Source organism: Acinetobacter bouvetii DSM 14964 = CIP 107468, assembly GCF_000368865.1.
GTDB classification, from domain to species: Bacteria; Pseudomonadota; Gammaproteobacteria; order Pseudomonadales; family Moraxellaceae; genus Acinetobacter; species Acinetobacter bouvetii.
Genome location: NZ_KB849727.1, coordinates 288,358 through 403,700 on the forward strand (window position 1 = coordinate 288,358; position 115,343 = coordinate 403,700).

The 115,343-nt window shown below is 42.3% G+C and carries 113 protein-coding genes and 1 pseudogene (2 of these 114 only partly in view); 52 read left to right on the forward strand and 62 right to left on the reverse strand.

What is annotated here, in order from left to right:
• Positions 1 to 1,225, forward strand: the 3' portion of a protein-coding gene (gene accC / locus F941_RS08355) for an acetyl-CoA carboxylase biotin carboxylase subunit (RefSeq protein WP_005010084.1). Its footprint begins 140 nt before the window's first position; the window shows 1,225 of its 1,365 coding nt (coding positions 141-1,365); its start codon lies beyond the left edge, outside the window; the stop codon is at positions 1,223 to 1,225.
• Between the two features lie 61 nt (positions 1,226 to 1,286).
• On the opposite strand, the gene F941_RS08360 is transcribed toward accC, so the two are convergent.
• Positions 1,287 to 1,775: a hypothetical protein gene (locus F941_RS08360; protein WP_005010086.1), complete on the reverse strand. Its 489-nt coding sequence runs from the start codon at positions 1,773 to 1,775 to the stop codon at positions 1,287 to 1,289.
• A 301-nt stretch (positions 1,776 to 2,076) separates the two neighbouring features.
• Here F941_RS08360 and F941_RS08365 point away from each other — a divergent pair, with 301 nt between their 5' ends.
• Positions 2,077 to 3,504, forward strand: coding sequence for a GGDEF domain-containing protein (locus F941_RS08365; protein ID WP_005010087.1), 1,428 nt, complete (start codon positions 2,077 to 2,079; stop codon positions 3,502 to 3,504).
• Here F941_RS08365 and F941_RS08370 read toward each other — a convergent pair.
• Positions 3,467 to 4,624, reverse strand: coding sequence for an MFS transporter (locus tag F941_RS08370; protein ID WP_005010088.1), 1,158 nt, complete (start codon positions 4,622 to 4,624; stop codon positions 3,467 to 3,469). The two genes, F941_RS08365 and F941_RS08370, sit on opposite strands and share 38 nt — an antisense overlap.
• A gap of 679 nt (positions 4,625 to 5,303) precedes the next feature.
• Here F941_RS08370 and F941_RS16375 point away from each other — a divergent pair.
• Positions 5,304 to 5,612, forward strand: coding sequence for a hypothetical protein (locus tag F941_RS16375; RefSeq protein WP_005010089.1), 309 nt, complete (start codon positions 5,304 to 5,306; stop codon positions 5,610 to 5,612).
• 152 nt (positions 5,613 to 5,764) lie between these two features.
• Here the strand turns inward: F941_RS16375 and F941_RS08375 are convergent, their stop codons facing one another.
• Positions 5,765 to 6,484, reverse strand: a complete 720-nt coding sequence (locus F941_RS08375) for an SDR family NAD(P)-dependent oxidoreductase (protein ID WP_005010090.1) — start codon at positions 6,482 to 6,484, stop codon at positions 5,765 to 5,767.
• A 298-nt stretch (positions 6,485 to 6,782) separates the two neighbouring features.
• On the opposite strand from F941_RS08375, the gene F941_RS08380 reads away from it, so the two are divergent.
• From F941_RS08380 to F941_RS08400, 4 genes are all read left to right on the forward strand, one after another.
• Complete coding sequence (locus F941_RS08380) at positions 6,783 to 7,385, forward strand: TetR/AcrR family transcriptional regulator (protein ID WP_005010091.1); 603 nt, start codon at positions 6,783 to 6,785, stop codon at positions 7,383 to 7,385.
• Between the two features lie 77 nt (positions 7,386 to 7,462).
• Positions 7,463 to 8,617 carry an MFS transporter gene (locus F941_RS08385; RefSeq protein WP_005010093.1) on the forward strand — a complete coding sequence of 385 codons (1,155 nt, stop codon included), beginning with the start codon at positions 7,463 to 7,465 and terminating at the stop codon, positions 8,615 to 8,617.
• A gap of 741 nt (positions 8,618 to 9,358) precedes the next feature.
• Positions 9,359 to 9,853 carry a MarR family winged helix-turn-helix transcriptional regulator gene (locus F941_RS08395; RefSeq protein WP_026253344.1) on the forward strand — a complete coding sequence of 165 codons (495 nt, stop codon included), beginning with the start codon at positions 9,359 to 9,361 and terminating at the stop codon, positions 9,851 to 9,853.
• Positions 9,854 to 9,921: 68 nt separating this feature from the next.
• The gene (locus F941_RS08400; RefSeq protein ID WP_005010103.1) at positions 9,922 to 10,260 is read left to right on the forward strand and encodes a DUF6616 family protein; all 339 of its coding nucleotides are present in this window, start codon (positions 9,922 to 9,924) and stop codon (positions 10,258 to 10,260) included.
• Between the two features lie 280 nt (positions 10,261 to 10,540).
• Here F941_RS08400 and F941_RS08405 read toward each other — a convergent pair whose 3' ends face one another.
• Together F941_RS08405 and F941_RS08410 are read right to left on the reverse strand one after the other, a co-directional pair.
• On the reverse strand, positions 10,541 to 10,870 hold the full coding sequence (locus F941_RS08405; protein ID WP_005010104.1) for a DUF2834 domain-containing protein: 330 nt from the start codon (positions 10,868 to 10,870) through the stop codon (positions 10,541 to 10,543).
• A 192-nt stretch (positions 10,871 to 11,062) separates the two neighbouring features.
• Positions 11,063 to 12,139, reverse strand: a complete 1,077-nt coding sequence (locus F941_RS08410; protein WP_005010106.1) for an SDR family oxidoreductase — start codon at positions 12,137 to 12,139, stop codon at positions 11,063 to 11,065.
• Positions 12,140 to 12,240: 101 nt separating this feature from the next.
• Between F941_RS08410 and F941_RS08415 the strand changes: the two genes are divergently transcribed.
• Positions 12,241 to 12,621, forward strand: a complete 381-nt coding sequence (locus tag F941_RS08415) for a MerR family transcriptional regulator (RefSeq protein ID WP_005010114.1) — start codon at positions 12,241 to 12,243, stop codon at positions 12,619 to 12,621.
• Positions 12,622 to 12,732: 111 nt separating this feature from the next.
• On the opposite strand, the gene F941_RS08420 is transcribed toward F941_RS08415, so the two are convergent.
• Positions 12,733 to 13,437, reverse strand: coding sequence for a transglutaminase-like domain-containing protein (locus F941_RS08420; protein ID WP_005010115.1), 705 nt, complete (start codon positions 13,435 to 13,437; stop codon positions 12,733 to 12,735).
• Between the two features lie 208 nt (positions 13,438 to 13,645).
• On the opposite strand from F941_RS08420, the gene F941_RS08425 reads away from it, so the two are divergent.
• Positions 13,646 to 13,945, forward strand: a complete 300-nt coding sequence (locus F941_RS08425) for a putative quinol monooxygenase (protein ID WP_005010117.1) — start codon at positions 13,646 to 13,648, stop codon at positions 13,943 to 13,945.
• A 277-nt stretch (positions 13,946 to 14,222) separates the two neighbouring features.
• Positions 14,223 to 14,402, forward strand: coding sequence for a hypothetical protein (locus F941_RS08430; RefSeq protein WP_005010118.1), 180 nt, complete (start codon positions 14,223 to 14,225; stop codon positions 14,400 to 14,402).
• A gap of 97 nt (positions 14,403 to 14,499) precedes the next feature.
• Here F941_RS08430 and F941_RS08435 read toward each other — a convergent pair whose 3' ends face one another.
• Positions 14,500 to 15,027, reverse strand: a complete 528-nt coding sequence (locus F941_RS08435; RefSeq protein WP_005010119.1) for a dihydrofolate reductase family protein — start codon at positions 15,025 to 15,027, stop codon at positions 14,500 to 14,502.
• Positions 15,028 to 15,450: 423 nt separating this feature from the next.
• Between F941_RS08435 and F941_RS08440 the strand changes: the two genes are divergently transcribed.
• The gene (locus tag F941_RS08440) at positions 15,451 to 15,987 is read left to right on the forward strand and encodes an invasion associated locus B family protein (protein WP_005010120.1); all 537 of its coding nucleotides are present in this window, start codon (positions 15,451 to 15,453) and stop codon (positions 15,985 to 15,987) included.
• A gap of 113 nt (positions 15,988 to 16,100) precedes the next feature.
• Here F941_RS08440 and F941_RS16730 read toward each other — a convergent pair.
• From F941_RS16730 to F941_RS08460, 3 genes and pseudogenes are all read right to left on the reverse strand, one after another.
• Positions 16,101 to 16,538, reverse strand: a pseudogene (locus F941_RS16730) (lysozyme); the annotation flags it as partial.
• Between the two features lie 269 nt (positions 16,539 to 16,807).
• A complete protein-coding gene (locus F941_RS08450; protein ID WP_005010123.1) occupies positions 16,808 to 17,095 on the reverse strand; it encodes a DUF2845 domain-containing protein in 288 nt (95 codons plus the stop codon).
• A gap of 648 nt (positions 17,096 to 17,743) precedes the next feature.
• A complete protein-coding gene (locus F941_RS08460; protein WP_005010125.1) occupies positions 17,744 to 18,232 on the reverse strand; it encodes a GNAT family N-acetyltransferase in 489 nt (162 codons plus the stop codon).
• 492 nt (positions 18,233 to 18,724) lie between these two features.
• Between F941_RS08460 and F941_RS08465 the strand changes: the two genes are divergently transcribed.
• Positions 18,725 to 19,090 (forward strand): alpha/beta hydrolase, encoded by a 366-nt coding sequence (locus F941_RS08465; protein ID WP_005010126.1) that lies wholly within the window; start codon positions 18,725 to 18,727, stop codon positions 19,088 to 19,090.
• A 166-nt stretch (positions 19,091 to 19,256) separates the two neighbouring features.
• On the opposite strand, the gene F941_RS08470 is transcribed toward F941_RS08465, so the two are convergent.
• On the reverse strand, positions 19,257 to 20,408 hold the full coding sequence (locus F941_RS08470) for a GGDEF domain-containing protein (RefSeq protein ID WP_005010129.1): 1,152 nt from the start codon (positions 20,406 to 20,408) through the stop codon (positions 19,257 to 19,259).
• Positions 20,409 to 20,768: 360 nt separating this feature from the next.
• Here F941_RS08470 and F941_RS08475 point away from each other — a divergent pair, with 360 nt between their 5' ends.
• The gene (locus F941_RS08475; protein WP_005010130.1) at positions 20,769 to 22,331 is read left to right on the forward strand and encodes a sensor domain-containing diguanylate cyclase; all 1,563 of its coding nucleotides are present in this window, start codon (positions 20,769 to 20,771) and stop codon (positions 22,329 to 22,331) included.
• Between the two features lie 258 nt (positions 22,332 to 22,589).
• On the opposite strand, the gene F941_RS08480 is transcribed toward F941_RS08475, so the two are convergent.
• The gene (locus F941_RS08480; protein ID WP_005010131.1) at positions 22,590 to 24,290 is read right to left on the reverse strand and encodes an NAD-dependent malic enzyme; all 1,701 of its coding nucleotides are present in this window, start codon (positions 24,288 to 24,290) and stop codon (positions 22,590 to 22,592) included.
• 387 nt (positions 24,291 to 24,677) lie between these two features.
• Here F941_RS08480 and yddG point away from each other — a divergent pair, with 387 nt between their 5' ends.
• Complete coding sequence (gene yddG, locus F941_RS08490) at positions 24,678 to 25,595, forward strand: aromatic amino acid DMT transporter YddG (protein ID WP_005010132.1); 918 nt, start codon at positions 24,678 to 24,680, stop codon at positions 25,593 to 25,595.
• Positions 25,596 to 25,850: 255 nt separating this feature from the next.
• Entirely contained in the window at positions 25,851 to 27,275 is a 1,425-nt protein-coding gene (locus F941_RS08495; protein WP_005010133.1) for a cryptochrome/photolyase family protein, read from the forward strand.
• 493 nt (positions 27,276 to 27,768) lie between these two features.
• Here the strand turns inward: F941_RS08495 and F941_RS08500 are convergent, their stop codons facing one another.
• The 4 genes from F941_RS08500 to F941_RS08510 all read right to left on the reverse strand — a co-directional run bounded on the left by F941_RS08500 (position 27,769) and on the right by F941_RS08510 (position 29,778).
• Positions 27,769 to 28,206, reverse strand: coding sequence for an I78 family peptidase inhibitor (locus F941_RS08500; protein ID WP_005010134.1), 438 nt, complete (start codon positions 28,204 to 28,206; stop codon positions 27,769 to 27,771).
• 217 nt (positions 28,207 to 28,423) lie between these two features.
• The gene (locus F941_RS08505; protein WP_005010139.1) at positions 28,424 to 28,639 is read right to left on the reverse strand and encodes a hypothetical protein; all 216 of its coding nucleotides are present in this window, start codon (positions 28,637 to 28,639) and stop codon (positions 28,424 to 28,426) included.
• A gap of 470 nt (positions 28,640 to 29,109) precedes the next feature.
• Positions 29,110 to 29,223 (reverse strand): hypothetical protein, encoded by a 114-nt coding sequence (locus F941_RS16735; RefSeq protein ID WP_018572548.1) that lies wholly within the window; start codon positions 29,221 to 29,223, stop codon positions 29,110 to 29,112.
• 321 nt (positions 29,224 to 29,544) lie between these two features.
• Positions 29,545 to 29,778 (reverse strand): hypothetical protein, encoded by a 234-nt coding sequence (locus F941_RS08510; RefSeq protein WP_005010140.1) that lies wholly within the window; start codon positions 29,776 to 29,778, stop codon positions 29,545 to 29,547.
• Between the two features lie 253 nt (positions 29,779 to 30,031).
• Between F941_RS08510 and F941_RS08515 the strand changes: the two genes are divergently transcribed.
• Together F941_RS08515 and F941_RS08520 are read left to right on the forward strand one after the other, a co-directional pair.
• Positions 30,032 to 30,523 (forward strand): CinA family protein, encoded by a 492-nt coding sequence (locus tag F941_RS08515; protein WP_018572549.1) that lies wholly within the window; start codon positions 30,032 to 30,034, stop codon positions 30,521 to 30,523.
• A gap of 90 nt (positions 30,524 to 30,613) precedes the next feature.
• Positions 30,614 to 31,234: a hypothetical protein gene (locus F941_RS08520; protein ID WP_005010144.1), complete on the forward strand. Its 621-nt coding sequence runs from the start codon at positions 30,614 to 30,616 to the stop codon at positions 31,232 to 31,234.
• A gap of 59 nt (positions 31,235 to 31,293) precedes the next feature.
• On the opposite strand, the gene prpC is transcribed toward F941_RS08520, so the two are convergent.
• Together prpC and prpB are read right to left on the reverse strand one after the other, a co-directional pair.
• Complete coding sequence (prpC, locus tag F941_RS08525; protein WP_005010145.1) at positions 31,294 to 32,430, reverse strand: bifunctional 2-methylcitrate synthase/citrate synthase; 1,137 nt, start codon at positions 32,428 to 32,430, stop codon at positions 31,294 to 31,296.
• A 25-nt stretch (positions 32,431 to 32,455) separates the two neighbouring features.
• Positions 32,456 to 33,331: a methylisocitrate lyase gene (prpB, locus tag F941_RS08530; protein WP_005011101.1), complete on the reverse strand. Its 876-nt coding sequence runs from the start codon at positions 33,329 to 33,331 to the stop codon at positions 32,456 to 32,458.
• 235 nt (positions 33,332 to 33,566) lie between these two features.
• Here prpB and F941_RS08535 point away from each other — a divergent pair, with 235 nt between their 5' ends.
• From F941_RS08535 to F941_RS08545, 3 genes are all read left to right on the forward strand, one after another.
• On the forward strand, positions 33,567 to 34,220 hold the full coding sequence (locus tag F941_RS08535; RefSeq protein WP_005010156.1) for a TetR/AcrR family transcriptional regulator: 654 nt from the start codon (positions 33,567 to 33,569) through the stop codon (positions 34,218 to 34,220).
• A gap of 114 nt (positions 34,221 to 34,334) precedes the next feature.
• Entirely contained in the window at positions 34,335 to 35,255 is a 921-nt protein-coding gene (gene argF, locus F941_RS08540; protein WP_005010159.1) for an ornithine carbamoyltransferase, read from the forward strand.
• Positions 35,256 to 35,345: 90 nt separating this feature from the next.
• Entirely contained in the window at positions 35,346 to 35,819 is a 474-nt protein-coding gene (locus tag F941_RS08545; protein WP_005010161.1) for a hypothetical protein, read from the forward strand.
• 93 nt (positions 35,820 to 35,912) lie between these two features.
• Here the strand turns inward: F941_RS08545 and F941_RS08550 are convergent, their stop codons facing one another.
• From F941_RS08550 to rpiA, 7 genes are all read right to left on the reverse strand, one after another.
• Positions 35,913 to 36,266: a YnfA family protein gene (locus F941_RS08550; protein WP_005010162.1), complete on the reverse strand. Its 354-nt coding sequence runs from the start codon at positions 36,264 to 36,266 to the stop codon at positions 35,913 to 35,915.
• Between the two features lie 105 nt (positions 36,267 to 36,371).
• Positions 36,372 to 38,648: an ATP-dependent Clp protease ATP-binding subunit ClpA gene (clpA, locus tag F941_RS08555; RefSeq protein ID WP_005010164.1), complete on the reverse strand. Its 2,277-nt coding sequence runs from the start codon at positions 38,646 to 38,648 to the stop codon at positions 36,372 to 36,374.
• A 9-nt stretch (positions 38,649 to 38,657) separates the two neighbouring features.
• Complete coding sequence (gene clpS / locus F941_RS08560) at positions 38,658 to 39,071, reverse strand: ATP-dependent Clp protease adapter ClpS (RefSeq protein WP_005010166.1); 414 nt, start codon at positions 39,069 to 39,071, stop codon at positions 38,658 to 38,660.
• 19 nt (positions 39,072 to 39,090) lie between these two features.
• A complete protein-coding gene (locus F941_RS08565) occupies positions 39,091 to 39,843 on the reverse strand; it encodes a DUF6776 family protein (RefSeq protein WP_005010169.1) in 753 nt (250 codons plus the stop codon).
• A 78-nt stretch (positions 39,844 to 39,921) separates the two neighbouring features.
• Entirely contained in the window at positions 39,922 to 40,974 is a 1,053-nt protein-coding gene (gene argC / locus F941_RS08570; RefSeq protein ID WP_018572637.1) for an N-acetyl-gamma-glutamyl-phosphate reductase, read from the reverse strand.
• Between the two features lie 499 nt (positions 40,975 to 41,473).
• Positions 41,474 to 42,154: a YgjP family zinc-dependent metalloprotease gene (locus F941_RS08575; RefSeq protein ID WP_005010174.1), complete on the reverse strand. Its 681-nt coding sequence runs from the start codon at positions 42,152 to 42,154 to the stop codon at positions 41,474 to 41,476.
• A gap of 92 nt (positions 42,155 to 42,246) precedes the next feature.
• Positions 42,247 to 42,918, reverse strand: a complete 672-nt coding sequence (rpiA, locus tag F941_RS08580; protein ID WP_005010178.1) for a ribose-5-phosphate isomerase RpiA — start codon at positions 42,916 to 42,918, stop codon at positions 42,247 to 42,249.
• Positions 42,919 to 43,025: 107 nt separating this feature from the next.
• Here rpiA and ilvA point away from each other — a divergent pair, with 107 nt between their 5' ends.
• Positions 43,026 to 44,564 carry a threonine ammonia-lyase, biosynthetic gene (gene ilvA, locus F941_RS08585; RefSeq protein WP_005010180.1) on the forward strand — a complete coding sequence of 513 codons (1,539 nt, stop codon included), beginning with the start codon at positions 43,026 to 43,028 and terminating at the stop codon, positions 44,562 to 44,564.
• 583 nt (positions 44,565 to 45,147) lie between these two features.
• On the opposite strand, the gene F941_RS08595 is transcribed toward ilvA, so the two are convergent.
• Positions 45,148 to 45,693 carry a hypothetical protein gene (locus F941_RS08595; protein WP_005010185.1) on the reverse strand — a complete coding sequence of 182 codons (546 nt, stop codon included), beginning with the start codon at positions 45,691 to 45,693 and terminating at the stop codon, positions 45,148 to 45,150.
• A gap of 167 nt (positions 45,694 to 45,860) precedes the next feature.
• A complete protein-coding gene (locus F941_RS08600; protein ID WP_005010188.1) occupies positions 45,861 to 46,361 on the reverse strand; it encodes a hypothetical protein in 501 nt (166 codons plus the stop codon).
• A gap of 184 nt (positions 46,362 to 46,545) precedes the next feature.
• Here F941_RS08600 and F941_RS08605 point away from each other — a divergent pair, with 184 nt between their 5' ends.
• Positions 46,546 to 47,202, forward strand: coding sequence for a potassium channel family protein (locus F941_RS08605; protein ID WP_005010192.1), 657 nt, complete (start codon positions 46,546 to 46,548; stop codon positions 47,200 to 47,202).
• Complete coding sequence (locus tag F941_RS08610; RefSeq protein WP_005010199.1) at positions 47,199 to 48,539, forward strand: TrkH family potassium uptake protein; 1,341 nt, start codon at positions 47,199 to 47,201, stop codon at positions 48,537 to 48,539. The genes F941_RS08605 and F941_RS08610 overlap by 4 nt, the downstream gene beginning before the upstream one ends.
• A gap of 90 nt (positions 48,540 to 48,629) precedes the next feature.
• Here F941_RS08610 and F941_RS08615 read toward each other — a convergent pair whose 3' ends face one another.
• The 4 genes from F941_RS08615 to F941_RS08630 all read right to left on the reverse strand — a co-directional run bounded on the left by F941_RS08615 (position 48,630) and on the right by F941_RS08630 (position 54,441).
• Positions 48,630 to 49,784, reverse strand: a complete 1,155-nt coding sequence (locus F941_RS08615) for a phospholipase A (RefSeq protein WP_005010200.1) — start codon at positions 49,782 to 49,784, stop codon at positions 48,630 to 48,632.
• 48 nt (positions 49,785 to 49,832) lie between these two features.
• Entirely contained in the window at positions 49,833 to 52,772 is a 2,940-nt protein-coding gene (locus tag F941_RS08620) for an insulinase family protein (RefSeq protein WP_005010203.1), read from the reverse strand.
• A gap of 265 nt (positions 52,773 to 53,037) precedes the next feature.
• Complete coding sequence (locus F941_RS08625) at positions 53,038 to 53,823, reverse strand: COG4705 family protein (protein WP_005010204.1); 786 nt, start codon at positions 53,821 to 53,823, stop codon at positions 53,038 to 53,040.
• Between the two features lie 165 nt (positions 53,824 to 53,988).
• Entirely contained in the window at positions 53,989 to 54,441 is a 453-nt protein-coding gene (locus tag F941_RS08630; protein WP_005010205.1) for a GNAT family N-acetyltransferase, read from the reverse strand.
• Positions 54,442 to 54,723: 282 nt separating this feature from the next.
• Here F941_RS08630 and F941_RS08635 point away from each other — a divergent pair, with 282 nt between their 5' ends.
• The 3 genes from F941_RS08635 to F941_RS08645 are packed head-to-tail and all read left to right on the forward strand — an operon-like array spanning position 54,724 to position 56,690.
• Positions 54,724 to 55,728, forward strand: a complete 1,005-nt coding sequence (locus F941_RS08635) for an adenosine kinase (protein WP_005010209.1) — start codon at positions 54,724 to 54,726, stop codon at positions 55,726 to 55,728.
• A gap of 14 nt (positions 55,729 to 55,742) precedes the next feature.
• Positions 55,743 to 56,054 (forward strand): Rieske (2Fe-2S) protein, encoded by a 312-nt coding sequence (locus F941_RS08640; RefSeq protein ID WP_171065521.1) that lies wholly within the window; start codon positions 55,743 to 55,745, stop codon positions 56,052 to 56,054.
• Positions 56,055 to 56,072: 18 nt separating this feature from the next.
• A complete protein-coding gene (locus tag F941_RS08645; protein ID WP_005010213.1) occupies positions 56,073 to 56,690 on the forward strand; it encodes an OB-fold-containig protein in 618 nt (205 codons plus the stop codon).
• 101 nt (positions 56,691 to 56,791) lie between these two features.
• On the opposite strand, the gene F941_RS08650 is transcribed toward F941_RS08645, so the two are convergent.
• Positions 56,792 to 57,403 carry a YidB family protein gene (locus F941_RS08650; RefSeq protein ID WP_005010214.1) on the reverse strand — a complete coding sequence of 204 codons (612 nt, stop codon included), beginning with the start codon at positions 57,401 to 57,403 and terminating at the stop codon, positions 56,792 to 56,794.
• A 105-nt stretch (positions 57,404 to 57,508) separates the two neighbouring features.
• Complete coding sequence (locus tag F941_RS08655) at positions 57,509 to 57,979, reverse strand: DUF6231 family protein (protein ID WP_005010215.1); 471 nt, start codon at positions 57,977 to 57,979, stop codon at positions 57,509 to 57,511.
• A gap of 32 nt (positions 57,980 to 58,011) precedes the next feature.
• Here F941_RS08655 and F941_RS08660 point away from each other — a divergent pair, with 32 nt between their 5' ends.
• The gene (locus F941_RS08660; RefSeq protein ID WP_005010217.1) at positions 58,012 to 58,884 is read left to right on the forward strand and encodes a DUF2797 domain-containing protein; all 873 of its coding nucleotides are present in this window, start codon (positions 58,012 to 58,014) and stop codon (positions 58,882 to 58,884) included.
• 107 nt (positions 58,885 to 58,991) lie between these two features.
• Here F941_RS08660 and F941_RS08665 read toward each other — a convergent pair whose 3' ends face one another.
• The 5 genes from F941_RS08665 to F941_RS08685 all read right to left on the reverse strand — a co-directional run bounded on the left by F941_RS08665 (position 58,992) and on the right by F941_RS08685 (position 64,878).
• Positions 58,992 to 59,966, reverse strand: coding sequence for an alpha/beta fold hydrolase (locus tag F941_RS08665; RefSeq protein ID WP_005010218.1), 975 nt, complete (start codon positions 59,964 to 59,966; stop codon positions 58,992 to 58,994).
• A gap of 208 nt (positions 59,967 to 60,174) precedes the next feature.
• Complete coding sequence (locus F941_RS08670; protein WP_228128323.1) at positions 60,175 to 61,698, reverse strand: hypothetical protein; 1,524 nt, start codon at positions 61,696 to 61,698, stop codon at positions 60,175 to 60,177.
• Between the two features lie 270 nt (positions 61,699 to 61,968).
• A complete protein-coding gene (locus F941_RS08675) occupies positions 61,969 to 63,834 on the reverse strand; it encodes a SurA N-terminal domain-containing protein (RefSeq protein ID WP_005010221.1) in 1,866 nt (621 codons plus the stop codon).
• 129 nt (positions 63,835 to 63,963) lie between these two features.
• Positions 63,964 to 64,236: an HU family DNA-binding protein gene (locus F941_RS08680; RefSeq protein WP_005010225.1), complete on the reverse strand. Its 273-nt coding sequence runs from the start codon at positions 64,234 to 64,236 to the stop codon at positions 63,964 to 63,966.
• 168 nt (positions 64,237 to 64,404) lie between these two features.
• Positions 64,405 to 64,878, reverse strand: a complete 474-nt coding sequence (locus F941_RS08685; protein ID WP_005010228.1) for a phasin family protein — start codon at positions 64,876 to 64,878, stop codon at positions 64,405 to 64,407.
• 201 nt (positions 64,879 to 65,079) lie between these two features.
• Between F941_RS08685 and F941_RS08690 the strand changes: the two genes are divergently transcribed.
• The 8 genes from F941_RS08690 to fdx all read left to right on the forward strand — a co-directional run bounded on the left by F941_RS08690 (position 65,080) and on the right by fdx (position 71,256).
• Entirely contained in the window at positions 65,080 to 65,727 is a 648-nt protein-coding gene (locus F941_RS08690; RefSeq protein ID WP_005010230.1) for a hypothetical protein, read from the forward strand.
• Between the two features lie 113 nt (positions 65,728 to 65,840).
• On the forward strand, positions 65,841 to 66,314 hold the full coding sequence (locus tag F941_RS08695) for an Rrf2 family transcriptional regulator (RefSeq protein WP_005010231.1): 474 nt from the start codon (positions 65,841 to 65,843) through the stop codon (positions 66,312 to 66,314).
• Between the two features lies 1 nt (position 66,315).
• Positions 66,316 to 67,533 (forward strand): IscS subfamily cysteine desulfurase, encoded by a 1,218-nt coding sequence (locus F941_RS08700; protein WP_005010232.1) that lies wholly within the window; start codon positions 66,316 to 66,318, stop codon positions 67,531 to 67,533.
• Positions 67,534 to 67,637: 104 nt separating this feature from the next.
• Positions 67,638 to 68,024, forward strand: a complete 387-nt coding sequence (gene iscU, locus F941_RS08705; RefSeq protein ID WP_005010233.1) for a Fe-S cluster assembly scaffold IscU — start codon at positions 67,638 to 67,640, stop codon at positions 68,022 to 68,024.
• Positions 68,025 to 68,062: 38 nt separating this feature from the next.
• Positions 68,063 to 68,383: an iron-sulfur cluster assembly protein IscA gene (gene iscA / locus F941_RS08710; protein ID WP_005010235.1), complete on the forward strand. Its 321-nt coding sequence runs from the start codon at positions 68,063 to 68,065 to the stop codon at positions 68,381 to 68,383.
• 99 nt (positions 68,384 to 68,482) lie between these two features.
• Positions 68,483 to 68,998, forward strand: a complete 516-nt coding sequence (gene hscB, locus F941_RS08715) for a Fe-S protein assembly co-chaperone HscB (RefSeq protein WP_005010236.1) — start codon at positions 68,483 to 68,485, stop codon at positions 68,996 to 68,998.
• Positions 68,999 to 69,041: 43 nt separating this feature from the next.
• Complete coding sequence (gene hscA, locus F941_RS08720; protein WP_005010237.1) at positions 69,042 to 70,901, forward strand: Fe-S protein assembly chaperone HscA; 1,860 nt, start codon at positions 69,042 to 69,044, stop codon at positions 70,899 to 70,901.
• 16 nt (positions 70,902 to 70,917) lie between these two features.
• The gene (fdx, locus tag F941_RS08725) at positions 70,918 to 71,256 is read left to right on the forward strand and encodes an ISC system 2Fe-2S type ferredoxin (protein WP_005010239.1); all 339 of its coding nucleotides are present in this window, start codon (positions 70,918 to 70,920) and stop codon (positions 71,254 to 71,256) included.
• 151 nt (positions 71,257 to 71,407) lie between these two features.
• On the opposite strand, the gene F941_RS08730 is transcribed toward fdx, so the two are convergent.
• The 5 genes from F941_RS08730 to aspA form a co-directional block, all read right to left on the reverse strand.
• The gene (locus F941_RS08730; protein WP_005010242.1) at positions 71,408 to 72,865 is read right to left on the reverse strand and encodes an adenylate/guanylate cyclase domain-containing protein; all 1,458 of its coding nucleotides are present in this window, start codon (positions 72,863 to 72,865) and stop codon (positions 71,408 to 71,410) included.
• 55 nt (positions 72,866 to 72,920) lie between these two features.
• Positions 72,921 to 73,355 (reverse strand): HIT domain-containing protein, encoded by a 435-nt coding sequence (locus F941_RS08735; RefSeq protein ID WP_018572632.1) that lies wholly within the window; start codon positions 73,353 to 73,355, stop codon positions 72,921 to 72,923.
• A gap of 230 nt (positions 73,356 to 73,585) precedes the next feature.
• The gene (gene mfd / locus F941_RS08740) at positions 73,586 to 77,044 is read right to left on the reverse strand and encodes a transcription-repair coupling factor (protein WP_005010246.1); all 3,459 of its coding nucleotides are present in this window, start codon (positions 77,042 to 77,044) and stop codon (positions 73,586 to 73,588) included.
• A 125-nt stretch (positions 77,045 to 77,169) separates the two neighbouring features.
• Positions 77,170 to 77,529 carry a hypothetical protein gene (locus tag F941_RS08745; protein WP_005010250.1) on the reverse strand — a complete coding sequence of 120 codons (360 nt, stop codon included), beginning with the start codon at positions 77,527 to 77,529 and terminating at the stop codon, positions 77,170 to 77,172.
• A gap of 181 nt (positions 77,530 to 77,710) precedes the next feature.
• Positions 77,711 to 79,153, reverse strand: coding sequence for an aspartate ammonia-lyase (gene aspA, locus F941_RS08750; protein ID WP_005010253.1), 1,443 nt, complete (start codon positions 79,151 to 79,153; stop codon positions 77,711 to 77,713).
• Between the two features lie 461 nt (positions 79,154 to 79,614).
• On the opposite strand from aspA, the gene putP reads away from it, so the two are divergent.
• Positions 79,615 to 81,129 carry a sodium/proline symporter PutP gene (gene putP, locus F941_RS08755; protein WP_005010259.1) on the forward strand — a complete coding sequence of 505 codons (1,515 nt, stop codon included), beginning with the start codon at positions 79,615 to 79,617 and terminating at the stop codon, positions 81,127 to 81,129.
• 66 nt (positions 81,130 to 81,195) lie between these two features.
• On the opposite strand, the gene F941_RS08760 is transcribed toward putP, so the two are convergent.
• Positions 81,196 to 81,687 (reverse strand): Lrp/AsnC ligand binding domain-containing protein, encoded by a 492-nt coding sequence (locus tag F941_RS08760; protein ID WP_018572631.1) that lies wholly within the window; start codon positions 81,685 to 81,687, stop codon positions 81,196 to 81,198.
• A 125-nt stretch (positions 81,688 to 81,812) separates the two neighbouring features.
• Between F941_RS08760 and putA the strand changes: the two genes are divergently transcribed.
• The 4 genes from putA (at position 81,813) to F941_RS08780 (ending at position 87,742) form a co-directional block, all read left to right on the forward strand.
• Complete coding sequence (gene putA / locus F941_RS08765) at positions 81,813 to 85,559, forward strand: trifunctional transcriptional regulator/proline dehydrogenase/L-glutamate gamma-semialdehyde dehydrogenase (protein WP_005010262.1); 3,747 nt, start codon at positions 81,813 to 81,815, stop codon at positions 85,557 to 85,559.
• Positions 85,560 to 85,725: 166 nt separating this feature from the next.
• Complete coding sequence (gene trmA / locus F941_RS08770; RefSeq protein WP_005010265.1) at positions 85,726 to 86,808, forward strand: tRNA (uridine(54)-C5)-methyltransferase TrmA; 1,083 nt, start codon at positions 85,726 to 85,728, stop codon at positions 86,806 to 86,808.
• A 241-nt stretch (positions 86,809 to 87,049) separates the two neighbouring features.
• On the forward strand, positions 87,050 to 87,274 hold the full coding sequence (locus F941_RS08775; RefSeq protein WP_005010267.1) for a hypothetical protein: 225 nt from the start codon (positions 87,050 to 87,052) through the stop codon (positions 87,272 to 87,274).
• Positions 87,275 to 87,487: 213 nt separating this feature from the next.
• Positions 87,488 to 87,742 (forward strand): hypothetical protein, encoded by a 255-nt coding sequence (locus F941_RS08780; RefSeq protein ID WP_005010269.1) that lies wholly within the window; start codon positions 87,488 to 87,490, stop codon positions 87,740 to 87,742.
• Positions 87,743 to 87,776: 34 nt separating this feature from the next.
• Here the strand turns inward: F941_RS08780 and F941_RS08785 are convergent, their stop codons facing one another.
• On the reverse strand, positions 87,777 to 88,496 hold the full coding sequence (locus F941_RS08785; RefSeq protein WP_228128322.1) for a phosphodiester glycosidase family protein: 720 nt from the start codon (positions 88,494 to 88,496) through the stop codon (positions 87,777 to 87,779).
• Between the two features lie 151 nt (positions 88,497 to 88,647).
• Here F941_RS08785 and F941_RS08790 point away from each other — a divergent pair, with 151 nt between their 5' ends.
• Positions 88,648 to 89,184 carry a lecithin retinol acyltransferase family protein gene (locus F941_RS08790; protein WP_005010273.1) on the forward strand — a complete coding sequence of 179 codons (537 nt, stop codon included), beginning with the start codon at positions 88,648 to 88,650 and terminating at the stop codon, positions 89,182 to 89,184.
• A gap of 43 nt (positions 89,185 to 89,227) precedes the next feature.
• Here the strand turns inward: F941_RS08790 and F941_RS08795 are convergent, their stop codons facing one another.
• The 3 genes from F941_RS08795 to F941_RS08805 all read right to left on the reverse strand — a co-directional run bounded on the left by F941_RS08795 (position 89,228) and on the right by F941_RS08805 (position 92,531).
• Positions 89,228 to 89,671 carry an SRPBCC domain-containing protein gene (locus F941_RS08795; protein ID WP_005010276.1) on the reverse strand — a complete coding sequence of 148 codons (444 nt, stop codon included), beginning with the start codon at positions 89,669 to 89,671 and terminating at the stop codon, positions 89,228 to 89,230.
• Between the two features lie 111 nt (positions 89,672 to 89,782).
• Entirely contained in the window at positions 89,783 to 90,694 is a 912-nt protein-coding gene (locus F941_RS08800; RefSeq protein ID WP_005010278.1) for a bestrophin family protein, read from the reverse strand.
• Positions 90,695 to 90,806: 112 nt separating this feature from the next.
• The gene (locus F941_RS08805; protein ID WP_005010279.1) at positions 90,807 to 92,531 is read right to left on the reverse strand and encodes a glutamine--tRNA ligase/YqeY domain fusion protein; all 1,725 of its coding nucleotides are present in this window, start codon (positions 92,529 to 92,531) and stop codon (positions 90,807 to 90,809) included.
• Between the two features lie 166 nt (positions 92,532 to 92,697).
• On the opposite strand from F941_RS08805, the gene F941_RS08810 reads away from it, so the two are divergent.
• Together F941_RS08810 and F941_RS08815 are read left to right on the forward strand one after the other, a co-directional pair.
• Positions 92,698 to 93,207, forward strand: coding sequence for a peptidylprolyl isomerase (locus F941_RS08810; protein ID WP_005010281.1), 510 nt, complete (start codon positions 92,698 to 92,700; stop codon positions 93,205 to 93,207).
• Positions 93,208 to 93,324: 117 nt separating this feature from the next.
• Positions 93,325 to 94,044 carry a UDP-2,3-diacylglucosamine diphosphatase gene (locus tag F941_RS08815; RefSeq protein WP_005010287.1) on the forward strand — a complete coding sequence of 240 codons (720 nt, stop codon included), beginning with the start codon at positions 93,325 to 93,327 and terminating at the stop codon, positions 94,042 to 94,044.
• Between the two features lie 35 nt (positions 94,045 to 94,079).
• Here the strand turns inward: F941_RS08815 and F941_RS08820 are convergent, their stop codons facing one another.
• Both F941_RS08820 and hpaI read right to left on the reverse strand, forming a co-directional pair.
• Entirely contained in the window at positions 94,080 to 94,298 is a 219-nt protein-coding gene (locus tag F941_RS08820) for a hypothetical protein (protein WP_005010288.1), read from the reverse strand.
• A 339-nt stretch (positions 94,299 to 94,637) separates the two neighbouring features.
• Positions 94,638 to 95,435, reverse strand: a complete 798-nt coding sequence (gene hpaI / locus F941_RS08825) for a 4-hydroxy-2-oxoheptanedioate aldolase (protein WP_005010291.1) — start codon at positions 95,433 to 95,435, stop codon at positions 94,638 to 94,640.
• Positions 95,436 to 95,698: 263 nt separating this feature from the next.
• On the opposite strand from hpaI, the gene nfsB reads away from it, so the two are divergent.
• Positions 95,699 to 96,352 (forward strand): oxygen-insensitive NAD(P)H nitroreductase, encoded by a 654-nt coding sequence (gene nfsB, locus F941_RS08830; protein ID WP_005010292.1) that lies wholly within the window; start codon positions 95,699 to 95,701, stop codon positions 96,350 to 96,352.
• A gap of 573 nt (positions 96,353 to 96,925) precedes the next feature.
• Positions 96,926 to 97,135: a hypothetical protein gene (locus F941_RS08840; protein WP_035361837.1), complete on the forward strand. Its 210-nt coding sequence runs from the start codon at positions 96,926 to 96,928 to the stop codon at positions 97,133 to 97,135.
• Between the two features lie 88 nt (positions 97,136 to 97,223).
• Here the strand turns inward: F941_RS08840 and F941_RS08845 are convergent, their stop codons facing one another.
• From F941_RS08845 to F941_RS08860, 4 genes are all read right to left on the reverse strand, one after another.
• Positions 97,224 to 98,081, reverse strand: a complete 858-nt coding sequence (locus F941_RS08845) for an EamA family transporter (RefSeq protein WP_005010300.1) — start codon at positions 98,079 to 98,081, stop codon at positions 97,224 to 97,226.
• A 109-nt stretch (positions 98,082 to 98,190) separates the two neighbouring features.
• On the reverse strand, positions 98,191 to 99,228 hold the full coding sequence (gene fba / locus F941_RS08850) for a class II fructose-bisphosphate aldolase (protein WP_005010302.1): 1,038 nt from the start codon (positions 99,226 to 99,228) through the stop codon (positions 98,191 to 98,193).
• 122 nt (positions 99,229 to 99,350) lie between these two features.
• Positions 99,351 to 99,605, reverse strand: coding sequence for a hypothetical protein (locus F941_RS08855; RefSeq protein WP_005010304.1), 255 nt, complete (start codon positions 99,603 to 99,605; stop codon positions 99,351 to 99,353).
• 152 nt (positions 99,606 to 99,757) lie between these two features.
• Entirely contained in the window at positions 99,758 to 100,945 is a 1,188-nt protein-coding gene (locus F941_RS08860; protein WP_005010307.1) for a phosphoglycerate kinase, read from the reverse strand.
• Between the two features lie 139 nt (positions 100,946 to 101,084).
• On the opposite strand from F941_RS08860, the gene F941_RS08865 reads away from it, so the two are divergent.
• The 3 genes from F941_RS08865 (at position 101,085) to F941_RS08875 (ending at position 103,570) form a co-directional block, all read left to right on the forward strand.
• The gene (locus F941_RS08865; protein ID WP_005010308.1) at positions 101,085 to 101,468 is read left to right on the forward strand and encodes a DUF2237 family protein; all 384 of its coding nucleotides are present in this window, start codon (positions 101,085 to 101,087) and stop codon (positions 101,466 to 101,468) included.
• Positions 101,468 to 102,061, forward strand: coding sequence for a Maf family protein (locus tag F941_RS08870; RefSeq protein WP_005010309.1), 594 nt, complete (start codon positions 101,468 to 101,470; stop codon positions 102,059 to 102,061). Before F941_RS08865 ends, F941_RS08870 begins: the two co-directional genes overlap by 1 nt.
• A 339-nt stretch (positions 102,062 to 102,400) precedes the next feature.
• Positions 102,401 to 103,570, forward strand: coding sequence for a ribosomal protein uL16 3-hydroxylase (locus F941_RS08875; RefSeq protein ID WP_005010310.1), 1,170 nt, complete (start codon positions 102,401 to 102,403; stop codon positions 103,568 to 103,570).
• Between the two features lie 77 nt (positions 103,571 to 103,647).
• Here the strand turns inward: F941_RS08875 and F941_RS16900 are convergent, their stop codons facing one another.
• From F941_RS16900 to F941_RS08900, 5 genes are all read right to left on the reverse strand, one after another.
• Positions 103,648 to 105,528, reverse strand: a complete 1,881-nt coding sequence (locus F941_RS16900) for a sensor histidine kinase (protein WP_005010311.1) — start codon at positions 105,526 to 105,528, stop codon at positions 103,648 to 103,650.
• The gene (locus tag F941_RS08885; protein WP_026253358.1) at positions 105,529 to 106,218 is read right to left on the reverse strand and encodes a response regulator transcription factor; all 690 of its coding nucleotides are present in this window, start codon (positions 106,216 to 106,218) and stop codon (positions 105,529 to 105,531) included. It lies immediately after the preceding gene.
• Between the two features lie 168 nt (positions 106,219 to 106,386).
• Positions 106,387 to 107,172 (reverse strand): glutathione S-transferase N-terminal domain-containing protein, encoded by a 786-nt coding sequence (locus F941_RS08890; protein WP_005010314.1) that lies wholly within the window; start codon positions 107,170 to 107,172, stop codon positions 106,387 to 106,389.
• Between the two features lie 228 nt (positions 107,173 to 107,400).
• Positions 107,401 to 107,913: a ribonuclease E activity regulator RraA gene (rraA, locus tag F941_RS08895; RefSeq protein WP_005010315.1), complete on the reverse strand. Its 513-nt coding sequence runs from the start codon at positions 107,911 to 107,913 to the stop codon at positions 107,401 to 107,403.
• An 11-nt stretch (positions 107,914 to 107,924) separates the two neighbouring features.
• Entirely contained in the window at positions 107,925 to 108,590 is a 666-nt protein-coding gene (locus tag F941_RS08900) for an NAD(P)H-binding protein (RefSeq protein ID WP_005010318.1), read from the reverse strand.
• 214 nt (positions 108,591 to 108,804) lie between these two features.
• Here F941_RS08900 and rpsT point away from each other — a divergent pair, with 214 nt between their 5' ends.
• Positions 108,805 to 109,071 (forward strand): 30S ribosomal protein S20, encoded by a 267-nt coding sequence (gene rpsT / locus F941_RS08905; RefSeq protein WP_005010321.1) that lies wholly within the window; start codon positions 108,805 to 108,807, stop codon positions 109,069 to 109,071.
• 270 nt (positions 109,072 to 109,341) lie between these two features.
• On the opposite strand, the gene F941_RS08910 is transcribed toward rpsT, so the two are convergent.
• Positions 109,342 to 112,059 carry a M66 family metalloprotease gene (locus F941_RS08910; RefSeq protein WP_005010323.1) on the reverse strand — a complete coding sequence of 906 codons (2,718 nt, stop codon included), beginning with the start codon at positions 112,057 to 112,059 and terminating at the stop codon, positions 109,342 to 109,344.
• Positions 112,060 to 112,488: 429 nt separating this feature from the next.
• Between F941_RS08910 and F941_RS08915 the strand changes: the two genes are divergently transcribed.
• Positions 112,489 to 112,929: a hypothetical protein gene (locus tag F941_RS08915; protein WP_005010325.1), complete on the forward strand. Its 441-nt coding sequence runs from the start codon at positions 112,489 to 112,491 to the stop codon at positions 112,927 to 112,929.
• Positions 112,930 to 112,995: 66 nt separating this feature from the next.
• Here the strand turns inward: F941_RS08915 and F941_RS08920 are convergent, their stop codons facing one another.
• Both F941_RS08920 and F941_RS08925 read right to left on the reverse strand, forming a co-directional pair.
• Positions 112,996 to 113,733, reverse strand: a complete 738-nt coding sequence (locus F941_RS08920) for a histidine phosphatase family protein (protein ID WP_005010326.1) — start codon at positions 113,731 to 113,733, stop codon at positions 112,996 to 112,998.
• Between the two features lie 52 nt (positions 113,734 to 113,785).
• The gene (locus F941_RS08925) at positions 113,786 to 114,637 is read right to left on the reverse strand and encodes a 3'(2'),5'-bisphosphate nucleotidase CysQ family protein (RefSeq protein WP_005010328.1); all 852 of its coding nucleotides are present in this window, start codon (positions 114,635 to 114,637) and stop codon (positions 113,786 to 113,788) included.
• 13 nt (positions 114,638 to 114,650) lie between these two features.
• Between F941_RS08925 and F941_RS08930 the strand changes: the two genes are divergently transcribed.
• Complete coding sequence (locus F941_RS08930; RefSeq protein WP_005010332.1) at positions 114,651 to 115,337, forward strand: HAD-IA family hydrolase; 687 nt, start codon at positions 114,651 to 114,653, stop codon at positions 115,335 to 115,337.
• On the forward strand, positions 115,330 to 115,343 hold the beginning of the coding sequence (locus F941_RS08935; protein WP_005010335.1) for an RNA-binding S4 domain-containing protein. Its footprint extends 430 nt past the window's final position; the window shows 14 of its 444 coding nt (coding positions 1-14); it begins with the start codon at positions 115,330 to 115,332; its stop codon lies off the right edge, out of view. Before F941_RS08930 ends, F941_RS08935 begins: the two co-directional genes overlap by 8 nt.

Sequence of the window (115,343 nt, forward strand, 5' to 3'; positions counted from 1 at the left end):
AGCCGTATGCATTGGACCTGGTGCAAGCAGCGAAAGCTATCTGAATATTCCTGCGATTATTACCGCAGCGGAAATCACAGGCGCAGACGCTATTCACCCCGGCTATGGCTTTTTATCTGAAAATGCGGAATTTGCTGAAATTGTAGAAAACTCAGGTTTTATCTTTATCGGCCCGCGCCCAGAACACATCCGCTTAATGGGGAATAAAGTTTCTGCCATTATTGCCATGAAAAAAGCCGGTGTCCCAACGGTTCCAGGCTGCGACCATGCTGTCACCATTCACAATGCCCTTGCTGAAGCAAAAGAAATCGGCTTCCCGCTGATTGTTAAAGCGGCATCAGGCGGCGGCGGACGCGGCATGCGGATTGTAGAACGTGTAGATACCCTGCTTGAATCTGTTCAAGCGGCGCAGCGTGATGCAGAAATGTGGTTTGGCGATGATACGGTCTATATGGAGCGTTTCCTGCAGAAGCCACGCCATGTTGAAGTTCAGGTTCTGGGTGACGGCAATGGCCATGCTATCCATCTTTTTGACCGTGACTGCTCTTTGCAGCGCCGCCATCAAAAAGTATTGGAAGAAGCTCCAGCTCCCGGTTTGCCGGAACAAGCGCGCGCAGATATTTTAGAAGCTTGCGTAAATGCATGTAAATTAATGCAATACCGCGGCGCAGGCACATTCGAATTTTTATTCGAAGATGGTGAATTCTTCTTTATTGAAATGAATACCCGTGTTCAGGTAGAGCATCCAGTCACTGAAATGGTGACAGGTGTAGATATTATTGAACAGCAGCTTCGCATTGCGGGCGGCCTTGGGCTGGATATTCAGCAAGAAGATGTGGTGTGTAAAGGCCATGCGATTGAATGCCGTATTAACGCAGAAGATCCAACCACCTTTATGCCATCACCGGGTAAAATCGAGCATTTTTACGCACCAGGCGGTGCAGGCATTCGCTTAGACTCTCATATTTATCAGGGCTACAGCATTCCACCGTACTACGACTCAATGATTGCCAAACTGATTGCTCACGGCAAAGACCGTGAAACATCAATTGCCCGCATGAAGCAAGCGCTGGAAGAGATGATCCTAACGGGTATTAAAACCAATATTCCGCTTCATAAAGATTTGATCTTAGAAGACAAAAACTTCACGAAACAAGCAATGGACATCCACTATCTGGAGAAGCATTTGCTGAAACAAGTTGAAGGCCATGAAGACAAAGCATAAGTCTGAATGAAATAAAAAACCGCTCAATGAGCGGTTTTTTATTTTTCAATTTTTAAATTAATTAAGGCAGTACCCGGCGCAGTGTTGCGAAGCACTGTTCTGCTTTTTCATTAGAACAGAAGCTAATTGTGCTGGGATTTTGCCACTGCACAAAATACTGTGAAATCTCACCCGTTTGATCAGACTGATTGCCAGAGCAGTCAACCTCGTTATTGTCATATTTCACTTGTAAAATAAGCGCAGGCAATTGCAGGCCTTGATCCTGTGAAGGCTGATAATCATATACGCCCGTTGACCATTCCGCACCGCTTTTAATCACAACCTCATTATTGCTTTTAAAATTATAATATTCTCGGCACTTGCGGTTATTGGGAATTTCCATCCCCCATAGGCCGACAATTTCTGGACGTGTCGTCACGCGGTAATTTGTTGCCGTACTTTCTTGAACCTGATCATCCGCAGTTTGATTTTGCGGTAATTTTTTATTGTCTGCAGCAATTGCGCCAGAAGCAAACAGCATAAGTAAAACTGTTAAATATGTTTTTTTCATACGTTTATTCAGTCATATAAACCATGTGCTATAAATTACCACATTTTTTTAAAAAACATTCATTTATCACCATTTTATAACAATCATTTTCAGGCAGCGCAGCCTCCCGCTGATTTAGATAATGCACTTCATTATTTTTCAAAAGAAACTTACAATTTCCATAATTTCTTCACATTCATCGGCAATTTATCGATTAAAATAATCCAGTTGATTAAACTTTAGTCTAAGAATACCAAAAGCTTAGGCTATTTTCAGGAAGAGATGCGTCTACTTGTATAACCCAGATTATTCATCCGTGCCCATGACCCAACAAGGCAAGGCATTTGCCATTATTGCAATCACCGTTTTTCTGTGCTGCCTTCTCGGGATTTTGACTCGCCCTCTTTCTTTCCTTGCCTTCTTTTGGCCGGCTAATGCTGCTTTATTGGCCATTTTTTTGCGCTTCCCGCAGCTGAATAATGCTGGGGGCTGGATTGGCGCATTTACCGCCTATATGACGGCAGACCTGCTGACTGGAAATGGTTTTGATCTGACTTTTTTTCTGTCTCTTTCAAACTTACTCAACGTCTCTGTCTCCTTATTTTTTATCAATTACTTTCAAATCAATTACCGCAATTATAATAAAGGTTTTACCTTTTTATATTTGTTTGCCATTTGCGCATTTGCCGGCTGTTTAGCTGGCGCCGCATTTGCCGTATTTACCATACCGCATGTGCCCAATACCTTTATGTCTGCCGACCGTTTTTGGATAGATTTTGGAATGTGGTGGACCGGCGAATTGGTTAATGCAATTTTAATTATCCCTTTAATTTTGTCCATGCCGACTCTGAGCGAACTTAAGCTTGCATTTCACGAAAGAAGACATAAGCAATATCCGCTCAGTCATATTTTTCCGCTCATTGCGATTTTTATTTGCGTGCTTATGACATATTTTCTAGCGGGTCCTGGAGCGCTTCTCTACCCGCTTGCCGCCTTAATTTGGGCGGCGCTGACGTATAGGCTATTTTCGGTAGCAGTCATTAACTTTGCAGTACTGCTGGCAACCTACCACAGCTTGAATCAATTCTATCTGTCAGAATCATCCAGCGCATATCTGTCCACGTCAATTTCCGTGCGGATTGGCTTATTCATGTTAAGTTTAGCGCCGCTGATCCTATGCATTATCAGTCAAAACCGTCATGAGCTGTTCAAGCAGGTTCTGTATTTAGCCAACCATGACAGCCTAACTCTCGCAATGACGCGCCGGTATTTTTTTCAGCAAAGTGAGCTGCTGATGCAAAATGCGAAGCGTCATCCATTTTCAATTATTATGCTGGATATTGATCATTTTAAAAATCTGAATGATCAGCATGGGCACTATGCTGGTGATCTCGTTCTGCAGCATTTCGCAAGAATTGTGCAGCACAATCTACGCAATAATGACTTGTTTGCCCGAATCGGGGGTGAAGAGTTTGTAATTTTTCTGCAAAACGTGCAATTGCAAGAAGCTCGTGCGATTGCAGAACGCATTCGCGCGATTACAGAGAACTCTCCAATTAGCATCCATAACAAGGCGCCACTGCACATTACTGTCAGTATCGGCATCATGCATCATAATTTTACAGAACAGAAAACCTTGCAGAATCTGATCAATAATGCCGACAATGCCCTGTATCAAGCTAAAAAACAGGGCCGTAATCAAGTTGCCAGCTTTAATTCACCTGTATTTTCTTCGGCAATCCAGCTGTAAAACATAAGCCTGCCAATGTGGAAGCGCCTGCCAGCAAAAAAACCACTTGACCTGAAAGCAGGCTCCAATAATGCCCCGCAAGCACACTGCCGCTTGCGACACCTAAGCCCCACATGGTGCTATATAAAGCTTGGCCTCGGCCTTGCTGCCCTGCAGAAAAATTTTGGAAAATAATACGCATTGCAATCATATGAAATAAACCAAAACTGAAAGCATGGATGGTTTGCCCAACAAACTGCCATGCAAATTCATGAGGATATAATCCCACAATAACCCAGCGGAACCCGGTTAGAATCAAGCATAAACATATCAATGCCCGCCATGAAAACCGGGTTAAAAATACATTGGCAAATGTAAACATGATAATTTCAGCAATGACCCCAACAGACCAAAGCATGCCGATCTGCCCCATTGAATAGCCCATTTGATGTAAATAATTGCTGTAAAAACTATAAAAAGGCGCATGTGAAAAAAGCAGCACAAATTCAATGATAAAAAAACAAGCCACGACAGGCCTTTTTAAAATGGGCCATAAAGGCTCCAGCTGTTTTTGTGAATGAGGCGCAGAAGTCGGTTCTTTAATGCAAAAAGACCATAGAAATGCCAATGACGCTATGCAAAGCAGCAGGATGGGCAGCCAGGAAATTTGAATAATTTCGAGCAGCGCGCCAATGCAAAATACACCCGCTATAAAACCAATTGATCCCCATTTTCTGACCTTGCCATAAAGCTCAGTACGTTTCTCACCCAGCCAAAATAAAGTCACTCCTTCAAATTGAGCTAAAATCGCATTTTGAAAAAAGCTGAAAATCAGCATCAAAAAGGCGATAGATTGAAAACTGTTTGGAATGACAAAAATCAATAGCCAAATACAGCATTCCATCCATGTTGCAAAGCGCACCAGCAGCATGCGCTTGCCTGATTTGTCAGCTATCCAGCCCCAAATGAACGGCGCAAAAAAACGGGTAATAATAGCAATTGAAGAAAGAATGCCGATTTCTTGATAGTTAAACCCTTGATCTTCTAAATACAAATTCCAAAATGGCATGAATGTGCCAACAATCGCGTAGTAGAAAAAATAGAATCCACCAAGCTTGGACTGGATTGGAAAGCATTGCATTTAACTATATTACCTTGTAAATACAATACCTTATGAACTTTTTAAAGTTGTACGGCAATGTAGTGAATTGGTGCTTTTAGGATTTGTACTGTATACAAATTTATTTTAATTAAATTATTTCAAAATTTGTATACTTATTCAAATTTAGGCGGTCCTCTATTTGGTATCGCTCATGTGGATTTGATGCCCAGCGCATCTATAATGAATACATGAATGTCATATCTGCAACGGTTGCAGAGTTCCCATCCTTCTAGAATTTCTTTAACAGGTTTATGGACCATTGAAAAAGGGAAAATATTGACAGTTATAATAGCTGACATTGTAGTTAGCCATCACACTATATTGCACAAATCAAATACTGCTTGAACAAAAATACAAGTTCAGAACAACAAGCCTTAGAGGAAAAGCATGCATCATTGTCTCGTTGAACTGTATTAGAAGATTATTTAAATTCAGAGAATATGAAATGAAGTAAAGCGCCACGGCGCTTTACTTATGCAAAATCCTGAACCAATGTCTTAATGACTAGTCGCTGAAGGTTAAGTGAAAATACAAACAAACTAGAGTTACAAGAGATATAACCAAATGCCTAACCATCTAGATAATAATTATTTTTCAGAAACATAGCTAATCTGATATTATTAATAATGATTCTTAATAACACTTTATAAAATATAATATGACCGATTTATCAACAAACTTTAACGACACCCGCCTGATCAAATCTTGGTTTGGATTTTTTCTAGGGTTGTTCTGCGTTACAACTAGCTTGATAGCTTTACTTGAATCAGTGAATTTACAAGGCATCCTGAAAACTTTAGGCTTTCTATGCTTTTGGTATCCATGGTGCCAATTACCTGTTAAGAATTACCCGCTATCAAAACTTTTTAGTAAGAAAACAGAAGGCGAAAAATTAAATAAACTAGCTAGCTACCTAACAATCATTGCTTTAGTTTTACTCATTAGCTCTACAGTTTTGTTTTTATGAATTTGATTGAATTTTACTCATTTAACGTAAATCAATCACAAAGAAACCATGATAGTGCGCTGAACCCTATCATGGTTTCACATAAGATATTGATGCTTATAAATCAAGTTCAAGCATTTCGTATAAGGTATATTAGGTTAATTTTAGAAAAATTAAACATTTGTATCTTTCATCGCTGGCATTAAAATCTCTTTAACACAGGTTCCGTTAGAGGTAGAAATAATAAACTTAATAGCTTGTATTACATCTGCTAGAGGAATTAGAAAATGATCTGTTTCTTTTAAAACTTGATCTACGGGAATATCTATTTCGTACTCTGTAGCTAAATATCCTAAATTTAAAATACTTACACCTATCAGGTCATTACGTAATATTTCCCTTAAAGATTCCGCAATTCCTCTTAATGCAAATTTTGTTGCAGAAAAGATGAGCTCTTTTCCATTGTGATTTTCTACTCCCCATGTAGAACCTATTAGAATAACTTTAGCATTATCAGAGGCCTTTAAATTATTGAGTAGAGCTTGCAGTGATTGTATGCAAGTACTGATATTAGTATTTATCATTTGATTGATTTCTAATGATGATATTTTTTCAAAATCATAATCCTCTGTAAAAGCATTTGTTTCCCAAATACCAACGTTATAAATCAAAACATCTATTTTATTATTGTTTATGACTTCTTTTATCTTATGAACAGAAGCCTCGCTAGATGACAGATCCGCTTCTATCCAGTTCAGGTTGGCCATTTTAATAGGCGCAGAGCGAGATACTCCATAAACAACGTCACTGGATTCAGGTATTGATTGAATAATTGCCTTACCAAGCCCCTTACTAACACCATAGATCAAAAAATTCTTACCAGAGCTATTCATGTATTCATATCTTTACTATTCATTTAGCTCTAACTATAAAACCTAATGTTAGCTTTAGATCAAGCCTTAATTTACATGCTTGCTGTCATAAAACTAAAAAAGCCTAGACATTCTTCCAGGCTTTAATTTAAAAAAAATATACAAACCAATGATATAGTGTCAACTTTCAAGCTTCGTATAACGTGCATTATATTAACTTTAGGAAATCTATAAAGAAGCAATTATTAATTTTAATATTTGACAAACCGTTCCAGAATACCTACTATGCAACCTCAGCTTACCCCTCTCGGGCTTATCCATGAGTGATGAAAAATCGAATTATCCAGGCCGTCCTAGACAGTTTGAAGATAAAGAGATCATCGATGCAGCCGTAGCTGTCTTTAGTACCAATGGTTATGCAGGTACATCTGCGCAAAATTTATGTGATAGCACGGGCTTAGGGAGAGGAAGTTTATATAACGCTTTTGGTAGTAAACAAGCCTTATATGAACAAGCTTTATTACGCAGCCATGAACAAACTATGGCTGCTCAATTATCTATCCTGACACAGTCAGGACTGCTCAAAGATCGATTACGATCCCTCTTGCTTTGGGGGATTGCCGAAGATCTTTCACAATCAGAAAAGCACGAAGCAATGGTCTTATTCTCCGCTTTAGAAATGGGAGATAAAGATCCGGTCGTCGCAAGTCTAAATCTAGAGTATCGACAACGCCTAGAGAAATCTCTCATCGCAGTATTTATCGAAGGACAAGCAAATGGGGAATTCAGTAGCAAAGCTTCAGCCCTTGAAATGGCTCGAAGCTTTTTAGCTGGTTACTACGGTTTGCGTGTCCTAAACAAAAATATTTCAGATAAAAGCTTTCTGGAAGATGTAGTTAATGGCCTCTTAGCCAACTTGTAACTACATCATCAGCACAAAAGAAATATTAGTCTCAAATTTTGTAATGATCGTTAAAGAAATAGGAGCTCGTTAAAACAATGCCATTAGCAGTATATATATTGGGTCTGGCGATTTTTTCAATTGGTACAGCAGAATTGATGGTCGCTGGTATGACCGCCACTTTATCCCAGGCCTTTGGAATCAGTGTAGGTGACGTTGGACATTTAATTTCATATTATGCCTTTGGTGTCATGTTAGGTGGACCTGTTCTCACCTATTTTTTTCTCAAATATAAAGTTCAATATCGCAAAGTCTTACTGATTCTTTTAGCAATCTATGTGGTGATTCAGGGTCTTAGCGCATTTACTTCCAGTCATGCTATTTTGATCATTATCCGTCTTGTCACTGGTGTTTTATGCGCTGGCTGCTTAAGCCTTTCACTTGCCATAAGTATGGCCATGGTTCCAAATCATAACCGTCCTCGCGCAGCAGCGATTGTGATTGGTGGTTTTATGATTTCCAATGTATTTGGTGTCCCCCTTGCGACCATGATTGATCAACAATGGGGCTGGCGTATCACTTTTGGTTTAGTGGCTGTATTGGTATTTGTATGCCTCATCGCTCTAGTCCGTCTTTTACCTGAAGTAACTGGCAGTGGACAGCTCAAAATGGAAGATGAGATCAAAGCCTTTAAAAATAAAGCGTATTGGAAAGCCTGTGCAACCAGTTGCTTGATTCTAGGTGCAAGCTTTTCAGCATTTAGTTATTTTGTCCCTGTTTTGGTCGACATCACTGGTTTTAGCATGCAAGTCGTGCCATTTATTTTGATGGCATTTGGTTTTGCAAATATTGTAGGTAACACGATCACTGGTCGCCTAGCCCATGATCACAGTCTTAACATTATGCTCATTGGACTCACCGTATTAACTATAGCTTTATTTTCTTTTGCAATCTTTGCCGAATATAAAGCGGTGGCAATCATCGCAATCATCTTGATTGGGTTATCAGGTGTTCCAATGAATCCAGCAATGATGGCGAGAATTGTCAGCGTTGCGCACCCAGGCCCCATGGTTAATGCGGTACACACATCGGTAATTAACATTGGTTTAGGCGGTGGCTCGTATATTGGCGGTTTAGCAATTACAAATGGTTATGGCTTACGTTCAGGCTTATGGATTGGTGCCGTATTGGCAGTATTGGCATTGGCTTCTCTTCTACCCTATGTACGTAATCGTCAACAAGGTTGGTCTTGAGACACTAAATAATTATCCATTTAACATAATGGCTGTTATAAGAAAGTGCCCAATATTTTTGGGCAATTTCTTTCTTTAAAAAAAGCCTCACACCCTTTCACAAACTTTGCATTAATATTTATCTGCGGATCATTCTTTTCACCATCGCACTGATCTACAGACCTTAACTCATTGTCTCGCGCATAACGGTATCTGAAATATTCTTCAACGCCAGCTTTAAAGCTGCCAAGAACTTCTGGACACATTTGATATTGGAAAAAGATGAATCAATTCACACCTACAAAGCCTGCAAATGACGTGTGGATGCTATTCAAGCTGCCGTACATGAGACTTTTAAGGAGAAGGCGTTATAATAAAAAAACAATCCACAGATTTTTTTACACGCCAAGTTTTGTTTAAAAACGCCAGTTCTGAGAATATTGCTTTCAATTGGATTATAATCGCTGTAAATATGTATAACTCACTGCTTTTAAATGTATTATATTTCTGCAGCACTTCGCACTGAATACCAAAAACAACAGTCTACATTTTTCAATAACTATAATAGGCATTAGACAGCAAGGATACCGGGGTTAGAGTACCATTGAAAAAAGGAAATAGAATTTTTTCTCGCATTCTAATTTTCAGCGCTTGTCTTATTTAATCTATTTCAGCTCATCAGTATCTTTTCCAACACTGAATATTGACAGTTATAAAAGTCGATACTATAGTTAGCCACCATATCATATGGCACAAAACCAAATGCAGCTTGAACAAAAATACAAGGCCCTCTTAAACGAAGCCGAACAGCGGAAAATACCAGGTATCGAAGGTATCCAGCTGTGCTTTCAAACACTTTCACTTGCCTCAATGATTGATCGTGATTGCGCAATACAGCTGGCGCCTTACAGCTTATCGGAAGGAAGATTTGTGCTTCTCTTTTTACTTGATGCTGCGCCTGAAGGCTTAGCACCTAAAGTATTGGCTGAACGGGCTGGCATCACCCGCGCAACAGTCACTGGGCTGTTAGATGGATTGGAACGCGATGCCTTAATTGAGCGGCATGCAGATGCTGATGACCGCCGCGCTTTAACCATCCGGCTCACTCAACAGGGCAAAGAAATGGCTAAAACAGTGTTTGAACACCATAGCCGCTGGATCGCCAGTATTTTTGGCAATCTTTCATCGCAAGAACACTCTCAATTGACGGCTCTGCTGGGAAAAGTAGCCAGCAATCTTATAAATGACATGTCATGAAACATCGAAGCTGAGTAAACCTCATATCGATAAACAAGTTTAAAACAACAAGCCTGAGAGGAAAAAACATGCATCACTATCTCGTCGAATTATATACGCCAAATGCTGTTTGGCAGTCCTTGCCTATCGAAGAGCGCAAGCAATACTTGAACAATGTTGGGGCTGCAATGGCGAACTTATCCGATATAGGAGTTGAGGTCTTAACATTGACTGAAACAGTTCATGAAATTGATCAAGCCAGCGAGCATCAGTTTTTAGGTATTTGGCGTTTTCCAAATCAACAGGCCCGTGAAGCTTTGCTTGAAGGCATTAACGCCAGCGGCTGGTATAAATATTTCAACCATATCAATGCTGCTGGTGCTGAAGGGAACTTTCCTCAGCATATTGATGCTTTAGCAAATACTTAATCTGATTGCAGACCGCCTAATAAAAGTCCGGAAAATCGGGCTTTTATTCGCGGGTAAATTAAATGCTAAACGGCAACATATAAAAAATGCCACCAATACCGTGGCATTTTTAAAACTCAAAAATCAATTTTTAATGATAACAGCTCAACCGTCCGACTTCGTTTAATGTCTTGTAGCCCATTCTAAACCTGATCAAATTAAGAAAAAAGAGGACTACTAGGAAATCAATTTCATAAAAATGGTAAGAAGTGCCCGAAGAAGAAAAAATGAAAAAGTTGATTCAACTTCTTTTCAAATCGATTTTTTCAAAATGACATTGCTTCATATATAAAAACAGCGGAAGTCCTACAGAAGCTCCCCCTATAAATGATGCGGCTATAGGAATCCATAATCTTTTCATTTTAAGATTTTTACCTTCATTCATAACCATAAATACAATGACAATTACCGTTACAATAACATCTAGCCATGCAAAAATTGCTAAGGGATTCTCAATAATTTGCTGAAAAAACAAAGTAAAATTAAATCCATATTCAGTCAACCACAGTATAAATTGTGAAAATGGCAGTGCTGCCCCTATTAGGGTTAGTAATGCATATATTGTTTTCATAATTATTTCTGAGCCTGTAAACTAATTTATATAAGTTCTATTGTTATAATCTGAGCTGTTTTATGAGCATCTATTACTTAATTCATTAATAATACGGCGTTATGCATTTAGATTATTAATTCTTCATAAATTAACACAATACACATCATACAAAACAGCCCTGCAAGCCCTCAATTGAGGGCTTATTCTTTTTCAGGATGAGCGGCTAACCCATGCCGCTGTCTTTCCTATTTTGCTTTTAATATCGGTAGTAGGAATATTCCAATGCTGATTCAATGCAATAAACCGCTCCAAATCAAGCTGCTCAGTTCTAAGGAAATTCAGCATTTCTGCCGACATATCCAGTTTTCGCGCCAACCATCGCCATTTTAAAATCGGCTGAAGCAATTTCAGCGAAATAAAGTGACGCGGCGCATTGACCTGCAGATGCTCTGCAACCATCTGAATCAACTCCTGAAAGGAAACTTGCTCTGGATTGGCCACTAGAATTTCCTGCTGATGCGTACTTGGATCTTGGGCAGCATGAATTATGGCATCAACCAGCATCGTCACCGAAACTAAAGGCAAAGAGTGCTGCCGCGTTCCAGGAATAGCCGTCATTTTTCCTTGTTTCACTTGCCGGATTAGGTGCGCAATCGGCTGATGAGATGGGATCTCTCCAGTTGTTTCATCACCAATCACGGTGGCTGGGTGGATAACTGTCCATGGGATATTATGCTGATCGGCATGTTTAACCCAAGTGAAATACCCTTGAATTTTAGATGCTTCATATGCCCCCAATCTAGCATAGACCTGTGGCCAATCAGTCTGCTCACTGCGCTCGCGATAAATGCCGGCTGCCTGTAAGTGCGCATCCAAAGTCAGCATATAGCCTGACAGATGTACTGCCCTTTCTAATTGGCAATGCTTGCTGACACTGTCTAGTAATCGTTCAAGCCCATCAACATTGACTGCCTTAGCCTGCTGCATCGTTAAGTGCCATGCAAATAAGGCGCTGGTGTTATAAAGATAATTGACCGTTTTGAGCTGCAGCCAGTCCTGCTTAGACAGCCCTAAGTTGGGCTGGGTAATATCGCCCTGAATGAAGTTTAACTGCTGATGCGCAATGCCCTGCTGTGTCAGCCATTGCTGAAGCTGCGGGGCTTGCTGATCAATATTGCGGCATAAGGCAAACACTTGAACATTATCCCTAAGCAGGCGTGCTATTAGAAATTTACCGATAAAGCCTGTTGCGCCGACTACGAGGGCGGTCTGATTTGAAGTGTGCATGAATGTATACTCTGTCGAATTGCTCATACTTAAGCTAAAGTATGGAGTACACTCTATGGTCAAGCAGTTTTTGAAAAATTAATCCTAAAGGAGCTTTACACATGCTGATTGGTGAATTGTCACAACAGATGAATATGAGCCGGGATACCATCCGTTTTTATGAAAAAATGCAGCTGATTCATCCTTTGGTTCGCAATAACGGCTATAAGGATTATCCTGAACAAACGCTGCAGCAGCTGCAGCTAATACAGGTTGCGAAAAATCTGGGATTTACTCTTGCTGAGATCAGGCAGATCATCCATTTGGTGAATGAAAGTGAAATTCCTGCCGAACAGTTTCAGGAAATTCTGCAGGATAAGCTCAATACAGTTCGGGAGAAGATTGGGCAATTGCAGCAGATGCAGACGATGCTGGAAAACCTGATGGAGAGAGAGCCTTGCCCATTCAGAAAAGGCTGTGATGTGGTTTACGATTCACTTTGATGATTGATTCAAAGACCATTAATAAAATGGAACTTATACAAAATAATTTACAAGCTCCACGGCGCTCTATTTCTGTAAAATACAAATACTATGGCTAGCTGCTAATAGCATCTAGCCGCCTTTATTCCTAATCGTATTTACATTTTTGTTCATTAAATGTCTTATAAAATACTTAAAAAAGAAATTTTGAATATAGCTCAGTTCCTGCTGATGACTCCTGTAAAAATCATCAGGACTGTCAAATAGCCCAAAGTCTTGATTAATCCCTTTATCTTGAATAAAAGTATCATTTAAATTCCAAGCTACAGGCGGGTTGGCAAAGTTGTCGGTAAAGACTCCAAAACCACAAAATGTCTTTGTAACGTTTTTATTGATTGCTTTGAGTTCTTGAAGATACTGCAGATCAAGGATAACGCCTTCCAAAATATACCAATGTTCGTTCACATAAACTTCTACCCAGCTATGTAAAATATTTTGAGGTGAGAGTTTGTACCAAATACCGTCAATAGCCCCTTTTTGCAACTCTTTATCTATTGTGAAGCCATGCAGTCGAGTTGATATTTGGCTTGCTCTCAGCAGCGCCATCAATAAGGTTGCTTTTGTATTGCATTGCCCATAACCGTCTTTGAGAACATCAGAAGCGGGAATTTTATCCCCCGTGTTATAGCCAAACTTTATTTCATCCCGAACAAAGTTATAAATACTTTTTACTTTTTCTACATCCCCCAATTCATGCCACTTTCTGTTCGCGAAGAGCTGCTGTATTGAAGGATGTTCATAGTTCAAGAGTGGTGTTTCTTTCAGCAATTTTTCCATTATGATCTCATCCCGTTGTCATTGTTCTTATTAAAAACTATGGAGTTACTCCAAGGTAAAGAATTTTCTTATAATATTCTCAGACAATTAGAAAACTTTTGATATTCATAATTTGCTTGCTTTCTATGATACTGTCTTACTCATCTGCTCATTATAACTACTCTACTTTTCACTCAAAATTTTAAACTAGAATTTGGATAAGCCGCTTATGTTAAAAGTCATTGCACAAGATTTTATTAAACTGGAACATCTTGAAGCAGTTATGCCTTTATATAAAGAACTCGTAGAAAAAACAAAAAATGAGCCTAGATGTCTTTCTTACAATCTTTTTATTGATCAGAAAGATCCTGGACATTTTGTGTTTATAGAAGAGTGGCCAGACCGGGCTGCATTAGATACGCATTGTGAAACTGAGCATTTCAAGAGATTAGTTCCTATGATTGACCAATATCAAAGAGCACCTGGAACATACTTGCTCATGAATGAATTTTCACAATCTGGCAGGTAAACAGGCTGGAAAAGTTTAGACGGCGAAGGCCAAGCATGTGCTTGCTAGACGGGAGTGAGAAGACGTGTCCAAAGAAGAAAAAATGATAAAAGTGGATGAATTTTTAAGGGTGTTTGGTAAGGAATGTTACTGCGCTAAATAAAGCTTTATTGCACGTCAGCTATTTAGAGTACTCGAGATTACATTGACCGACATTGAAACAAAGTTGAGCTGGGAAATTAAAATTTAAGGAGTAAATTGAACTCTTAGCTAAAATCTTTTATGGATGGAAATTAAAATGGCTAATCAACAACAGCAAAATCAGCAAAACCAACCCAATCAGCAACCTGGCCAACAGCAGCAGCAACAACAGCCCAATCAGCAGCCTGGCCAACAAACAGATAAGCAAAATCAGCAACAGCAACAACAGCCGCAGCAACCTAATCAACAACCAAAGCAGCCTAGCCAACAGGATTAAATACGCTTTGTTTACTATTTAAAAATAACCGAAAGGCCCAATTAGTGGGCCTTTCATATTAGGTGTCTTATGTTAATTAAAAAATGAGTGATGATATTTAAAACACATAGATTTTTTTAATAATTTGATTCTGAATTGTCTCTGCAGAAATCGATTTTAATTGGCGCGGATTTGTATTAAAACTTGGAAATAATGGAATACCGTCACCTAATAAGATAGGCATAACATAAATTTCCAAAGAATTTAGAAAATTATTCTCAATAAATGCGTTTTGAAGTTGAGTTCCTCCAACAACCCAAACATTACCATTAAAATGCTCTTCCAAGTAGCTTACTAATTCTGATGGCTCTAAACTCCATCGAGAAAGAGATGGATGAACTAATTCTAGATTATGGTCAGAGGATACAATAAATCCTTTTTGATTGGGATATGGCCACTCTCCATCAAATGAAGTTATGACTTCATAAGTTTTACGCCCCATTACCACAACATCTATATCTTTTATAAAATCATTGTAACCACAGTCAATATTCTGAAATGGTGTTAAAAAATCTACAGATCCATCCTTTGCAGCAATATATCCGTCTGCGCTTGTCGCGATATAGCCTTTAATTTGGATACTCATAAATCCCTTCTTGAATAAAGTAAAATTCACATAATACCATTGATGAAAATTCCGGCCATTAACTTAAATTAACCAAAATCTTAGTTAATACATGATTATACGAAACTCCCTTAATGAAAGCTCTTAATTCATACACTGCGTACATTCAGTGGCATGCACTTTTGTCAAAATCGAATCCCCTGTTCAGCCTGATAGCAAAATTATGATCATCACACAACATTAACCATTTTCTAAAAGCATTAGCCCTGCTTAATGGTATCGCTATTTTACAATGAAAAATGAGAATCAATTTATACTTTAGTACTAATTTGTAGATTAAATTGCTGTTTTTTTAAAAAATGATACTTTAAGCAATAGATATCAAAAAATTACTGATTATTATGGCCTTTTTTAAATACTTTTATTTATATTGGGGATTTCATTATGCGTAAAAAAAATTATTTATACTTCCTTTTTTTAATGCTCATCACTGCAAACAATGTATCTGCATCTGAAGATCAACTTTCTACTTTGATATTAAAAGTTAATGCCAAATCAAGCAGCAATGCTGAAATCGACTTAATGGAAAATAAGCTGATCGAACGCGCCAGCTGGAAAATAAAATGTCAATACAAAGTATTTGAAGATATGAAAGCCTGTATTATGAGTAAAGGCCCTATTTCTATTTTACATGTTAACCATCAATACATTGTAAATATCGGCGAAAAGCAATTAAAAAATAATCCTGTTTTTATTCATGTAGATAACAAAGAAATTATTCAAGAAAGAGAGGGGTTATTTAGAAATAGTTCCGAGCTGATTAAACAATTCAAACGTGGAAATTATGCATTTACACGATTCTATAATAATAAAAAACAGTTAATTGAAAATAAAGTTTCACTGGATGGCTTCACTGATGCATTTAATGATATGGAAGTTCAATTTTCAAAACTAGGCAATGATAGAAATTACAGTTTCTAATTCTGAAATCATTTCAGTTCTAATGCGTTAATTTCATTAGAACTGAAATACAATAACTGATATAGATTCAAAAGATGAAAATTATTGGAATTTAAGTTTCTGTAAATATCGTTTCAAAAATTGAACTCGTAAAAAACGCTAAGATCAAACCAAGAAACAAATCTTTTTTTTCGGCGATTGATCAATCCCGTTATGGCTTTGCCATTGTTATAAACCCACCGATCAAACTGATTTGCTGCACTGGCATAATTTCCTGTATTCAACTCTAAGCATCGTAATTTTCATGTTGGTTTTGATTGACAATGACTTTAATCACCCGATCTAAGCAAGCATCTACCCATGCAGTATCATTTTAAGCCATATTTCTGCCTGAATATGTGTACAAGTATCCCCTTTTTTCACTTTGGAACCATTTGGATAATTGATTATGCCAAAACCAATAGTCCAGTCCACACTCCTCCTATGTCTAAATAAGCATTCTCGCGAAAGCCTTCAAATTCACGGATAACTTCAAATCCGCGCTCGGAAATATCTTCCAAACCAGTGACAACAAGCCGTACACTGTCACCATCAATAAGTTTAAAAGTTAGATTTTTTGACATAGGGACCTCAAGTTTCGGGCATTAAAAAACCCGCTCGTAAGCGGGTTTATGAAATTAAATTAGTGATTATTTAGGGTATTCACCAATAGTTGAGGTTTTACAGTCTACTTGGATCTTATCCATAGTTAACGTTTTACATCTAGCAACTTTGCAATTGATTAATAATGCTTTAGGCCGCCTAAAATTGCAGCTAATGCAGTTATTTGCCATTTAAAATCTCAGCGACGCTCCCAGCTGATATTAAACACCTTTCCTTCGCGCACAGTAACGGTATAAATCTCATTTCCTATTTCGTAATAAAAATCTGTTGCCGTTACTGTAGTATTTCGGCCAGTGTCAACTTGGTAGGTATAACTGCTTTTAGGTTTCCCAGCGCGCTGAAACAAGACACCAACTGAATCACCAACGCTAACGATATCGCCATTCACACGGAAACTCGAAGTTTCAGCGGCATTTGCAAGCGTGAAAACAGAGATTAAGACTGAGGCAATTAATAATTTCTTCATCACTTTATCCAGCCTTGTAAAAAAAAATATATATATTAAATATTAGCGTGATCAATTCCATATAACAATACTTAATCTTTACTCGGGTTCAGCTCTTCAATTAATTTCGCAAATGCCTTGGCATTGGCATGTTGTGCTGCTGCATTAAGTTTGTCTGTACCCGCAGCTTTGCAGCTTGATTTTTGAAGCAGCTTTTAAATAACCAGTGAAAGTGCCATAGCTCATCTGAAGAATATCTGCAGGCCGATGGCCGGACTCAATCAAGAATTGGAATGTTTTAAACCAGCTAGTCTGCTCCTCATCATTGCTTTGTGATTTCCGTATACGTCTGAGTTTTGGCTCTTTTTCATTAATAAAAAGCATCACTCACTTTGATCATGACATTGATTAACTGAATCAATGCTTACCATGATGACTCAGCCATCGAAATCAGCGCACTTTCTTCTATGTTTGTAGATTTTATGCAACAATGTCAAAACGTGGCTTGTATACGCTTTCAGAAGAATAGTCATTAGCTTCCATAAACTGCGCCCATTAAAAAACCACCCGAAGGTGGTTGAGCTTTACTCTGAATCTCTGCCAATCTGCTTTTAGTTTGGTTAGCTGATCATCAGTAAACTTACCTAAAGATAACATCTAGTGTGCTAGTTAATCCAAGAAAACTAAATCTTCTCGATTTGCTTTTAAATAAACCTCAGGAGCACTATACAAGTCAGAGATAATTGCAACTTCTTGGGCATTTAATAAATCTTCATAGATTTTTCTTGCAAAGTTATTCACTCCTGTTGTGACCAGTACACTTTTTATCTTTTGATTATTCTTCAATAATTCATTTTCAATGTCTTTAATGGACTCTACGATTAGTTTCTTACTTAACCCCAACCCTTGAAAATCTGGATGAATAGCTATTTGATCCAGCTCCAGTATCACTTCAGCTCTAAACCCCGACTTTTGAGCCCAAAAAATGTATCCAACCGTTCTTTCAAATTCAATTAAGTAACAGAAAAATCTTGGATAGGCTGCAAGTGTTGATGCTATCCATTGCTTGGAATCCGCTTGACGTATAAATGATCTATGATGGATTTCTGCGATGCCATTCAGGTCATTTTGATTTGCTTTTCTAACTAATTTTTCCATAAACTCATATCTTAATCTATTCAACTGAATAGTCTATCAACCCCTAAAGTAATTGAAAAATCATCATTCAATTTCTATTTTTACATTTTTCTCTTGAAAAGTAGAATCCACCAAACTTGGACTCGATTGGAATTGGCTGCATATATCTGTATTAATGAGTACTTTAAAAAACTTATACAATTTTAAGGTTATATTGAACTACCCTTACTTATCCTGTTTTGTAGTTCAACAGTCTGCAAATCAGCCTACAAAAAATATTTTTTGTAGGCCTTATTTTTTCTAGGATGCTGTTTAAATATAAAATTAATCAATACCTTACATTATGATTCAAATAAATTACAGAAAGATGGCTTTTATAGATAGCTATTAGTATATAAATCTATTTTCTCTTTTTGTATATTTCTCTTTGAAAAAAGCATTCAGCAGCGTTTAAAACAAGCCACTAATGCCCGTGCTCAGGAAATTGCAGGCGGCAAAGTTCTTTATGCTTATATGAACGATGAGCAAATCGCTGCATTGCCATCTGAGATGTACCGACAAGGGTATAAATACTATCGGCGCACCCATGCCCATCCAAATTCAACCTTTAAATACACCATGAGCAGCTTGCTTGACCTGATGCGCTGGGATGCCACAGATCAAATTGAATTGATCAATCAGCCGTTACTCATGATTGCAGGCAGTAAGGCAGACAGTCTTTACACGACCGAAGATGCTTTTGCCAAAGCCACCGGCACAAAAGACAAAACCTTATTCAGGATTCCAAATGCCACCCATATTGAAACCTATTGTAAGCCTGAATATGTCGAACAGGTGATGGAGCAGCTGACTGCATTTTATGGCAAGTACCTGAAATAAAGATTGCTGGTCTGAAGGCAGGGCAATGATTGGATAATGTTTTTTGAATCATTGCCCTGTTTTTGAGTCGGGATAATGAAAAATAAGCTGAAACATCAGATTACTGCATCAGGGAAATTGGCATTCTTCCCAGACATTCAGTGTCCAGGCAAGGGAGACTTTATTTTCACAACTCAAAGCAAATCCGATTACGCCCGTTATTTTTAGCAGAATAAAGCCGCTTATCCGCCATTTCCAAAGCATTCATTAAATCTTCTTCATTGGCCATACATGCAACACCAAAACTTGCTGTCACTTTGATATTATTCATAAACAGTTGCTTTTCAATCTTACTGCGCAACCGCTCCACCAAATAATAAGATGATGCTTCGTCCGTGCTTTGAAAAAGAATAATAAATTCCTCACCGCCAAATCGGGCAATAATGTCTTTTTGACGGATGCTTTCCCTTAACAGCGCAGCGACCCTGCATAAAATTTGATCCCCAGCCGCATGTCCCCATGTGTCATTAATGCTTTTAAAAAAATCGATATCGCACATCACCACATAAATATGGCCAGCACACGGGTCAAGAAACAATGCTTTAGATTTTTCGAAAAAACCGCTTCTGTTATAAAGCCCAGTTAATGGATCTCTGATTCGCTCTTCATTCAGGACTGTAAAGAATTCCTTAATGGTGGATGCGGAAACAATGATGGCAAACCATAAGCTTAAAACAATATTGATCGCCAGCATCAGCATCCACCATGAGGAAGATGAAAGCATAATGCGGTCTACATTTTGCAGAAAAAAAATGACAGCCAGTGTTCTTAATGATGCATATGAAAAAAGCAGAAAATAGCTGAAACTCAGCAGTTTCAGCAAGCCGGAAGATTTTTTATATAATGCATAAACTGCGGGAAGCGCCAGCGCCTCAAGGCATAGAATAATCAGATTGATCGTGATCATCCTGAACCATAATTGCTCATCGACATAGGCGAAATAAAACAGAAACAAAAGCCCCAAAGCCACGACAGCCGCGGACAGAACGGGTTTAGGCTGAGAATTCGCTTTTATTGTCATGCCGTGCGCAACTGACCATGCGCCGCCAAGATATAAAATCCCGATCCAAGGCGCTGTTGCTGTTAATTGCTCATTCGTCATTAAGCTCTGCAGCCCTAATGCCAAATAAGGCAAAATGCAGCCGATCCCCATCCACAACAGATATTTTGGCGCTTTAAAAACCAGATGAGCAGCAATAAAAACACCGCCTATCAATATTAAGCAGAATGGGACAACAAGCAAAAAATACTGGGTATCTGGTAAATTCACGGATTGCATTACAACTATTGCTGTGCATATCACATACTAAATCTTTTCTTTGAATCCATTCAATAAATATTTATTTATAAAAGAGAAAAATCAGTAATCCGAATGAAGGCTTCTTCCCCGTACTTATGGCCTTAGATAAAATAGTGCTTGAACAGCTTTTTGCACAATTGATTTGCTACCATTGGCTGATCGAAAAAACCATTATGCCCACAGATAATTTCCAATTGAAAAGTTTGGCTTTAAATTAGAGTAAAAGCAAAATATTCACAAATTATGTGATTTAATTAACCTGTTATTCAGCTGGTTGCATTTGAATAATGAATTTTCACACGCAATATCTCTAAAACCTGAACTGAGAGAGCTGGTCACTTGAAACAGATTGCTTTACTGCTGAAATTAGATCTGCAAAGACTCATATTAATTTTGATCATTCTTTGCGTTTCTTGCCTTTTCATTGTTTCCGTTTTTATTCTTAATCATGTGATTAAAGCTCAACTCATGGAAAACTCTCTGTCGATCAATGAAAAGTATGCCTCTAAAGTTGCCTTAAGCACCGATCAATATTTTAGCAACATGCTTCAAGAACTGAAGTACAGTTCAAACATCATCAGTAGAGACTTCTCTAATCAGGCGCTGATTCAGCAAGAATTGCACCGTTTAAAATACCAATCCAATAACTTTAACTCTGTCAGCGTAATAGACAGCACCGCGCATATTCGGCATCTTGAACCTCAGCACGTGAAATATGATTCCAAAACCATATATAAAACCGTAGGAATTGTAGAGTCTTTAAAGTCAAAAAAGACCTACATTTCCACGCCTTACAAATCCATTGCAAATAACCTGATTGTGCTTATGTCACAGCCAATTTACAGCCCCGATCAGCAATACTTAGGCATGATTACAGGATCTCTGTATTTGCATAAAAAAAATCTCATCAGCCAAATCTTATCGACAACGTATTCTTATAAAAACAGCTATATGTATGTCATTGATAACAATAATAAGATTATTTTCCACCCCAATATCAAACGTATTGGTGAAACCATTGAAGTCAATACAGGCTTGGCTTATATGAGCAAGCACAAAAGTGGCCATATTCAACTGGTAAATAGCGAAGGGGTTAATAATTTGGCAGGTTTTGCGCATATTCCAAGCGTCAATTGGCTAGTGGTTTCCCAGCAGCCAACCGAGGAATTATTTGAACAAGCCAATGCCATTATTATTAAGGTCGCTTTTGGCATTTTTATTTTCTATATGATTCTGTTTTTTATTATCTGGAAAATTACCCAATATATTTCCTCACCTTTGCATGGCCTAGCGCAAATGGCTGGCATGCTTAGCAAGCCTGAGACGGAGCAAGAGATTCAAAACATCAATCCTTGGTATTTTGAAGTCATGCGCTTTCGTACTGCCTTGCTGTTCAGTTCTAAAAAATTCAAAGACAAGATTTCCGAATTGAATTTACATGTGAATACAGATCCATTAACGGGGCTGCATAACCGCCGGGGGATGCAGCTGTTTTTAGAAGAATTGCAGAATACAGGTACTGAATTTGCAATTTTACTGATAGATATCGATTTCTTTAAAGCTGTGAATGATAATTTTGGACATGACCAAGGCGATCACATGCTGAAAGTTCTTGCAGAGCAAATGAAGAAAAACTTTAGAGAGAATGATATCTGCTGCCGGATGGGCGGTGAAGAATTTGCAGTGTTAATGGCGGCTACAGATAAAGCGGTCGTGTTTAAAGCAGCTGAACGCCTTCGCAAGAACATCGAGGAAATAACGGCAGCTATGCCTACACCGATTACCATTTCAATTGGCATCTCATATTGGCCGCATGATTCTAATGATGTTAAGGAAGCCTTTAAACAGGCAGATAACCGACTGTACCAAGCTAAAAATGAAGGCCGAAACCGTGTCTGCTAATGATGTAAGATTGTATTTAAGTCAGCATTTCCAATTTATATACAGTTCGAATTTAGCTGCACCAATACTCTGCTTGCCCATATTTATATTTGAAAGATTTACGTTTTTATATAGAACTTGAATCATAAAGCTTAAGTTAAACTTCTATGCCATTCGCCGTAAATAACAAAAACCGCTTTAATTTAAAGCGGTTTTTGTTATCCGGGATTTATGCCAGCCTAAAGGTTTACGACCTAGCAGCATTCAACGGCCTGTTCATTAAAACGGCACACGATGATATTGGCGGTATTCCGGTTTCCAGAAATTCGCCTCAATTTTCTGCTGTAAATCGATCAAATCCATCATTGGCGCTACACCATCCTGCATCGCCGCTTGCGCGACTTTCACCGCAATTACTTTTGAAATCTGCTGGATTTGACTTAAATCCGGCAACAAATCTGCATTCGGATCCTGCAGTTTAGGTGAACAGTCTGCCAAGGCATTGCTCGAAGCCATCAGCATATTGTCTGTCACTCGTTTAGCGCCAGACGCAATAACGCCTAGCCCAATGCCTGGGAAAATATATGAGTTATTGCATTGCGAAATATTATACATGCGATCTCGATATATCACTGGTGCAAATGGACTGCCTGTCGCAATAAGCGCCTTGCCCTTCGTCCATTCAATAATATCCGCAGGCACAGCTTCCACCCGCGAAGTCGGATTAGACAGCGGCAGCACAATTGGGCTGTCGCAATGATCCGCCATGGTTTCAATTACTTCTTTTGTAAACAGTCCAGGCTGGCCAGATACCCCAATCAGCACAGTAGGTTTGGCATTTTTAACAACATCCAACAGCGAGATGATTTCATCGGCATTGCCCCACTTTGCAACTTCCTCAGGCTTTTGCGCCAATTTACGCTGAAAATCCAATAAATTAGGCTGATTTTCAGTAATCAAGCCAAAGCGGTCAACCATAAATACGCGTTTGCGCGCTTCAGCATCGCTTAAACCTTCAGCGGTCATCTGTGCAATAATTTGCTCAGCAATACCGCAGCCCGCAGATCCAGCACCTAAAAATGCAATGACTTGATCTTTTAACTGCTTTTTAGCAGCGCGTGAAGCTGCGATCAGACTGCCGACCGATACTGCAGCCGTGCCTTGGATATCATCATTGAAGCAGCAAATTTTGTCGCGGTATTTTTCAAGCAAAGGCATTGCATTTTTCTGTGCAAAATCCTCAAACTGAATTAACGCTTCCGGCCATCTGCGCTGAATCGCCTCAATGACCATATCAACAAAATTATAATATTCTTCACCTGAAATACGCGGCTGTCTGCAGCCCATATAAATCGGATCATTGAGCAACTGCTGATTGTTCGTGCCAACGTCCAAGGTAATTGGCAAAGTGTACGCAGGACTAATGCCGCCGCATGCGGTGTAGAGGGACAGCTTGCCAATTGGAATCCCCATCCCGCCAATTCCTTGATCGCCCAATCCTAAAATGCGCTCGCCATCAGTAATGACTATGACCTTCACATTGCGCCGGTTGACATTATGCAAAATGTCATCAATTTGATCTCGGTCTGGATAAGAAATAAAGATCCCGCGGTGACGGCGGTAAATATCTGAGAAGCGCTGACATGCCTCACCAACGGTTGGGGTATAGATAATCGGCATCATCTCAGTCAGATGATTTTCAATTAAATGATAAAACAGCGTTTCATTGGTATCTTGAATGTTTCGAAGATAAATATGCTTGTTAATCGCATCATTAAATGCGCAATACTGCTGATATGAGCGCTGGCTCTGCTCTTCAATGGTTTCGGCCACATGCGGAATAAGACCATGTAAATTAAAATTTTTACGCTCATCTGCTGTGAACGCTGAACCTTTGTTCAAAAGCGGCAATTCAAGCAATGTATTTCCTGCATACGGGATATACAGCGGGCGTTTAGATTTCAAGCTATCTGCTGGCATTGTACTAACTCTATTCCTATTTTAAATAATATAGGTGAATGGACTGTTTTGATTTCTGTTTTAATAGCTTAGACCTATTTATTGAAAAATGGATATTTATAAAATTAATAGTGATATATTTAACATTTTCCAGTCTTATAATGTGAATTCCAAGTTGTTTCATTTTTCTATTCATGCAACTGGAAAAACACAGGAACCTAAAAAACACCTTCTATTTAGATATTTTTAGTATCAATTTCAGTATACTAAAATTACTTTTGAAAAATCTGATCATGCAAAAAATGGCGCTTGTTTTTCAGATTAAGTCCTATACCAGCGGCATATATTCTGCCGCCTGCAGCTGCAACAGTGCTGTTAGCTTTTCATCTCAATGTATTGAGCCTTAGAATGTCTAAAAATCTTGCAACACTAATTGGTTTTAGTGCAATTTTGCAATGGTCCGCGATTGTTGGCCTGCTCAAGCGTATCAGCTCCAGCATTGGACCCGATTATGCTGTTGCTTTTATGTACAGCTTCAGCGCTATTATTTTGCTGATTTTATTCCGCATTCCTAATTTAAAAGTCATTCCCAAAAAATATTTCATATCTGCCACAATTTTATTCGTTGTTTATGAATTATGCTTTTCTTATGCCATTGCCTTAGCGCAAAGCCCTCAACAGGCCATTGAAATCAGTTTAGTCAATTATTTGTGGCCCAGCATGACTATCGCTGCGCTAATTCTCTTTAAAGAATTAAAATTTAATCCCTTTGTAATTTTAGGATTAGCTGTCAGTTTGAGCGGCATTGTTTTAATTCAAACAGGCAATGGTGCTTTCAGCTGGACATCGGTATTCGATAACATTATGGCCAATCCCGTCAGCTATTTTTTAGCATTTTTGGGTGCGGCTTTATGGTCTTTATATTGTGTAATAACCAAAAAATACAGCAATGGCCATAACCCGATTGCCCTATTCTTTATCGTCATTACTGCTGTGCTTTGGTCAAAAATGTATTTTCTGCACAGCATGCCAGTACTTCCATCCTTAGAATTGGACACCCTATTTTGCATGCTGGCTGTCTCAATCGTCACAGCGTTGGGTTATGCAGCATGGAATATCGGCATCATTAAGGGCAACATTACACTGTTAGTAACACTGTCTTATTTCAGCCCATTAATATCTTCTGTGTTTTCGATGCTGATCCTGCAGACCCATTTAGCGGCCGCTTTCTGGCATGGCGCTATCCTGGTAACCCTTGGCTCATTTATCTGCTGGATATCAACAAATTGGGAATATTTAAAAAAGATACTTCGGCCTGAAAAATAATTTCTTTTAATGTTTTATTTGATGCCTGCCTATTTATTCTTTTAATCAATTTTCCGATCCTAGCTCTTGCTTGATGAATTTCAGACAAAATGCGGGCAATATTGATTTTTAATTTCATTGTTTTAAACAGTGAATAACGCTCTACTTAAGCGTAATTTATTCAATATTTAGAACTTTTGTCCCGCCTGTGTGTCTCATTCAGCCCTAAATTTGGATATACTCTTTGCAAACTTCTGATATTTAGGCTGCTGTTCTATGCAATTAATCTGGTTTCGGCAAGATTTGCGCATAGCCGATCAGACTGCGCTTTGGCATGCTGCTCAAGCCGGTCCTTGCGCAGCCATTGTATTTATTTCTCCAGAGCAATCCATGCTGCATGATGATGCGCCTGTTAAATGCCAATTCTATTTGCGGCAGCTGGACTGCTTAAAGCATCAGCTGCAAACATTGAATATACCGCTGATTATTCTGCATGCGCCGCTCTGGAAAAATATCCCGCAACAGTTAAAAGAGCTGTGTATCCATTTAAGAGCTCAGTGCCTGCATGCCAATTGCGAAACAGGCGTTAATGAACAGTTGCGAGACCGGCAGGTTCATCAAGCCCTCGCATCGGCCGCTATTCCATTTAAACAATATACTGACCGTACAATTTTCACTCTCGGTTCAATCTTAAATAAATCCAATCAGCCTTATCAAGTTTTCAGCGCTTTCAAAAAAAGCTGTTATGAACAGCTGAGCATAAGCCTGCCGTCCATTTTTCCCGCAGTGCAAAAGCAGCAAACCATAAACTTAGATCTTCCTGAAAATTTAAAGCAGGCCGACCTTGCCGAATTTTATTTGGACGATCCCTTACAGGCGCTCTGGCCTGTGTCCGAACAATATGCCTTAGACCTTCTGGATCAATTTATTCAAGAAGATTTAGCACTTTATAAAGAACAGCGGGATTTCCCGCATCAAAATGGCACCAGCAGAATATCAGCCTATTTAAATATCGGCATGGTTTCGATCCGGCAATGCCTGCAGGCTCTTTTCAGACAGCAACGCGGAAACTTTTATCTGGACAATATTGGACAGCAAACTTGGCTTGATGAATTGCTGTGGCGCGAATTTTATCAGCATATCCTGTTTCACTTTCCGGCTGTCTCCAAACATCTTCCCTTTAAAAAAGACACGCAAAAACTGCAATGGCGCTATGACCATGATGATCTGACGGCATGGCAGCAAGGTTTGACCGGTATTCCTATTGTTGATGCCGGAATGCGTCAATTGCTGCAGACCAGCTGGATGCATAATCGAGTCCGCATGATTACAGCAATGTTTCTCAGTAAAAATTTATTGATTGACTGGCGCTTAGGTGAAAAGTGGTTCATGCAGCACTTAATTGATGGCGACTTGGCCGCAAATAATGGCGGCTGGCAGTGGTGTGCATCAACAGGTACGGATGCAGTACCTTATTTCCGTATTTTTAATCCTGTGAGCCAATCTCAAAAATTTGATCCCCATGGAGACTATATCCGCGCATGGCTGCCCGAATTGGCGCATTTGGATACAAAACGGATTCATGACCCTTTTGCATACGCCCCTGATGATCATACTCTTCATTACCCAAGGCCAATTGTAGATTTAAAATATTCACGCTTACGCGCAATAGAAGCGTTTAAATCCATCTCAATGGGCTAAATTATTTATTGGCAGAACCGCACACCAAGATTTCATTGAATTTTGCCTAAAAAGGACATCTTGTTATATCTGTTCAGCATTACATTTTAATGGCAACGTAAAAAGCCCTCTAACGAGAGCTTTTATATCCGTGATGCACTTAGGGCCGCAACAGATCTAAAATTGGTACGCCAAAGCATGCAAGGTGCAATAAATCGAATGTTCAACAGCTGTTTTTTCAAAGAAAAAGTAATGAACGATGTGCCCAATTTTCATCACAATTAGCGAACAGACTAAATAAACCAAAAACTTACAGGCATCTTTATGTGCTTTCCATCATCTGCCTTCAAATCAGACTAGATATCTTCCTGATCTGAAGATCGTTAAATTTTTGTTCATAAAGTAATGCATTAATCAGTTTGAATCGCCTTGAGAGTCAATAATCATGAACTCAACTAAAGTTCCCCCAAGGCTAAACTGCATTTAAAATGCGGCAACACTCGCAAATCTTGGATCAGCCGCAAGACGCTTGAGATATTTTATGCGTAACAGGATCAATCATGACTGTCACACGATTATCAAGATAATCCATGGTAACTGGCTGATTTGGCGCGACAATGCGGACAATTTCAGAATGAGTGAGCTGTTTGATTTGAGCAGCTGTTAAACCAGACTGACCGACCAATTTTTGTGCTTCTTCCGGCAAACAGCGGGTTTGCTGATTCGCTCGAAAAAAAGCCCACTCTTCAACAGCTGTTCCATTTTTCAAATGGCAATATCCGACTTGACCATTTTTATCATTTTTAATTTCAACTTTTCCGCCCTGCTTTACACAGTATTCACTTGCAGGATTAGCAATCCCAACTTTCGGCAAATTTGCAGTGTTTGTATTTGTGGCAGAGCATGCTGATAAAGTAAGAACAGCCATAGAAAGTAAAACTATTTTTTTCATTGCTTACCCTAAAGTTTTAAAGTGATATCGCATTCATTTTGGATTAATCCGTTAAAAATCGCAAACACAGCTTAAAATGGAATAATGCTGCACAAATTAAGCATTGTGTTTGATCTTACTTGCGGTTTAAACCGCCGTATAATTAAAATATTTTTACATTAATAAATATAATAAAAAAGCCCTAAAATGGGCCTTTTTATTCATAATATTCAATTCATTATTTTACTGAAGCTTCACTGGCAGCAGAACCCTCTTGCTCTAATGGCGCAGCATCAATCATATCTGGACTTACTTCAATAGAGGTCACAGCCACCGTCTCACTTACTGCGGCTGGCTCCGCAGGTGACTGTTCTTCCTGCTTTTTACTGCACGCAGCCAAACTCAATGATACTGCGGCTGCTAAAACAATGAGGCTTGCTTTTAAATTTTTCATAGAAATGCCTTTGATAAGGTTTTAAAATTTACATGATTGTAGACAATTTTTTTAATTTCGGGGAGTCCTTATTGTATATGTTTTTAATTTTTTTAAATTTAAAGAACTCCCAATAATTATTAATATTTAAATTATAAGCCATGAAAAATCAGTAATCAAATATTTAATTATTAAAAAATAACACCCTGAAAATTATAAACACAGCATATATAGAAATTAAAAATCAAACTTCCAAAATAAAAAAATCTTCAGCATAAAATAATCAATTAATGTGAATAAAATATATTTCTGATTACTTAAAATAAATAATTATAATAAGCAATCCTATTTTGACCATGTCAGATAAAGCTCACCAACCATAAGACACTGATAAATAATAATTTAAAATAAAAAAGAGCCGTATCAAAAATACAGCTCTTTTTTTCTGGCTACTATCGCTAAGGTTTCTTTAGTCTTATTACAATAAGTTATTAAGCTGGATTAATTAAATAAAAATAAATAATCAAAAAAGCTAAAAGTAAAATTGCAAGAACTAAGTATGTACCGACAGTATTAAAACTTCTAATAAATTTTAAAATATCCATAATCACATACCGCTAAATTACTTGCGAATTATAAAGCAATTTTTTTTTCTATTCTTACTCAACATCACACTTTGAAAGCTAATTATACACAACTATCACAAAACCCATACAAACAGTATGCTTTTTAAGCAAGCCTGAATGTCATGAGTTTAAATATATTGAATGCTGATTTGATTAAATCGAAGCATTAACTTAAAAAACTATATAATTACACTAATATATGCCTCATAAAATTATAAAAAAAAACACATAAACCCCAAATTCATAAAGATTTCCTAAAAAAAGCCTCAATCACACGAGGCTTTTTTGAAATATGTTCAATTATTGTTCAGCGACAACTTTAACAATAATCGTTTGAGTCTCTTCTAGCTCTTCAGCCAAATACAATCTTTTTAATTCTTTACTTTTAACTTTAAATTTATGATTTTGGTAGGTGATTTCTGCTGGAATTTGATCAAAATATTGACTGTCTGCATTCAACTCTTCTTGAAACAACGGTGTTCCCAGCTGATAGTCCAAGCTTTTCAATACGACATATTTTACAGTTGTTTTCATTGTGGCCACCTATATTCAAAATGCACTTTATTTCCACTTTTACCACTGTTCAGCGCCTGATAAAACCTTTATTTTTCTTTTTCGAACAGCAAATATACAATTGATAATGGCCAAAGAATAAAGCTGATGATTCTTCTTTTTTCACATTATTCCATTCTAAAAATTCTCATCAATTCATGACTTTTCACCTAGAAATCTTTTAAAATTCTCCTTCCATCTTCACCGTCTATCATTCATGCAGTTTGGGGAAACAATGATTCTAAAACAATGCTGCGATGCGCTTGAACAGAATTTACTGACGATCGCCTTTATTGAAAGTGCCAGTTCGGGATATCTAGCAAGCCAATTTTCTATCTATAAAAATAGCGGTGCTGATATTCTGCTTGGCGGTTTAGTCAGCTACGATCCAAGCATCAAAATTTCGATCTTGCATATTGTGCCGTCATTCATTGATGCCTATACAGCAGAGTCTGCTGAAGTCACCCAAGCCATGGCTGAGCATGGTAAAAATTTGTTTACGCAAGCCGATTTTATTGTTGCCTGCACCGGCTTACTTAAGCCAGGCGGCAGTGCAACAGCCGAAAAACCTGAGGGAACTTTCTACATTTCAATTTTATTTAAAAATCAATTTTATAATTTTAAATATTTTTTAGATGGAAGCCCCATTGAGCGCTTAGACCAGCTGACAGCACTGACAGCGAAGGAAGTTTTACATTTGGTTGGCACAGCAAATACATTGGCATAGCTCATCGTGTGGTTTCTCATAATAATTTTTAACATGCCGCACAGCAATAATCCGCTATATTTAACTTAAAGCAGTAAATTTGGATGTGCCATGGATAGACTAAATGTTATTTCCAGTACGATGATGCTCTGCTGTATTTCTTTTTCAGCCTATGCAACTGTAGGCGGCCCTCAATTTATTGAAGTGCTTGGTTTAGATCAAAAAGCTCAAAAAATATATGTTATGCGCCACTTTGAAGATGGCCGCGGCCGCCTGCCTCAGCTTTATTATTACCAATTAAATGCTCAGCAACCCAAACAATTAGTCTCCGTTAAATCACTTTACATCAATCCCAAAACAAACCGCATAGACTATGATCAAGACAGTACACTGTTTGATAAAGAAATTGCCAAAATTAAAACTCGGCTAGTCAAGCTTGTTCCAATTCACAACAGCAATGTTTCCATTCAATTAATCACTTCAATCAACGGCACAGCCAAAGCATGGTTTGACCCGCAAGAAACTATTGATAAATGGAGCTACCAGTATTTAGTCAAAAGTCCAAAATACAGCAGTACCGTACAAACAGCAGTGAGCTATAAGGAAGGGCTTAAAATTTCAAAAACCTATAAAGTGCCCAACCGGCCTTATATCTTTGTTACTGTACAATACCTAGGCATTCCCTTTGAACGCGGCTACAACATTGAAGACCCTGTTCTATTGGGGAAATAAAAAATTAAAAAAGCCTCCGAAGAGGCTCTTTTAATTATTCATGGGCGGTTAGTTCAAAACTAGGCTGCTGAACGCTCTGCAATCGGCACCACTTTACGCAGTTCAGGACCGGTATAATCCGCACTTGGACGGATAATGCGGTTGTCTGCACGCTGCTCCATCACATGCGCCGCCCAGCCGGTTACCCGGCTCATCACGAAGATGGGCGTGAACAGTTTGGTCGCAATGTCCATGAAGTGGTAAGCCGATGCATGGAAGAAGTCTGCATTGCAGAACAGTTTCTTCTCGCGCCACATCACTTCTTCACAGCGCACGGATACTGGATAAAGCACCGTATCGCCCACATCTTTGGCTAAGCGCTCTGACCAGATTTTGATGATGCCGTTGCGCGGATCATTGTCTTTATAGATCGCATGGCCAAAGCCCATGATCTTTTCTTTACGTTCCAGCTTGCCCAGCATTTCACGTTCTGCTTCTTCAGGCGACGTCCAGTTTTCAATCATTTCCATCGCCGCTTCATTCGCGCCGCCATGCAATGGACCGCGCAGTGAACCAATTGCACCGGTGATGCATGAATGCATATCGGATAAGGTGGATGCGCATACACGTGCGGTGAAGGTCGATGCGTTGAATTCATGCTCTGCATATAGAATCAGCGATACATTCATCACCTGCTCATGCAATTCATTTGGTTTTTCACCGCGTAGCAAATGCAGGAATTGCGCGCCGATAGAGTCATCATCGGTATTTTCTTCAATGCGCACGCCGTCATGGCTGAAGCGGTACCAGTAGCAGATGATCGCTGGCAGCGTTGCCAAAATGCGGTCTGCTGCGTCCTGCTGTTCTGCAAAGGATTGTTCTGTTTCTATGTTGCCGAGCATGGAAACGCCTGTGCGCATCACATCCATCGGGTGTGAATCCGCAGGAATGCGCTCTAACACTTCTTTGAGCGCTTGCGGCAATTGGCGCAGTGATTTCAGTTTTGCTTTATATGCAGCCAGCTGTTCTGCGGTTGGCAATTCACCAAAGAAAATCAGGTAAGCCACTTCTTCAAACTGGCAGTTCTCAGCCAAGTCTTGAACGTCATAGCCGCGGTACGTGAGGCCTGCACCGCTTTTGCCTACAGTTGAAAGTGCGGTTTTTCCTGCCACTTGTCCGCGCAGGCCAGCGCCTGTGAGTACTTTTCCTTCAGCCATTTTTCAATTCTCCTTTTTGAATGATTTATTTGAACAGTTTATCCAGCGTATTTTCAAAGGTGTGGTAATCGAGAAATTCATACAATTCTTTGCGCGGCTGCATTTTGTCCAGCACATTCACTTGCGTGCCGTCTTTGCGGATCGAATGCATCACTTCCAGCGCAGCTTTCTGCATGGCGCGTGTCGCAGAGAGCGGATACAGCACCATTGAAATGCCCTGTTCGCCCAGTTCATCTACCGTGTAATAAGGCGTGTCGCCAAACTCTGTGATGTTGGCCAAAACAGGCACGCCTACCGCATCGCAGACGGTTTTGTACATGGTGATGTCGGTCATGGCTTCAGCAAAAATGGCATCGGCGCCCGCTTCTACGCAGGCGCAGGCGCGGTCAATCACTGCCTGCAAGCCTTCTTTTTGCAGCGCATCGGTACGCGCCATCACCACAAAGTCTGAATCGGTTTTCGCATCTACCGCGGCTTTAATGCGGTCGACCATTTCCTGCTGCGTGACAATTTCTTTGTTGGGACGGTGGCCGCAGCGTTTCTGCGCCACTTGGTCTTCGATATGCACTGCCGCCGCGCCTGCAGCGATCATTTGCTTGACGCTGCGCGCGATATTGAATGCGCCGCCCCAGCCTGTATCGATGTCAACTAAAAGCGGCGTGTCTACACGTTCGGTAATGCGGCGGACGTCTTCAAGAACATTGTCCAAACTGGTCATGCCAAGGTCAGGCAAGCCATAAGAATAGTTCGCGACACCGGCGCCCGAAACATAAATCGCCTTATAGCCGGCCTGTTTGGCCATCATGGCTGCATAAGCGTTGACTGTGCCGATAATTTGTAATGGTTTTTCCACTTCCAGTGCTTGTCTAAATCTTAAGCCTGCAGACGTTTGTTGTGTCATATTCCTTTCCACAGTGGTCACTTTATTTATTGAGGCTTGAGTATAACCATAATTATTTCGCCCGCTATGACCCATTAGAATTATTACTCTAAAACTTTAGTCAAATATTTATGAAATATATAATATTATTTCGTTACAGCATAATCATCTGGCGTACACCTGTAATTACAGAAACTTATTCAAAGCTTTGCTATAATTGAAGCAGTTTTTGCAGGCAGATAACATTATTCCCCATATGCACGATTTAGCTCAACTCGAACCTATCGCACGTGATTTACCGCAAACCAAACGTGGTCATGAACGTTGTTTTGCACTCTTATTAAGTGCAAATGAGCTATTCGTAAAAAATGGTTATGAAGCAGTATCTTTAGATGACATCGTCAACCATGCCGGCGGCGGCTCCAAAGCCTCTATCTACAAATATTTTGGCAACAAAGAAGGCTTATTTAAGGCCATTTGTGATTATCGGCGTGAACAATTTTATAAAGACATCAGTTTGGCATGCATGTCTGAACCTGAAGAATTGCGCAGCTATTTAATTCGAATTTTAAGCAATTTTTTAAAACATATTATTCAGCCAAAAAACATTGCCTTCATTCGCCTTGTCCTGAATCAAACTCAAAAGGATTCAACTCTTGCACTATATATTCATGAAAATGGTGCAAAAATGATCCAAATGACAATTGCAAAAGCTCTGGCTAAAGCACATGAAGACGGTGATTTAAACTGTCCGCACCCCAACAATTCAGCAATGCTGTACTTTGGAATTCTTCGCGACTATGAATGGCGCATTATTTTAGGTGTTGACCTGGTCATAAATGAGCAAGAAGCGATCAATCACATCGAGTATTGCGTAGATCGATTCCTCGACGGTCATCAAAAGCCTTAGTTTTTTTGCAATTTTGCATATATTTGGTATAGAGTATTCGATTCTCCTTTTCTTTTAACCAACCAACAACTAATTGTTGTTTATTTTTGATTCAGCAATTATTGTGGAGTAATCATGGCTCTGCGTCACTTTCTTACTTTACGCGATTTATCGACTTTAGAACTTAACCAAATTGTGCAGCGCGGAATAGAACTGAAGCGCAAACAGCACAACAATGAAGTATTCCAGCCTTTCGTTGGTAAAGTAATGGGCATGATTTTTGAAAAATCAAGCACCCGTACCCGTGTATCGTTTGAAGCAGGCATGAGCCAGTTTGGCGGCAGCGCGATCTTTCTATCATCACGCGACACTCAGCTGGGCCGCGGCGAACCGATTGAGGATTCTGCACGCGTGATTTCAAGCATGCTTGATATTGTGATGATCCGTACTTTTGGCCACGATATTGTTGAGCGCTTTGCATCATATTCTACGGTTCCTGTGATCAATGCTTTGACTGATGACCACCACCCTTGCCAATTATTGGCAGACATTCAGACTTTTGTTGAACACCGCGGCTCAATCGAAGGAAAAACAGTGGCTTGGATTGGTGACGGCAACAATATGTGCAACTCATATATTGAAGCTGCTCATATGTGGGGCTTTAAATTAAAAATCGCTTCGCCTAAAGGCTATGAGCCTAAAGAACAGTTCCTCTCTGAATTTGCGCATTGCGTAGAACTCGTCAACTCAGCTGAAGATGCTGCGGTCAATGCAGATTTGATCGTCACTGACGTATGGGCAAGCATGGGCCAAGAAGAAGAGCAGAAAATCCGTGAAAAAGCTTTTGCAGAGTATCAAGTCAATGAACGCTTAATGGATTTGGCGCATTCAAATTGCTTATTTATGCACTGCCTGCCTGCTCACCGCGGCGAAGAAATTTCTGAAAACATGCTTGACCATAAAAATGCTGTGGTTTGGGATGAAGCGGAAAACCGCCTGCATGCGCAAAAAGCGCTAGTTGAATTCCTGATTAACGAAAATCTTAAAAAAGACTAAGTTTTTACTCACATAAATGAAGCACCTTCGGGTGCTTTTTTTGTTTTTGCATGCTTTAATAAAACCATAACTTTTATAAGTGATTTAAAAATGGGTTTAAAAACTTTATTGCCTGGCTTGAGTGCTCTGGTTTTAATACCTGCCGCTGTTATGGCAACGCCAACCGAACTTGATCAATATTTAGTAAACAAACAGATTTTAGACAGCCGTTACATGATTCAAAATGCCGCTGCATTAAATGAAATTTTAGATGCAATCAGTGATGAAGATTCACGCACACTTCCCTTTCAAATTGACCAAAATATGCTGATGGAAAAATATCAGATCAGCGCAAATCAAATGCAGGTAGAAGGCATTATTACAACATCAGATTTTACACAATTTGAAAAAAGCATAGGCATTAAAGACATTCAAAACATGCTGAAAAAGAATACTCTGCAAAATTGCCATTTGCTGTTTGAACATGAATTTCAGCGTAAAAATCCCTATTCGGCCAACATGACGCTTTCTTCTGAGAAGCATGTATATCGATATTCCATCAAAAATAGTGAATGCAACTTTTAAAAAATGCTATCCATGCCCAAAATAAAGCCTCGGTTACTTCAGCAACTGAGGCTTTATACCTTTTAGCTCAAGACTGACCAGTTTACTTTAATATTACCGGATCAAGCCCTGCGGCTGTAAAATAATCACCGCAGCGCCAATCAATACTACTGCGCCGCCAACCAAGTCCCATCGAGTCAAGCTGATTTGATCCACAAAGCGCAGCCACATTAATGCGGAAAAAATATAAATTCCGCCATAGGCTGCATAAATCCGCCCCGATGCGGCAGGATGCAATGTCAACAGCCAGACAAATACTGCCAGCGCCAATACTGTCGGCAGCCACAGCCACTGGCTTCGCCCTTGATTCAGAATTAAATAGGGAAAATAGCAGCCCAGAATTTCCATCACAGCTGTAACAGCGAACAACAGGAAGGTTGTGATGACTTTCGAAATTTGAATATCCATAACCAGTACTTAGCGACCCAACGGCATTTCAGCCAGAACTCATAAGATGTGAATGCAAAAAAATAACCCGTGTTCGCCACGGGTTATTTTCAAAAAGCCGTTATTTTAGGCAGGCTCAGCAGTTTGATCTTCAAACACTTCGAGTTTTAAGCCCACTGCTTTGCCGTTCTCTTTTTTCACAGAAACGGCAACATTGCCGCCATGCTCCGCCAACTCACCGAACAAGATCATTTCTGCAAGCGGTTTTTTCAAGTGCTCTTGAATTAAACGCTGCATTGGACGCGCGCCCATCAAACGGTCGTAACCGTTCTCGGCCATCCATTCACGCGCAGATTGATCCACTTCCAGAATGACTTTTTTATCATCTAATTGCGCTTGGAGCTCTGTTAAGAACTTATCCACGACATTTTCAATGACCGTTGTTGGCAAGGCTTTAAACTGAATCACGCTGTCTAGACGGTTGCGGAATTCAGGAGAGAATGCTTTTTTCATTGCATCCTGATTGTCTTTACTGTTGTCTTGTTCTTTAAAGCCAATGCTGACACGGGAAATGCTTTCTGCGCCAATATTGGTGGTCAGAACTAAAACCACATTGCGGAAATCAGATTTTCGGCCATTATTATCAGTCAATGAACCATGATCCATAATCTGCAGCAGTAAATTAAAGACATCCGGATGCGCTTTTTCAATTTCATCCAGCAGCAATACGCAGTGCGGATTTTTATGAATCGCATCTGTCAGCAAACCGCCTTGATCAAAACCAACATAGCCTGGAGGCGCACCGATTAAGCGTGATACAGCATGACGCTCCATATATTCAGACATATCAAAACGCACAAGTTCCACACCCAGCAATTTCGCTAATTGCTTAGTGACTTCTGTTTTACCGACACCTGTTGGGCCGGCAAAAACAAAACTGCCGACCGGTTTGTCAGGAGATTTCAAGCCTGCACGTGAAAGCTTAATCGCAGAAGCCAGCGCTTCAATTGCTTCATCTTGGCCAAACACAACACGCTTCAAATCGCGTTCCAGATTTTCCAGAACAGTCTTATCATCTTTAGACACAGTCTTTGGCGGAATACGGGCAATTTTCGAGACGATATCCTCAATATTTTCTACCGTAATCAGCGTATCGTCCTGTTCTGCTTTTAATCGGCGCTGCGCACCCGCCTCATCAATCACGTCGATGGCCTTATCAGGCAAGAAGCGGTCATTAATAAATTTTGCAGACAGCTCAACTGCTGAAACCAAGGCTAAATCATCATATTTCACGTGATGAAAATCTTCAAATTTGGTTTTCAAACCGCGCAGAATATCAATCGTTTCTGAAATAGAAGGCTCATTCACATCAATTTTTTGGAATCGGCGTGATAAAGCATGATCTTTTTCAAAGACTTGACGATATTCTTGAAATGTCGTCGAGCCAATGCAGCGCAACGTTCCATTTGCCAAAGCCGGTTTGATCAGATTCGAGGCATCCATGGTGCTGCCCATGCTTGAGCCGGCACCAATAATCATATGAATTTCATCAATAAACAGTATTGCTTCCGGCTTTTTCTTCAAAGCATTCAGCAATTGTTTTAAGCGTTTTTCAAAATCGCCCCGATATTTTGTACCCGCCACCAATGCGCCAATATCCAAGCTGTAGACTTCTGCATTTTCTAGAGGTTTCGGCGCTTTGCCGTTCACAATTAGCCATGCTAACCCTTCAGCAATTGAGGTTTTGCCTACACCCGGATCACCCACCAGCAGCGGATTATTTTTACGGCGGCGGCAAAGAATTTGCGCAGCGCGTTCAATCTCTTTTTCACGACCAATCAACGGGTCAGTTTTACCCTTTTGAGCTTCCGCATTTAAATTGGTGGTATACAGCTCAAGCGGGCCAGCATTGGCCGAAGATGCGGTTTCACCATCCAGCTCTTCAATTTCCTCTTCCTGCGGCGCTTCGTCTTTGCGTGTGCCATGAGAAAGGTATTGGGTTAAAGTCAGTCGGTTAATTTGGTGGCGCTTCAGCAGGTACACTGCAAAAGAATCACGTTCTGAATACATTGCAACCAAAATATCCGCACCTTCTACAGTCCGGTCACTGCCGCTGGACTGCACATGAAAAATTGCGCGCTGCAATATGCGGTCAAAGCTTTCTGTAGGGTGCGGTGCTTGATCGCTGTTTTCACCAAGTTTAGGAGTATGCTGTTCTACGTATTCTTCAAGTTCTTTTCGAAGCAGGATAATGTCTGCGCCGCATGCTTTCAATGCATTCACAGCAGAGTCATTATCCAGTAAAGCCAATAATAAATGTTCTACCGTCAAAAACTCATGTCTCTTTTGACGAGCCATGCTGACAGCCAAACGTAATGATACTTCTAATTGACGACTGAGCATGCAACCCCCTTAATCTTTGGGCTCTATCTGACAAAGCAAAGGATGACCTTGTGACCGAGCGTAATTATTGACTTGATTTGCTTTCGTCTCCGCAATGTCCCGCGGATAAACCCCTGCAACACCTTTTCCTTCATAATGTACAGTTAGCATTACTTGAGTGGCTTGGTCAAGATTCAAAGCAAAGTATTGTTGTAAAATTTCAATAACAAAGTCCATTGGGGTGTAATCATCGTTCATTAAAACAACAGCGTACATCGGCGGACGTTTTAATTCTGGACGCGCGGTCATGACTGTGGTGTCGGCATCCCCATCTTCATGCGTTTCATTGCCCAAGCGCGGGCTGATGTGCCAGTCCACTATTCCAGTTTGATAGAATGAGTCTTTCATGTCAGATAAACTAATTTGGCGCTTATTGCTTCGCATACGATTCTTGATTCACACTTCAGTTTGAATTTGCTTCAGTTTGAGGAATTTCTGAGAGAAACGAAGATTGATTCTCTACTGCTGGCCCTTTAGACCAGCTGAAACGGCGGACAACCTGTTTGCCTGCACTGTTTAAACGAATTTCGATAAAGTTTGGCGTAAAGCCTTTCGGCATTGTCCAGCGGCCTGTTAGGCGCTCATTGTTTTCAAAGTTGAAGTTTTTATCTTCCATCGGCACGGTTAAAACTTCAGTTCCTTGAATCAAGCGGATTTCAGCACTGCCCGAAGCATTGCTTTTTCCAGGGCTCACTTGCATTAAATCCAGCTGATATTCAAATGCATTATCTGGCAGCGGTTTAATCGCTACATGCTGCACAGCTAAAGCAATGCCGCCGCGCTGGCGCAGTACTTCACGGTACAGCACTCCGATATTTTCTGCTTGGGCCTGCGCATCCCGGGCCTTATTCATTTCTAAATACAGATCATTCGAGTTGCTGACCGCCACATCACGTTCCTGAATTGCGGTATTTAAACTTTTATTCAATACAGCAAGCTCAGATTTTTGCTTTTGCACCACTTCAACCAGCTGCTCAGCATCAGCATCATAACCCACAACTGTCAGGCCTTGGCGATGCCCGACCGTGTAACCCAGCAAACCGCTGCTCAAAATTAAAACAGCCGCGCCAACCGCCAAAGGCAAATTGGTTTGCATAAACGGTTTTTTATCGCTGGCATTGTGCTGTGGCGCAGTATGTGAGTCTGAATTTTGCATCATCATCTCTTATTTTGATTTATTCAAAACACACATTTAAATCGAAATCTAAATGTGTGTGAAGCATTTAAACGTTTCTTATGGTAATAAACCGATGCCTTGCAGGCCTGCTTCTTCAGCAAAGCCAAACATCAAGTTCATATTTTGCACAGCCTGTCCTGCTGCGCCTTTGACTAAGTTATCTTGAGCTGCAAGAATCACCAGTTTCTTCGGCTGCGGCTTATACAGTGCAATACGCAATTGGTTTGCTCCGCGCACTGAGCGGGTTTCAGGCGAACTGCCTGCTGGCATCACATCAACAAACTGTTCATTGGCATAGAACTGCTCATAAAGCGCCTGCAAATCAGCTTCTGCACCTGCATCCGTTAAGTCGATATAAATCGTGCTGAGCATGCCGCGGATCATTGGCACCAAATGCGGCACAAACAAGATCTCATTAAAGACGCCTTTTTGGCCTGAGATATTTTCCAGCGCTTCGACAATTTCAGGATGATGGCGATGGCCCGCTACACCATAGGCTTTAAAGTTATCTGCATTTTCTGAATAGATCATGCCAAGGCTGGCTTTACGGCCTGCACCTGAAACACCTGACTTTGCATCAATAATAATACTATCAGGTTTCACTAATGCGTCAGCTTTTAACACGGGTGCCAAACCCAGCTGTACGGTTGTCGGATAGCAGCCAGGGTTGCCAATCACGTTAGCTTGTTTGATTTTGTCACGGTTTAATTCAGACAAACCGTAAACCGAATCTTTTAATAAATCTGGGCAAGCGTGATCCAGACCATACCATTTTTCAAACTGTGCTAAGTCTTGCAGGCGGAAGTCAGCGGCCAGGTCAATCACTTTTGTATTTGCGGCAACTAATTCTGCTGCATGTTTCATCGCTACGCCATGCGGAGTTGCAAAGAACACCACATCGCATTTTTTCAGTTCATCAAGATTGAGGTCTGAATATTGAAGGTCAGTATGACCGCGCAGGCTTGGGAACATGTCATCGACACGGCGCCCGTTTTCAGTACGTGAAGTTAAAACCTTTACTTCCGCATTTGGATGACGCAGCAAAATACGCAGCAATTCAACGCCTGTATAACCCGTACCGCCGACAATACCAACTGAAATCACGCTCATTACCTCAATTCAAAGTATCCATTTGATGACTGCGTAGTATGACAGGAAGTTGCGGTTTTCTGAACTGTTTTGCTTAGTTTAATCTTTTTATTTAGTTTTCCTTGTGTTTGAAAAATCATTCAGTATTCGCTCTTAATATTTTTATATTCGTTGAACACCAATATTTCGCACAATTCGGCACTTCTATCATCGGTAAAATATGAACCAAAGTAATTATCAGAGAATATCATTTCAATTTTTAAAAATAATCTAGCCATTGGGTCCACAATCTTTTTAAGTATAATTTAGTTCATTAAACCAAATACGCACACTTAAAAACTACTATGCTTTATATCATCGGCGTAATCTTACTTATTTTTATTATCCTTCATTACAAACTATATCTTGCAGAAGCATTTACGGTTGAATATTTCTTCTTTTTAATACTTATTTTAATAATTTTTGCCTTAATCAAAAGCTACCGCATTTTGCATTAATTTTTTTCAATAAAGAATTGACCTCAGACATTAGTCCACCACCACGGCATTGGACTGTTCTTCAACGTTTTCCGATGCAGCTGAAAATTCACATCATGCTTTTCCACCTCCACCCAAAAATTCAGACTATGATCAAAATGCTTGGTATGTGCCAACTCATGTACAGCCACATATCGTGCAATTTCCAATGGAAAAAGTACCAACCCACTATTCAGCATAATGTCGTGTTTGGCAGAACAACTGCCCCAGCGGGTTTTGGGCTGACGAACTGCGCATTGATTAAATCTTAGACCAGTTTCACCACTCACTTGCTTTAAATAAATCGGTAAATACTTTTTAGCATAAGCAATGACAAAACTTTTTAAATACTGTTCAGGTTGTCGATCACTGATATAAAGTTGATGATTCTGCTCATCCAAGATAAATGAGTTTTTTTGCGTTTTATAAATAACCTTTAAAGGCTGTTCTAAATTAAAAAGTTTTAACTCATTAGGTAAGCTTTTATCAATCTGCCCTGCTTTTTCCTGTTGCTTCTGCCACGTATCAATCATCCATTGTTCTGATTGTTTTAAAAACTCTTGAACTTGGCGCTGTGTACAAAACTGCGGCACAGTTAATTTAATTTGCGCAGGCTCTACACGCAGCCTTAAACGAGTTGCACGCAATTTTCGGGTGATTTGGATTTCTGGTAGGTTTGGGGTCATTTTTTCTTTTTTCTTAATCGCCCCCCAAACACCTCTTAGAAAAAGAGGTGCTTTTTCCCCTCCTTTTTTAAAGGAGGGTCAGGGAGGATTCTTTAAACCGCAGTACGCTCTTCAATACCATTGTCAGTGGCAACAATCGCAATATCTGCTTTGTTAATGGCGAAAATACCGTTACACACCACACCTGGAATGTTGTTCAGGGTTTTCTCAAGTTCCAATGCATTTAAAATATTGAAATTGTGTACATCTAAAATCACATTGCCGTTATCTGTAACAACGCCTTCACGGTAAACCGGGTCACCGCCAAGCGCAACAATTTTACGCGCTACAGCAGAACGCGCCATTGGAATCACTTCTACAGGCAATGGGAAATCATGACCTAACTGCTCTACCCATTTAGAATCATCAACAATACACACAAATTTCTTTGCAACAGACGCGACAATTTTTTCACGTGTTAACGCAGCGCCGCCGCCTTTAATCATGTGCATATGGCGGTCAATCTCATCTGCGCCATCGACATAAGCGTCTAAACCGCCAACGCTGTTCATATCAACCACTTCAATGCCTAATTTCTTCAGGCGCTGTGCAGTTGCTTCAGAACTGGCTACAGCCGCTTCCAATTGCAATTCTGGCAATAATTCAATGAGGAAGTTTACTGTACTTCCTGTACCAACACCCAAAATACCGCCTTTCGGCAAGTGTTTTAAAGCAGCTTTCGCAACTGCTTGTTTCTTTTCATCTTGGGTCGCATACAGACTCATAACTTGGCTCAACTATTTTTTGACATTTGATGCTGATTTTACAGCCCAAATGTACGGGGGTTTGTTACAATGAACGCTTATTTTAAACTGTTAGATGGAAAATTAACATGCTGTCTCGTTTGGTTCGACAAATATTACAGGCAACGGTGTATGACGTTGCAATCGAAACTCCACTCGAAGCAGCGCCACGAATTAGTGAAAAGCTCAAGAATAACATTCGCTTCAAACGCGAAGATTTACAGCCTGTCTTTTCTTTTAAACTGCGCGGTGCCTACAACCGCATCAGCCAATTGCCAAAATCTCAGCTGGAACGCGGCGTTATTACCGCTTCTGCAGGCAACCATGCGCAAGGCGTAGCCCTATCCGGTAAAAAGCTGGGTATTCGCGCCATTATTGTTATGCCTAAAACCACACCGGATATTAAAGTGCAAGCAGTTAAACGCTTAGGCGGTGAAGTGGTTCTGCATGGCGATTCATTTGATGTTGCCAATAAATATGCCATTCAATGCGCTCAAGATGAAGGCATGACCTTCATTCCGCCTTATGATGATGAACTGGTCATGGCTGGCCAAGGCACCATCGCCAATGAAATTTTGCGTCAATGGCGTGATGTTGAATATGTCTTTGTTGCTGTCGGCGGCGGCGGCTTAATTGGCGGTGTTGCAGCTTATTTAGGTGATGTTGCTCCGCATGTCAAAGTCATTCCTGTGGAATATGATGAATCTGCCTGCTTAAAAGCTGCATTTGAAGCTGGCGAGCGTGTCATTCTTCCATCTGTCGGCTTATTTGCAGATGGCACAGCGGTAGCACAAATCGGTGAAAAACCTTTTGAAGTCATTCAGCTGCAAAAATCAGATAATTCAGGCCCGATTGTGGAGCGTGAAGTTGTCCTCGTCAATACCGATGAAATCTGCACCGCCATTAAGGATACCTATGATGAATGCCGCAGCATTGTCGAACCGTCAGGCGCAATGGCTTTAGCTGGCATTAAAAAGTACGTAGAAGCGCATGGCATAGAAAATAAAAACATGGTGTCGATTGTGTGCGGCGCAAACATGAACTTTGACCGCCTGCGCTATATTGCGGAACGCACAGAATTGGGTGAGCGTAAAGAAGCCATTTTTGCTGTGACCATTCCAGAAGAAAAAGGCTCATTCTTAAAATTCTGCCGTGCATTGCAAGGCCGCAACATTACTGAATTCAACTACCGCGCCAGCAATTCAAGCGCAGCCCAAGTCTTTGTCGGCATCAGCCTGAAAGGCGGTGATAAAGAACGTCAGGACATTTTTGAAACATTAAAGTTCCAATACGACGTAGACGATTTATCTGATGACGAAGTTGCTAAACTGCATATCCGCTACCTGATTGGCGGTCATGCAGATATCGAAAATGAACGCTTGTTCCGCGTGGAATTCCCTGAGCGCCCAGGCGCTTTGCTGACCTTCTTAGAGCGTCTAGGCCCTACACACAACATCACACTATTCCATTACCGCAATCACGGCGCTGCTGAAGGCCGTGTATTAGTAGGCATGGAAGCAACCGATGCCAAGCAAAACCCGGACGGTTTAATTGAAACATTGGAAAGCATTACCTATCCATATGCGGAAATTACCAACAACTTGGGTTATCAGCGCTTCCTCAAATGATCCGTTGAAATTTTAAAATCTGCGTAAAAAACCTAAAATAGCCTGTATATATACAGGCTATTTTTTGTATATTCAAAAAGATAAAAAAACTCAGTAAGCACAAAAATGATTTTTAAATTGCATATCCGATCTTGGGAAAGATTTTTTCTCTTTCCTTTTCTGCAGTTATTATGCGTCAGCGTACTAATCAACATTCTTCAACACTTTGTACAGGAATTTACAGCCGCCTTTCCCTTATTGATATTACTATGCATACTCGTAGCGCGTATTCCCTACAGTATGCTTAAACTCGCGCCAAAACATGCATATAAAGCAACCGCAGCTTATATGTTCTTTATTATCTGCTTGACGCAGCTGCTCATTTTTATGAGTAATTATGCTGATCAGCAGCCCTATCAGCCTAAAGGGATAGCCGGTTTGCTTATTATGACAATGATTGCCATGATAATTTACCGGATATTGAATGACCCAGAGGATTTAAAACAAGAAAATACGGAAACATGATTTATTTAAGATTCACAAATGAAATTAAAACGATTTGCTTAGGCTATTTACATTAAAGTTATAGGGCACTCAAACTCTACTATATCGACTGCAAACAATCCGGCAATGAATAGATTTCAATTTTCAGTTCTTCACCTTTGAATTGCTTTTCAAATTTTTTACAGAATTTGTGAATTTTTTCCGCATCCTGATGTACCGCCAGCCAGTAATATTGTTCCGAACAGATCAACAGCAGTTCATAGTTATACTGGCTTAATTCTTGACATAGCGCGTTCAAAATGATTTCTGCAAGCTGTTCCTGCACATTGTAATATTTGCCCAAAAGCTGCTTAGATTTTTCATAGTGCGCATAAATCGGCTGAAGTTGCTTAGCTATGTCTTGATGCATTTGCGCAATATTGACCTGCAAATCCTGCAGTACAGCACTTTTTGCAAGATCCGCTTCGGTAAAATTCAGCGGGTCAAAGCTCATTATAAATGAGCGTTCATGCTGCGCTTTCTTTTCTGACAGCAGCCATAGGCTAAACTGCTCAAAACTGCTGCGGTTTTTAGCCTTTGGGATTTTTCGGGTTTGCAGCTCTGGATACCATGCCTGCAGCCATTGATATATTTTTTTATCATTCATCTTCTAATTTTTCTGCCGTTATTGCTTAAAACACCCAACAGCCTGCGACTTGGCTCTCATTTGCACAGCGCGTTTAAACAATCTAGCAAATTGATTTGAACAAAATATGACAGCACTTAAAACAGAACCGGATTTAAAACGGCAGCATCAGACGATTGGCCACATGCCTATTCAATTAAAACCATAGGCTCTTCATTGCCAAAGGCTTCATTAAATGTTGTGATGATCCGGTCAATCAGCTCCTCATTATTCGGCACCAGCATCCAATACGGATTTTCCTGCTCGATGACCAGCAGCGCTAAATCATAAGGTTCAATAAACATTTTTATATTATTAAATACAACACTATAGGTGAACTCAAAATCATAAGCATGCGCTGGTTCCGGATCAATTTCCTGATCACTTTCTTCATACATTTCAAAAAAAGCACGCATTTCAGCATCAATCTGATTGCTTAATTCATCCAGATCTATATGCAGCTGCTGCAAGCGGTGGCATTCAGCAATGCCGTTTTGACGGTAATCTATCATCTGCAGCTGCTGCAGGTTTGAATAATGCTGATTCAGCCAAAGCCTCAAACTCTCAAAATTATCCTGTTCTTCGGGCAATGGGGCGTCTTTTAGTTCCGGAAAAGCCACCTGCAATGCCTGATACAGTGTCTTATGCATACTCACACTCCCAACGAGAATCCCTCCAAGTCAATAAGCTTTTGTAATATATAATTTTGTAAGCTTGATAGCTGGAGCTGGAATAAACCGATAAAATAGCTCAAAACCAGCATAGACGAATAATTGAGCACTTTATAGCCAATAATCGTTAACAAATACAACATGAATATAGGGACCTGATTATATGGCGCAGTTTGCAGTCATTGGACTTGGGAGTTTCGGCGCAACCGTTGCAACAGAATTAGTCGGCCTCAAACATGATGTCATCGGCATCGACAGCAACAAAAAATTCGTAGAAAGCATTTCCGATCAGCTGACGCATGCCGTCATTGCCGATGCAACGGATGAACACGTCTTAAGTGAATTGAATATTCAAAAGTGCGAAGCAGTGGTGGTGGCAATTGGCGAAGATATTGAAGCCAGCATTCTTTGCGTGCTGCATCTCAAAAACTTAGGCATTGATAAAATTTGGGTCAAGGCCAAATCCAAAGCGCACCATATGATTTTAACCCATTTAGGGGTCAACAAAATCATTCATCCAGAGGAAGATATGGGAGTGCGTATTGCGCAATCACTGAGTTATCCAATGGTCAGCCGCTATATGGCGCTGGATGATAATCATTTTATTGTCAAGGTTGAACTGAAAGAGGCACAGCAAGGTTTGCGGTTCAATCAGCTTATGGAGCATGCGCCGGAAGTCAAAACGCTGATGCATAAGCGCGGCAAAGAAGTCGTCTTTAGCATTGATCCGAATATGATCTTGCAAAAAGGTGATATTTTAGTCATTGAAGGCTTATTAGAACCTTTGCGCCGTCTCTCTAAACACTTTAAAACTGTATGAAAAAACTGCACAACACCAAAAATGGCACCATCAATCTCAGTCCGCCTAGCCTGCTGGCCTTAGGTTTCCTAGCCCTGATTATTTTAGGCACCCTGCTGCTGAAGCTGCCTTTTGCTCATCATGGCGAGCTCTCTTGGCTGAATGCTGTTTTCACCTCTACATCCGCCGTTACCATTACAGGTCTTTCTGTGGTGAATGTCGGCGAGGCCTATACTGTTTTTGGCAAACTGGTGATTATGTTTTTGCTGCAATGCGGCGGTTTAGGCTTTATGAGCTTTGCTATTTTAGCTGTTATGAGCCTTTCCCCTCAGCTGGGGTTAAAACAGCAAATTATGGCGCAGGAAACCATTGGCCAAACCAGCCTGAAAAAGGTTACTTTTACGATTAAAGGGGTCTTTCTCTATTCACTATTCTTTGAAGCCGTCGGCACAGTCATCCTCACCATTGCATGGCTACAAGATTATGATTTTTCAAAAGCTTTTTTCTATGCCGCTTTTTACAGCATTTCCGCGTTCAATAATGGCGGATTTTCACTGTTCCCAAACAGCCTGATGAGCTTTGCAGATCAATATATCATCACCTTCACCATCAGCATGCTCTATATCATCGGCGGCATTGGCTTTTTAGTGCTGATGGATATTAAGCAGCATAAAAGCTGGAAAAAACTGAGCCCAAACAGCAAATTAATCTTATCCGCTATTGCAGGCCTGAACATCTTTGCATTCATTGTCATCTGGTGTTTAGAAGCCAGCAATCCGCTGACTCTGGCGCCGATGAGCTTAGGCGATCAGGCCGTCAATGCCTGGTTCCATGCGACTGTTCCCCGGTCTTCAGGCTTTAACAGCCTGCCAATGGATCAGCTTACAGATGCATCTTCTTTAATTACGATGATGCTGATGATTATTGGCGGCGGTTCGCTCAGCACAGCCGGCGGCATTAAAGTGGGAACATTTATTATCGTTGTGCTCAGCGTCATCAGCTTTTTGCGCCGTGAAGATGAAGTGCGTGTTTTTAATCATTCCGTGCCTGAAAAAACCACATTTAAAGCCCTTGCTGTTATTTTTATCACGGTTACACTGATATTTATGGGCTTTTTCTGCCTGCTGCTGCTTGAACCGAATCAGCGTTTTCAAGACTTATTGTTTGAAGCTGTTTCAGCAGCCTGCACTGTCGGTTTGTCACGCGGCATTACCGAAGAGCTGCAGCCTGCAAGCTTGGTCATATTAATGATGCTGATGTATGCAGGGCGTTTGGGCCCATTAACACTTGCTTACTTAATTGCCACGCCAAAAAAGAGCCGTTTAAAACATCCGCCGACGGAAATTCAAATTGGATAGAAATCCAGCTGAACTGTTTATAGCGTGCTGAATAATAAAAAACCGTGCTGATGCACGGTTTTTTATTATTCAAATTGATCTGATTGCGGACTAGAACCAATTCATGAGCGAAACACCAACACCGACATATGTTGCGCGATGGTTATAATCAATTAAGCTTTCACCATAGCCATCAAACAATTGGAACTGGCCACGCAGCTTACCGCTAATTGGGAAAGTCCAATCAAACTGTACGGCGCCATGCGAATCATCTCCGCCTTTTAAAGAGTGGCGCAGCATTAAGCTGAAATCGTGTTCTTTATAGCGGTAAAATGCCGTTAAATCACCGCGCCCCATATAATCTGTAATATCAGGATTATTATCATCTTTGGCATTTTCTTCAATGCGGTACCAAGGGCGCAGCATTAAAGCAAAATTATCTTTTTCAAAACCCAGATTCAAGATCATACGGTTCCAGCTGCGCGACAATGGGTCAGAGCGGCCATTCGATTGATGATTCAGCGTCAAGCCTAGCATCCGCCAGTTAATGCCCAGCAATTCATAATTCGTCCTAAAGACCAAACTGGCTTCGGGCTCATAATTGGTTTCACGAAATGGGCGGGATTCATCGGCGTTATACACCTGCCAGCGCGAAGACTGGGTATAGCCTAACCAAACATCTCCATTATCGCCAAACAAGTTCTCAACCGCTTTGGTTTTTAGCGACAGCTGGAATTTTGCTTCCATCGACTTCAGATCCTGCTCTTGATCAGCAGTTACCGTATTGTTCGGGTTTGGGCTAGAGGGGCGTTCATTTTTATCAGACGTCCAGTAACCCGGCATCAAATACACCGGCTGATAGCCACGGATATTCCAGGTTCCCAATTTACTGTCTTGCGAAAGCTCCCAGCGGCTGTCCAGTAAAGATAAGTTTGGATTCAGCTGCGGCGCTTCCACTGCAAATAAACGGTCTGAAAATGCGTGGCTGACTTTCTCTTTCAGCGTCAATTTTTCAGTAGGCGCTGGTTCCAGATCCTGCGCAGCTTGACGCTCTGAAACCAATACAGGTTTAACGCTGTCAGGAATTTTAAACAGCGCATCATAGCAAGCCAAACGCTCAGCATTTGATGACAGCGCAACACAAGCCTCCGGTGTTGCTGGTTTCGCAGCCACTTCTGCATTTTGCGCATACGCCCCCGCCGACACTATTGTGCTGAGCAGAATGCTCAGCTGCAATGGTGTACGCTCAAATGAATTGAACGCCATACTCACCCCTTATTCTTTGAAAATTGCTTATTGTGAAATCGATGCCTATCAATTAACTTGCTTAATATCAAAGCCTAATTCAATTAAAGCTTCTCGCTTAGCCACTGGAGCAACGACGGCTTTCACTGGTTTTTGATCCAGCAAATACGTTTTGGCGACGCGTTTTAAATCATCCAGACTTACTTTCAGCAAGCGCTCACGCAGCACTTTACGGAAAGACGGCGTACGCTTATGCAGCAAAGAATAACATGCCGTAATCGCTTCGCCTGCCGGTGAACCCGGTTTGTCCATGCCGGCAATTAAGCCTAAAATCGCCTCTTCAAGCTGATGATCCAGCTGTTCTGCATTAAACAGCCACTGCACACTCGCTTCAAAATCTTTAAATGTTTCTGCTAAACGCGGATCACGGTAGCTGTAAAAGCGGAATGAACAGGCATTGCCGTCATAGCTTGCACCGCCGCCATATGCGCCGCCTTTCTCACGGATCGCGCTATGCAGAAAGCCGTTGCGCAAATACGCCGCCAAAACCATTAATGGCGCAGCATCAGGATGAGACACTTCCACAGCAGGATAAGCCGAAGCGCAGAATTGAACATTGGCTTGAATCAGCCACGCTTCATCTTTTTCGCTATGTTCGGGCTGAACTTGGGTTAATTCACGCTCTATATGATCAATTGAAACCTTATCCCAGACCGTTTGAACTTCTTCGACCAAGCGCTCAGACTGATGCTCTTCACAGACCACTAGGAACTGCTTCGGCGCTTTCAGCAAGCGGTTATGAATCAGTTTCAGCTCATCAATCAATGCATTGTAAGCCGCTTCGTCATTTTCAATTTTAACGGTTAAATCACTGAGCCAATTTAAAGCGCCAAGCCCTGTATTGTCATAATCACGCAACGCTAAAGCGCTGTGGTTGCGGCTGGCAATTTGCATCGCATAGCTGTGGCCTGCGCCTGAAACACGTGACTGCCAGCGTGTTTTTCTCTGCTGCAACAGCTCGATAATACGGTCTTTTTCGTCAAAACGCAGCTGTTCAAAAGCCAGCTTCAGCAGCTTAACCGCTTCTAAACTATTCACCAAAGATTTAGTGGTTAAGGTCATCCAAGCGCTGATTTGGTTTTTATCATCGACTTTTGAACGCAGTGATGCGCCCATGCCTAAACCGCCGCTGACAGCGGTCTGCAACTGCTGCAGCTCAAGGTAGCCATATTGTCCAGCCCCGACTTCACCCAGCAAAATCGACAGCAAGTTAAAATACGGAGATTTCACAATGTCATTTGGAATTTGAATCAGCACCTGCTGATAGTAAATGCCGTTGGTGCCTGCATGGTACAGATTCAGCGGCATATCCATATTATTGGAAATAATTTCACGCAGCTGGCCTTGTACAATTTGCATTTCCGCAGGCACATCTTCCAAACCGACTTTCGGCAGCAGGTTTAAATCATCTGGCGTATCTTGACGGATATTCAGCGCTTCCGTCTGTGCAATGATTTCCGCTTTTTCTTCCTCTGTCAGTTTTGCACCAATTTCAGCCAGGCGGGCTTTTTCAGCTTCGGCTTCTTTTGCGGATTTCTGCGCATCTGGAATTAAGGTCATTTGTACGCGGTGCGGATTATCAATCAAATGTGTTTTGATTAAATTTGACAGCCACATCGGGTCTTTTAATTCTTCTTTTACCTGCTCCATCGCGCTATCCACATCCCAGACATGTATAGGATCTGAATGATGAATCGCACTGCCCAAACCATTTAAAATCAGGCTTAAACCGTATGGCATGCCGTCACCGTTGATTTCGCGCTGATGCAATTCAATTTGATGCAGGATTGCGTCCACCAAAGCGCTGTCTACCGGCTTGGATGAAACATCTTCTAAAATCTGGAACACGCCATTTTTAAATTCTTCTGCATATTCAGGGTTGGAACCTTGCACGCCGCAGAAGAAAGTCATTTCAAAATTAGAATCATCTACCCCCATAATCGGGCCTGTAGATTGCGCATAGCCGCAAGTTTCTAAGTAATGGCGCAATGGCGATGCCGAATCTTCCAGCAGTACGCCTTCCACCAAACGCATGCCTAAACGGAGCTTGATATCGCTGGACTCAGGCAAAAGCCAAGAAATAATGTGATATGTTTTATCTTTCAGATCTTCCGCATCAACCGCATATGTTTCTGTAACCGCAACAGGCTGCTTCAAGCGGCGCTCAGGTTTTGAATACAGCGTTTCACCCTGCTTGAATTTAGACAATGCCAAAGTTTCAAACTGCTCTTGCAGCTTATAAGCGGGCTCATTGCCAAAAGTCATAAACACGGCATTGCTTGGGTGATAATGCGACTTATAGAAATTTACCAGCTCTTCGTAAGTCAAGTCAGGAATTTCTTTGGGATCACCGCCGGAATTATAATGGTAGGTGGTTTCCGGAAATAAATGATGCGCCAATTGATGATACAGCTGATCGGATGGCGAGCTCATCGCGCCTTTCATTTCATTGAAAACCACGCCCTTATACACCGGCTCGCCATTTTCAAGTTCAATGCGGATGCCTTCCTGCGCAAAATCCAGCGGATTTAGGTTCGCGGAAAAAGCGGCATCCATATACACTTCAAGCAAGTTCTGGAAATCTTTTTTATTCTGTGTCGCAAAGGGATACGCTGTCCAATCCGCTGCTGTAAACGCGTTCATGAACGTATTCAATGAACGGCGGATCATCAGGAAAAACGGGTCGCGCACCGGGAACTTTTCAGAGCCGCATAAGGCTGTGTGTTCTAAAATATGCGCTTCACCTTTGGAGTCCATCGGCTGCGTGCGGAAAGCCACCAAAAATACATTTTCATCATGCTTTGACGCCAAGTGGTAATGCACCGCGCCTGTCACTTTATGCTTATATTCAGACACGGCAATGTCTAAGGCTTCAACATGGTGTTGACGTACCAACTGAAACGCGGGATGAACAGTTTGTGAAATGGTTTCAGTGACATCTACAGTCATGTGATCTCCTAATCTAATGCATTTTTAAGACGTTTGAGTATACCTTAAAAACCAGATGAGGATTCAATCAAAGACAATTTTCCGAGTTATTTAGTCACCTTTAAAACTCTACATTTCATCCGTCTGTTTCAAAACAAAAAATGAAGCGGCAGCCCGAACCTGCTCCATTTTTTCTTGGCATAGCCAAAGCATTGATCATTCAGCATCACACTTCACTCAAAACACCAGCTTAGTCCTTATTCAATCAGCAGAAATCAAAGCGCATCTAAGAAAGAGGCCTGCCGCCTTTTGCATCCATGCGCTGTGACCAATAAACACAGAGTGAAATTGCAGCCAAAAGCACCGCAGACGCGGCAAAACGGCTCAAATCCAAACCGCCGGAACTGATCGGCTTATCCAAAAAATCCCCAACCACGGCACCTAATGGGCGGGTCAGCACAAAGGCAGCCCAAAACAGCAGCACACGCGAAACAGAGGTAAATTTGTAAAGTAAAAAGATCAGCATAATTAATCCGCTAAACAGCACTATACCGCCTGTATAGCCTAAACCGGCTGTATCGGCTGACCAGTCTCCCAGCGCTGTACCCAAAGTTTGCGAAAAGGTAATTGTCAGCCAGTAAAACAGTTCAGTCCGCGGCTGATGAACAACATGCGGAGTAATTGTGCCTTCAACCTTATGCCAAACCCATAAGGACAAACAAACTAAAGACAATAGAATTGTACTGCCGCCGACATAACCTATTCCGAGCGAACGGTCGACATAGTCTGCAAGTGTTGTCCCGACTGTCGTGCTTGAAATAATGGCAAACCAATACAAAAATGGATGAAAGACCTTAGACTTAATTTGCAAATAGACAGCTAAAACAAAAATGCCAGCAAAAATAAAGGTGCTGAGCAAATAACCCAAATTCAGCGACATCGATAATGCATCACCTGCAGTTTCACCAAAGGTCGTTGCAAAAATCTTCGTGACCCAGAAAAGCGCTGTAATTTGCGGCACTTTGGCCAGCATTTGGCGTGAACTATCATCAGGCGCAGCTGCAGTTATCATGTGCGACCCCCAAATAAGGAAACTTCACTCTATTGTTTGCATGCCAGCTTAAATACAGATTAAAAATAAGAAAATTTGCAGTACAGAATTTATTGTTTTAAAAATAGAAGCACTGCCAATAGTATCTGCAGCGCTTCTTAATAGACGGCCAGTGCAGCAGCCCGCTCAGGCGATCAGATATTTAAAATAATTATAATTTGGATGACTTTCGACAAAGACATAATTATGCTTTTGATAGAAATGCGCCGCACCCTTTTGATCTGTATTTAAGCAAAGTGCAGAATAATAAGGCTTTGCTAATTTTTCCAATTCTAAAAGCAGTTTTTTCCCCACACCATGCTGACGATATTGCGGATGCACATAAAAACGGCGGACACGCCCAATCCGTTCTTCAACTCCCGCATCGCCCCATTGCTGATTTAAACCGCCGCATCCCACCAATGTGTCACCATCAAATGCGAGCAGCAAACTCTCGCCTTTTTGGTCAAAACGGTTTTTACCGCTTTGAAACTCTTCGATTAAACGCTGAATAAATGCATAGCCTTCTTGATTTGCCAATGCAGCTAAATTTTCGATCTGCTTTGGCAATTGTTCGGCCTGACGAATACTTATTTCCATATACCCACGCTTTTTAATCTAATACTCAATTTATCTTTTTTCAGCAGTTTCAAAAGCGAAACTGCAAAAGAACCGTAGTGGCCTATGTAAATAAAAAAATGGCCGATGTTCAATAGCAAAGAGATACAAATGTAAGAATAATGCCAAAAAAAGCCTAAATCCGCCAGATCTGTCTAAATAAACGGCGCCCGCGGCAGATCATGAATTTTATTCAACAAACTACAGCAATCCTGAGCATTCGTGTAAACTTAGTGCTTTCATTTTTTGATGTGACTGAAAGACATGGCTACCGTTGATCTTTTTGCAATTGGCAATGCATTAATTGACCAGGAATTTAAAGTTTCTGATGATTTTCTTACTCAGCAGAATTTGCAGAAAGGCACAATGCAGCTGACTGACGGTGAAACTCAAGCCGCGCTTTACAGTAGCCTGCAAGCCAGTCAAGTGTATAAAGGTCAAGCTTCTGGCGGTTCAGCAGCCAATACTACAGTTGCATTCAGCGCATTAGGCGGTTCTGCATTCTATGCATGCCGTGTCGGCAATGATGATTTAGGCAAAATCTATCTAGATGGCCTAAATGATGCCGGCATCCAAACCGCAGCTCAGTCTATCAGTGACGGCGTTACCGGAACGTGCATGGTTTTGGTCAGTCAGGATTCTGAACGCACCATGCATACCTTTTTAGGCATCACAGCAGAACTTTCTGACAGCCAAATTGATTTCAGTCCGCTCAATTCGGCAAAATGGCTTTATATCGAAGGCTACCTGTCAACAAGCGATTCTGCCCGGGCAGCAGTTAAAGAAGCGCGCAAGATAGCCAAAGCCAATGGCGTGCAAATTGCTTTAACACTGTCAGATCCTGCAATGGTTCAATACGCGCGCCAAGGCTTAGATGAACTTCTGGACGATGGTGTAGATTTACTGTTCTGCAATGAACATGAAGCCATGATGTATACAGAAACGGATACTGTTGAAGCCGCTTTAGCAAAATTAAAATTACTAAGCAAACACATTGTCATTACACAAAGCGCGAAAGGTGCTTTGATTCATAATAATGAGCAAACGTTTATGGTGCCGGGCCGCAAAGTTACCGCTGTTGATGCCAATGGCGCTGGCGATGCCTTTGCAGGCGCATTTTTATATGCGCTGAATGCAGGTTTAGGCTATAAAACTGCAGCGGAGCTTGCGATTTTAATTTCAAGTGAAGTCGTGTCAAAGTTTGGCCCGCGTTTAGCCAATCATGAATACGCGCTTTTACTGCAAAATTTTCTAAAGGAATGTGCATAATGCATAAAATTTGCATGACTGAAGATGTGCCTGAGCGCGAAGCGCGCTCTTATGAGACGCCAAATGGCGATACCATTTTTGTGACTCAGCGTGACGGTTCTTTTTTTGCCTATCAAAATTTGTGCCCGCATTTGCAAGTCGAGCTGGAATTTTTAGAAAATCAATTTTTAGACCGTGATCAGGAATACATCGAGTGCTCTACGCATGGCGCTTTATTCCTAGTCGAAACCGGTGAATGCATTTCTGGCCCATGCCAAGGGCAATCACTTGAAAAAGTAGAGATTAACGTGCATTCTGATGGCGGAATCTATCTTTTAGACGAATAAAATTTGCAGGATCCTGCTATGCCTGAGTTTCTTACAAACTACAACTTAATGCCTTTTCATTTAAGTCTGATTGCTGTTGTATTGCTCGGCATGGCAGAAACTATCGGCTACTATATAAATCTGCGCCCTACAACCCTGTTCAAAAAACTTTCACCCAAGCATTTGGATGATTTACCCCTGCTGAACGTCAAATTTTCAAAAACACTGATTATCTTTTTTCTATTGATGAATTTCAGCTTTGCGGGCTATTTTTTGCAATTTTGCATTTATGCGCGCGAAATGACTTTTTTTCCTGCCTATTATTTAATGCTTCCAGCACTCATCATTGCAATTTTCTTCACTGTATTCATGATTCATTGCTTAGATCAGGTGATTCCAACCAAACGCATTAAGCAGCAGGTGAATTTGCTTGGACGACTAGCCACAATATCCAGCGGCAATGCGCGTCCCGGTTTTTCAGCTCAAGCGCGGGTCCGTGATGAATACGGACAGCTGCATTATGTTCAAGTCGAGCCTGAATTTGGCGAATTGGAATTCCAGTCTCAGGTTATCCTGATCCGCCCCAAAAAATCGCATTACATCGCTAAACGGATTTGCCCTTCCAACCGTTTATTCAATCTAGATTTAGGCACATAAGCTTTATAGCCACAAAACATCACAAATTCAGGCTGAATTCCATCTGCAGGAATCCACCAATGCTGGTCACCCAGCTTCTTAATTGACCATCTCCAGATAAATTAACGCTTCAGGAACCCAGAAACCAGCGACATCACTTGCTGAATGTCCGCATTGGCTTCTGTCTTGCTGGTTTGTTCGCCTTGCGGCGTCAGGGAATCAATGATCTGCGGCAATACCGATGAAATCGCATTGTAAATATCTTGCTTAGGCGCCTGTGTTTCCTGCGCTATTTTTGCAATTTCAGCATCATCGAATAGGCTCTGCAGCTGTTGAGGCTGCACCGCGGCATTATCGCCGGGAGCGGTTGACACCCAGTCATCCACCTGACTGCTGAAACCCTGTCCCCGCAGTGTATCCAAAGCCCCTTGCAAACCGCCCTGCTTTTGAATCCAGGCAAGAACCAGCGGCAGAACAGCAAATAGCAGAGAGGATGTATTTGCACCGCCTGCAGAAGTATTCTGTGGCTGCTGACCTGCACCGCCCAGCTGACCCAATACAGAACCTAGAATTCCGCCTAGACCGCCTTGCGCATTGGCTGATGGGGCATTATTGCCGAATTGCCCAAGTACAGAGCCTAGGATTCCCCCTAAACCGCCTTGCTGGTTTTGCTGAGCAGCATTGCCCAGCGCCTGCTGCGCTAAAATTTCCACAATATTGCTGAGATTTGTCATTTTTATCTTCCGAATTGAACCCAATAAACAGCATACGTAGAAAATTTAATCTCGCCGCAGTCAGATTGTTAAATTTTGCATCTGCTATTGCCTCAATAAATCTGATTACCAGCGGAATTTATTCCAGTTCTCCGGGTTTGCCCAAAATTTCGAGTTAAACCAGTCCGGTACATGCTTATAGGTTAAAATATTGAACTGCCACAATGCAAAATCGCTGTCATGTGCAGTTTTATCAATCAGCTGCGTAAAGCCCAGCGCCCGCAACAGCTGCTCATCGTGCAATTTGCTGACGACGACAATGCGCTTCGCCATCAAATCACGCAGTTTCACCAGCAGCCGAGATTTATCCTGTTTGGAAATATCCGCCATTTCAGACGTATCAAACAATACAAACCCCAAATCATAACGCTGACTAAAAGGCAGATTTAAAAACTCAGATACGCTAAAATATTGCCATTGAATTGATTGATTATTGCCGTATTGTTCAAGGTTTTGTCCAATACATAATGCAGTTGAAATTGGCTGTTCATTCGATAAATCGTCTAGCATTGAAGTGATGACATTTTGCCCAGCCATAACTGCATCCTTATTATTGAAGAGAGTATTTCATGGAACTACAAGGCATTTGCCATAAAATGCGTGCAGGTCTCACAGACCTTAGTGTAACTGATCAACAGACTCACAAGGCAAATGTAGAATACAAATTTATTTTAGACTGCTCAGAAACTGAGCTTCCATTCAGTTTAGGTCAAGAGATTGAAATTGAATGGACGGGCAATATCTACTGCGTGTCCTGCGGCAGCAAAACACCAAAATCCTATTCACAAGGCCATTGCTTCAAATGCTTTAAGACCAAAGCGGCTTGCGATATGTGCATCATGAAGCCGGAAACCTGCCATTATCATTTAGGCACCTGCCGTGAAGATGATTTTGCGCACGAAGTCTGCTTCCAGCCGCATATCGTCTACTTAGCTAATTCCAGCGCATTGAAAGTCGGCATTACCCGCATCGGCCAAATGCCGACCCGCTGGCTGGATCAGGGCGCAACTCAAGCCCTGCCGATTATGAAAGTCGGTTCACGCCGCCTGTCTGGTCAGCTGGAAATCATGTTTGGCACTCAAGTGGCCGATAAAACCGACTGGCGCAAGCTGCTTAAAGGTGAAGCCGAACCGATTAACCTGCTGGAGATCCGTGAACAGCTGGTTGAAGAGTTTGCGCCTAAAATCCAAACCATCCGGGATGAGTTCAGTCAAAATCTCGAATTCAACGAAACTGTTGAGCTGCTGGAAGATGAATTGCCGCGCGAATTTATTTATCCTGTAAATCAATATCCTGAAAAAGTAAAGTCTCACAATCTGGATAAAACTCCAGTGATCCGCGGCAAGCTGCAAGGCATCAAAGGTCAGTATTTAATTTTAGATACCGGTGTCATTAATATTCGCAAATACACGGGCTACGAAATTAAAATCCGTACTGAATAACCCCGCCATTAATCATCATTAAACCTAAAAATACAGGAGCTGCTTATACGGCTCCCGTATTTTTTAAATCATGGCAGAGACTGCACTTCCAGCTCATACAACTCTGGTTAACGCACTTTCTTTAAAAAACTCAGGTATGGCTGAACCATCAATTGCTCCGCTTCCAGAATGGGCATATGGCCAATACCGTCAAGCAGGATGGGCTGCTCTGCATTTTTTAATAGCGCTTTTAACTCTGAAGCCGCTTCTGCGTTAATCACCTGATCCTGCTTCCCCCAAACAATCATCGTTGGCGCATCAATAGCCTGCGCCATTAAAGCAAAAGAATCCGGCGTATACAGTTTTGACATTTCAACCAATTTCAGCACCATTTTCTCTGTGTTTTTAGACTGCGCAAGCATCAGCTTTTCCTGTGCATTTTTAAGTTCAAGCGGTATAAATGGCTGCGTTTGCATGGCTATCCGCATCAGCCTGTCAAAATCACCCGGCTGCTTGACCAGCAGTTGCCTTAACTGCTCAGGATCTTTTAAATACACTGTATTGGCCGTTTTAAATACCCCTGCCGCATCTGCCAGCATTAAAGACTTTACCTCTAAAGGATACTGCGCGCTATACAGCATGGCGACAGCGCCGCCCATTGAATGGCCGGCAATATGCAAATGAGGGTCTATCTTGGCCGCATCAGCAAAACGCCGCAGCTTTTCTGCCAGATTGGCAACGGACAAATCAAAATCATCAGGCACTCGGGTTTCACCATGCGCAGGCAAGTCAGGAATAATCACATGATAATTTGGCGTTAAATACCGCGCTACACGGTTCCAGTTGTCACGGGTACCTGAGAGGCCATGAAGCAGCAAAATAGTTGGATTTGATGGATTTCCACCCTCGCTGTATACCCATTCAATCTCTTCAGATTTAACTTTTTTGGTACTTAAACCTGCCCATGCGCGTTCCTGCTGCAAAATACTCTGAAAATTAATTTCAGCAGCATAAATCGGCGCCAATGGAAGCAAGATAAACAGTGCCAATATCAGTTTAATGATGCTAGCGCGCTTTACAGCACTTATTAACGAATTGTCCATTTCTTATTATCCTTATTTGCTTTTGATGGGTTTAATCAAGCTGCTTTATGATGATTAAATTTTGATCTCATTCAGCCTGCTACTCTAGCTTGAATAGCATTATGCTGCATTTGCCTAAACGTTATAAACTCAAAAAACACAGTCAATTTTTGCCATAAAAACCAGCCCTCGGGCTGGTTAGTCGTTGCATAATGCAAAATCAAGTCAATCAAGCCACCCAGTGAGCTGCCGGCTGCACTGCATCCAATTCAATCGCGCGATATTCGAAGCTGACGGATAAATTCTGAACCTCTTGCTGAGGCAAAACCGCATCAAGCTCCAAAATAGCATTTGGCTCCAGCCATACACTTTGCGCCTCACTCACCGGATCAGCACGAAGCAAGGAATCAACATCTATCGATGCTTGCAGATTTACCCCTTGATCTTGATGGCCTGTTTCGGTTTGTACATCGGCATAGGCAGTCAGCACATCAGATAAATCATTTTCTGGTGCAAGCGGCATTACCGCAATTTTAGCAATAGAAATTTCTACTGAATGAACACCATAACGATCTTCTGCATAGATGCTTGCAAAGCCGCCATTTTTGATTGGATTTTCTATTTTCCAGTATCCACCTGCATTAGCATGTGTTTCAAATTGCTGATCATAGGCCTTGATCACAATTTTCAAGTTCGGTGCAGACTTTCCTTCCAGCATATCTCCATTAACCAAAACCATAGGCGCAGCAATTGCATACTGCGGCGTTTCAGGCAATACCGGCGCAAAAGGCTCCGCCAGCAAGATTTCAGGCGACTGCCGGCCAAATTGATCTTGCGCGATCATAGACAATACCCCGCCATTTGCTATTGGATTATCAATGCGCCAATTACCCAAATCATCGGCAATCACCCGATACTCTGTATCATTCGCCTGAATAATGATGATTGCATGCGGATCCGCAGTGCCTGCCAGTACAGCACCGCTTTCCGTTACAGACGGAAAACTTGGCTGGATCGGCAATTCCGCTATTTTCGCAATTGCAATACTTACAGATGTACTGCCATATTGATTCATTGCATATATTTCAGCTGTGCCGCCGTTCGCTATTGGATTTTCAATACTCCAATTGCCCAAATCATCAACCAGCGTACGATAGTCCGCATCATTTGCCTTAATGACAATAATCGAGTTCGGCTCACCAGTTCCTGACAATACTTCATCATTTTCTATAATGACCGGTGTTTGAAGCGTAGATATTTTGGCTATAACAAGGTCATAAGAACGCATGCCAGCTGCATTAACCGCTGTGATCGTCATTGAACCCGCAGAAACCAGCGGATTCAGCATGCTCCAATGGCCATTTTCATCTGCAATGGCTATATATTCCTGCCCATTATGCGTCACGATTACCGTATTTCCGGGATCAGCTGTTCCAGACAAATACTCCTCACTTTCTATAATTTCAGGCATCTTAGGAGGCAAAATTAACGCTGGCAATTGAGCAATCTGAATGTCCTCTGAACGGACACCAAACTGATTAACAGAATAAATAGCCGCTGATCCCCCATCCTGAATTGGATTATCTATGCTCCAATTGCCTTGCACATCCGCTTTAACTCGATATTGCGCTTGGCCTACGCTAATCACCACCCAGCTTTTCGCATCTGCCGTTCCAGCCAATACCGAAGAAAATTCAGTGACACTCGGTACTGATGGCACGGCCGCATTTTGATCATGCCGATGAGCATGCATATATTGATGATTGTTTTGCCATGAAGAGTTTTTAAAAAAATGATCTAATCCTCTATGCTGTTTCATAACGCCTCGATTTTGTTATTTATATGATTTAAAATAATTAAAAAGCACCTAAATCAAAATTTAAATGATCTGAGCAAATCAGGCCAATGTTATTTTCATTATAAAATTGAGCCAATTCACAACTCTGCCGCCAAGTGTGCATCTGCATAAAAAATAAACATAAAAAAACCAGCACAAAGGCTGGTTTTTTTATTTACAGAATAATTATTTGATTTTTGCATGCGCTTTTAAATAACGCGTGTAATCATCAAATTCTTGCTGACCGCGCAGCTGCTGATACAGTTTAGTCAATTCATTCAACTGTTCTTCAGGTAAAGCGGCAGAATCCATTTTATTGACGTTGGTTACAGCAACCACCACCAATTCATCTGGAAGTTTCGCAGTCGATACTGACCAGTATCCCGCTTTAGGTGCAGGAAGACTGAATGCTGCGCGCTGAATATCACGTTTCAGCATACCGTCAGCACGGGTAAACGTGCCGGCACTGACAAAATTAATGCCTGATTTATTCACTTCAGCTGCAGGTTTAGTTTTAAACTCATTCAGCGCATTTTGAATTTTTGCTTTAGCCGCATCAAATGCTTTTTGCTCAATCAGTTTAGCTTTCACTTTTTCTTTCGCTTCAGCAAAAGTCTGCACGCCGGCGGGATGATAATTACGGACTTTCACCCATACTGCATCACCGTTTGCCAATAGAATGCTGCTCGAAACGTTGCGCTCGCCATTTTTAACATCATCATTAAACAGCTTCACTTTAACATTGGCATCGCTCAATACAGGATGTGAAGCTGATAAAGTAAAGCCTTTCACAGTTTGAACTTGAACACCCTTCACTTCTTGTGAAACCACATCTAAAGAATCACTGCTTACAACCATGTCATTCAAGCTGTTCACTGTGTCAGAGAATAGGTTGGCATTTTTAGTTTTCAGCACTTCTTGCGTTAAACGCGCTTTTTCTGATTCAAATGAAGGCACTTGCACAGCCGATGCTTCAGTTTCAATTAAATGATAGCCATAATCTGTCTTTACAGGAGCAGAAACTTGGCCCGCTTTTAAGCTAGCCACCGTTTGATCAAAGGCATTGCCAAAAACACCTTTTTGATAAACTGCGATTGTACCGCCATTTGCTTTGGAAGCCGGATCTTCTGAATACTGCGCGGCAACTGCTGCAAATGAAGTGCCTGCTTTGATTTTAGCAGCGGCCTCATCAGCCAACTTCTTCGCTTCAGCATCCGTACGGCCATCAACAGCAATGAGAATATGCTTCACAACTGGCTGAGCTGACTGCTGCTGTTTCTGCACGAAGCCGTTATAGGCCTGCTGCAGTTCCTCCTCCGTCACTTCGCTGGACGCGCCTTTAATATTTGCAGGAGAAATAACGACAAAATCTGCATCCACGCTGGTAACTTGCTTAAACTGAGCAGCATGCTTTTTATAGTATGCATTTAATTCCGCATCAGTCACTTTCACCGCATTTTTGTAATCGTCCAATTTTACACTGGCCAATTGAAGGGTACGCTGTTCAGTTTGCAGGTTCGCAATTTGCGCAATATCACCTTTACTGACTAATGCATAATCCATAAAAGTTGATGTCAGCATTTTTAAAGCATGATCTTTACGCAGGCTATCAATAAACGCGCGGTTTGTCATACCAATAGATTTTAAGTAATTTGCAAACAGTTCTTCTGAAAATTGACCATTTTGCTGAAAACTTGGCTGCTGCTGAATCATTTGCACTAACTGCTGATCGCTTAAGCTTATGCCTAGCTTCTCCGCTTGCTGAAGCAATAACTGACGCGCAATCAAAGTTTCTAAAGCTTTATTACTAATGAAATTCTGATTCAGTAAAGTTTCATCACCATTCGCATAAGTCAGATATTGCTCTTTTAGCGAGTTCGTCAGCTGTTCTAAATCCTTTTTAGAGATTTCAGCACCGTTGACTGACTTCACGGCATCTTTTGACCCGCTGCTAAAATATCCTTCTATACCGACAAGCGCTAAAGGGGTTAAAAACAAAATGAGCAAAGCCTTGCCCAGCCAGCCCTTAATGACTTTACGAAAAGATTCCATAAGTAATCCAATATTTTATTTGCGAAGGATTTTAACTGAAAACCAGCAATGAATGAATGCGTTAAAGCGCTAAATCATATTTATCAATAAAAAACGCGCCATGATGGCGCGTTTCGAAGCTCAATAATATTAAGCTACAGAATCTTTCAAGCCTTTACCAGCTTTAAAGCTTGGAACTTTGCTTGCTTTGATTTCTAAAGTTGCACCAGTTTGCGGGTTGCGTCCTGTGCGAGCAGCGCGTTCTTTAACGCTGAAAGTACCGAAGCCAACTAAAGTTACTGTATCGCCAGCTTTAAGAGCTTCAGTTACAGAAGCGATCGTTGCATCTAAAGCTTTACCTGCGTCAGCCTTAGATAATCCCCCTTTCTCTGCAATAGCATCAATTAATTCTGATTTATTCATGAAAATTACGTCCTCTTAATATCGTTTATTTAAGGTTCAGAAGTTGTTTAATTTGCCCTAGCGCCTTTATAGCAATGCTTTAGGGGGAAACGCAATACTCCTCAACCTCTTTTTTTGCAAAATTTTGACGAAAAAAACCTTGAAAAATGAATAATTGTTCACAAAACTCTATTTTTTAGCCAATTTCTCTTGAATTTTGCGCTGCTCTTCCGCCAAACGGTCAATTTTAGCGTGAAGCTGCAAAATCATTTTCTCAAGATGCTGCAAATCTTTAGCTGCCACCAAACCTAAGCGGTTTAAAGAGTGGTTTACACTGCTATCTAAAATTTTTTCAACTTTATCTTTGGTATCAATAACGGATTCTTTTGCTTTTTCAGACACTTTCTCTACAGTCTGATCTGCGATATCTGTGCTCTTCGATTCCAGCTCTTCACCCACTTTCACCAGCGAATCAAAAAGCTTATTTCCTTCTTCTTCAGCACGTGAAAAAGCGCCTAATCCTGCAAGCCAAATTTGTTTAGTATATTTACGAAAATCCAATACGGATTTGCGGTCATGCGGATGCCGGGACTTCGTCTTATTATGTTTTTCTGAAAGGTTCTGCTCAGGTGTGTCTGACTCAGTTGTATTTGTTTTATCCATACAAAGCACCGCTCCTAGTGATTTCATGTGCAAATTTATATGTCAATCTGCAAATTAACACTATAATAGCAAACTTAAGGCTTGATAGATTTGCAAAACTGTTCTACAAAGCAATTTAATTCAAGTGTTTTTAGTTTTAACCTGAAATCACCCACAGGCAGGATGCTTGTTTTTTTTATTTCAGGAAAGGATTGGATTTTTATGAGTGACACGCAACAAAGACAAAATCAGCCGCATTTGTTGCTCACAATGACCTTAATTGTTTTAGAAACAATTTTCACGTTTATCTTGAAACATGACCGTGTTGTCGCGCTGCAGGCAAAAAAATTCGTAGATGAAAAAATAGCCATCAAAATAAACAGCTATATCCCTTATTTCGACTTCTATGTGCAATTTACTGAAAATGGCATTCTATTTGATGATAAAGCGCCTGAAAAAGCGGTCGATTTAGATGTCCGCACCACATTAATGGATTTAATCAAAATCTTTATTTTCGGCAACCGCCGCAGCATCAAAGGCATGCGCATTGACGGCAATACCGTTTTAAAGGATGAATTCCGTGATTTGCTGTCACTGTTCAGCCTGCCTAAAGTACTCGCTGACTGGAAACAGTGGCTGACAGAACCGGCGGATGACCAGGATGTAATTGCATCCAAAAAGCGCATTGCGCCGCTATTGGAAAAAATTGATCAGCAGCGCTCTAGAATCAATACACTGCAAGTTGAAGTCATCCAATACAAAAACCGCATTAAGCGTATTGAACGCCGCCAAAAGCGGATAAACGTTATATTTACAATTATTACAATGCTTTTAATCGCGTTATTAGTGTATAATTTATGGCTTAGATAAATATAAATTTTTTATAAAAAATGCAAATTTAATAAACAATCTTAAAAAAACTTGACTATTTTAGTCAGGATTCTTAGAATCAGCACATCTAGTCTAATCACGTGTATTGAATCATGCGCTTAACAACTCGCGGTCGTTACGCAGTGACTGCTCTACTTGATCTAGCTTTGCAGCCTACTGAACAAACGATTACTCTTGCAGAAATTGCAACACGTCAAACAATTTCAGTAGCCTATCTAGAGCAGCTATTTGCGAAATTAAAGCGCCACGGCTTAGTTTCCAGTATCCGCGGTGCAAACGGCGGCTACCATTTAGCACGAAGCGCTGAAGAGATCACTGTTTTAGAAATTATTGAAGCTGTAAATGAAACAGTTGACGCCACCCGCTGTGACCATAAAGGCAATTGCCAAAATGGCGCGATGTGCTTAACTCATGATTTATGGCAAGAACTCTCCCATCATATTGCCGATTATCTCGCTAAAATCACACTTGCTGACTTAGTAGCGCGTGACAATGTACAAACCGTTGCCATCCGCCAAAACTCTTCAGCATTTGATTCAGCCCTTCTATCGGTTACAGGTATTTGACATGAAGCGTCCTATTTATCTTGATTATGCAGCAACTACTCCTGTAGATCCTCAAGTTGCAGAACGTATGATGGAGTGCCTAACGTTTGACGGTACTTTTGGCAATGCCGCATCGCGTTCGCACGCTTATGGCTGGCAGGCAGAAGAAAAAGTAGAATATGCACGTGAACAAGTCGCAAACTTAATTAAAGCTGATCCGCGTGAAATCGTATGGACTTCGGGCGCAACTGAATCTGACAACCTTGCACTAAAAGGTGTAGCTCAGTTTTACGCATCAAAAGGCAAGCACATCATTACGTCTAAAATTGAACATAAAGCAATTTTAGATACTTGCCGTGAATTAGAAGAAGAAGGCTTTGAAATTACATATATTGAGCCGCAGGAAAAAACTGGCTTAATTACACCGGAAATGGTTGAAGCGGCGATCCGCCCAGACACTATTCTTGTTTCCCTGATGATGGTAAACAATGAAATCGGCACCGTCACTGATGTTGCTGCCATTGGTGAAATTACCCGCGCTAAAAAAATCTTCTTCCATGTTGATGCGGCTCAAGCTGCAGGTAAAGTTGAGATTGACCTTTCTACAATGAAAGTTGATCTGATGAGCTTCTCTGCACACAAAATTTATGGCCCTAAAGGCATTGGTGCTCTATTTGTCCGCCGCTCTCCGCGTGTTCGCGTTAAAGCGCAAATGCATGGCGGCGGTCATGAGCGCGGCATGCGTTCAGGCACACTTGCAACTCACCAAATTGTGGGTATGGGTGAAGCGTTTGAACTTGCAGGTAAAAACCTGGCATCTGAACAAGCCCGCATTCGTGTATTGCGTGACAAGCTTTGGAATGGTCTGCAAGGCCTCGAACAGGTTTTCCTCAATGGCCATCCAACACTCAATGTTGCAAACTATTTAAATGTAAGCTTCAACTTTGTTGAAGGCGAATCATTGATGATGGCCTTGAAAGATGCCGCTGTATCTTCCGGTTCAGCATGTACATCTGCAACACTTGAGCCATCTTATGTGCTCCGCGCGCTCGGCTTGACTGATGAGCTTGCGCACAGTTCTATCCGCTTCAGTTTTGGCAAATACACGACTGAAGAAGATATCGACCATGTTCTTGAGATTACTAAAGCTGCTGTTGAGAAATTGCGTGACCTTTCTCCGCTTTGGGACATGTACAAAGATGGTATCGACCTTTCTACTGTTGAATGGGCTGAACACTAATTCATCCCGCTGAGATAGCTTTAACGATAAAGCTATCTCATTGAAAACTGTAATTTCACCCCCATATTTAATATTAGGCTGACCCCGAGGTTTGGAGAAGCATCATGGCTTATAGCGAAAAAGTAATCGACCATTACGAAAACCCCCGTAATGTTGGTGTTTTAGACAAAAATGCAGAAAATGTTGGTACAGGTATGGTCGGCGCACCCGCTTGTGGCGATGTAATGCGCCTTCAAATCCAAGTGGATGACAACGGTGTAATTGAAGAAGCGCGCTTTAAAACTTATGGCTGCGGTTCGGCAATCGCTTCCAGCTCATTGGTAACAGAATGGCTGAAAGGCAAAACACTGGATGAAGCTCAAGCGATCAAAAATATTGATATCGCGACTGAACTTGCCCTTCCTCCTGTCAAAGTACACTGTTCTGTACTTGCAGAAGACGCCATTAAAGCTGCTGTTGAAGATTACCGCAGCAAAAAAACTAAAGCTTAATCGTTTCAAGTTTTTGAAGTAAGTATTACGGAGTTTTCATGATTCACTTAACTGAAAATGCTGCAGCTCATATCAGCAATTATTTAAAGAATCGCGGTAAGGGTGAAGGTATTCGCGTTGGCGTGAAAACTTCAGGCTGTTCTGGTTTAGCCTATGTGCTTGAGTTCGTCGATGAAGTTGACACTCATGACCAAACATTTGAACAGTTTGGCGTTAAAGTCTTCGTTGACCCGAAAAGCTTAGTTTATCTTGAAGGCATGGAAATGGACTATGTTAAAAATGGTCTAAACGAAGGCTTCGAGTTTAACAACCCTAATAAAAAAGGCGAATGCGGCTGCGGTGAATCATTCACTGTTTAATCACAACTCGCCTTGTTTTGCATTAAAACAGTGTAAAATACACTGTTTTAATTGTATTTAAAGCATACTTTTGCACCTTAATCGCGGATCATTTCTCCCATGAATCATTTTGAGCTGTTCAACCTTCCTGCAGCACTCGATATTGATTTGGCAGCTTTAAAAGATGCTTTTCTTCAGCTGCAGCAGCAATATCACCCGGATAAAGCCGAAGATAAAGATCAAGCCTTGATTAAATCAAGCGAAATCAATCAGGCATTCAAAGCGTTATCAAATGTTGACAGCCGCGCTGCATATTTGCTCAGCTTAAAAAAGCAAGATTATCATCTGGATCAATCCATCAGTGATTTTGAGTTTTTGCAGTCTGCTTTGGAAATTCGCGAACAGCTGGATGATGCAGCCTCTGCCGATGATTTAATTTCATTGAAAACTGAGGTTGAACAATGGATCAGCGGTTTAGTCCGCGAATTTAAAATTGATTATGCAGATGAGGATTGGGCGGAAGCGCGTGATACAGTGCGCAAACTGCGATTCTTTGTAAAAGTCATGGCTGACATCAACAAAGCTGAAGACCGTTTTCTGGATGATGACAGCTTTGATTTAGATGATGATTTTTAATTTTACTTGTTTACAAATATTTAAGTTCTAAGGATGTAACACAATGGCTCTCTTGCAGATTGCAGAACCAGGTCAATCAAGTGCACCGCATGAACATCGCATTGCGATTGGTATCGATTTAGGCACCACCCATTCTTTGGTTGCCACTGTTCTTTCAGGTAAAGCCAAAGTGCTTCAAGACCAGCAAGGCCGTGTGTTACTTCCATCAATCGTGCACTATTCTGCTCAAAGCACCGAATATGGCGATGATGCAAAACCCTTTATTACAGCAGATCCTAAAAATACCATTGTCTCTGTAAAGCGTTTTATGGGCCGCTCTAAGGCAGACATTAAATTTCAGCATCCCTATGAATTGTCTGGCGAAGACAATCAAATGCCTGCCTTTGAAACTGCTCAGGGCCGAAAAACACCTGTTGAGATTTCAGCTGAAATTTTAAAGCAATTAAAAGACCGTGCAGAAGAAAGTTTAAAGAATCCAGTCAATGGCGCAGTCATTACTGTTCCAGCTTATTTTGATGAGGCGCAGCGCCAAGCAACGCGCGATGCCGCTCAGTTAGCCGGTTTAAATGTTCTCCGCTTGCTCAATGAGCCTACAGCTGCAGCTGTGGCTTATGGCTTAGACCAAGAAAGCAACTTAGCGCAAGACCGCAACTATGTCATTTATGACTTAGGCGGCGGTACATTTGATGTTTCCATTTTACGCTTTTCTCAAGGCGTATTTGAAGTTTTAGCAACAGGCGGCCATACTGCCCTGGGCGGTGACGATTTAGACCGCTTGATTGTGAAATGGGCAAAAAAACAGCTTCAAATTGAACATTTAAATGACAGCGAATTTGCACATTTCATTGTTGCAGCACGTAAAGCCAAAGAAGCGTTATCGGATGCTGAATCTGTCGAACTGAAACTTTTAAATCAAAGCTTAACCTTGGACCGCCCTGCATTTGAAGCCATCATCAAAGTTGCTTTAGACAAAACCATCAGTGTCTGCAAACGCGTGATGCGTGATGCCAAATTAGAGCTGAATGATATTCAGAATGTCGTTTTGGTGGGCGGCTCTACCCGTTCTTATGCGGTGCAAAAAGCTGTCGGTGAAGTCTTCAATCAAGAACCGCTTTGCACTATCAATCCTGACGAAGTCGTTGCCATTGGCGCATCCATTACAGCCAATCAGCTGATCGGCAATGCTCAAGATGGCGCCTTGCTGCTGGACGTTACCCCACTGTCTCTTGGCCTAGAGACCATGGGCGGCTTGGTAGAACGCTTAATTTCGCGCAATACCGCCATCCCCGTCGCGCGCCGCCAAGAATTCACTACATATCAAGATGGCCAAACCGCCATGCTGATTCATGTGGTTCAAGGTGAACGCGACTTAGTAGAACACTGCCGCAGCCTTGGCCGTTTTGTGTTGCGCGGCATTCCGCCAATGACTGCCGGTCAGGCCCGCATTGAAGTAACTTTCCAGGTTGATGCAGATGGCTTGCTTACTGTTTCAGCAACAGAAACGACTTCTGGCGTGCATGCGCAAATTGATATTAAACCTTCATATGGCTTATCAGACTCAGACACTGAACGCCTGCTGCTGGACGGTTTTAAATTTGCAGAAGAAGACAAAGCGCTTCGGCACCTGCAAGAAACCAAAGTTGAAGCTAAACGCGAACTTGAAGCTTTAGAGCAGGCTTTAAAAGCCGATGCGCAGCTCTTATCTGCATCAGAGTTGTCAGCTTTAAATACTGCCAAAGTTCAGCTCGAAGTTCAGCTTGAAGGTGATGAAATTAAAGCCATTGAAGATGCTGTAGAACAGCTTAAAATACACAGCGACGCCTTTGCTGCAGCGCGCATGAATCAGCATATCGATGCCGCACTTAAGGGCACCAAGCTCGACGACTGGTCAAACTCAAACTAATTTATAGGTAAAGACTATGCCACGTATTAAAGTATTGCCTCACGCAACCATTTGCCCTAATGGCGCTGAGTTTGAAGTTGAGCAGAATGCAAATCTATGCCAGAGCCTGCTCGATAACGGCATTAAAATTGAACATGCTTGCGACATGTCAAAAGCATGCACCACTTGCCATGTGATTGTCCGTAAAGGCTTTGACGGTTTAGACGAAATGGATGATATTGAAGCTGATTTACTAGACCGCGCATGGGGCTTGGAACCAGATTCCCGCCTATCTTGCCAAGTCAAAATTGAAGATGAAGATTTGGAAGTAGAAATTCCAAAGTACACCATCAATCATGCTTCTGAAAATCACTGATTGTTAAAATAAAAAAACCGCTGATTTCAGCGGTTTTTTTAATCTCGAAATGCAGAAAATTCATTAAACATTAAAAATAAATACCGGATCAGACACCAAATTTTTAAAAAACCGATAAATAATGCTTATTTTTGTTTGGCTGTCCAAATCATTAATGATGATGTGTTTCTTCCACAATCACTTCATCTTCCAGATTCAGCTTCACTATACCTTCTGAGTTGGTCATTTTTTGCTGGGTCTGCAAGCGTTTAATCATTTTTTCCAGCACCAGGATCAATTCCGGATATTCAAAGTTCTGCACTTCATCCAAATTCAGCAGCAAATGAAAACCTTTATACTCGTAATCAAACCAGCGCTGATAATCTGTCTTCTTCGAAGAATATTTTTCCATGACTTGCCAAGTCCGGACAGGCCCTTTAATGCCTTTCAAATAAATTGGCGCTTTCGGCGCACAAAGATAATCGTTTTTCACCAGCTGATGCGTATCATCAGAAATTAAAATTTCATCTACTTCAGCCGCGCTTTGCAGCCGCGCAGCCAAGTTGGCATCTCGGCCCACAATGGTATAAGCCATGCGGTGCGCCGCGCCATAGTTCCCAACGTGGCAATAGCCCGTCGAAATCCCCATGCGGATATGTAAGGGCGGATAGCCCATTTTAACCCAGCGCTCGCGTAGCAGCTTCATTTGCTGGCGCATGACCATCGCCATTTCCAGACAGACTTTAGCATCCTGCTCGACGCCTTGGCTATGCGGATCGCCAAAGAAAATCAGAATCGCATCACCCATGAATTTATCAACAGTTGCTTCATACTGCTTGGCGATCTCGGTCATGTGGCTAAGATAATCATTCAGCAGGAAGGCCAAGTCATCCGGAATCAGCGTTTCAGAAAGCTCAGTAAAACCTTGAATATCAGAAAAGAAAACCGTGAGCTTTTTACGCTTGTATTCAATTTTGGCTTCTGATTCACCTTTCATAATGGATTGCCACAACTGCACTGGCGCATAGCGGCTGAGCTGATTGGCAAATTCCATATAGCGGTTCATTTGATCAAAGTAATGATCTTTTTTCTTCGCGAGATAGTAAGTTTGGCCACTCTGATAAAAACTGCCCACACCAAAATAAGAAATTAAACAGATAAAGCCTAAAATGGTTAATTCGCTATTGGTCGGTTCAAAATATTCATGAAAGCCGAAAATAAAAATCGTGCAGAAATAAAAAACGACTATTCCGGTGAGGCTGGCTAAAGACACCATCAAAAAGGATATCTTGTTGCTGATGATTGTATACAGCAGCGCAAACAGGCCAAGAAACGTCAGCACCAAATTCAGATGTACTGCCGACAGCATGACCGAAAGCACAATAATATCAATAAAAAACAATACTGTGCGTTTAACTTTATTATTGTATCTATAGATCAGCCAATGCGAGAGTTTTGGCGTGATCAGCAAGATGAGCAGCAAAAAAATCGGGATATAGACTTGATATTCTGTATCTGGCTGAGTGTAGTAATAAACGACTACAACCAAAGACAGCATGATATACCCCATCAACCGATGAAAATATTCAAACTGTTTTGGCTCTTTATTGATCCAATCGTCTAATGGCACACACTCACTCCTAACAGACAATCACAGTCATACCCCGCTATAGACCGCTTTCTGATCAATCCATGCGCCAGTCAAATGGCATGTCGCCTTGACCGCGAAGTGCAAGCATTAAAGTTTGACGCATATGCGCCAGTACATCATTGCTGTATGGAACTGCCGGCGTGCCCCATACTGGTTTTGGCCAAGCCACATCGTTTTGATAGCGTACGACATGATGAAAATGCAGCTGCGGCACCATGTTGCCCAAAGCTGCAACATTCATTTTGTCGGCACGGAATACACGGGCCAATTGACTTGAAAGCCAGCTCGATTCACGCAGGAATTGCTCCTGATCAGCCTGGCTCAGTTCATAAAGTTCTGTAACGCCTGGTACGCGAGGGATCAAAATGAGCCACGGAAATTGCATATCATTCATTAAACGACATGTTGACAGTGGAAAATCGCCTACATAAAACGTATCTTGAGCAAGTTGTGGATGTAAACTAAACATATCTTTATAAATGATGCAAATTAGAATGATAGCCAATACTATCACATCCTTATGGACGTGAATATTCTCAGCTTTATGTTTTCAGTATAAATATCATTGCATTTAGCTGAATTGAATCACACATAAAACTTTAATAAATTTATGAAAAAAATCAAAGATTTCTTAAAAAGAATAAAATACGTGCAGAAATGCTGCTGCACATACCGCCATTCAGTAAAAAAACTTTACATTCAATGCAATTCTTTCATTAAATTATCCAGCAGATCATTCAAAAACTGTATGCGCTTTTCATAATCTTCCAGCATCACCATGACTTTTAAGCGCTGCCCGCCTTCCATTCTAAAAAAGGTCGGATGTTTCTGCATCATTTGAATAATGCTTATAGCCTGCACAGGAGTATCCGGTGAAAACTCTAAGTGCCCGCCATGACTGCTGATATCAATTTTAGTAATGCCCAGCTGTTCTGCTTTGAGGCGGATTTGATGCACAGCGAACAGCTGTTTGACCGGCTGCGGCGGCACACCAAAACGGTCGATCAGCTCCATCCGGATATTATCCAATTTGTCTGTGCTGTCTGTATTGCTGATACGTTTATAGAACAGCAGGCGCTGATGCACATCACCCAAATATTCATCTGGAATTAAAGCGGGCATATGCAAAGTAATTTCTGCAGTCAATGACAATGGCGCATCGAAATTCGGGGCTTTGCCCTTTTGAATGGCCTTTGTGGCTTTTTCAAGCATCTCCATATACAGGCTGTATCCAATGGCCTGCATCGAACCGCTTTGCTGTTCACCCAGCAGTTCACCTGCGCCGCGGATTTCCAAATCTTCTGTCGCCAGCATGAAGCCCGCGCCTAGGTTTGACGCACGGCTGATCGCATCAAGGCGTTTCTCCGCATCGCCTTTTAAGCCTTTTATCGACGGTACAAGCAAGTAGGCATAAGCTTGATGATGAGACCGGCCAACCCGTCCGCGCAATTGATGCAGCTGTGCCAAACCCAGCTTATCCGCCCGTTCAATCAATATGGTGTTGGCATTTGGCACATCAATGCCTGTTTCAATGATGGTTGAACACACCAGCACATTGTATTCTTTATGGTAGAACTGCTGCATGACCTGTTCCAGCTCACGCTCGCGCATCTGGCCATGCGCTACGGCTACACGCGCTTCCGGCACCAAGTCTCGAATATTCTCGGCTGTGCGCTCTATGGTGTCTACTTCATTGTGCAGGAAATACACCTGACCGCCGCGGAGCAATTCACGAAGAATCGCTTCTTTAATAGATTCAGCCGTATGTTCCTGCACAAAAGTTTTTACAGCTAAACGGCGGGCGGGCGGCGTCGCAATAATCGATAAATCCCGCATGCCGCTGAAAGCCATATTCAGCGTCCTCGGAATTGGGGTTGCGGTCAACGTCAGCATATCCACATCTGCGCGCAGGGCTTTGATCCGCTCTTTGTCACGCACGCCAAAGCGGTGCTCTTCATCAACAATCATCAGTCCCAGATTTTTGAACTGCACATTTTCCTGCAGGATCTTATGTGTGCCAATCACAATATCCACTTTGCCTTCAGCCAAATCTTCAATCGTTTTCGTATGTGACTTGGATGTGCCAAAACGCGATAACACCTCGATCCGTACCGGCCAATCGGCAAAACGGTCTTTAAATGATTCGTAATGCTGCTGTGCCAATAAGGTTGTTGGCACCAGAACGGCAACCTGCTTGTTATTTTGCACGGCAACAAAGGCCGCCCGCATTGCCACTTCTGTTTTGCCAAAACCGACATCACCGCAGACTAAACGGTCCATCGGTTTGGCTAACTGCATGTCATGCAGCGTGGCTTCAATTGCATTGGCCTGATCCAATGTCTCTTCATATGCAAAACCGCTGGCAAACTGCATATATAGACTATGATCCAGCTCAAATCCAAAACCCGGCTTAGACTGGCGGCGCGCCTGAATATGCAAAAGCTCTGCGGCCACATCATGGATCTGCTCCAGGGCTTTGCGTTTTGCTTTATTCCAGGCATCTGTACCCAGCTTATGCAAAGGCGCTAAATCAGGATCACCGCCGCTGTAACGGCTGATCAGATGCAAGTTGGTCACCGGCACATAAACCTTGGCGGCATCTGCATAATCCAGCTGTAAAAACTCATGATCCTGATCATCAATGCTTAAGGTGACTAACCCGGCATAACGGCCTACACCATAATCGATATGCACGACGGGAGCGCCCAGGCTCAGCTCGGTTAAGCTGCGGATTAAAAACTCTTCGGAAACATCCTGCTGACGTTTGCGGCGGCGCTGCACCACACGGTGTTCATACAGCTGATTTTCTGAAATGACGGTAATCTTGCCGGGCAGCAATAAACCGCGCTCTAAAGGCGCATTGGTAATGGCAACAGCCTGCATTGATTCGATAAAATCATTAAAATTCGAGACGTACGGAATATCACCTAAAGACGGACGCAAAGCATCTTTCAATGTTTCACGCCGGCCGGCGCTTTCTGCAACCAGCAGCACTGGGTGGCCGCTGCGGTCTATATAATTTTTAACTTCGGCAAATGGCTTTTCCCGCTTTGGATCCACAGGTAGCCTAGGCGGCAACTCCGACTCAATATTCAGCACACCCGGTTTTTCTTCAAAGCATTCACTTGATGCAATCACCCGGCCAAAAAGATTCAACTGCTCCAGCACTTGACTCGGCTGCATAAACAGATGTTCTGGCGCTAAAATCGGATGGTCAACATTATGCCGGCGGTCTTCATAACGGCGCACAGCTTCTTTCCAAAACTGGGTCAAACCCTCATCTACGTCTTTATCTGTAATGACAATGCCATTCTTGGGTAAGTACGCCATCAGCGTACTTTGGCTTTGCATCGCTTCAGCGCTGAAAAACAAAGGCAGATAAAACTCTAGCCCAGGAGATGCAATGCCTTCTAAAACATCCTGATAAATTGGATTTTTCTTTGGATTAGCTGCTGGAAACATATCCGCATAGCGGTCGCGGAATACAGCCCGGCCTTCTTTTAATGGAAATTCTTTAGCCGGAAGCACCGTAAAATTTTGCAGTGTTTCTGAAGTGCGTTGCGTTTCAGGATCAAAAAATTTCAGAGTTTCAATTTCATCATCAAACAAGTCTATGCGTATAGGCGCGGATTGACCTGAGGCATAGATATCCATGATGCTGCCGCGTACCGCAAATTCTCCATGATCATATACCGTATCGACCAGATGATAGCCCGCTTGAATCAGTTTGAGTTTTTGCTGTTCTAAATCAAATTTCTGTCCGACTTTAATATCAAAATGTTCACCCAGCACCCATGAAGCCGGCGCAATGCGCTGCGCTAAAGTAGACGCAGAAATCAGCAGCACGCCTGATTTCGGCATATTTGATAAAATTGCCAAACGTTCCGACACAATATCCTGATGCGGTGACAGGCGGTCATAAGGCAAAATTTCCCAATCCGGAAAAATTGTGGGCTTTATTCCGTAAAATTCCAGCTCACTTTCCAACTGGCCTAGATGCTGGCTGTTGCGGGCGACAATGACAAACAGCTGCTTATTCTGCGCTGCAATTTCTTTAAACAGCAGACCAGCCGCTGAGCCTTGCAAATTGCCAATCCAGCGCTTTTCACCAGCCTTGAGCTGGCCAAGTTTCAGTTGTGATATTTCTTGTTGGAACATGTATATAGCTTTAAAGTCTAAACAACATGTGTATTATTTTAGCACGATGTTTTTATTCCTCACCTGCTTTTTGCCTGCCAGCTTAAAGTTTCATTTTCTTTGCTGGCAAGACGGCAGATGCAGTCTTATTTACGGTCGCGCAGAAACTCTCTGTAATAGTCATTTAATATTTTTAGACAGCGCTTTAATTCCAGCAGATTTTCTTCAGTATTGCCCAAATGCGCTGTAAAACGCTGATGAGCAATTTCCAAATCAATTTTCTCATTAATAATGATAGCTGCGCTATATAAAGCTTTCAAATCATCAAAACTTGAAATACGGCGATTAGACAAATGCTCTAAGCGCTTACCATGCTCTTGATTCAGCAGAATACCCTTGATGATATAACCCGCACCTTCTTCAAATGAAATCTGATGCTCTTCCTTATACAGCTGCTCAGCTGTTGGCTTATTGCTTTTAAATATGGAGGAAATTTTGTCGAACATAACTATCTATGGATTCAGCAGCAAAACACTATTCTAGAACGAATCAGCGGCTTCAGATTCAACTGTTTTCTGCATTCATATAAAAAGCAGCCAATTCGGCTGCTTTTTATAGGGCACTTTATTCAAAACTGACTACACTTGAACTTTTAAAGCGCATCACAGCTGCAGTCATCGATTTTCATTAAGAGACCTGAGCCAATGCAGACTGCCCAAACTTTACTTCTGACACTAAGTTTTCAAAAGCAAAAATATGATCCAGCTGCTGCTGTGTCAGCAAGCCCTGCTCTAAAACCACCTGCTGAATGGTTTTATTTTCGGCGATACACTGCTTGCCAATTTCATCACACTTGGCATGCCCTAAAATTGGATCCAGCAGTGTGACAATGCCGACGCTGCGCATGACGGCATCATAACAAGCCTGTTCATTCGCCTGAATGCCTTGAATGCATTTTACATCTAAGGTTTGAATAGCCTGACACAGCAAATTAATCGATTCATTAATGGATACGGCAATCACAGGTTCCATCACATTCAGCTGCAATTGGCCAGCTTCGGCAGCCAATGTCACCGTCAAATCATTGCCGATTACTTTAAATGCAATCTGATTGACCACCTCAGGAATCACCGGGTTGACCTTGGCCGGCATAATTGAAGAACCCGCCTGCAGCTCAGGCAAGCGGATTTCAGCCAAACCTGTACGCGGACCAGAACTCAACAGGCGCAAATCATTGCTGATTTTGGATAATTTGACAGCAAGACGCTTTAATGTGCTGGATAAAATAATAAACACGCCGCAATCGCTGGTGGCTTCAACATAGTCTTCCGCGCCAATCAGCGCCAAACCTGTAATCTCTTTTAATGACTGAACTGCCTGCTCAGCGTAGCCTGCTGGCGTATTCACCCCTGTGCCTATCGCTGTCGCGCCTAAATTGATTTCTAGCAGCAGCTGGCGGGTTGCATCAATCAGCTTTAAGTCTTCTTTTAATAAAGTCGCAAAAGCGCGGAATTCTTGCCCTAATGTCATCGGCACAGCATCCTGCAGCTGCGTACGGCCCATTTTTATCACAAACTCGAATTCAGCGGCTTTTGCGTAAATGCTGTCAATAATTGTGCGCAAGACAGCCAGCAATTGATCCAAGCTGTAATACACCGCTAAACGCAAAGCGGTTGGATAAACATCATTGGTAGATTGTGACTTATTGACATGATCATTCGGATGAATATGTGAATAGCTGCCTTTATGCAACCCCAGCTGTTCCAATGCAATATTGGCAATGACTTCATTGCAGTTCATATTAATCGATGTCCCTGCGCCGCCCTGATACACATCCAGCGGAAAAGCATGGCTCCACTGTTCAGGTTCTGCAATTAAGCAGTCACAGGCCTGCTGTATTGCCGTACTGATTTCTGCTGAGATTTTATCAAACTGCAAATTGGTTTTTGCCGATGCTTTTTTCACCTGCGCTAAAGCGCGGATAAAAGGCAGGTTCTCACCGACCTTACTCGAAGAAATTTGGAAATTTTCCAATGCCCGCAAAGTATGAATGCCGTAATAGCTTTCTACTGGGACTTCTTTGGCGCCCAGCAAATCACGTTCTATTCTTGTTTTTTCCAATTGAACCATCGACACGTTACATACTCTCTATAAATGCACCATAGTTGTGCAAAATTATCGTATCTTGTCTTATAGCCGACTCCACAACATTTTTATTTCATTATGAAATAAATTATTAACAGTAAAGCCTTTACGTAAATACTGTGACAATTCGTAAATTAGCTGATACTCCTTCCTTTAGCGTCTTGCGTGATTTCAAATGAAATCAAATTGAAGTTTACATCATCTTATTTTCAAAACAGCTCGACCGGCTGGATAATATTCATACATATAGCCAAATTTAGAAAATCAATGAATTTCTTTTCTTTGTAACCAAATTTACAAACAGTTTCACAAAACTATAATAAATAGCACTCAACTGTAACAGAGCGTAATTTTTAAATTATGGTTGAATCTGCACCTCGGTCATATCGAACAATAATTCATCTTTGGAAAGATGGTCATTTGAACAGACAATGGATGGCATAGTTATGAGCCAACTCAATCCAACGCTAATCACGTTTATTTTCTATATCGTGGCAATGCTTGGCATCGGGCTTTACGCCTACAAGGCAACGACAAATTTTGACGACTATATTTTAGGCGGGCGCAGCTTAGGCAGCGTCGTTACCGCACTCTCTGCTGGCGCATCTGACATGAGCGGCTGGCTGCTGATGGGTTTGCCTGGCGCAATTTATTTATCCGGCTTATCAGAAGCATGGATTGCAATTGGTTTAATTATCGGTGCTTGGCTCAACTGGCTGCTGGTCGCTGGACGTCTGCGTGTTCATACCGAAGTACAGCATAATGCGTTAACATTGCCAGATTATTTCACCAGCCGTTTTGGTGATACTAAAAAAATTCTGCGCATTATTTCAGCATTTGTCATTCTTATCTTTTTTGCCATTTATTGCGCTTCCGGCATGGTTGCAGGCGCGCGCCTGTTTGAAAGCCTGTTTGGCTGGAATTACACTTCTGCACTTTGGATTGGCGCAATCGCCACGATCAGCTATGTCTGCATTGGCGGGTTTCTTGCCATCAGCTGGACAGACACTTTCCAAGCAGGCTTAATGATTTTTGCTCTGCTGCTGGCGCCCATCATGACCTATATGGCAATTGGCGATCATGCGCAGCAAGTTACGGCTGTGGTTGAATCAGTGCGCCCATTGGCAAATAATATGATTTCCGATTTGGGCGTAGTCGCAATTTTATCATCTATGGCATGGGGCTTGGGCTATTTTGGCCAGCCGCATATTCTTGTGCGCTTTATGGCTGCGGATTCCGTAAAATCCATTCCATCTGCGCGCCGCATTGGCATGACGTGGATGATTCTTTGCTTAGGCGGCGCAGTTGCCGTGGGCTACTTAGGCATCGCCTACTTCAACATTCATCCGGAGCATGCCGCCGCAGTGACTGCGAACCCTGAAACAGTGTTCATGGAATTGACTAAAATCCTGTTCAACCCATGGGTTTCAGGCGTAGTATTGGCTGCCATTTTAGCGGCAGTCATGAGTACGCTCAGCTGCCAGCTTTTGGTCTGTTCAAGCACATTGACCGAAGATTTATACAAAGCTTTCATCCGTAAAAATGCGTCTCAAAAAGAATTAGTTTGGATTGGCCGTTTGATGGTGCTTGCCATTGCGGTGCTTGCCATCATTCTGGCCCTCAATCCTGAAAGCAAAGTTCTTGGACTGGTGGCTTATGCATGGGCTGGGTTTGGCGCTGCATTTGGCCCATTGATTCTCCTGTCTTTGTTCTGGAAGCGCATGACATTGAATGGTGCGATTGCAGGCATGATCGTAGGCGCTGCGACGGTAATTTTGTGGAAAAACATGATGGCGGATACAGGCATTTATGAAATCATCCCTGGCTTTATTTTCTCCCTGATCAGCATCGTTATTTTCAGCTTAATCAGCAAAACGCCATCGAAAGAGGTCACTGACCGTTTTGACCAGGCCAATGCTCTGTATGAAAAAGAAATGCTTGAGCTTAAATCTAAGCAATAAGATTTGATTTAAGCATTTAATATAAAAGGGGCGCTCAGCCCCTTTTATATTGCCTGTACAGAACTGTTATTTTTTCAGCGGCTGCTTGATCTCAATCTGGGAAGACTCCTTAATCACTTCCATGACAGGGTAACTGCGGGTTTCCTTCACCCCCGGCAGCTGCCACAGCACCTGACCTGATATTTTTCTGAATTCTTCCATGCTGGCGCAGCGGATTTTCACCACAAAATCAAATCCCCCGCTGATCATGTGGCATTCCACAATTTCAGGATATTGAATAACGGCATCGGTAAATTCTTCCAGAACATTGGGCGTGGTTTTATCCAAAAGAATTTCGACAAAAACGACAAAACTTTTATTCAGCATGTCTGGATTGAGCTTTGCTTCATAGCCTAAAATAAACCCATCTTTCGTGAGTTTCTGCACTCTCGCCAAGGCTGCTGTGGGTGACAGATTCACCATTTCCGCCAGTTTAATATTCGAAAGCCGTCCATCTTTTTGCAGAATATCCAATATTCTGATATCTGTACGGTCCAACGTCATGATTGGGCTCGCCATTTGAATTTTTCCCTAAAAATTAAGCAAAATATAGTGAGTTGTACGCCATATTTTCTGTGATCATAAATTAAATAAACCCGAATACTCAATTTAAATTTTCACTGTCACAGGATGTTGGCGTAAAAATGATGGAAGCAAGATCTCAATTCAGCGAAGCCCAAACGCAGCCCGGTTATATCACCCCTTTTGATGTAAAAACCGAATATGAAATGGAAATCAACCGCGCATGGCGCCGTGATGAAAGTGAAACTGTCGAAAATTTGCTGGAAAACAGCAAAATCGATCCGGAAATTTCAGACCGTATTTACAAGCTGGCATTTGACTTAGCGCACAGCTTGCGTGAGCGCAAAGGCGATTCAGGCAAAGCCGGTATCGTGCAAGGGCTGCTGCAAGAGTTTTCTTTATCCTCTCAAGAAGGCATTGCACTGATGTGCTTGGCTGAAGCGCTGCTTCGCATTCCGGATACCGCCACCCGTGACTTATTAATTAAAGACAAAATCAACCAAGGCAACTGGAAAGACCATTTAGGTCAAAGCAGCCTGATGTTTGTCAACGCGGCGGCCTGGGGCTTAATGCTGACTGGGAAATTAATGGAAACGCCAAAATCCAACAGTCTGTCTGGCTTGCTGACCGGCCTATTGGCGCGCAGCGGCCGCGGCATTATCCGCAAAGCTGTTGACGCGGCAATGCGCATGATGGGCGAACAGTTTGTGACTGGGGAAACCATCAGCGAAGCGTTAAAAAATGCTGAAACCTTAGAAGATAAAGGCTTCCGCTATTCTTACGACATGCTGGGCGAAGCGGCTTTAACCGACCCTGATGCAGAACGCTATTATGATGATTATACCAATGCCATTCATGCCATTGGCCAATCCTCTGCCAATAAAGATGTTTATGACGGCCCTGGCATTTCTATCAAGCTTTCTGCGTTGCACCCGCGCTATCAGCGCGCTCAGATTGAACGCGTGCAAGACGAGCTGTATGACAAAGTGCTGAAGCTTGCTGTATTGGCAAAGCATTACAATATTGGCTTGAATATTGATGCTGAAGAATCTGAACGTTTAGAAATTTCACTGCAGCTTTTGGAACGGCTGTGCTTTGAACCGCAGCTGGAGGACTGGAAAGGCATCGGCTTTGTGATTCAAGCGTATCAAAAACGCTGTTTCTATGTGGTCGATTATGTGGTCGATCTAGCCAAACGCAGCCAAAAGCGCTTAATGATCCGATTGGTGAAAGGCGCGTATTGGGACAGTGAAATTAAGAAAGCGCAGATTGACGGCATGGCGGATTACCCGGTCTTTACCCGCAAAGTGCATACAGACCTGTCTTATATTGCCTGCGCCAAAAAGCTGCTGGATGCGCCTGAATTGATTTACCCGCAGTTTGCAACGCATAACGCGCAAACACTGGCAACAATCTATCATTTGGCAGATCCAGCAAAATACTATGCCGGCCAATACGAATTCCAATGCCTGCATGGCATGGGTGAGCCGCTGTATCAGCAAGTTGTCGGAGATAAGGAAGATCAAAAATTAGGCGTGCCTTGCCGTATCTACGCACCTGTGGGCAACCATGAAACTTTATTGGCTTATTTAGTGCGCCGCTTGCTGGAAAACGGCGCAAATACTTCTTTTGTAAACCGTATTGCAGATAAAACTTTACAGATTGATGACTTAATCGAAAACCCGCGCATTACTATCGAAGATGCCGCGCAAGCTGAAGGCAAAGCCGGCTTGAAGCATCCAGCGATTCCATATCCTGCCCATTTATACGGCGATATGCGCAAAAATTCTGCCGGTTTTGACTTAGCCAATGATCGCGACCTTTCGGCGCTAGACGCTACTGCGCAAGCGCTGCATCAGCAGCAATGGCAAGCCGCGCCTATGGGCGGCAATTTGCGGGCAGCTGCAGACGCAACATCTATTGTTGTGCTGAATCCAGCTGATCATTTAGATGTTGTGGGGTATGTGACTGAAACGACTTTGGATCAAGTGGATTCTGCTTTAGCCAATGCAGAAGAAGCGCAGCAGGCGTGGAAAAGTTTAGCGAAGAATGACCGCGCAGCCTGCCTGCAGCGCGCCGCTGACAGCATGGAAAACAATCTGCAGCAGCTGATGGTTCTGCTTTGCCGTGAAAGCGGTAAAACTTATGCCAATGCCATTGCCGAAGTCCGCGAAGCTGTTGATTTCCTGCGCTACTATGCGGCGCAAATCATTGACTTGAATGATGCCGTACAAATCGAACCGTTAGGCACGGTGCTGTGCATTAGCCCATGGAACTTCCCGCTGGCCATTTTTTCAGGCCAAATTGCGGCGGCATTAGCCTCTGGCAACACGGTCATTGCCAAACCTGCTGAGCAAACTCCGCTGATTGCAGCGCAAGCTGTGCAAATGCTTTGGGATGCAGGCGTCCCTCCATCTGTATTGCAGCTATTGCCTGGCCGAGGCGAAACTGTCGGCGCCAAACTGAGTGCGGATGAGCGTGTGCAAGGCATCATGTTTACCGGATCGACTGAAGTTGCCAGAATTTTGCAAAAGACCGCAGCGCAGCGCTTGAGCCGTTCAGGACAGTCTATTCCGCTGATTGCGGAAACTGGCGGGCAAAACGCCATGATCGTGGACTCATCGGCATTAACAGAACAGGTCATTTTAGATGTAGTGAATTCAGCCTATGACAGTGCAGGCCAGCGCTGCTCTGCCCTGCGCATTCTTTGCGTGCAGGAAGACAATGCGCAAAGCGTGATTGCCATGCTCAAAGGCGCAATGCAGCAGCTGAATGTCGGCAAACCGTATTTATTAAATACGGATATTGGCCCAGTCATTGACCTTGAAGCCCAAGGCATTATTGATACGCACATTGATAAAATGCGCGCCAAAGGCCATCAGGTTCATCAATTCATGCGCAATAGCGATCAATCTGCCTTAACCTCAGGCACTTTTGTTGTGCCAACCCTGATTGAGTTGCCAAACTTAAATGATCTGGAACGTGAAGTCTTTGGCCCAGTCCTGCATGTCATTACCTATAAATACGGTGAGCTTAATCAGCTGATTGATCAAATCAATGCCAAAGGTTATGGACTGACCATGGGCCTGCATACCCGTATTGATGAAACCATTCAAACGGTCATCAGCAAAGCGGAAGTCGGCAACTTATACATTAACCGCAATATTGTCGGCGCAGTGGTAGGCGTGCAGCCATTTGGCGGCGAGGGCCTGTCAGGCACCGGCCCTAAAGCGGGCGGCCCGATCTATGCTTACCGCTTAATGCAGCATTGCAGCCATAAAAAACTGGCTCAGCCTTTTGCTGTAGGCAAAGCTGAAGCTCTGCCGAATCATCAGGCGCTGTATGAGCAATTCAAGCAATGGGCAGAACACATGTTTCCGCAGCATTCATTACAGCTGCCAGAAGACTTCTGCGCAGGCCAAAGTTTTGAACTGCAAGGCCCAACCGGTGAAAGCAACCAGTATGCTGTATTGCCGCGCAGCCGCGTACTGATGCTTGCAGAGCAAGAGCTGGATTATATCCATCAGCTGCTTGCAATCTTAAAAGTCGGTGCACAGCCTGCGGTCTTGGCAGAAAACACCTTCATTCTTAAATATTTGCAGCAAATGCCTAAAGCCGTTGCCGCCCGCATCGCCGTGCTGGCCACGATTGAAACAGGCAAGTTTGATGCCGTGCTGCTGCATGGCACAGAAGCGCAGCTGCTTCAGCTGCAAAAACAAATTGCTGCACGTGATGGCGCGATTATCGGCATTACTCGCTTAGAACCGGGCCAGTATGATATTCCGCTGGAACGTTTTGTCATCGAACGCGCGGTCAGCATCAATACTGCTGCTGCTGGCGGCAATGCCAGCCTGATGACTATGAGCTAACCAGTCCTCTACCCTCAGAGGAAGCAAACCCGTATCCGTACGGGTTTGCTTTTTATGCCAGCTGAAAATGATAAAAAAATGGCTATTTTGAAAGAATAATTTGACCGTTGAAGTTCAATCTTTGCTACCATCCCAGCTTTGAACATGTTTGTGATTTTTTCTGTATATGACTTCATCTTATCAGCAACAACTTGATGCAAAAGTTGAGCGTATTTCAGCGCAATTTGCCGAATTTAATCCTCCCTCATTAGAAGCTTTCAACTCACCAGAGCAAAACTTCCGCATGCGCGCAGAATTCCGTATTTGGCATACTGAAGATGATATGTTCTATGCGATGTTTGAACGTGATGCAGACGACCAAAAGAAAGTCATCGAAATCAAAGATTTTCCAATTGCGGATCAAAGCATTAATGCACTAATGCCGGTATTGCTTGATGAATTAAAAGCCCAAAAAATTCTCTCGAACCGCTTATTTGAAGTGCACTTTTTAGCAACGCTAAAAGGCGAAATGCTGGTGTCTTTGGTCTACCGCTGCCCGCTCAATGCAGAGTGGGAAACTGCCGCCAAGGCATTATCCAATAAACTGAATATTAAAATTTACGGCCGCAGCCGCGGACAGCGTGTCATTTTGACCGATGACTATGTGGTTGAAGAACTCAGCGTTTTCGGCCGTAGCTATCAATACAAGCAAATTGAAAGCAGCTTTACCCAGCCCAATGCAAAAGTGTGCCAGAAAATGCTGGAATGGGCCTGCAATGCAGCGCAGCATTCCAACAAAGACCTGCTGGAGCTTTACTGCGGCAACGGCAACTTTACACTGCCATTATCTACGCGCTTTAACCGTGTTTTAGCCACTGAATTGGCAAAGTCTTCGGTTTATGCTGCGAAGTGGAATATTGAAAAAAATGCCATTGATAACATTCAAGTTGCCCGCCTGTCTGCAGAAGAATTTACCCAAGCCTATAATGGCGAACGTGAATTCCGCCGCTTAGAAGAAGCTGGCATTGATATGAGCAGCTACGATTTTGACACGGTCTTTGTCGATCCGCCGCGCGCCGGTATTGATGATGAAACCCTCAAACTGCTGCAGCGTTTTGAACGTATTATCTATATCTCATGCAACCCGGATACCTTGCATGACAATTTGAAAACGCTATTGCAAAGCCATAAAATTGTGCAGTTTGCAATGTTTGACCAGTTCCCATACACCCATCATGTGGAATCTGGCGTTTTGCTGGAAAAGATTTAAACAATTTATTTCCAGTCATACTAATGCCATAAAAAAGGGTTTTATCTAAAACCCTTTTTATTTTATTAAAAATGAGTCACTTAAGCATTTACATACAATAAGATTCAGAAATTTCGCTTATTAAAGGCCTATCAATCGGAAAAAACAGCATTTGATTGATGCTTTTATCTCTCTTGTCGGCTTGCTTTATTTACTGGTTTGGATATATTTCGTCCTATGTTAGGCTGCAGATGAAGGCTCTATGAGTTTTTGGCAAAAACTGTTTTCGAATGAACAGGAAAACGAGCATAAAAATCAAATTGCTTGTGTTGAAAATGATTGTTCTTGCAAAACCAATGAACAGCTTCTTCAAGCGTTAGCGAAAGCCGCCGATGAAGATGTCATTATTGGCATTAAAAAAGTGTTAGCTTCTCGAGGCTACAGCCGCAAAGAGCTCAATGAACTTCAGCACTTGCCGCTTCAATAGCAGGTCTGAGTTTCAAAAAAAGGCATTTAGCATACTAAATGCCTTTTTTATTGAATGAATACTATCAACCTAACTTTGCTTTTATCTTTATTAAACAGTTATCTTGTTCTATATTCTCTGCTGTATTAAAAAACAACTCTAAAAAGCTTGAACAGCATTTTTTACTCGATGCCGTTTCAACATAAAAAACCATTCAATAATTATAGGGCAATCATGAAATCATTTAGCGTCATTACCAGCAGTATGGTTATTCTCAGTCTAAGCGCATGCAGCCAAGTGCCGAAGGAATGCAGCGAATCCTGGAAAAAGATCGAATCCCTTTCTAAGCAGATGGGAATGCCAGAAGATCAAATTAAAGCGCATAAAAAAGAGTTTGAAGACAGCATCAAGGGATTAAGCAAAGAAGATGCTGTTCAAGCCTGCAATATGCAAAGCGCATTTCTGAATATGGCATCTAAACAGCCTTAAAGTCTGCTTAAGTTAAAGCTTGCCCCAATTCAGCCTATTTACACGCTGACGGCTCACTGTATGCAAGCATCGGTCCTAAATCCCGCGATGCATCATGCAAATTTAAGCCGGTTGAATATATGCTGGAAATGCTGCCATCCAAATACAGCGCATTGTCTGTTTTCAAGCTGTCTTTGAAGTAGGATGCAAACTGATAAAATGTGACTGGCTCACGGCTGATGACAAAATACAGCTTCTGATCCTTAATACCAACCCCATTGCGGATTTTATGAGAGCTGGCATCCTGCAGGAAGTTGGTATTGATCCTGCCGTTAATCACCAGCATTGGGCCAGATTGCGTTGCATATTTGGCTTTAAAATGATTCCGCTGAAAAGCCTCAGTGGTCTGAATCAGCGCTTTTTGATCATTCCATGCCAAGACCCCGTTGGGCTGAATGAAAAAGTTGCCAAATCCATGTTTTGCCTTGTTCAGCTCGCGCAGCTGCTGACCATTTTCAACATACAGCCCCACTGGTGAAAAGTCGGAATGATACATGCCTGCATTCATGGCAAATTGCATACTTCTACAGCCTTTGCGCAATGCAGCTTCCAGCCTGCTGAACGTTAGATAAGGCGTGTTCTGAGGGCTGTAAAGGTACAACCCTAAGTTTTTAAAGTCCCGCACTTCAACGACTGCGCTCTGAATAGGTTCTTCAGATTCCCAGCTGCGCAGTTTTGCGGGTGCCTGCTGCGCAGCAAAAAGGCTCAACGCCAAGAAACTCGCCTTCACAGGCAGATTCCATATATTTAATAATTTCACTGCAGAATGCCCATCCCCATTAATTCCAAAATAGTCGATTAATTCGCAGAAAAGAAGTAGACTAGATCATAAAAATACACTTGCAGCTTTATTGGTAAACGTCTACATGCACCAGCAGACACCACGGATTCCTCTAGGGGCGCATTTAATCATTAAGCATCTTGGTTATAGCCATCATGGAATCTATGCAGGACGAGGCAGAGTAATTCATTACTCAGGTTTCGCTCATCTCTTCAAAAAGCACCCCATCGAAATCACTTCTTTGGAGGCTTTTTGCCATGGTAAAAAATTTAAAATCCAGCCTTACCGCGCGCCTAAATATACTGGCCGTAAAGTTGTACGCCGCATGCGCTCGCGCATGCATGAAAATAATTATCATCTGATCATCAATAACTGTGAACATCTATGCACTTGGGCCATTACAGGTGTAGAAAGCAGCCCTCAAGTCGTGCGCATGATGAACCGACTGACAACCATCGGCTATGTCAGTTCCGCAATGAGTTTTATGAACAGCATGATGCTGACCGTAACCACAACTTGTTTCGCCCTGGTCTTTTATATTAAGAAGAAATTACGCGAAAAAGCCAAAATGCAAATATCCGTTTATACAGAATTAAAGCAGCAGGAACATAAAAAACACTAGCTGAGATCTTGATGCGGCTATTGGATAAACTCCACTGTATTTTTTAGAATGGCGGAAACTTATCCTGCACAAAGTTCGCGTGAATACCATGTTCCAAATGTATTTTTGCAACATCCAGCACAGTCGTAAAACCGCCCGTACTGTCGATCACAAAGTTCATTAATGCATCTCCTTCAAGGGGGATATCATAATTTTTAATCGTCACATAGGTTTCCAGAGCCGAAATTTTTTCAAATACAAAATCAACTTTGCTTTTCGGCTCACCCCATATAATGCGAATTAATTTATTTTCTTGGATATCCAGCACATGCACATTGGATACTGCATTATATTTTTGCCATGTCCATTGTACAGACTTGCCTTTTTCCAAATAACCAGTGGATTGGCTAAACCAAAACTGTGTCGTGATTAGCGGATCTACAAAAGCATTAAAAACGATATTGGCTGATTTCCGTATCAGCATTTGGGTTTCAATCACTATGCTCATCACTTCATCCTTCCAAGTCTTACTGTTCGAGATCTTTCTGTGATAACACAGCTTTAAGCAGGCTTCATATCACAGAATTGTTATCTTCAAAATTGGAAGGCACAGCATTTTTCAGCTTAAATTACTCTTATGCGCATGGATGACTGGCGGCAGTTCAGCCCCTATTGATGTAAGCATTTCACGCTCAATATTGCGCACAATTGAATCCAGCGGCAGATCATTTTCCTGCTCACCAAAGGGCTCTTCCAGCTCAGCGCTGAGTGCATCCAGCCCTAAAAAAAGATACGCAATCAGCGCCACAATGACCGGCGTCCAAATGCCTAAGCTGGATTCCAAGCTGAACGGCAGAATAAAGCAGAAGGAATATACGGCGCGGTGCAGCAACACAGAATAGGAAAATGGCAGCGGTGTCGATGAAATGCGGTCACAGCCCGCATGAATATCGCCCAATGCGATGGTATGCCTGGTTAATGCGCTGTAGATAATATCGGTGATCAATCCTTGCTTATAAAAGCCAGCTAGATCTTTTTGCACAATTTCCATGACGTATTGCGGCGGGTTCAAATGCGCCTGCAATGTCTGCCACTGCTGCTCACTGAACAGAATATGCTTTTGGTAATGATCATACGCCGCATGTGATTTGCGCAGGCGGTCACGCAGCAAGTGCGTAAACAGCATCACACGGTAGATCATCACTTCACGCGCATCATCCTCCAGCACATATGTATCGCGTATGATATGCCGTGTATTTGCAATCAGTGCGCCCCAAAGCTTGCGCCCTTCCCACCAGCGGTCATAACAGGCGGTATTGCGGAAGCTTAAGAAGATGGAAAGAATGACCCCAAAAATGGTAAAGCCAATTGCGGGCACCTCCGGAACAGCTACGTAATGCCGAGCCGCCATATAAACCAAACCGGCAGATATCAGCACCACAACCAGCAATGCAGGAAAAACTTTTGGCAAAATTGTGCCATGCCATGCAAACAGCAATTTAAAGCTATTGGTTTTGTCTCGGATAATCACAGCTGTTCCTTTTGTTTTACAGATGAAGCGGCATGAAAAAGCCCAACCGAAGTTGAGCTTGATCTTAACCTATTTAGAATTCAAAGGTGAATCCCATTGAAAACACGAGGTTTTATTTACCTGGCTTGAAGCTGTCTTTTAAATCCAAGATGCGGTTAAACACCGGTTTGCTGCTTGTATGATCGTATTGATCTGCAACAAAGTAGCCTTCACGTTCAAATTGGAACCGGTCTTCAGGCTGCGCTTCTGCCAATGTAGGCTCAATCACCGCTTCAACAATCGTTAAAGAATTTGGATTTAAATTATCAAGGAAGTCTTCGCTAACTTCAGGGTCTGCTTCTGTGAATAAACGGTCATAAATACGCACTTCAGCTTTCACGCCTTTAGTCGCAGATACCCAGTGCACAACACCTTTCACCTTACGGCCTTCAGGGTTTTTGCCTAGAGTTTCCGGATCGATCGAGCATTTAAGCTCAATAACTTCACCATTTTCGTCTTTAATCACTTCGTCACACTTAATTACATAAGCATGGCGTAAACGCACTTCACCGCCCGGAATTAAACGCTTAAAGCCTTTTGGAGCAATTTCTTCAAAGTCTTTACGGTCGATATAAAGGTCTTGCGTTAATGGAATGATACGCTCGCCCATGTCCACGTTTGGATGGCGCGCATGCACCAAATCCATTGCTTCAGGCAAATTCGTTAAGGTCACTTTCAATGGATTTAACACCGCCATGCCGCGGCTTGCGGTATTTTCCAAAGACTGACGGATACAGAACTCAAGCATTGCCACATCTACAATACTGCCATCGACTTTTGTAACACCCACACGCTTACAGAATTCACGCAGGCCTTCTGCAGTAAAGCCGCGGCGGCGCATCCCCACAACTGTAGGCAAACGCGGATCGTCCCAGCCATTCACAAAACCGCCATCCACTAAACGGCGCAATTTACGCTTAGAGGTAATGGTGTAATCAACATTTAAGCGGCTTGATTCATACTGACGCGGCACAGAGGGTGATTTCACCTTCTCGATCACCCAGTCATAGAACGGACGGTGATCAACAAACTCTAATGTGCACAATGAATGCGTAATGCCTTCAATCGCATCAGATAAAGGATGCGCATAGTCGTACATTGGGTACATTTTCCATTTATCACCCGTTTGATGATGCTCTGAATGCAGTACGCGGTAAAGAATCGGATCACGCATGTGAACGTTAGGAGAAGTCATATCAATTTTGGCGCGTAAAACCGCCTGACCTTCACCCAGTTCGCCATTACGCATTTGTTCAAAGCGCGCTAAGTTTTCTGCAACCGTTGCATCACGCTGCGGTGAGTTTTTGCCCGGCTCTACAAAGTTGCCGCGGTTTAAACGAATTTCTTCAGGGCTTTGCAAGTCAACATACGCATCACCTTGCTCAATGAGCTGCACCGCCCAGGTATAAAGCTGGTCAAAATAGCTTGATGCATAGCGCGGTTCGCCATTCCATTCAAAGCCTAACCATTTTACGTCGTTGGCAATACCATCGACATATTCTTGTTCTTCGGCATCCGGGTTTGTATCATCAAAACGCAGGTTGCATAAGCCATCAAATTCTTGTGCAATACCAAAGTTCAAGCAAATTGCTTTTACATGGCCAATGTGCAGATAGCCATTCGGCTCTGGCGGAAAACGTGTAACCACTTGCTGCGTACGGCCAGAAGCCAAATCATCGGTAATCACTTGACGCACAAAGTCTAAGCCTGGCTGTTGTTCCTGCTGCACAGTGTCGACGGCGTTGCTATTTGGTGTCGGGGTGTTCGGCAGTGTTGAAACAACATCATTTGGCTTCATAACAGTAAAATCACTTTTAAAATAAAAATTAAGAGAATTAAAACGCTATTTGATCATTTTAACAAAGAAAATAACGTTTTTACTTGCCTTGTAGTTTACAGTTTGCTTATGCTTCTCACAACCAAAAAACCCATGGCTTTGCAGGCCATGTTCAGGAGATTACACCATGAGTTTTCCTCAAGTCGAATTAAACACCACTAAAGGCCGTATTGTGCTTGAGCTTAACAGTGAAAAAGCGCCAAAAACTGTTGCTAACTTTTTAGAATATGTTCGTGACGGTTTCTACGACGGCGTGATTTTCCACCGTGTGATTGATGGCTTCATGATCCAAGGCGGCGGCATGGATGAAAACTTCAAAGAAAAAGCAACACGTGATGCAATTGAAAACGAAGCTGACAACGGCTTGACCAATGACCTTGGCACAATTGCTATGGCGCGTACACAAGCACCTCACTCTGCATCTGCGCAATTCTTTATTAACGTTGGCAACAATGCTTTCCTGAACCACTCTGGCAAAAATGCACAAGGCTGGGGCTACGCAGTTTTCGGTAAAGTTACTGAAGGCCTAGATGTTGTAAACGAAATTAAAGGCGTTCGCACTGGCAACCGCGGTTACCACGCTGATGTGCCGCTAGAAAATGTTGTGATTGAATCTGCTAAAATCATTTCTGAATAATTTTTAAATCCTCCCCAGCCCTCCTTTAATTAAGGAGGGCGCTTCTTGACTAGATGCAAGTACACCTCCCTTTATCAAAGGGAGGCTGGGAGGGATTCTAAAATAAGGAAAAGATTCGTGACCTACCTGTTTATCGCAGATTTACACTTGTCACCAGATCACCCTCGGCTCGTTCGGGGGTTTCTAGATTTATTAGATGCTTATAAAAACAACAACACCCAGCTGTATATTTTAGGCGATTGGTTTAATGCATGGATTGGCGATGACTACAGTGCGCCATGGCTGGATGAAATCATCACTGCCTTAAAGCAGTTTAATGATGCCGGCAATCAAATTTACTTTTTATCCGGCAACCGCGACTTCGCATTAGGCAAAACATTTCTGCAAAAATTTGACGGCACATTGCTAAATGACATCGAATATTTAAAAATTGCACACTCCATTATCCGTTTAGAACACGGCGACCTGCTCTGTACCGATGATGTGTCTTATCAAAAATTCCGTAAAATTATCCGCAATCCGCTGTTACTGGGCTTTTTAAAGAAAATGCCTTTAAGCTTCCGGCAAAAACTCGCCAATGGCTTCCGCAAAAAAAGCCAGCAAGCCAATCAAATCAAAAGCTATGACGTTATGGATGTCAATCAGCACGCTGTTGAACTTGCTTTGTCAGATGCGGATATTTTAATTCATGGCCACACCCACCGCCCGCAAATCCATGATGTGCACGGCAAGCCGCGTATTGTTTTAGGCGACTGGCGTGAACATGAAGCGCTGATATTAGAGCTGGATCCGCAAAATCCTGAGCTAAATTTAAAGCTAAAAAAATGGCACTATTGATGCCATTTTTTAAATCACTCATTATTCAGCCAGATTTACTTCAAACGGAATAGTTGATTCTGTCCAATGTAAAAACTGGATCCGTCTAAATTCATAGGAACTGTTTGACCAGATTCCAATAAGATTTCTTCTCCTACCGGAACCCAAATAAAGCCGCCTACCGTATTTTGCTTACGGTTAAGCGGAACCACTTGTACTTGTACAATATCGCCATTTACGGCTATGGCTGTACGCCATTGATTTAAAATTTCCAAGATATTCACTCAACAATTGAGCTTTTTGTGACACAACAAAGAGGATTAATAAACGGGTTTGGAATAATAATTCTTCGACTGCAGCCATGCAGTTTTCTACACAGTTTTTAGGCCATTTGGCTATAAACTAATAAATCACAATCAGCTATAAAAAATTAAACAGGCAGATCGCCCATTCTTAAATAGGTTTTTATTATACATTGTCATTACAATATATGCAAAGCTTAGAATTAATCACTTATTATTCCAAACTTTGCATATATTAAATGCTCAATTTATAGGTACTACAGCATCCATATAAACACCCAAACGGCTGCTCTCTGCGCAATGCTGCTGGGCTTAATAGCCGCCTTCTGAACGGATGGATTCTGCATCTGGCTTATATTTTTGCAAAAGTTCACGCAGTGAATTCATCAATACACTGGTATCTACACCAACCGCAACAAATTCTGTTCCAAGCGCCATATATTGCTGCGTCGCTTCATGCTGTGTAGATAATATGCCAGCAGCCTTACCCGCTGCACGAATGCGCTGTATAGCATCAATGACAGCTTTTTGCACTTCCGGATGATTGGGATTGCCTTCATAGCCCATGGTTGCTGACAAATCAACAGCCCCGATAAATACCCCATCAATCCCGTCAATCTTCAGAATGTCATCTAGATTTTCCAATCCCGTGACTGACTCAATCTGAATCAGCAGGCAGATATTTTCATGCGCAGTGGTGTAATAATCAGGAATACTGTTCCAGCGCGTTGCCCGCGCTAAGGCTGCCCCCACGCCGCGCACGCCCATAGGCGGATAATGCACGGCTTTTACCATCATCTGTGCCTGCTCTACTGTTTCCACCATGGGAATCAGCAACGTCTGCGCACCTATATCCAGCAGCTGCTTGATCAGCTGCACACTGCCGATCGGCGGGCGCACAACCGCTTGTGACGGATAAGCAGCAATACTTTGCAGCTGCGCCAATGTGGTTCTTAAATCGCTGGGCGCATGTTCGCCATCAATCAGCAGCCAGTCATAGCCGGCGTTGGCCGCGATTTCAGTGCCGTACGCATCCGCCAAACCCACCCATAAGCCAATCTGCTGCTGGGTTTTCAATTTACGCTTAAAGTAGTTTGTATAATCAATCATGTACACACTCAATGCAAGATGAGATATTGATTTGATTAAACCCCTTTTAGCTAGAAGTACCAATAGTGAATTGCTATGTCCTCATTGAAATGAACTATAAGTCCGTGTGTAAATCAGCAGGAATTCATCCTTGCTCACCGGCGGCTTTCAAGACTTCTTTCTGGATTTTCTTTATCAGCTCTAAGTTATATGAAAATTCTTCTCATCTATTTGTCATTCGAATCAGGTAAGATAAAGCAAATTGATTAATGGAGAGCGCATTCATGGATTTGCTGAACGTTTCGAAAACCCGCTATACCACTAAAGCTTATGATCCTGCTAAAAAAATCCCTCAGGCACAGTTTGAGCGCCTGCTAGAAATCCTGCGGCTTGCCCCATCTTCCATTAATATTCAGCCTTGGCATTTTTTCATTGCAGACAATACGGCAGCGAAAGAGCGCATTGCCAAAGCGCTCGTTGGCAAATATGCATACAATGCCCCTAAAGTTTTAGATTCATCGCACACGATTTTGTTTTGCACCAAAGCAGACATCAGCGAAACCCATCTTGAAAATCTGCTGAACCGCGATGAAATCAGCGGACGCTTTAAAGATGAAAAAGCCAAGCAAGGTCAAAAAGACAGCCGCACAGGCTATGTCGATTACTACCGCAATGAAAAAGGTGATATTCAGCGCTGGGCAGAAAATCAGACTTTTATTGCGCTGGGCCAGGCCTTATTGGCAGCAGGCATTGAAGGCATCGATGCCACGCCTATTGGCGGCTTTGATGAGTCTATTCTTACAGAAGAACTGGGCTTGGCTGAAAAAGGCCTGATTCCATCCGTACTGCTGACATTGGGTTACCGCAGTGAAAATGACTTCAATGCAAAGCTGCCAAAATCACGCCTCGTGAAAGAAGATATTTTCACGGCGCTTTAATTTATAAATAAAAACGATGAAAGGGAGAATTTCTCCCTTTTTCTGTCATTTCAGGACTTATTTTTTAAACAATAATCGAGTATATTTTGCGCAAATACAAAATAGGTCACTCATTATGCCTGTTGCACCAAAATTACCCATGAAATTCAAATGTACAGCATGCAAAACTGTATATATGCATAAATACAATTCAGACGCATTTTTAAACTACCCAGCTTGCCCGAATTGCCAGAACGCAGGCCAATTGCAAGGCACAATCGAAACCCACGACCTTTTCAAATACCCGCTGGCCATCGCAAAGAGCTATTTGCAAGATTCTATGCTGCGCTTTAACCGTTAATATTGACGCCTAAATTCAACTGAAGCATTCGATTGATCAACAAGCGCCTCCCTTAAATGCGAGGCGCTGTTTTATCTGTACTTTTAGCTAAGCATCAGTTTAAAAAATCAATGGATTCGAATCATTTGGCCCAAGTTTTGCTTATTCCTTAAACACATACCAATTGCCTGATTGTGAGGTGTCCAATGGCTTTGAGCGTTCTTAGACTAAGTTTCACTCCTGCGCTATTCAACATGCCTATGAAGTTTGAATGCGCAGCATGCCATCAAAACTATTTGCATCCTTATACATTAGATGCCCATCATTACCCTGCCTGCCCTAACTGCCAGCAGGCGGGCCTGCTGCAAGGCCTTGCAGAAACAGAAGACTTAATTTATCATCCCATTCAATTTTTATCAAACTACAGGCGCATGCTGAAATCCGCATGCGACCAATCCAATTAAGGCCTTGGCTTTTTATTGCATGGCGAAAGGCATAAAAAAAGCCTGCTTCAGCAGGCCCTCTATTCTACAGATACGGCTATATCCAGTTTTAAAACATCGTGTAGGCCAAACACAATACACTCACAATGCCTAGGCACAATCCCAGACCAGACCAAATCCTTAATTTCTCTTTAAAAATAACAAGGCCGCTGAGTACACCAAACATCACCACTAAAATATTCACCCCTGCAAAGACAACGGCTGGAGTGTCTTTCAGGAGCATGTGGGCTTTGACATATAGCGCAATATTGGCAAAATTCAGCACCCCCAATCCCAGACCCGCAAGAATGTCCCTTCCAGCGCCAATGCTTTTATGCCGTACAGTGGTGTACAAAATAGATAAGGCAAAGGCATAAATAAAGACCAAATTCAGCGCCACTGAGAATTGCAGTCCCAAACCTGTCGTATATTTAAGCAGCACATCAATCAGCGCATAACCGACCCATACACCTGTTAAATATAAAATGGCATAGGGGCCTTCTGTTCTTTCTTCATCAGCACGGTGCGAAAGCAAAATGCACAGCACACTGCTGAGCCCCAATACAACACCGATAACTTTAAGCTGATTAAACTGCTCTTGAAATACAAAATACGCGGCCATTAAAGACAACACTACGGAAAGCCGCTGCGCAATTTCAGTTTTTAAAATGCCAGCGGTCTGCAGCGACTTCGCCAAACACAAAAAAATAGACGGCAATAAAATGCCTAAAATCAGGATCAGCCACCACGGCGTATGCTGCATCGAGATATGCTGTAAATCCGGCTTAAACCATAAAAAACACAAAATGCTCGCGGCTGCATAATTCCATGCAATCATCTGAAATGTGTTAAAGCCTTTTTCTTTGCAAATTTTAAGTAAAATAGATACTGCCACACTGCATAACGCAGCGGCAAAAATCAGTTCCATGACAATCTCTTTATCATTAAGTCATCGCTAACGCGCTATATTTTCAATGCTTCAATAAAAGAAAAGCCCACATAGTGTGGGCTTTTCTGAAAAAATAATCTATAGCAGATTATTTATAGCGGTCGACCATTTTCTCTAAAGAAATTGGACGAATCTTGTCTGCATTGCCCGCTGTGCCGAAAGCTTCGTAACGGTCAACACAGATCTGTTTCATGGCTTCAACAGTTTGAGCGAAGAATTTGCGCGGGTCGAATTCGCTTGGTTTTTCAGCCATCATACGGCGCATTGCGCCTGTAGAGGCTAAACGCAAGTCTGTATCGATGTTGATTTTACGGACACCGTGCTTGATTGCATCAACCAGCTGTTCAACAGGAACACCATACGTTTCTTTTATGTCGCCGCCGTATTGGTTAATGATTGCAAGCCATTCTTGAGGAACAGAGCTTGAACCGTGCATTACAAGGTGCGTATTTGGCAGCGCCGCATGAATTTCTTTGATGCGGTCAATAGCCAAGATATCGCCTGTAGGCGGACGCGTGAACTTGTAGGCGCCATGTGAAGTGCCTACAGCGATCGCTAAAGCATCAACATTGGTATCCGCAACGAATTGACGCGCTTCTTCAACAGAAGTTAAAAGCTGTGAATGGTCAAGTACGCCTTCTGCGCCTACGCCGTCTTCTTCACCCGCCATGCCGGTTTCCAGACTGCCTAAACAGCCAATCTCACCTTCTACAGAAACACCGCAGGCATGCGCCATAGCAACTGTACGGCGTGTTACGTCTACGTTGTATTCATAAGTTGTCGGTGTTTTACCGTCTGCACCCAGAGAACCGTCCATCATGACTGATGAGAAGCCCAATTGGATCGAACGCTGACATACATCAGGATCTGTACCATGGTCTTGATGCATCACGACAGGAATGTGTGGCCATTCTTCAATCGCAGCTAAAATAAGGTGACGCAAGAAAGGTGCGCCTGCATATTTGCGCGCGCCCGCAGAAGCTTGCACAATAACAGGTGAGTTTGTTGCATCTGCTGCAAGCATAATTGCGCGCATTTGTTCTAAGTTGTTTACGTTAAACGCTGGTACGCCGTAAGCATGTTCGCCGGCGTGATCCAAGAGCTGGCGCAATGAAATAAGAGCCATAGTGTCCTCCCAGGTAATGCGACATATTCTACATGCACAATGGTTTCAAATCAGCATCAAAAAGCCGTTTTATAAAAAAAATCCCTGCTTATGCAGGGACTTTTAAAATAAAAACAACAAACTTAGTGAGCTTCCGCATCCGCCGTTGCTGCATCTGCCGGCGCATTGGCCACTTCAGCAGGCACATCCTGATTCTTTTCATCAAGTACAGGCTTGTCCAGCGCATCAATTTTAGCTTGCTGTTCCAGTGTAGTTTGTTCATCGGCAGCGGGTGCAGATGCTTCAGTTTCAGCTTTTGACGCTTCTTCTTTCTTAGAACATGCTGTTAATGCAAGTGGCGCAATGATTAATGCAGCAAGTGCCAGTTTAAGATTCATCAGATTTTCCTACAGGTGGATGAGTAACTGCAGAAAATTTTATTGCAGTTATATTTCATTTTGATGACTATAAAATGAATCGTTTAAATATCAAAAAAAGAGCAATAAAAAAGGCTGAACATCTGTCAGCCTTTTTTAACGTGCTTTACGCTTTAAGCGCGTTCAAGCAATACCGCTACCGCCGGTAACGTTTTGCCTTCTACAAACTCAAGGAACGCGCCGCCACCAGTCGAAATGTAGCCAATTTTGTCTGCAACGCCATATTTATCAATTGCCGCTAAAGTATCACCGCCGCCGGCAATAGAGAATCCATTTGATTCAGCAATCGCTAAAGACAATGCTTTCGTGCCTTCACCAAATTGATCAACTTCAAAAACGCCGACTGGGCCATTCCAAAGAATGGTTTTAGATGTTTTTAGAATCTCTGCAAATGCTTTTGCAGTTTCTGGGCCAACATCCAAAATCATGTCATTGTCTGCAACATCTTCTACTTTCTTAACGACAGCTTTCGCTGCAGCCAAAGAACCTAAGAAATCGTCAAAGTTGATTTCAGAGGCATCCGCAACCACAACGTCTGTTGGCAGCGGAATAGAAACTTTTGCAGCAATGGCTTTTGCTGTATCAATTAAATCATGTTCGCACAATGATTTACCGACATTGAAACCTGCAGCCGCAAGGAATGTGTTGGCAATGCCTCCGCCTACAATAATTTGATCGCAAATGTCTGAAAGAGATGTCAAGACGTCCAATTTTGTCGAAACTTTAGAACCAGCAACAATGGCAGCCATTGGCTTTTCAGGTGTTTTCAGCGCACGGCCGAGTGCATCTAATTCAGCAGCCAGCAATGGACCTGCAGCCGCAACTTTCGCTAAACGCGCCACGCCTTCAGTCGATGCTTCTGCACGGTGTGCAGTACCAAAGGCATCCATCACAAATACATCGCAAAGCGCTGCATATTTTGCAGCCAGCTCTGGGTTGTTTTTCTTTTCGCCCGTATTGAAACGGCAGTTTTCAAGCAGGACCACTTGACCTGGCTGAACGTCAACGCCATCTAAGTAGTCAGTGACTAATTTCACTTCTTGACCCAATGCTTCTGTTAAATAAGCAGCCACTGGCGCCAAAGACTGTTCAGCTTTTGGTTCACCTTCAACAGGACGGCCTAGGTGAGAATAAACCATTACAGCTGCGCCTTTTTCCAAAGCAGCTTTAATTGTGGGCAATGCAGCGCGAAGGCGCGCATCGCTGGTAATCACACCGTTTTTAACAGGAACGTTTAAATCTTCACGGATTAGTACACGCTTGCCTGCTAAATCAAGGTCAGTCATACGCTGAAAGTTCATGTATAGCTCTCTTTATTGATATCAAAACGCGGAGATTTTAAATGATTATGCAGAAAAAGGTTAGCTTCTTTTGCAGAAAAGGCATCGAAAGCCAAACTTTTGCTATCATAGTCAAAAGCCCCTTTAAGATTCAGAGCTTATGTCAATTCATCCAGATCCAAATATTAACCGTTTAAACGTCTTAGGCGAGCCTTTAGCCAGCTGCTGCTATGACCCGATTACCGGATATTTCCGCAACGGTTTTTGCCATACAGCTGTGACTGATTTGGGACAGCACACCATGTGCGCTGAAATGACTTCTGAATTTTTAAGCTTTTCTCAAAAAGCAGGCAATGATTTAACCACACCGCTGCCTGAAGTCGGTTTTCCTGGCCTGCAGCCAGGCGATTTTTGGTGCATCTGTGTGACCCGTTGGGTGGAAGCATACCAAGCAGGCATTGCTCCGCCTATTAAAATACAAGCATGTCATCAAGCTGTACTTTCTTATGTACCGCTTAATGTCCTAATGGAATATGCAGTGTAATGAATACTCACAAGATCATTTTGGCGTCCAGCAGCCAAACCCGTAAAGATTTGATGGATCGTTTACGGATTGATTACCTGTCTATAGTGCCTGATATTGATGAATCGCCGCGCGGTGAAAGCCATGCCGATGATTTGGCCATGCGCTTGGCTTTAGAAAAAGCAAAATGCATTGCTGAACAGCATCCTGATGCGATTGTGATCGGTTCAGATCAGGTGGCTTGGCGTGAAGGCGCGCCAGATATCTTCATCGGCAAGCCGCTCAGTGCTGAGAAAGCGGTCAAGCAGCTGCAAGCCAATTCAGACAAGATTGTGTATTTCAGTACGGCGCTCAGCGTTCAGCGCTTAGCGTCTGGGTTTGAACAGACACTGGTCGAGCATTACAAAGTAAAGTTCCGCAAACTCAGCCTGCCGGAAATTGAACGCTATGTTGAAATAGAACAGCCTTTACATTGCGCGGGCAGCTTTAAATGTGAAAGTTTGGGCATCAGCCTATTTGAAGAAATGATCGGCCATGACCAAACGACCCTGATGGGCATGCCGATGATTCAGTTATGCAGCATTCTGCGCCAGCTGAATGTTTTAGTCCCTTAAGGTCTTGCATTCCCCGCGTGATATTCAATCAGTCAGCGAACAGTATGTTATAGCTATTCGCTGACTTTCCTCGAAAGATGCATTCCTTAGCAATAAATTACCAGCAGGCAATATGCTTAATCCTCTTTTTAGAATATCTAACGAGTGGATGCTGACATGTGCAGTTCAAAAAAAGCGTAAAAGTAAAATTCAATCATTCAATAAGCAGCCTTCATGCAATACTGACTGATTTGCAAATACCCCGCCGCGTATTTAAATAATGATATAACTGCTTGCGCCGCTCCCTTTGATCATAAGACAATAAGCCAATCTTGATTTAAGTTTGCTTAGGCTATTTTCATGTCTCAACCATTAGACGTTCTCGGCGGCATTAGCGCCGAGCAATTCCTTGCCGAATATTGGCAAAAAAAACCGCTCCTGGTCCGCAATGCACTTCCTGAAATTGCAGGCATGCTAGAACCCAATGACGTTATGGAATTGGCGCTGGATGAAAATATCACCGCCCGCCTGATCAAACAGAAAGACCGTGATCCAAACCAGTGGTCCGTCAAAACTTCACCGCTGCTGAAAGCAGATTTTCAAAAAATGCCAAAACTCTGGACGCTGCTGATTCAAGCGGTTGACCACTACTCTTTTGACTTGGCTGAGCTATGGAAGAAGTTTCCTTTCATCCCGCAATGGCGCCGCGATGACATTATGGTGTCTTATGCACCTCAAGGCGGCTCTGTAGGAAAACATTTTGATTTTTATGATGTGTTCCTTGTGCAAGGGCACGGCCACCGCCGCTGGCAGCTGGGTCAAATGTGTGATGCAGATACAGATTTTATTGCGGGCCAGCCCTTAAAATTGCTGCCTGAAATGGAGGTGCATTTTGATGAAGTGCTGGCACCTGGCGATTTACTGTATGTACCGCCCGGCTTATCTCATTACGGCGTTGCGGAAGATGACTGCCTCACCTTTTCTTTCGGTTTCCGCATGCCGAATGTTCCAGATATGATGGATCGCATCTGCGACAAATTCTCTGAAAATGATCTATTGAAAAATCCGCTTCTTGATATTGTCCGCAGCCAGCAAAGTTCAATGGGCCAAATGACGCAAAATGAGCTGGAATACTTAAAAGCAAAAATCTTCGAACAGCTGCAAAATTCTACAGTGATTGAAGATGCTATTGTCAGCTTAATGTCTGAACCCAAGTATCCTGAGAATATTCCAGAAGCTGAAGCCATTGGCACAGGAGATCTGGAAGAAGCCTTGGAACAGGGCTATCTGTTAATGCTTGAGCCTGCTTCACGCTTACTCTATACCGATCAGGACGGTGAGCTGCTGTTTTGGGCAAATGGTGAAAGCATCTGCATCTCAGAACAGTTTGCGCCGCATCTAAAAAAATTGGCCGACGGTCAGGCGATTGCCCTGAATGAAACTTTATTTGATCAAGATATTTTAGAAGATATTGCACAGCTGATGAATGAATCAGTACTCATGCTGCTGCCGGCAGATTCTGAAGAGTAATATTTCATGCGGAAAAAAGAGGACATTCTGTCCTCTTTTTTTTATTAAAAAAACACCACTATTCGGCTCTTTTGCGCTTATTGCAATGTAATGATGGCATGTATCTGAGTGAACCCCTTACCTGAATGAATGCTTAATTGCCCGCCCATTCTTTCAATCCGGCTCTGCATACTGCGCATGCCAATACTCATGCCATTTTGTTTCACACAATCCACATCAAAACCAACGCCATTATCCTGAATAATCAACTCCAGCTGCCTTGGACTCGTATAATACATGCTGACTTTAACCTGAATCGCCTGACTGTGTTTAATAACATTGGTCAAACTCTCTTCTAATACGCGGATTAAATTCAAGCATTGCAAGGCCGAAGGCTCTGCTTCCCACTGCTCTGCAAAACGCCACTCCGCATGAATATCCATTTCATCCATCAGCTGGCTGAAACGGTGGCGTACAGGAGCGGCCCAGAGCACAGGCGTTTCAGGAATCTTGCCATCCAATGCAGAACCGCTGTCGATAATTTGACGTAAATCATCACGCATGAGTTTCAGCATGGATAAGAATTGCTGATTGGGAATTTTCTGCTCACATTGATCGACTAAAATCATAGAGCGCACAATAGATGAACCCAATCCATCATGCAGGTCATGCGACAGTTTCATCCGCTCTTGTAACCGTGCATTAAAGACTTCCAAACGGTGCTGATCATTTAAACTGCTGCTTAAATCCAAACTGACCTGCTGTATTTTTGTAGACAGCTCTACATTAAACTGTTCAATCTTTTTAATGTTGCGGTCTAAGCGTGAACCAAGAATAATGACGATAAACAGCGTAAATAGCGGCGAAGTATATGGCGATAAAGGCATAAGGTCATAGCCGGGACCTAAAAAGGCAATTCTTAAATCATAGATGGAAATCAAGACAATGGCTGTCATGCAGATCGCCAGCAGAATATAATCTGAGCGCCTTACACGCCATGCGACCCAACACAAATAAAGATAAGTCGCAAAATAAATACAGCAATACACTAAGAATATAAAATTAAACAGCATTTTCATTTGAGCCAATGAAACTGTCCAAATACTGAGAATAAATACTGCAGTGATTATCAGAAAGAACCGTTCAATTTTGGGTTTTTTTACCTGTATAAATCTCAGCAAATATGTACAAAAACACAAAATATATAATAAAAAAACAATCAAATTAATGCGTGATGAAACGATAGAACTTGAAAACACATAAGTTTCTGTAGCTAAAATATTGGATATAAAGTAGATCCATAACAATGAGCTGAGTGCAAACCAGCCAAAACTAGTTTCTGAACGGCGGTACAGCCAGATCACAAAGCAAAACGTGCCGAGCGTAGCAGACAAAATTAAATTAATTTGAAAAAGTGTCCGCGTATTCCATATTCTTCGTTCATTCAAGGTATTGGCATTAATGGCATTATCAAAACTGATTTTGCCAATCCCCGCGCTCATTGCCGAGTAGCCTGTTACATATATCAGTATCTCATTGTCATTTTTCTTTAGGCCTGAAACTGGCATGATCCAAAATCTAGGCATGTTCCAGCTTCTAGACAAGGGCTCTTGCAGATTCTTATCCCGCCAAAGCAAATCACCATTTAAAAAAAGCGCACCCGCGGAATTAATATAACTAATGGAAAACGCAATAGGATCTGTCAGACGCGAATTGTTTTGGCAATTCCAATCCCAGATCAGCTTATACCATGCGCCTCCGGAGTACCCCGGCCACGTTCCATCCCAGTGGTCAGGCAGCTTTCTCACCGGTTCCCAGCCCTGCTGAGGCAACTCTAAATCTGATGATGTTTTTACTTTACTGATGCTGTTCAGCTGAACTTGGCATTGACTGTTAATTTCGTAGGAAACAGATGCGCGGCATATCGTACTGATCAGGCAGCACAAACATATACAGCATATATATTTCCATAAACCCATTTATAAAATCCCTAAAGAACGTGCAGCGCTGACTGCCTTCGTTCGCTTGGTCACCGACAGTTTTCGGTAAATATGCTTAATATGGCTTTCTACTGTATAGCGCGAGACAAATAGTTTCTCCGCAATTTCACGGTTACTCAAGCCCTGCGCCACTAAACCCAAAATTTCTTTTTCACGAATCGTCAGCAAGCCTTGATCTGCGTCATTGCTGCTGGTTTCCGCTTCAGTCTGCGGCTCTGCCTCCAAGACAGCAATTTGCTTAAGAATTTCACGCGCAATAAAAGGATCAATTGGCGCACCGCCGCGCAGAATACTGCGGATCGACAGCAGAACTTCAGCATCATCACGCTCTTTCAGCACATAGCCTGTCGCGCCAGCTTTAATCGCACTAAACAGGCTTTCCTGCGTACTCCATGCAGAAATCACCAGAATCAGCGCGTTGCTTTCAGAGGCTCGAATTTTTTCAATAATTTCCGTACCATGCCCATCAGGCAACCCCAAGTCAATCAAAGCCAGCGAAATAGGCTGCTGCTGCAAAATATCAAACGCCTCTTTTACATTTTTTGCAAACAGCAGCACGTCATTGGCATAGCCCAAATCAAGCAAAATTTTACGAAGCCGCAATTGGATAATTTCTTCATCTTCAACGACCAGAACTGGTACCGGTAAAACCACTTCCATAGCCATCACTCCTATTGCTCAAAACTATTTTCCAATTCTAAACAATTCGAAAACTGCACAACATCCCTATAATTAAGTATATTCCTGTTTATTCAGAAATTATTTTTAGCCTTTAACATTTTGATGATTCTGGCATGGCCTTTGGCTTTCATGACGCTAGCCATTGAATTTAAGCAGTTAAACCATATTGCTGTATTGCTGTTTTAAATATTTTACAATTTCGGCCGATTCAAATAATTTAACACCGGTATTGGGATCAACCAAATACGGCACTTGAATATTATCTCCCATAACCTTCAGCACCTGCTCACGCTTACCGCCCGGCAGTGGCGTATATTTGCCAGGTTTTAGGCGCAGAACAGCGGGACCTTGATCTTGCCAGCGCTCTTTTGCAGCATTGTGAAACGTATAAGGCAGCTCCAATTCAGTTAGTTCCGCGCGGACAATTCGTGTAAATGGGCTGGCCTCAAATCCCCACAGCTCTAAAAGCTGCTGTGGCGCTTCACGCTGTAAAATAGCCTGATTCACCCATACGCCGCGGGCACCATTTATAATCGTCCCAGCCAGCGCTGCGACAGGAATTTTTGGATAATGCGAATATTTCTTAGGTGTCTGTCCCGAATGCCCATAATGCTTAAATAAATGATGAATAATCTGCTGTGACTCATACAGCTGATCACCTGTATTGTCATCCACCAAAAAAGGAAATTGGGTTTTGCCGCCCAATTTCTTCATTTCATTTCGATAGCGCTGACCGCCTTTCGGGCAAGGATATACTTCATAATCTATATTTAAGGTTGTCAGCACTTCCCTGACCCGGCGGCAAAAAGGAGAACCTTCAAATTCATATAGTTTTAATATTTTGTCCGGCTGAATAGGATGCGGTGTGCCGCTTGTGCCGCGGCCGCCTGCGGCAAGGCTTGAAAGCAGAGACTGCGCCACTTTTATTTGATGTTTGAGCATATTTATTTTCCATCGTGCATAGCTGTTTTATTTTTTTGCTTGTCTAAAATAACACATAAATGGCTTCACACATTCACAGCCTATCCAGAAAAGTGAAAGATAACATAAACCTAGAACATTGTGCATCAGCCGATCTTTCGGCTGATGCACTTTTGACAGAACTTAGGCGCAGCATCATCTAAGCCGCCTTGAATACCCCGGAATGACCTGATGACTGCGCAAAAAAGCTTAAAGCGCAACCAGCGGTTCTTTTGCAATGACAATGCCATTATTGTCTGCATATACATAGTCGCCAGATTGAATGCTGACACCGCCAAATTCGAGCTGGATATCGGTTTCCCCAGCGCCTTTGCGGTTGCTCTTTTTCGGAGTAGAGGCCAAAGCGTGCACACCTAGATCCAAGGCTGCTATTGCATCGACATCACGGACACAGCCATAAATAATCACGCCATTCCAATGATTTTTTACTGCGGATTCAGCAATTAAATCCCCCATCAATGCACAGCGCATCGATGCGCCGCCATCCACAACCAAAACTTTGCCTGCGCCTTCAGTCGCCAATAGTTCTTTTACACGTGAATTATCTTCAAAACATTTGACTGTCACTGCCTGGCCGCCAAAGCTTTTGCGCGCGCCATAGCTTTTAAAAAACTTCCCGTCCATCGACGGCGTAACCACCTGAATGTCTTTTTCAGGATGATCATCCAGCAAATCACAAGTTACAAAAGGCACTGTAGACACGGTTTTATCCCTCATTTGGTTTTTTGTATGCGTAAATTATCATAAATCTGAAATTTTTCAGTTTGAGTTTGTCCAGCCTCGACCATAGTATGAGCCACCTGTGATGCTGTTACTGGCTTGTATTTAAAAGTATCCGGCACTAAATGCGAAAAACGCTGATAAAGCTTTTGCGCTGCATCTTCCAGCTTGCGCTGCTCTTGCCGCTGGCCCAGCAGCAAAGAAGGCCGAATGATGGAGGTACAAGGCAAATCCAAGCTTTTCACATAGTATTCCAGTTCGCCTTTAACCCGATTATAAAAAAAAGGGGATTTAGAATCTGCGCCTAATGCGCTGAGCAAAAGATAATGCGTATTCATATTTTCCAGCAGCTCAGCAAAATGCGCGTTAATCACAAAATCGGTATTGTAAAAATTCTCTTTTGAACCCGCCTGCTTCATTGTTGTGCCCAGACAGCTGAAAGCGTGAGTATATCCGCTGACATCCTGCTCATTCAGCATCAAGAAATCCGCCAGCTCAAATTGCTGCACTTTTTCCAAATGGTTAAATTCTTCGTCGCGCTTGCGGACTACCGCCGTAATATTTACACAATCTACATTTTGACTCAGCTGCCGAACCAGCTCCCGCCCAATTAAACCAGTCGCCCCGATCACAATCGCATTCTCAATAAATTTAATCATTTTTTGAACAATCTCCCTTCGATATCATTAATCTAACGTTTTCTTAGGAATTTTTCTTCAACTAAAATGTTGTCAAAGCATGTCAAGACTTGACTTAACTGCATAATCTAATCAAAATATGGCACTTGTTTACGGGCTGGTGATAGTTCTTCTGATGTTGGTTTTCAGTTGAGTTTCAGCCCGCCCAGACCAATCTATTTCAAGGAGTGCACGAGTGGCAAACTCTGCTCAAGCTAAAAAACGTGCCCGTCAAAACGTTAAAGCACGCAAACACAACGCTAGCTTACGTTCTATGGTTCGTACTTATCTTAAACGTACAGTAGCGGCTATTGCTGCTGGCGATTATGCTGCTGCTTCAGAAGCATACAAAACTGCGGTACCTGTAATTGACCGTATGGCTGATAAAGGCATCATCCATAAAAACAAAGCTGCTCGTCATAAGAGCCGTTTAAATGCACAAGTTAAAGCTTTAGCTAACTAATTTGTTGCAAAATAAAAAAAGCCCTTTTTAGGGCTTTTTTTATTGCTTTTTAATCGCATAAAACCAATAACGTTCACTTTTCAAAATATCAAATAATTCAATTTTCATCAGCTTAAAGTCAAACAGCTGCAGCACTCACATAAAAGTATCCAAAAAACTCGATCTGGCATTTTTCATGAAATGCGCGGTACGCCATTTTACGACTTGAGATTTATAAAATGCTGCTTATTGCAGAAAACAATGTATCTGCAATAAGCAATTGAATTACGCTTATTTAGCAAGCAGCTTCAAATTCTGCGGCTTCAAATACGCTAGAATTAAGCTTTGATTCGCAGTCAAATTTGTCCATTTTTGATTGGCATTATTATCACCACACCCATAACGAATCAGTATTTGACGGTTATTCACCAAATGTCCTGTATTTAAGTCCATACATTGCCCATCTTGGCGAATGGTTCCAGTGCCAGGGTTCATTGTCCAAACTTGAGTGTTCAAATTTGTGCCGCACTTACTCATGATGACCTTGCTGGCTGAACCGCCCGTACTTGTCAAACACTGATCAATCGCATTTTTATTATGAATACGGCCTAAGCCATCATATATCCACTGTTCTGTACTATCCGCCTTACAACCAGATGCGCCGCTGATGTAAAGATCATATTCACCATTGGCCAATGACGCACCTTTCAAGCAATTGCTGCCATTTTTGATCGGCGAGGCATTTTTAAACACATTGTCTTCTGCCAAACCCAAAGATGTCTTGAACTTATCAAGTGCTTCTATTGCCTTAGGCTTTTGTGCTTCCAAGTCTTTAGAATATACATTCATCCAACGGTTTAACCGGTACACTTTAGACTGTTGATCTTCAAAACGGCGCAACTCAGCCTGCGCAGCTCCAGACAGCTCATGAGCAAAAGTTTTATACGATTCATACAATGCGAAATTCGACGGCGACAAAGCGATAATCGCATTGCTTGATTGATTTACCAGCGCTTGTTCAAGCTCTGGAAGTTCAATCTTGCGTAAAGCGCTATACCCCGCTTCACGGCCGATTTTCACAGCCGGCTTGATCGTATCTGCATATACAGGAATATCAATTGTAGATAACAGCTTTTCAGCCTCATTGGCTTTTTTACAATACAGGTCTACTTTCTGAGGATGGTCAGCCAATGATAAATTGACATGCAGCTTATTCGCATTGCCTTCCGGTTTGTCTGTTATCCAAAGCCTTTGCGGCGCAAGTGCAATATTTGTCGATTTACCAGAGTACTGAACATTTAACCAACAAGATGCCTGTCCAATCGATGTATTCGCGCTTGGCAAGTCATAGACATTCCCCCAGTTAGAACGTGCAGCTGGATACAATAAGCCAACCTGAGCCACCGGGTCATAGCCGCCAAGAATCGTCAGTACCGGCTGACCAAAAACGCGAGGACGGGGATAATTTTGATTTGCGCTATACCATACCGGTGACGTGGAGTTTGGCATAACAGGCTGCGCGACTTCCATCTGACGTTTATCTTTATTCCATTTTTTATAGCCTGTAGGTGATTGTTCATCCCACACATAACGGTCAAAATGAGGCTGGATTTTTAAAAATGTACTGTAGCCCGTGTAATGGGTATATTTGGATATGCTGCTGTCTGTATAGCCACCCGACATCGCATCTTTACCGTAAGGGAACAGATTTTTAAAGTTTGGAATGCCATTCGAACCATCCCATTTCCACGTCGCAGTCCAAGATAAATTGCCGCGCATTTTGTTGCGGTAGCCGATATACCCCCACCCGCTGTCTGCATGATGCGCTGCCCAAAAATCATTTACTGTAGTTTTATCAATTTCAACACGGCCTGGGTAATGCCCTAAACCATAATGGTGGCCAATTTCATGACTAAACTCGTTACCTACAGAATCATACAGGGTCAGCATGCCGTTACCGCCGCTCAGACCATGACCTTTCACCCCATTGCTATAAACTCCCTGAGCATGATGCGCGATGACTGATTCAGTCAGCTGCGGCTGGCTCTGATCGCTCATAGATGCACTGGTCACGCCCCAATTCGCTAAATTAATACCAACACTAAACGTCGATTTCGCTGTATCTCCACGCATATCTCCAGAATAGGCGTCACCCTCTGTACTGCTTGCACTGCTGTAAATCGTGCCATTTGACACCATAACACGCGGTAAGAAAACATCGTCGTACTTCGCAACAATCATTTGAGCTGCTGGAATAGTCTGGAAATAATCTGTCCCTGCTTTCTCAGGCTCCAACAACATATAATGCCCATTCGAAACAGGCGCGGACGTCAACATTCCGATACGGATGTTATTCAGCACCAATTCACCTGGGGAAGCAAAATCAATCTTGCTTTCCGCCAGCTCACCTTGCCTGTTTTCTGAATCGATGAATTTAATATGTAAGCCAGGCTGAACTTCGTTCCAAGCGAGTTTGGTTGACCACGCCCGCTGGCTGTAAACAACAGATGGACGATTTTGAATAATGTTTTGATCTGAAGCCGGAATATCCTCAGGCGGAGATAAATCAACGGTTCTTAATAAAGTGCCATTACGATAAATTTCAACTTTTAGATTCGTTACAGACTGCAGTGCTTTTACAGGAGTGACTAATAACAGCGCCTCGCGTTCAGCAGTCAGCCTAGGCATTTTCTTTTTCTCATTGCCATTCGGGTCGACCACATGCCCCTGTCCAAATTGCACCATTGCCTGAAAATCCCCTTCTAAATCAGGGCGAATTTCACGCTCTTTATCATCCGCATTAAAGTCATAAAAACCAATACTTGCCGTATCAGCAACATCCTTCTCAGGTTCAGGATAGCTTTCGGTTCCGTCAGAATTCGATGAATCCCCACTTCCACCCGATGCAGATGCACCGTCGCTTGCCCCACCGCCACCGCATGCACTCAGCATCAGCGCTAAGATACAAACACTCAGCTTGCTAGACGTAAAATCAATCACACTTTTCATAATCCCCCCGAATTATCAAGCATTTTCACATTAAAATGTGAGTTAAAATTAACACATAAAATCAATAATTTATTTGAAAACATATAGTATAAAGATTCAGTATTAATTACAAATGGCGTGATTTGTCACAAAAAGACAATTTAAAAATTTAATCCATAAAAACGATTATTAATCAAAAAGATTGTGAGACAGAGATCTTCTTTTTTAATCACAATACTGCATAGCGCAGTATTATTTATGCTGATACAGTGTCAAAAAAAGTCATTATTTTTTTAACACAGCTCTTTATTTTTATAAAAACTTAACAAGCCATTTTCGGCGGGCTACGATTCTTTTGAGTTTTTTTAATCCGCCCAAAATACCCATAAAAAAATTATGGTATTCTCTGTTCAGAACTGAGAAACATTGAAAATAAAACAGGTGCATCTGATGATTAATAAATTTCTGCCAACACTTGAAAAATTTCAGCCTGCTGAACAGCAATATATTGAATACTTCACCGCAAAAGGCGAAAAGGATATTTTGGGTAAAGTTATTTCCAATATGAAAGGCACAGCAGAAATTCAAGCTTCGCAAGGTGTAGATGCCTGGCTGAGCTATGGCGTGTATTTACCCGCTATCGAGCGCATATTCGCGCTGCATCAAGGGGAAACTGAAGAAGGCTTCTATGCGCGCACGCAATATCCGGAAATAGTGATTAATGCTTATACTATTCCAGATCACCATATTGCAACTCTGATTGCTGCAGATAAATACAGCCGCCTGCATCAGCAGAGTACTCCTGTGAATACGTCCATCTGGCCTTTAAATGATGAAGGGCTGGCTATTGACCTGCAGGATTTTCCGCACCGGCTGAAAGCTAAAATTTAATACTGGAATAGCTGTAAAAAAGGCGCTAAAAAGAACACGATCTTTTCAGCGCCTTTGAGATATGGACTATATTTCCAGTTTTTGGAAGTCCTTAATATTCAGTTCATTAACTTCACCGCGCCACACCCATTTCAGCTTGGATTCCAGGAAAACATCCCCTTCAAACCAGACAAATAAGCCTTCCATCATTTTTGGCCAGTCATCTCTCGTCACAATATGCTTGCCTGAAATGACCGCTAAGATCGCAGCTAAAATAGTATCATGGCTTACAGCAAGGCTTAATCCATATGGATTCGTTGGGTGAGTGTTATAAATCAGCTCCAGCACATCAACCACGCCGCTAATCGGATGTTTCATGCCCGGCAATGCATTGTTTACAAAACTGTTGATAAAACCCAAAGCACCCTGTTTTTGAAAGTATGGGCCAGCCTGCTTAATATCCAGCACAAAACTGCCGGGTTCAACCAGCAGCCCCTGCTCAATAATTTCAATATGATGGGTATTGGGTTCTACCGTTTGCACATCCGCGCCTTGGATCATTAACGCAGCCGTATCTACACAGCGCTGTATCGGGCTGGAAATGCAATGCTGAATCACACGGTCTGTATTATCAATTAAATAAGAACCCCATGCTTGAGCCAAATCACGCCCTTGATTCGTCAGCTGCAAATCATAGCCCGCAAGCCCTTGCCCTGTTACCACTTCACGAATCGAATGCCGCGTGAACAAAGTGACAGGTGTTTTTGCGTCCGGCAATAAGTCTATTGCTTTGAACATACTGGGCGGGAGCAAATCTAAGGGCATAATTCATTAAACTCAATAATTCAAAACCACTATAGCATGAACAGTTTTTTGCTCAATGGCGTTTCTGCATCAATGCCAGCGCCTGTAGCGCAATATTTTTCATCTCTTGATTTTTAAATGCCATAAACCCCCCATTCAGCAATGTATCACGCTGATTATATGTAAAGGGGCGCCCCTCAAAATCAACCAGCCCGCCGCCAATGCGTTCGATCAGGCATTGCCCTGCACTGGTATCCCACTCGCAGGTTGGATGAAAGCGCGGATAAATATCCACCCGGTCTTCCAGCATCATGCAAAACTTATAGGCGCTGCCTGCCTTAAAGACACTGAATTCCGTTAAGGTTGATAAATATTCCAAATATTCAGCATATTTCGGCTTATTTTGACTGCTTTGGCTTAATCCGATCTGCACATTATTTTCATGATCTGCTGCGTAATAGATAGACCATTGCGCTGTCTTATAATTCAGCTTGAGCGGCATACCTTGTTCAGGGCAAAAATATATTGTCTGTTCGCCCGGTATCGCCAGTACAGCAAATACTGTTGCCGCGCCATCGACCAAGCTTAAATTGATGGTAAATTCAGGCCGCTTGTGCAAAAACTCCTTGGTGCCATCCAAAGGATCCAGCAGCCAAAATTTTTGCCACTTTTCACGCGCGCCTTTTTCACCCTCTTCCGACAGCAGCGGCAAGTCAGAAATTTTGGCCAGTTCACGTGTAATATAACTATTAGCACGGTAATCCGCCTGCGTGACAGGTGAATGATCCTCTTTTTCTTCCACATCAAATGCATCACCCGAACAATATCGCTGATATTCTTCTCGCAAAATTTCACAGGCCTGTGTCACAATGGGCACCAGCTGTAAAATCATCGGATCTTGCGGCGACGCTGCAGTTTTAAACATAGAAAGCCTTTATATGCCAAATTATTCAGAAAAACCCGTCATCATCTTTGATATGGACGGCACACTGCTTGATCTTGCCTATGATGATTTCATTTGGAATCATTTACTTCCAATCCGCTATGCGGAAACACATCATTGCTCGTTAGAACACAGCAGGCACACCCTGTCCGAATTCTACCAAGAGCATAATCATACCTTAAATTGGTACTCTTCACGCTTTTGGACAGCTAAAGTCGGCGTAGATGTATTGGCGATGCAAATCGAACATAAAGCGCGCGTCGCATTGCGCGAAGGCTGTCTTGAGTTACTGGCGTATTTAAAAAATAATGGCTATCCAATATGGCTGGCGACCAATGCAGATGAAGCTGGACTTGCATTCAAGCTTGAAAAAACAGGCATTGGCAAATATTTTGACGTCATGGTCAGCAGTGAAACCTTGGGACATGCCAAAGAATTCCAGCCCTTCTGGGAAAAACTGCAGGCCACCCATCCGTTCAATGCATCCTTCTGCTACTTTATTGACGATACCGAGAAAGTGCTGCATGGCGCAAAAAACTTCGGCATTGAAAATCTCTACAGCATTGCACAGCCATCTTCCGCCAATGCGCCAAGAAGCTCTTGCAATTACCCAATGCTGGACGCATTAACAGACTTAATCCCTATTTTAGAAAGCGCCGAGGAACAAAAGAAATATGCGTAAATCAAA

What these genes read in the sequence shown, in the direction of transcription:
- F941_RS08360 (WP_005010086.1), bottom strand. Translation starts at nt 1,775, where the DNA reads ATGAAAAAAACATATTTAACAGTTTTACTTATGCTGTTTGCTTCTGGC.
- F941_RS08365 (WP_005010087.1), top strand. Translation starts at nt 2,077, where the DNA reads ATGACCCAACAAGGCAAGGCATTTGCCATTATTGCAATCACCGTTTTT.
- F941_RS08370 (WP_005010088.1), bottom strand. Translation starts at nt 4,624, where the DNA reads ATGCAATGCTTTCCAATCCAGTCCAAGCTTGGTGGATTCTATTTTTTC.
- F941_RS16375 (WP_005010089.1), top strand. Translation starts at nt 5,304, where the DNA reads ATGACCGATTTATCAACAAACTTTAACGACACCCGCCTGATCAAATCT.
- F941_RS08375 (WP_005010090.1), bottom strand. Translation starts at nt 6,484, where the DNA reads ATGAATAGCTCTGGTAAGAATTTTTTGATCTATGGTGTTAGTAAGGGG.
- F941_RS08380 (WP_005010091.1), top strand. Translation starts at nt 6,783, where the DNA reads ATGAGTGATGAAAAATCGAATTATCCAGGCCGTCCTAGACAGTTTGAA.
- F941_RS08385 (WP_005010093.1), top strand. Translation starts at nt 7,463, where the DNA reads ATGCCATTAGCAGTATATATATTGGGTCTGGCGATTTTTTCAATTGGT.
- F941_RS08395 (WP_026253344.1), top strand. Translation starts at nt 9,359, where the DNA reads ATGCAGCTTGAACAAAAATACAAGGCCCTCTTAAACGAAGCCGAACAG.
- F941_RS08400 (WP_005010103.1), top strand. Translation starts at nt 9,922, where the DNA reads ATGCATCACTATCTCGTCGAATTATATACGCCAAATGCTGTTTGGCAG.
- F941_RS08405 (WP_005010104.1), bottom strand. Translation starts at nt 10,870, where the DNA reads ATGAAAACAATATATGCATTACTAACCCTAATAGGGGCAGCACTGCCA.
- F941_RS08410 (WP_005010106.1), bottom strand. Translation starts at nt 12,139, where the DNA reads ATGCACACTTCAAATCAGACCGCCCTCGTAGTCGGCGCAACAGGCTTT.
- F941_RS08415 (WP_005010114.1), top strand. Translation starts at nt 12,241, where the DNA reads ATGCTGATTGGTGAATTGTCACAACAGATGAATATGAGCCGGGATACC.
- F941_RS08420 (WP_005010115.1), bottom strand. Translation starts at nt 13,437, where the DNA reads ATGGAAAAATTGCTGAAAGAAACACCACTCTTGAACTATGAACATCCT.
- F941_RS08425 (WP_005010117.1), top strand. Translation starts at nt 13,646, where the DNA reads ATGTTAAAAGTCATTGCACAAGATTTTATTAAACTGGAACATCTTGAA.
- F941_RS08430 (WP_005010118.1), top strand. Translation starts at nt 14,223, where the DNA reads ATGGCTAATCAACAACAGCAAAATCAGCAAAACCAACCCAATCAGCAA.
- F941_RS08435 (WP_005010119.1), bottom strand. Translation starts at nt 15,027, where the DNA reads ATGAGTATCCAAATTAAAGGCTATATCGCGACAAGCGCAGACGGATAT.
- F941_RS08440 (WP_005010120.1), top strand. Translation starts at nt 15,451, where the DNA reads ATGCGTAAAAAAAATTATTTATACTTCCTTTTTTTAATGCTCATCACT.
- F941_RS08450 (WP_005010123.1), bottom strand. Translation starts at nt 17,095, where the DNA reads ATGAAGAAATTATTAATTGCCTCAGTCTTAATCTCTGTTTTCACGCTT.
- F941_RS08460 (WP_005010125.1), bottom strand. Translation starts at nt 18,232, where the DNA reads ATGGAAAAATTAGTTAGAAAAGCAAATCAAAATGACCTGAATGGCATC.
- F941_RS08465 (WP_005010126.1), top strand. Translation starts at nt 18,725, where the DNA reads ATGAACGATGAGCAAATCGCTGCATTGCCATCTGAGATGTACCGACAA.
- F941_RS08470 (WP_005010129.1), bottom strand. Translation starts at nt 20,408, where the DNA reads ATGCAATCCGTGAATTTACCAGATACCCAGTATTTTTTGCTTGTTGTC.
- F941_RS08480 (WP_005010131.1), bottom strand. Translation starts at nt 24,290, where the DNA reads ATGCCAGCAGATAGCTTGAAATCTAAACGCCCGCTGTATATCCCGTAT.
- yddG (WP_005010132.1), top strand. Translation starts at nt 24,678, where the DNA reads ATGTCTAAAAATCTTGCAACACTAATTGGTTTTAGTGCAATTTTGCAA.
- F941_RS08495 (WP_005010133.1), top strand. Translation starts at nt 25,851, where the DNA reads ATGCAATTAATCTGGTTTCGGCAAGATTTGCGCATAGCCGATCAGACT.
- F941_RS08500 (WP_005010134.1), bottom strand. Translation starts at nt 28,206, where the DNA reads ATGAAAAAAATAGTTTTACTTTCTATGGCTGTTCTTACTTTATCAGCA.
- F941_RS08505 (WP_005010139.1), bottom strand. Translation starts at nt 28,639, where the DNA reads ATGAAAAATTTAAAAGCAAGCCTCATTGTTTTAGCAGCCGCAGTATCA.
- F941_RS16735 (WP_018572548.1), bottom strand. Translation starts at nt 29,223, where the DNA reads ATGGATATTTTAAAATTTATTAGAAGTTTTAATACTGTCGGTACATAC.
- F941_RS08510 (WP_005010140.1), bottom strand. Translation starts at nt 29,778, where the DNA reads ATGAAAACAACTGTAAAATATGTCGTATTGAAAAGCTTGGACTATCAG.
- F941_RS08515 (WP_018572549.1), top strand. Translation starts at nt 30,032, where the DNA reads ATGATTCTAAAACAATGCTGCGATGCGCTTGAACAGAATTTACTGACG.
- F941_RS08520 (WP_005010144.1), top strand. Translation starts at nt 30,614, where the DNA reads ATGGATAGACTAAATGTTATTTCCAGTACGATGATGCTCTGCTGTATT.
- prpC (WP_005010145.1), bottom strand. Translation starts at nt 32,430, where the DNA reads ATGGCTGAAGGAAAAGTACTCACAGGCGCTGGCCTGCGCGGACAAGTG.
- prpB (WP_005011101.1), bottom strand. Translation starts at nt 33,331, where the DNA reads ATGACACAACAAACGTCTGCAGGCTTAAGATTTAGACAAGCACTGGAA.
- F941_RS08535 (WP_005010156.1), top strand. Translation starts at nt 33,567, where the DNA reads ATGCACGATTTAGCTCAACTCGAACCTATCGCACGTGATTTACCGCAA.
- argF (WP_005010159.1), top strand. Translation starts at nt 34,335, where the DNA reads ATGGCTCTGCGTCACTTTCTTACTTTACGCGATTTATCGACTTTAGAA.
- F941_RS08545 (WP_005010161.1), top strand. Translation starts at nt 35,346, where the DNA reads ATGGGTTTAAAAACTTTATTGCCTGGCTTGAGTGCTCTGGTTTTAATA.
- F941_RS08550 (WP_005010162.1), bottom strand. Translation starts at nt 36,266, where the DNA reads ATGGATATTCAAATTTCGAAAGTCATCACAACCTTCCTGTTGTTCGCT.
- clpA (WP_005010164.1), bottom strand. Translation starts at nt 38,648, where the DNA reads ATGCTCAGTCGTCAATTAGAAGTATCATTACGTTTGGCTGTCAGCATG.
- clpS (WP_005010166.1), bottom strand. Translation starts at nt 39,071, where the DNA reads ATGCGAAGCAATAAGCGCCAAATTAGTTTATCTGACATGAAAGACTCA.
- F941_RS08565 (WP_005010169.1), bottom strand. Translation starts at nt 39,843, where the DNA reads ATGCAAAATTCAGACTCACATACTGCGCCACAGCACAATGCCAGCGAT.
- argC (WP_018572637.1), bottom strand. Translation starts at nt 40,974, where the DNA reads ATGAGCGTGATTTCAGTTGGTATTGTCGGCGGTACGGGTTATACAGGC.
- F941_RS08575 (WP_005010174.1), bottom strand. Translation starts at nt 42,154, where the DNA reads ATGACCCCAAACCTACCAGAAATCCAAATCACCCGAAAATTGCGTGCA.
- rpiA (WP_005010178.1), bottom strand. Translation starts at nt 42,918, where the DNA reads ATGAGTCTGTATGCGACCCAAGATGAAAAGAAACAAGCAGTTGCGAAA.
- ilvA (WP_005010180.1), top strand. Translation starts at nt 43,026, where the DNA reads ATGCTGTCTCGTTTGGTTCGACAAATATTACAGGCAACGGTGTATGAC.
- F941_RS08595 (WP_005010185.1), bottom strand. Translation starts at nt 45,693, where the DNA reads ATGAATGATAAAAAAATATATCAATGGCTGCAGGCATGGTATCCAGAG.
- F941_RS08600 (WP_005010188.1), bottom strand. Translation starts at nt 46,361, where the DNA reads ATGCATAAGACACTGTATCAGGCATTGCAGGTGGCTTTTCCGGAACTA.
- F941_RS08605 (WP_005010192.1), top strand. Translation starts at nt 46,546, where the DNA reads ATGGCGCAGTTTGCAGTCATTGGACTTGGGAGTTTCGGCGCAACCGTT.
- F941_RS08610 (WP_005010199.1), top strand. Translation starts at nt 47,199, where the DNA reads ATGAAAAAACTGCACAACACCAAAAATGGCACCATCAATCTCAGTCCG.
- F941_RS08615 (WP_005010200.1), bottom strand. Translation starts at nt 49,784, where the DNA reads ATGGCGTTCAATTCATTTGAGCGTACACCATTGCAGCTGAGCATTCTG.
- F941_RS08620 (WP_005010203.1), bottom strand. Translation starts at nt 52,772, where the DNA reads ATGACTGTAGATGTCACTGAAACCATTTCACAAACTGTTCATCCCGCG.
- F941_RS08625 (WP_005010204.1), bottom strand. Translation starts at nt 53,823, where the DNA reads ATGATAACTGCAGCTGCGCCTGATGATAGTTCACGCCAAATGCTGGCC.
- F941_RS08630 (WP_005010205.1), bottom strand. Translation starts at nt 54,441, where the DNA reads ATGGAAATAAGTATTCGTCAGGCCGAACAATTGCCAAAGCAGATCGAA.
- F941_RS08635 (WP_005010209.1), top strand. Translation starts at nt 54,724, where the DNA reads ATGGCTACCGTTGATCTTTTTGCAATTGGCAATGCATTAATTGACCAG.
- F941_RS08640 (WP_171065521.1), top strand. Translation starts at nt 55,743, where the DNA reads ATGACTGAAGATGTGCCTGAGCGCGAAGCGCGCTCTTATGAGACGCCA.
- F941_RS08645 (WP_005010213.1), top strand. Translation starts at nt 56,073, where the DNA reads ATGCCTGAGTTTCTTACAAACTACAACTTAATGCCTTTTCATTTAAGT.
- F941_RS08650 (WP_005010214.1), bottom strand. Translation starts at nt 57,403, where the DNA reads ATGACAAATCTCAGCAATATTGTGGAAATTTTAGCGCAGCAGGCGCTG.
- F941_RS08655 (WP_005010215.1), bottom strand. Translation starts at nt 57,979, where the DNA reads ATGGCTGGGCAAAATGTCATCACTTCAATGCTAGACGATTTATCGAAT.
- F941_RS08660 (WP_005010217.1), top strand. Translation starts at nt 58,012, where the DNA reads ATGGAACTACAAGGCATTTGCCATAAAATGCGTGCAGGTCTCACAGAC.
- F941_RS08665 (WP_005010218.1), bottom strand. Translation starts at nt 59,966, where the DNA reads ATGGACAATTCGTTAATAAGTGCTGTAAAGCGCGCTAGCATCATTAAA.
- F941_RS08670 (WP_228128323.1), bottom strand. Translation starts at nt 61,698, where the DNA reads ATGCATGCTCATCGGCATGATCAAAATGCGGCCGTGCCATCAGTACCG.
- F941_RS08675 (WP_005010221.1), bottom strand. Translation starts at nt 63,834, where the DNA reads ATGGAATCTTTTCGTAAAGTCATTAAGGGCTGGCTGGGCAAGGCTTTG.
- F941_RS08680 (WP_005010225.1), bottom strand. Translation starts at nt 64,236, where the DNA reads ATGAATAAATCAGAATTAATTGATGCTATTGCAGAGAAAGGGGGATTA.
- F941_RS08685 (WP_005010228.1), bottom strand. Translation starts at nt 64,878, where the DNA reads ATGGATAAAACAAATACAACTGAGTCAGACACACCTGAGCAGAACCTT.
- F941_RS08690 (WP_005010230.1), top strand. Translation starts at nt 65,080, where the DNA reads ATGAGTGACACGCAACAAAGACAAAATCAGCCGCATTTGTTGCTCACA.
- F941_RS08695 (WP_005010231.1), top strand. Translation starts at nt 65,841, where the DNA reads ATGCGCTTAACAACTCGCGGTCGTTACGCAGTGACTGCTCTACTTGAT.
- F941_RS08700 (WP_005010232.1), top strand. Translation starts at nt 66,316, where the DNA reads ATGAAGCGTCCTATTTATCTTGATTATGCAGCAACTACTCCTGTAGAT.
- iscU (WP_005010233.1), top strand. Translation starts at nt 67,638, where the DNA reads ATGGCTTATAGCGAAAAAGTAATCGACCATTACGAAAACCCCCGTAAT.
- iscA (WP_005010235.1), top strand. Translation starts at nt 68,063, where the DNA reads ATGATTCACTTAACTGAAAATGCTGCAGCTCATATCAGCAATTATTTA.
- hscB (WP_005010236.1), top strand. Translation starts at nt 68,483, where the DNA reads ATGAATCATTTTGAGCTGTTCAACCTTCCTGCAGCACTCGATATTGAT.
- hscA (WP_005010237.1), top strand. Translation starts at nt 69,042, where the DNA reads ATGGCTCTCTTGCAGATTGCAGAACCAGGTCAATCAAGTGCACCGCAT.
- fdx (WP_005010239.1), top strand. Translation starts at nt 70,918, where the DNA reads ATGCCACGTATTAAAGTATTGCCTCACGCAACCATTTGCCCTAATGGC.
- F941_RS08735 (WP_018572632.1), bottom strand. Translation starts at nt 73,355, where the DNA reads ATGTTTAGTTTACATCCACAACTTGCTCAAGATACGTTTTATGTAGGC.
- mfd (WP_005010246.1), bottom strand. Translation starts at nt 77,044, where the DNA reads ATGTTCCAACAAGAAATATCACAACTGAAACTTGGCCAGCTCAAGGCT.
- F941_RS08745 (WP_005010250.1), bottom strand. Translation starts at nt 77,529, where the DNA reads ATGTTCGACAAAATTTCCTCCATATTTAAAAGCAATAAGCCAACAGCT.
- aspA (WP_005010253.1), bottom strand. Translation starts at nt 79,153, where the DNA reads ATGGTTCAATTGGAAAAAACAAGAATAGAACGTGATTTGCTGGGCGCC.
- putP (WP_005010259.1), top strand. Translation starts at nt 79,615, where the DNA reads ATGAGCCAACTCAATCCAACGCTAATCACGTTTATTTTCTATATCGTG.
- F941_RS08760 (WP_018572631.1), bottom strand. Translation starts at nt 81,687, where the DNA reads ATGGCGAGCCCAATCATGACGTTGGACCGTACAGATATCAGAATATTG.
- putA (WP_005010262.1), top strand. Translation starts at nt 81,813, where the DNA reads ATGATGGAAGCAAGATCTCAATTCAGCGAAGCCCAAACGCAGCCCGGT.
- trmA (WP_005010265.1), top strand. Translation starts at nt 85,726, where the DNA reads ATGACTTCATCTTATCAGCAACAACTTGATGCAAAAGTTGAGCGTATT.
- F941_RS08775 (WP_005010267.1), top strand. Translation starts at nt 87,050, where the DNA reads ATGAGTTTTTGGCAAAAACTGTTTTCGAATGAACAGGAAAACGAGCAT.
- F941_RS08780 (WP_005010269.1), top strand. Translation starts at nt 87,488, where the DNA reads ATGAAATCATTTAGCGTCATTACCAGCAGTATGGTTATTCTCAGTCTA.
- F941_RS08790 (WP_005010273.1), top strand. Translation starts at nt 88,648, where the DNA reads ATGCACCAGCAGACACCACGGATTCCTCTAGGGGCGCATTTAATCATT.
- F941_RS08795 (WP_005010276.1), bottom strand. Translation starts at nt 89,671, where the DNA reads ATGAGCATAGTGATTGAAACCCAAATGCTGATACGGAAATCAGCCAAT.
- F941_RS08805 (WP_005010279.1), bottom strand. Translation starts at nt 92,531, where the DNA reads ATGAAGCCAAATGATGTTGTTTCAACACTGCCGAACACCCCGACACCA.
- F941_RS08810 (WP_005010281.1), top strand. Translation starts at nt 92,698, where the DNA reads ATGAGTTTTCCTCAAGTCGAATTAAACACCACTAAAGGCCGTATTGTG.
- hpaI (WP_005010291.1), bottom strand. Translation starts at nt 95,435, where the DNA reads ATGATTGATTATACAAACTACTTTAAGCGTAAATTGAAAACCCAGCAG.
- nfsB (WP_005010292.1), top strand. Translation starts at nt 95,699, where the DNA reads ATGGATTTGCTGAACGTTTCGAAAACCCGCTATACCACTAAAGCTTAT.
- F941_RS08840 (WP_035361837.1), top strand. Translation starts at nt 96,926, where the DNA reads ATGCCTATGAAGTTTGAATGCGCAGCATGCCATCAAAACTATTTGCAT.
- F941_RS08845 (WP_005010300.1), bottom strand. Translation starts at nt 98,081, where the DNA reads ATGGAACTGATTTTTGCCGCTGCGTTATGCAGTGTGGCAGTATCTATT.
- fba (WP_005010302.1), bottom strand. Translation starts at nt 99,228, where the DNA reads ATGGCTCTTATTTCATTGCGCCAGCTCTTGGATCACGCCGGCGAACAT.
- F941_RS08855 (WP_005010304.1), bottom strand. Translation starts at nt 99,605, where the DNA reads ATGAATCTTAAACTGGCACTTGCTGCATTAATCATTGCGCCACTTGCA.
- F941_RS08860 (WP_005010307.1), bottom strand. Translation starts at nt 100,945, where the DNA reads ATGAACTTTCAGCGTATGACTGACCTTGATTTAGCAGGCAAGCGTGTA.
- F941_RS08865 (WP_005010308.1), top strand. Translation starts at nt 101,085, where the DNA reads ATGTCAATTCATCCAGATCCAAATATTAACCGTTTAAACGTCTTAGGC.
- F941_RS08870 (WP_005010309.1), top strand. Translation starts at nt 101,468, where the DNA reads ATGAATACTCACAAGATCATTTTGGCGTCCAGCAGCCAAACCCGTAAA.
- F941_RS08875 (WP_005010310.1), top strand. Translation starts at nt 102,401, where the DNA reads ATGTCTCAACCATTAGACGTTCTCGGCGGCATTAGCGCCGAGCAATTC.
- F941_RS16900 (WP_005010311.1), bottom strand. Translation starts at nt 105,528, where the DNA reads ATGGGTTTATGGAAATATATATGCTGTATATGTTTGTGCTGCCTGATC.
- F941_RS08890 (WP_005010314.1), bottom strand. Translation starts at nt 107,172, where the DNA reads ATGCTCAAACATCAAATAAAAGTGGCGCAGTCTCTGCTTTCAAGCCTT.
- F941_RS08900 (WP_005010318.1), bottom strand. Translation starts at nt 108,590, where the DNA reads ATGATTAAATTTATTGAGAATGCGATTGTGATCGGGGCGACTGGTTTA.
- F941_RS08910 (WP_005010323.1), bottom strand. Translation starts at nt 112,059, where the DNA reads ATGAAAAGTGTGATTGATTTTACGTCTAGCAAGCTGAGTGTTTGTATC.
- F941_RS08915 (WP_005010325.1), top strand. Translation starts at nt 112,489, where the DNA reads ATGATTAATAAATTTCTGCCAACACTTGAAAAATTTCAGCCTGCTGAA.
- F941_RS08920 (WP_005010326.1), bottom strand. Translation starts at nt 113,733, where the DNA reads ATGCCCTTAGATTTGCTCCCGCCCAGTATGTTCAAAGCAATAGACTTA.
- F941_RS08925 (WP_005010328.1), bottom strand. Translation starts at nt 114,637, where the DNA reads ATGTTTAAAACTGCAGCGTCGCCGCAAGATCCGATGATTTTACAGCTG.
- F941_RS08930 (WP_005010332.1), top strand. Translation starts at nt 114,651, where the DNA reads ATGCCAAATTATTCAGAAAAACCCGTCATCATCTTTGATATGGACGGC.